The sequence below is a fragment of the Microbacterium sp. USHLN186 genome, assembly GCF_037145155.1.
Classification (GTDB): domain Bacteria; phylum Actinomycetota; class Actinomycetes; order Actinomycetales; family Microbacteriaceae; genus Microbacterium.
The window spans coordinates 171,773-285,507 of sequence record NZ_JBBCYA010000002.1 but is presented as its reverse complement, the minus strand read 5'-3'; the positions used below and the strand labels follow the sequence as shown (position 1 = coordinate 285,507).

Genomic DNA, 113,735 nt, shown 5'->3' with positions numbered 1-113,735 from the left:
GTCGATGCCGAGCCCTGGTCGCGGCACCGAGAGACCGGCCGCGCGCGCGAGCGGCTCGCCGCCGGTGCGCTTCCACCGGCCGAGGTCGACCTGGTATCCGTTCTCGGAGCGCATCACGTCTCGCACGCCCGATCTCGTGCCGATGGCGAGCGTCGAGCCGCTCTCGATCGCGGCGAGGCCGGCACGCACCAGGTAGTGCGCGAAGACGCGGATGCCGTTGCCGCACATCTCGGCGATAGACCCGTCGGCATTGCGGTAGTCCATGAACCACTCGGCGTCGGGCTCGTCGGCGAGAGCCGCCGCGCCCTCGGGCAGAGCGCGGGAGCGGACGACGCGAAGCACGCCGTCGGCCCCGACGCCGAAGTTCCGGTCGCACAGCGCCTGCACCTGGGCGACCGTGAGATCGAGCTCACCGTCGACGTCTTCGATGATCACGAAGTCGTTGCCGGTGCCGTGCCCCTTGGTGAATGCGACCATGCGAACAGTCTATTCGGGCTGCAGCGGGCGATTGCGGGGCGGGAAGCATGCCCTGACCGTCGCGCCCTCAACGTGGGTGCGTGACCAGCCCCGGCGCCGAGGCTGCGTCGAGCCACTCGATGTCCGGGTACCGCTTGAACCACGACACCTGCCGGCGGGCATAGCGTCTGGTCAGCGCCTGGGTCTCGGCGATCGCCTCGTCCTGAGTCATGTCGCCGCGCAGCTGGGCAAGCGCCTGCGCGTATCCGATCGCCCGCGAAGCGGTCACGCCGTGCTCGATTCCGTCGGCACGCAGGCCGGCGACCTCGTCGAGCATGCCGTCCTGCCACATCCGTTCCACGCGTCGGTCGAGACGCTCGACGAGCAGCTCTCGCGGGGTGTGCAGACCGATGATCCGGGTCACCGGATGCCACAGCTCCGGCTTCTCGGGCAGAGCCGCCCCATGCGTGACGCCGCCCTGCTCGATGACCTCGAGCGCGCGGACGATCCGCCGCCCGTTCTTCGGGTCGATCCGCGCCGCGGTCTGGGGATCGCGTGCGCGCAGCTGCTCGAGCAGCGCTGCGGGGCCGCGTTGGTCGAGCTCGGCCTCGAGGCGGGCCCGTACCGCCGCATCCCTGGGCGGGAAGCGGAAGTCGAAGATCACGCTCGAGACGTAGAGCCCGGATCCGCCCACCAGGATCGCATCCCCGCCGCGGGAGTGGATGGTGTCGATCGCCGCGCGGGCGATGGGCTGATACCAGGCGACGGCCGCCTCGTCGGTGACCTCGCAGACGTCGAACAGGTGATGCGGGATGCCGCGCCGCTCGGCGACGGTGAGCTTGGCCGTGCCGATGTCCATGCCGCGGTACAGCTGCATGGCATCGGCGTTGATGATCTCCGCGGGATTGCCGCGCGCACGCAGCTGCTCGGCGATCTGCAGAGCGAGCTCACTCTTGCCGGTGCCGGTGGCTCCGACCACCGCCCAGAGGCGCGGCGCGTCGGACCCTGCCGGGCTCCCGGTCAAGAGCCGGCGGGCCGCAGCGTGGGCAGACCCAGCGAGACGGCTCGCGGCGCGCCCTGTTCTCCCGCCGCCGGTGCAGGGACGCCGCAGGAGGCCGCCTGCGCGCGATCCCACGCGTCCCCGCCGCGGGTGCGGCGGATACGCAATGGCGCGCCGGTGGGGTCGTCCGCCAGCAGGTGGAACGGCGCGCCGTGAGTGATCTTCACGGTGACGACGTCGCCGGGGCGCGGCAGCGCGGGGCCCGGAGTCACCTCGAAGTGGACGAGCCGGTTGTCTTCGGCACGTCCGGTGAGGCGGTGTGTCGAGGCATCCTTCTTGCCCTCGCCCACCGACACGAGCACCTCGACCTCGCGGCCGACCTGCTTCTGGTTCTCCTCCAGCGAGATCCGCTCCTGCAGTGCGATGAGGCGCTCGTAGCGCTCCTGCACGACGTGCTTGGGCACCTGATCCTCCATGGTCGCGGCGGGCGTGCCCTCGCGGATGGAGTACTGGAAGGTGAAGGCGCCCGAGAAGCGGGACTGCTCGACGACGCGCATGGTGTCCTCGAAGTCCTCGTCGGTCTCACCCGGGAAGCCGACGATGATGTCGGTGGTGATCGCGGCGTGCGGGATACGCTCGCGCACGCGCTCGAGGATGCCGAGGTAGCGGGAGCTGCGGTACGAGCGGCGCATCGTCTTGAGGATGCGGTCGCTTCCCGACTGCAGCGGCATGTGCAGCTGCGGCATGACGTTGGGTGTCTCGGCCATCGCATCGATGACGTCATCGGTGAACGACGCCGGGTGCGGGCTCGTGAAGCGGATCCGCTCGAGTCCCTCGATCTCCCCTGCGGCGCGCAGCAGCTTGCTGAACGCCTGGCGGTCGCCGAACTCGACCCCGTACGAGTTGACGTTCTGGCCGAGCAGGGTCACCTCGATCGCGCCGTCCTCGACCAGCAGCCGGATCTCATTGAGGATGTCACCGGGGCGGCGGTCCTTCTCCTTGCCGCGCAGGCTCGGGACGATGCAGAACGTGCAGGTGTTGTTGCAGCCGACCGAGATCGACACCCAGCCGCTGTGCGCGGAATCCCGCTTGGTGGGCAGGGTGGACGGGAAGATCTCGAGCGCCTCGAGGATCTCGAGCTCGGCCTCGCCGTTGTGGCGGGCGCGCTCGAGCAGACCCGGAAGGGAGCCCATGTTGTGCGTGCCGAAGACGACGTCGACCCAGGGCGCCTTGTCGAGCACGGCCTGCTGGTCCATCTGGGCGAGGCAGCCGCCCACCGCGATCTGCATGCCCTCGTGCTTGTCTTTGCGGGACTTCAGGTGCCCGAGCGTGCCGTAGAGCTTTCCGGCCGCATTGTCGCGCACCGCGCAGGTGTTGATGATGACGATGTCCGGATCCTCGCCGGCGTCCGCGCGCACGTAGCCCGCGCTCTCCAGCGAGCCAGAGAGCCGCTCGGAGTCGTGCACGTTCATCTGGCAGCCGAAGGTGCGCACCTCGTAGGAGCGCCGGCGGCCGTCGGCGGTGATCGCGGCGTCGGAGGCCGCGATGATCGTCGGTTGGGAGGAGAGAGAAGACATGATCTGACCATTCTACGAGCCGCCGGACCGTCGGGTCCGGCGGCTCACAAGGGTGCGGGAACGGTCAATCGGAGTCGACGAAGCGCACGCCACTGGCCGGCCGTACGCCAGTGCGGCCGACGCCGGCTTCGCGCAGCGCCGTGCGCGCGGCGTCCATCGCCACGGATCCTCCGTAGCCGCGGCGTGCGAGCTGTCCGTGCAGTCGCCGCAGCGCCGTGTCCCAGTCCAGTCGGCTCATCCCCGATGCCTTGCTGCGCGCGAACTCGAGCGCCCGCTCGGCGTCATCGTCGGGGAGCTCGCCCAGCGCCTCGTCGACGATCTCTCGTGGAATCCCGCGCTGCGAGAGGGAGCGCGCCAGGGCGACACGGCCCTGTCCCTTGCGCTCGGTGCCCGAGGTGACCAGCAGTGAGGCGAGGGTGCGATCGTCGAGGTAGCCGCGCCGACAGAACTCGTCGAGCACGTCCTCGACGAGGTCGCGATCGAGTTCTGTCCCGCGCAGCACGGTACGCGCCTCTGCGAGGGACAGCTGCTTGGCGCGCAGCTTGCGCACCAGGATCTCCTCGGCACCGCGTCGCAGCGACTCCGCATCGGGTTCCTCCGACGCGGACTCATCGGACTCGGCTGCGTCGTCGAACCGCACACCGGCACGCGGGCCGCCGGTCGCCGCAGGATCCGTGCTGGAGCGGGCGGATCCTGCGGCGCCGAACAGCGGGATCACCGGTGCGAGGCCGTCATCGTCGGGCTGCATAGGAGATCACGCGGGGCGACGCTCGGCGAGCTCGTCGACGGATGCCTCCGCACCCGCCTTCACGCCGATGCCGAGCTTCTGCTTGATCTGCGACTCGATCGCCTGTGCGATGTCGTCGTTCTTGAGCAGGAAGTTGCGCGCATTCTCCTTGCCCTGACCGAGCTGGTCACCGTCGTAGGTGTACCACGACCCGGACTTCTTGACGATCCCGTGCTCGACTCCGAAGTCGATCAGGCTGCCCTCGCGGGAGATGCCGACGCCGTAGAGGATGTCGAACTCGGCCTGCTTGAAGGGCGGGGCCATCTTGTTCTTCACGACCTTGACGCGGGTACGGTTTCCGACCGCCTCGGTGCCGTCCTTGAGCGTCTCGATACGACGGATGTCCAGCCGGACCGAGGCGTAGAACTTCAGCGCCTTACCGCCCGCGGTGGTCTCGGGCGAGCCGAAGAACACGCCGATCTTCTCGCGCAGCTGGTTGATGAAGATCGCGGTGGTCTTAGTCTGGTTCAGCCCACCGGTGAGCTTTCGCAGCGCCTGCGACATCAGTCGCGCCTGCAGGCCGACGTGCGAGTCGCCCATCTCACCCTTGATCTCGGCCTCGGGCACGAGAGCTGCGACCGAGTCGATGACCACCAGGTCGATCGCGCCCGAGCGGATCAGCATGTCGGCGATCTCGAGCGCCTGCTCACCCGTGTCGGGCTGCGAGACCAGCAGCTGGTCGATGTCGACGCCGAGCTTGCGGGCGTACTCGGGGTCGAGCGCGTGCTCGGCGTCGATGAATGCGGCGATGCCCCCGGCACGCTGCGCGTTCGCGATGGCGTGCAGGGTCAGCGTCGTCTTACCGGAGGACTCCGGACCGTAGATCTCGATGATGCGCCCGCGGGGCAGACCTCCGATGCCGAGTGCGGCGTCGAGGGCGATCGATCCGGTCTGGATGACCTCGACGGGAGCGCGCTCGTCGCTGCCCAGCCGCATGATCGATCCCTTGCCGAACTGACGCTCGATGTGTGCGAGTGCGGAATCCAGGGCCTTCTCGCGGTCGTCGGTGGATGGCATGACGTGCTCCTCAATGTGTCGAAGTTCTGCCGCCTGTAGGCTGTCGCGGTCGCTCCGGATGGCGGGACTCTACGACAAGGCGTATGGCTCGGTGCCACATCCCTCACGCTAGGACCGACCACCGACATCGCTGCGGGGGAAGGACGATCTGTGGAGGAGATCGCGTCGAAACCAGTTGTGCAGAACATTACGCGCTCATCGAACACAACTTCGACGACACGCCGGTGATGGATCAGCGGAGGCGCTCAGCGCTCGCGCGGGTCGAGGCGGCCGACGCCGTATCGCCGGGCGGGCGGCACGTCGGCCTCGTCGCAGAGCGCGAGCCAGATCTCACGGGGCGGCACGCCCGCATCCAGTGCCTCTCGGGCGGTGCGCCCGAGGCCGCCGAGCACGAGGTCGTGCGTGAGGGACTCGGCGCGAGCGCCGAACTCGCCTTCGACGGCGCGCAGGAACTCGCTGCGTCTCATGCGGAGGACGGCCGGCTCAGCGCAAGGTGAGCTCGGGCTCGACCGCCGCGACGAGATCGTCGGGGACGACATCGGGGAACGGGCTCAGGCCCTCGAGCACGGAGATGCGCTCGCCGACCTCGCGCATGATGGTCGAGATGGGCACGTCCAGGGCCTCGGCCACAGACGCGAGGATCTCGCTGGAGGCCTCTTTCTGGCCGCGCTCCACTTCGCTCAGGTAGCCGAGCGCAACGGAGGCCTTGCTCGCCACCTGGCGCAGCGTGCGACCCTTCTGCAGGCGGAAGTCCCGCAGCACATCGCCGATCTCCTGTCTGACGAGGATCATAGGAACCTCCTCTCCTTCGTTCCGCCCGGAACCGCTTCCGAGGGGATGGCCAGTCTAGCCCGACCGGGCGTCGATGAATCTACTGTTTCTCGCTGTGCGTCTGTTGTGAGCGTTGTGCGTGTCGTGAGCAGTGAGGTGGTCACCTCAGGGACAACCACGTCGCGCGCGGCGCTATTCCCGCGCGGCCTGCAGCGCGGCGGCGATGGCGGCATCCCTCGCCTGCGCTCGGATCTGTTCGCGAGAGCCGGTGAAGCGGTGCGCGCGCGTGGTGGTTCCGCTTGGTGCGGACACGCCGATGTGCACGGTGCCGACCGGTTGGCCGTCGGGAGAATCAGGGCCGGCGATGCCGGTCGTCGACACGCCCACGTCGGTCGGGTGGCCGTTGACGGCGAGGGCGCGCCGTACCCCGTCCGCCATCTGCGCGGCGACTCGTGGGTGCACGGGACCGTGCGCGGCGAGCAGGTCGGCGTCCACGCCCAGCAGCGTGTGCTTGATCGCAGTGTCGTAGGCGACCACCGCGCCGCGCAGCGCAGTCGACGCCCCTGGCACCGTGACGATCTCGGCTGCCACCGCTCCGCCGGTGAGCGACTCCGCCACCCCGATCGTCCAGCCCCGTGCCCGCAGCGCGGCGACGAGGTCGGCGGCGGCCGTCATCGCGCGCTCCGTCGGCCGCGCACCTGGGCGACGACGTAGTCGATGCCGCTCGCGACCGTCAGCACGAGGGCGATGACCATCAGCACCTGGGTGACGGCGGTCCACAGGTCCAGACCGACCCAGACCTGCAGTGGCAGCAGCGCCCACGACAGCGCGACCGCCTGCACGGCGGTCTTGATCTTGCCCATCCAGGCCGCGGCGACGACGTGCTCGCTGACGATCATGAACCGGTGCACGGTGATGCCCCACTCGCGGACGAGGATGACGATCACGATCCACCAGGGCACCTCGACCAGCACGGCCAGACCGATGAATCCTGCGCCGGTGAGCAGCTTGTCGGCGATGGGGTCCCAGAGCTTGCCGAAGTCGCTGACGATGTCGTGACGCCGTGCGAGATAGCCGTCCACCCAGTCCGTGGAGATGGCCACGACGAACAGGATGCCGGCGACCCAGCGCAGGGTGGGGTTCTGCGCGCCGAACGTGCCTGCTGCGAGCAGCAGCACGAAGAAGACGAGCGCGAGAGGGATGCGGGCGATCGTGATCGCGTTGGGAAGCTGGCGCGGGATGGCCATCAGTCGCGCCCCGTCAGTCCCCAGGCGTCTTCATCGCCGTCGTCCTCGCTCTCCACGACAGGCAGTCCGTCGAACTGCCGCGACACCGCGTCGGATCCGTACGGGTCGTCTCCGGCTGCAGACGGCCCGGGCACGGCAGAACTCGCCGACGACGCGGAGTGTGCGGAGGCAGACGGCGCGTCCTCGCCGCGCAGCTTAGCCAGCACCGCGGGCAGCTGCTCGGAGGTGACCAGCACGTCGCGCGCCTTCGATCCCTCGGAGGGCCCGACGATCTCGCGCGACTCGAGCAGATCCATCAGGCGTCCCGCCTTCGCGAAGCCGACGCGCAGCTTGCGCTGCAGCATCGAGGTGGAGCCGAACTGCGAGGACACGATGAGCTCGGCGGCGGCGAGCAGCAGCTCGAGGTCGTCGCCAATGTCCTCGTCGACCTCCTTCTTCTTCGACTCCGCCGACTCCTGCACGTCGGGCCGGTACTCCGGCCGCGCCTGCTGGGTCACGTGCTTGACGACCGCCGAGATCTCGCTCTCGTCGACCCACGCACCCTGCAGACGGAACGGCTTCGACGAGCCCATGGGCGAGAAGAGCGCGTCGCCCTGGCCGATCAGCTTGTCCGCGCCCGGAGCGTCGAGGATGACCCGGCTGTCGGTGACGCTGGTGACCGCGAACGCGAGACGCGACGGCACGTTGGCCTTGATCAGTCCAGTCACCACGTCCACGCTCGGACGCTGCGTGGCGAGCACCAGGTGGATGCCGGAGGCGCGGGCGAGCTGGGTGATGCGGACGATGGAGTCCTCGACGTCGCGCGGTGCGACCATCATCAGGTCGGCGAGCTCGTCGACCACCACCAGCAGATACGGGTACGGCTTGAGCACCCGCTCGCTGCCCACCGGAACCTCGACCTCGCCGGCGCGGACCGCCTTGTTGAAGTCGTCGATGTGCCGGAAGCCGAACGACGCGAGGTCGTCGTAGCGCATGTCCATCTCCTTCACGACCCACTGCAGCGCCTCCGCCGCCTTCTTGGGGTTCGTGATGATGGGGGTGATGAGGTGCGGCACGCCCGCGTAGTTGGTGAGCTCCACGCGCTTGGGGTCGATCAGCACCATGCGCACATCAGCCGGGCGAGCCCGCATGAGCAGGCTGGTGATCATCGAGTTGACGAAACTGGACTTTCCCGATCCCGTCGAGCCGGCCACGAGCAGGTGGGGCATCTTCGCGAGGTTCGCGACGACGATGTTGCCCCCGACGTCCTTGCCCACGCCGATGGTCAGCGGATGGGTGCTCTTCTGCGCGGCGGTCGAGCGCAGCACGTCACCCAGCGCCACCGTTTCTTTGTCCACGTTCGGGATCTCGATGCCGATCGCGCTCTTGCCCGGGATCGGGGACAGGATGCGCACGTCGTTGGAGGCCACCGCGTAGGCGAAGTTGTTGCTCAGCTGCAGAATCTTCTCGACCTTGACGCCGTGGCCCACCTCGACCTCGTACTGCGTGACCGTCGGGCCGCGCGAGAAGCCCGTCACCTTCGCGTCGACCTTGAACTGCTCGAGCACGCTGGTGATCTGCTCGATCGTGCGGTCAGTGGCATCCGAGCGCACGACGGGCGGCGGGCCGGACTTCAGCACAGCCGTCGAGGGGAGCACGTACGGCGCGGACGGAGCCAGCATGCCCTTCTCGCCCGGGCCGTCGGTGCCGAAGCCGTCGAAACCGGGCAGCTCGCCCGTCGAGCCGGAGTCGTCGAGCAGGGCCGTGCTGCTCTGCTCGCCGAGCAGACCGGTGAGAGCGCTGACGTCCGAGAGCACCTCGGTGGCCGCGTCGCGGGGCGACGGCTCGTCGTCGACGATGACCGCCTGGTCGTATGCGGTCTTCTGGGCGGGCTCGTCGAAGAGGGCCGTGATCGCCTGCGAGTCCACCCCGTCGTCGGGTGTCTCCTCGCGTCCGCTCTTGTTGCGCCGCCACCAGGGCAGCGCGTCGTCCTTCTCGTCGGCCTCTGACGCGCCGACCTCCACCGGCGCCGCGCGCAGCGGGCGCTCCGCCCCGAACATCCACGCGTACAGGTCGCCGAGGCGTTCGCCGATGCGGTTGGGCGGCGTCTTGGTGAGGATGAGGATGCTGAGGGCGGCGAGCAGCCCCAGCACGACGAAGGCGACGACGGGCGTGAGGAACGCCAGCGGCTCGCCCAGCATCCAGCCGAACAGTCCGCCGGCGGCACTCAGCTGCGGCATCCCGTCGCGTGGCTGGGGGCGCACGCCCGCACCGCTCGTGCCGGAGGCGACATGGCAGATTCCCGCGACGGTGAGCACGAAGAGCCCGAAGCCGATCCCGATGCGGCCGTTGTCGTGCACGGAGGACGGATGGCGGAACAGCCATCCCGCCAGCAGCAGCAGCAGCACCGGCAGCACGAACGCCGTGCGACCGAGCAGACCGCCCCAGGTGTAGGCGCTGATGTTCGCCGCGACCGCGTCGCCGATGAAGAACCACTCGTCGACCGCTCCGGCGACGGCGAGCAGCACCAGGAGGAACGGGAAGCCGTCGCGGCGGTCGTCCTTCTGCAGCGACTCGGGCCCGAACGCCCGGAACAGGCCGCCTACTGCGTGCGCGACGCCGAGCCACATCCGCACCGCCACCGGCGGGCGGTCGGCCTGATCGATGTACTTCTTCGGCGCCGGAGCCGCTTTCGCGCTCGAGCGCGCCGTCGTCTGCCGCTTCGGGCGCGACGAGGCGCTCTCGGACGCGCGCTCGGACTTGGTGGTGCTCCTGGCCATGCCCTCCACGCTACGGCTGACCGGCGACATCCGCGCGCAATGACGCGGCTTTGCCCGGTATCAGGCCTCGATCACGAGGGGAACGATCATCGGGCGCCGGCGCAGCTTCTGGTTGACCCAGCGCCCGATCGTCCGGCGGATGATCTGCGAGAGCGCGTGGTTGTCGCGGACGCCGTTGCGCGCGGCGTCCTCGAGCGCGGCCACGATGCGCGGCGTGATGTCGTCGAAGACGGAGTCGTCCTCCGCGACACCGCGCGCGTGGATCTCCGGACCGGAGATGATGCGGCCGGTCGAGGAGTCCACGACCACGATGATCGAGACGAAGCCCTCCTCACCGAGGATCCGGCGGTCCTTGAGGTCGGCGTCCGTGATCCCGCCGACGGTCGAGCCGTCGACGTACACGAAGCCGATGTCGAGCTGGCCGGCGACTCGCGCCACGCCGTCGCGGAGATCGATGATGGTGCCGTTGCCGCCGACGATCGTGCGCTCCTCGGGAACGCCGGTGGCCTGAGCGAGTTTCGCGTTCGCGATCAGGTGGCGGTATTCGCCGTGCACGGGGAGCACGTTCTTCGGCTTCAGGATGTTGTAGCAGTAGATGAGCTCGCCGGCCGCGGCGTGACCGGACACGTGCACCTGCGCGTTGGCCTTGTGCACGACGTCCGCCCCGAGCTTGGTGAGCCCGTCGATCACCCGGTAGACGGCGTTCTCGTTGCCCGGGATGAGGCTCGAGGCGAGGATGACGGTGTCGCCTTCGCCCGGCTCGATGGCGTGGTCGAGGTTCGCCATGCGGCTGAGCACGGCCATGGGCTCACCCTGCGAGCCGGTCGACATGTACACGATGCGGTCTTCGGGAAGGTCACGCGCCTTCTTGTAGTCGATCAGCACGTTGTCGGGCACCTTGAGATAGCCGAGCTGCTCGGCGATCGTCATGTTGCGCACCATGCTGCGCCCGAGGAAGGCCACCCGGCGGCCGTGGGCATGGGCGGCGTCGATCACCTGCTGCACGCGGTGCACGTGACTGGAGAAGCTCGCGACGATCACGCGCCGGCGTGCCTTGCCGATCACCTGCTCGAGCACCGGCCCGATCGATCGCTCGGTGGGCGTGAAGCCGGGGACGTCGGCGTTCGTGGAGTCGACCAGGAAGAGGTCGACTCCCTCCTCGCCCAGGCGCGCGAACGCGCGCAGATCGGTGATCCGGCCATCGAGAGGCAGCTGGTCCATCTTGAAGTCGCCGGTGGCCAGCGCGAGCCCGGCCGGAGTGCGGATGGCGACGGCCAGGGCATCCGGGATCGAGTGGTTGACCGCGATGAACTCCAGATCGAACGGGCCGACCCGCTCGTGCTGGCCCTCCTGCACCGTCAGGGTGAAGGGCTTGATGCGGTGCTCCTTGAGCTTCGCCTCGACGAGAGCGAGCGTGAGCCCCGACCCGATCAGGGGGATGTCCTGCTTCAGACGCAGCAGGTACGGCACGGCGCCGATGTGGTCCTCGTGCCCGTGGGTGAGCACGACGCCCACGACATCGTCGAGGCGGTGCTTGATGGGCTCGAAGTCCGGGAGGATCAGATCGACGCCGGGCTGGTGCTCCTCGGGGAAGAGCACGCCGCAGTCGACGATGAGGATCTTGCCCTCGTACTCGAACGTGGTCATGTTGCGACCGACCTCGCCCAGACCGCCCAGCGGGGTGACCCGCAGGGTTCCGGGGGCGAGCGGTTCGGGAGCGGCGAGGGGGAAGGACATTCAGTCTCCTCAGGCGGGCACGCAGTGCCCGTTCGTTTCGTGTCGTTGCGCGGAAGCGCTCATCGGGTGGTGCCGTGCACCTTGGGAAGTGCGCCGCCGGCGGCCGCGTTGCGGTCGGGGCGGAAGTTCGAGAAGTCGGCTCCGGGGACGTCCTTGATGAGCGCCAGCTCGTCCTCGATGAGGGCGGCCTCCCACTCCTCCGGCCCGACCAGGGGCAGACGCACGCGAGGGCTGTTGATGCGGCCCAGTCCGTGCAGGATGTACTTGGCCGCCACCGTGCCCGGCACGTGCGTCATCGCCGCGCGGACGAGCGGCTCCAGTCGGCGGTGCGCGGCTGTCGCGGCGGCGAGGTCGCCGCGGTTCACGGCGTCGACGATGGTGCGGTAGGGCGCCGAGGTGATGTTGGCGGTCACGCCGATCATGCCCGTGGCGCCGATCGAGAGGTGCGGGAGCACGTTGGAGTCGTCGCCGGAGAAGTACATCAGATCCGTCTGGTTGAGCACGCGGCTGACCTCGCTGAAGTCGCCCTTGGCGTCCTTCACGGCGAGGATGTTGGGGTGATTCGCCAGGCGCAGGATCGTCTCGTACTTGATCGGCACGCCGGTGCGACCGGGGATGTCGTAGAGGATGACCGGCAGGTCGGTGGCGTCGGCGACGAGGCGGAAGTGCGTGAGGATGCCGGCCTGGGTCGGCTTGTTGTAGTAGGGCGTGACGATCATGATGCCGTCGGCGCCGGCCTTCTCGCTCGCCTTGTACAGCTCGATGGCGTGCGCGGTCTCGTTGGAGCCTCCGCCGGTGATGATCTTCGCGCGTCCGGCGGAGACGTCCTTGCCGACCTCGACCAGTCGGATCTTCTCGTCGTCGGTGAGGGTGGAGGTCTCACCGGTCGTGCCGGTGACCACGATCCCGTCGGCCCCATCGCTGATGACGCGGTCCATGTGATTCTCGGTCGCGGGCCAGTCGACCTCGCCGTCGGCGGTCATCGGGGTGACCAGCGCGACGAGAACCTGTCCGAAGGGATTTTCCGCGTGCGTCATCCTCTCAGCGTAGCGTTTCGAGTGCGCGGGCCGGCACCGCGCGTCACACTCGGCCGCGGCGCGCGACGCGCGAGGTGAGCGCGGGGGGCAGCAGACCGGCGAGAGCCACGATCAGCTTGTAGCGCAGTGACGGGATCGACACCGCCCGGCCCCGCGCCGCATCACGCAGCCCCTCTCGCACGACCTGCGGCGCATCCAGCCACATCAGCGCCGGCACGCCCTCCTGCCCGGCCGGCAGCCCCATGCGCTCGTGGAAGCTGGTGTGCGTGAAACCGGGGCACAGCGCGGTGACGCTGACGCCGTCGCGGGCGTACTCCGCGTTCGCCCATCGGCTGAACCCGATGAGCCACGCTTTGCAGGCGGAGTAGGTGGAGCGGGAGATGAAGCCGGCGACGGAGGCGACGTTGATGATCCGCCCGCCGCGCCCGCGCATGGCGCGGATCGCCGCGTGCATGAGGCGCATCGACGCCTCGACGTGCACGCGCAGGTGACGCACCTCGTCGTCGATGTCGTTGTCGGCGAACTGCAGGGGCAGCCCGAATCCGGCGTTGTTCACGAGCAGGTCGATCGGATGCGCTGCGTCGGCCACCCGCTCGGCCACCCGCTGCACCTCCTCCTCGACCGCCAGGTCCGCGGTCAGCACCTCGATGTGCACCCCGTGCGCGCGGCGCAGCTCCGTCGCCAGGCGCTCCAGGGCGTCTGCCCCTCGCGCGACGAGGACCAGGTCGGCTCCGCGGGCCGCCAGCTGGTGGGCGAACTCCGCGCCCAGCCCGGCGCTGGCGCCGGTGATCAGTGCAGCGGGCATGTCAGCGCTCGTATCCCTTGAATCGGTAGCGGATGCCGGTGCGGGAGGTGTGCCACTCCCCCGCCTCGGCGAGACGCCATCCGTCGATGGGAGGAGCATAGGCATCCCCGTCGACCTCGACGTCGAGCTCGGTGATCTCCAGCCGATCGGCGTCGTCGATCACCTGACGGAAGATCTCGCCCCCGCCGATGATCCAGACGCGGTCGCTTCCGCGGATGGCATCGTCGATGGTCGCCGCCGGGCGCGCACCCTCGGCGCTCCAGTCGGGCTGGCGGGTGACGACGATGTTCTCGCGACCCGGCAGGGGCCGGAACCGCGCGGGGAGCGATTCCCAGGTGCGCCGCCCCATCACGACCGGCGTGGTGCTGGTGACCTCGCGGAAGTGCGCCAGATCCTCGGGGACGTGCCAGGGCATGCCGCCGTCGGCACCGATCACCCCGCCGTGCGCCTGCGCCCAGATGAGCCCGATCCAGCTCATACCGCCACCGCCGCGCGGATGGCCGGATGGTGCTGATAGCCCTCCACGACGAAGTCCTCGTAGCGGTAGTCGAGGATCGATTCCGGAGTGCGGGCGAAGCGCAGGGTGGGGTACGGGTAGGGATCGCGGCGCAACTGCTCGCGCACCTGCTCGAGGTGGTTGTCGTAGATGTGGCAGTCGCCGCCGGTCCACACGAAGTCCCCCGGCTGCAGCCCGGTCTGCTGGGCGACCATGAGGGTGAGCAGCGCGTACGAGGCGATGTTGAAGGGCACGCCGAGGAATAGGTCCGCGCTGCGCTGATACAGCTGACACGACAGGCGCCCGTCGGCGACATAGAACTGGAAGAGCGCGTGGCAGGGTGCCAGGGCCATGTCGGGGATGTCCGCGGGGTTCCAGGCCGACACGATCAGGCGCCGTGAATCCGGGGTCGCGCGGATCTGCTCGATCACCTGGGAGAGCTGGTCGATCCGCTCCCCGTCTGGTGCCGGCCATGAGCGCCACTGCACGCCGTAGACCGGACCGAGATCGCCGTCGGCATCCGCCCACTCGTCCCAGATGCTCACTCCGTGCTGCTGCAGCCAGCGCACGTTGGAGTCGCCGCGGAGGAACCAGAGCAGCTCATACGCGATCGACTTGAAGTGCACCCGCTTGGTGGTGATCAGCGGGAAGCCGGCGGACAGATCGAAGCGGATCTGCCGCCCGAAGACACTGGTGGTGCCGGTGCCGGTGCGATCGTCCTTGTGCGTACCGTGCGCGAGCACGTCGCGGAGCAGATCTTCATACGGCGTGGGCACGGCTGCACTCATGCCGACAACGATACCCGCGGTACCGCCCGGAGGTCGCGCTGTATAGGCTGGCGACGCGGCGCGAACCCGCGTCGTTCCGCGACATGCGACCCTCGGAGGAACAATGACCGTCACCAGCGAAGCCGCCACCACCTGGACCGGATCCCTGATGGAGGGCTCGGGCACCGTCGCGTTCTCGAGCTCGAACCTCGGCACCTTCCCGATCGACTGGAAGGCGCGCAGCGAGGGCTCCGACACCACCACCACTCCCGAGGAGCTGATCGCCGCCGCGCACGCATCGTGCTTCAGCATGGCGCTCTCGAACGCGCTGGCGGAGAACGGCACCCCGCCGGAGCGCGTGAACACCTCTGCCTCGGTGACCTTCAAGCCCGGGACCGGCATCACCGGGAGCCACCTGAACGTGAACGCCACCGTTCCCGGCATCACTCCGGAGAAGTTCCAGGAGATCGCCGAGGACGCCAAGGCGAACTGCCCGGTCTCGCAGGCGCTCGCGGGCATCGAGATCACCCTCGAGGCCAGCCTCGCCTGATCGGCTGAGCAGGACGTCAGGGCCGGTGCCCCGCGAGGCGGATCGCCTCGCGGATGCTGGCTCTGGCGTCCTTGCGCAGTCCGGCGGCATCCTGCACCACACCCAGCCGGTACCGGGCGCGCCAGTCCGCAGGTGCTGCCTCGGCTTCCGCGGCGTAGCGGGAGAGAAGCGGACCCACATCCTGGGCGCGCAGGCGGCCACTGGGCCGCAGCTCGGCCGGTGCCGGTGGCATCCCGCCGTCCGCGTTGAGAGCACGACCCAGACGGTCCGCGCCGAAGCCGAACACCAGTTCTCGCAGGAGCGCCCAGCCGCCGAGCGGGGCGAGCACTATCAGCGCGATCCCCATGCCGATCGAGACGGGCGTGCCGACGGCGAAGAACATCACTGCCAGCCAGCCGGCGACGACGATGTACAGCAGCAGGGCCGCACCCATCACCGCCACGCCGATGCGCGAGGTCACGAGTGGGTCCGGATGCCGATGTCGATCATGTTCTCCAGGCCGACGACGACACCGCGCGCGTCGCGGGTGAACGGCAGCGCCAAGCGGATGCCGGGAGCGTAGGCGGCCGCCGAGTCCACGGTGTCGTGCACGATCGAGAGCGACTCCCCCGGTCCGGACAGGACGACCTCCTGCTTGGCGATCACCCCCGGCCTGCGCAGGGAGTGCAGCGGGATCCCCGCCACCTGCTGTCCCCGCGCGCGCTGGTCGACATGCGGTGCCTGGAAAGGTCCCTGCGTGTGGCGCGCTGCCATCATCAGCTCGGCGGTGCGCACTGCCGTCCCGCTGGGCGAGTCGATCTTGCGGTCGTGATGGGCCTCGACGATCTCCGCGGAGGGGAAGAACGGCGCGGCGGCAGCGGCGAGTGCCGTGCCGAGGGCGGAGCCGAGCGAGAAGTTGGGGATGAAGACGGCGCCGGTGCCGCTGCTGTCCACGAGGGGCCGCACCAGCGCGATCCGCTCCTGCGACCATCCCGACGTGCCGACCAGCACGTTGATGCCGCGCTCGACAGCCGCCCGCACGACCTCCACGCTCACTGCAGGAGTGGACGCATCGACCACGAGGTCGGCACCCGTCATCTCATCGAGATCGCTCCCCGAGCCGAGCACCGTGCGCACCTCGAAACCGTCCAGATCGTCGATGACGCCATGGATGATGCGTCCCAGCGAGCCTGTACCGCCGACAAGGGCAACCTGAGTGGTCATGCCCCCAGTCTAGATTCGCACCGCTTCCGCCACTGACGCCGTGTCGCAGTGCGCACACCCGCGCGTCAGACCAGCGCGCCTTCGGGCAGACCGGTGCGCAGCTCCATGGGCAGATGCCCGAGATCGTTGTGCGTGAGCAGCGTCCAGGGGCGCCCCTGCTTCTGCGCGATCACGCTGAGACCGCAGTGCCCCTGATTCAGGGTCATCCACCGCCAGTCCGGAGCTCCGAGCACCTCACGGACGAACCAGGAGATGACGAAGTTGTGCGTGATGAGCACCTCGTGCACATCGCCGTTGCGCCGTCTGAGGAATTCGCCGACGGCATCCGCCATCTGCGCCGAGCCCGCCTCGATCTCCGCATCGCTGACCGAGCCGAAGAACGGCTCGTACACCGCGGGGACGTCCTCGGTCGGGCCGCTGGGCACGCAATCGAACAGCAGCGCCGAGGGAACCGGGTCGACCGAGGGCAGGCGAGCCGCGACCGCGCGCGCGGTCTCGGCCGCCCGCAGCAGCGGCGAATGCCAGACGGCATCCAGCGGCAGCCCCGACAGGCGGTCGGCGATGAGCTCGGCCTGGCGCTGTCCTCGCGGTGAAAGGGGTCCATCGTCGACGCCGTGTTCGGCATCCTGATGTTCGCCGTGTCTGACCAGATATATGTAATGCGTCACTGCCCGCTCAATTCATCCCCACCGCGTCGGAGGGTCGCCTCCAGCTTAGGTCACGGCACCGACGTGGCCGCCTGCTCACCCGCGTGGCGCGCGGATCCGCGGTCACTCTCCGGCGCGGGTGAGATCGGCGATCTGGGAACGCAGCAGCGACACTCCGGCGCCCTGCATGAGCTCTTCCACGTGGTGCGGGGCGAAGGCGTTGACGATGGGGGCGACGACCGTGCGCTGGGCCAGCAGCCAGGCGATCGACACCGCGGCGACCGGCACCGACAGCTCGGCGGCGATGCGGTCGAGGGCCCGCAGCACTCGGATCCCCCGTCGGTTCAGATTGCCCTTCATCTGCTCTGCTCGAACGCCACCGGTCGATGACCGGCGTCTGTGCGTACCCGAGAGGAAGCCGTGCTCGAGCGCGTGCGAGGGGGTGACGGCCAGGTTCTGCGCCGCGGCGACCAGGCGCAGATCCCCCTCCAGCCCGCGGCGGCGCAGCAGGTTGTAGGGCTCATCGACGACCTCGATGCGGGGGTACCCGGCGGAGGCGAGGATGCGGGCCTCGACCAGGCGTTCCGGCGTGAACCGGAACGCGCCCACCGCGCGGATCTTGCCGGCGTCGCGCAGCCACTCCACGGTCGCAAGCGTGTCCTCGAGCACGGTGCTCGCGTCGAGCGAGGCATCGAGGTAGAGCACGTCCAGACTGTCCACGCCCAGGCGGGTCAGCGACCCCTCGACGGCGCGCACCAGGTTGACCGACCCCAGGCCGGGGTTGTCGGCGTGTGCGCCGATGCGCACGCTCAGGGCGATGTGCTCACGCAGACCGCGCGCCCGCAGCCAGCGCCCGATGATGTGCTCGCTGCGCCCGCCCGAGAAGCCGTCCGCAGTGTGCACGGCGTTGCCGCCGATCTCCACGTAGCGATCGAGGATCTCGTCGCTGGTGCGCTGATCGACGCTCCAGCCGAACTCCGCGGCGCCGAGCATGAGCGGGAACACCGAGATGCCGGTCTCACCGAGCGGGACGCGGATGCCCTCCCCCACGCCGGGTCCGACGACCGGGATCGGCGCGGAGGGATGCGCGTCGAGCGCCGGAGCGGCGCTGCCCTGCGCATCGGCTGTCCCCGTGCCGAAAAGCTTCACCTGCCACCCCCATGAGCCCTGCAACGCACCCCTGGCGCGTACTTCGAGGGTAGGCGAGGGCGAGCGATCGGCAGGTCACGACAGGGGTACGGAGGGGGAAGTGTTCATAACAGTTCGATCACATCGGATACGAACAGACCCGGGATCGGCGCCACGCGCACGATCCCGGGTCCGGATCAGGGATGCCGATTCACCGGCATCCGAGATGAATCACGCCTCAGCGGTCTCCGACTCACCCTCTGCGGGCGCGTCCTCGATGACCGGCTCGAGCGACAGCTTGCCGCGGTCGTCGATCTTGGTGATCTTCACCAGGATCTTCTGGCCCACCGAGAGCACGTCGTCGACGTTCTCGACGCGCTTGCCACCGGCGAGCTTGCGCACCTCGGTGACGTGCAGCAGGCCGTCCTTGCCGGGAAGCAGCGACACGAAGGCGCCGAAGGTGGCGATCTTCACGACCGTGCCGAGGAACTGCTCGCCGACCTCCGGGTTGGTGGGGTTGGCGATGGCGTTCACCTGAGCGCGGGCGGCCTCGGCCGACGGGCCGTCGACGGCGCCGATGTAGACGGTGCCGTCCTCCTCGATGGAGATCTGCGCACCGGTCTCGTCCTGGATCGCGTTGATCGTCTTGCCCTTGGGCCCGATCAGCTCGCCGATCTTGTCGACCGGGATCTGCACGCTGATCACGCGCGGCGCGGTCGGCGCCATCTCGTCCGGAGCGTCGATCGCCGCGTTCAGCACGTTGAGGATCGTCAGGCGCGCGTCGCGCGCCTGGGTGAGGGCCCCTGCGAGCACCGACGAGGGGATGCCATCGAGCTTGGTGTCGAGCTGGATCGCGGTGACGAACTCGCTCGTACCGGCGACCTTGAAGTCCATGTCGCCCAGCGCGTCCTCGGCGCCCAGGATGTCGGTGAGCGCCGCGTAGCGGGTCTCACCTTCCACCTCATCGGACACGAGGCCCATCGCGATGCCGGCGACGGGTGCGCGCAGCGGCACACCGGCGTTCAGCAGCGACAGGGTCGACGCGCAGACCGAGCCCATCGAGGTCGAGCCGTTCGAGCTCAGCGCCTCGGAGACCTGGCGGATCGCGTAGGGGAACTCCTCACGCGTGGGCAGCACAGGCACGAGGGCGCGCTCGGCGAGGAAGCCGTGCCCGATCTCGCGACGCTTCGGCGACCCGACGCGGCCGGTCTCGCCGGTCGAGTAGGGCGGGAAGTTGTAGTGGTGCAGGTAGCGCTTGCTGGTGATGGGCGACAGCGAGTCGATCTGCTGCTCCATCTTCAGCATGTTCAGCGTGGTGACGCCCAGGATCTGGGTCTCGCCGCGCTGGAAGATCGCCGAGCCGTGCACGCGCGGGATGACCTGCACCTCTGCGTCGAGAGGGCGGATGTCGGCGAGGCCGCGGCCGTCCATCCGAACGCCCTCGGTGAGGATGCGTCCGCGGACGATCTTCTTGGTGACCGACTTGTACGCGGCGGAGAATTCCAGCGGCGCACCGGCAGGCAGCGTGCCGGCCTCGGTGGCCTCGATGAGCTCGGCCTTGACGCGGTCCTTGATCACGTCGTCGGCGTTCTGGCGCTCCTGCTTGTCGGCGATCTGGTAGACGTCGACGAGCTCAGCGTGCGCACGGTCTGCGACGAAGCTGTAGACCTCTTCGCTGTACGGCAGGAAGACCGGGTACACGCCCGGCTCCTTCGACGCCGTGGCGGCGAGCTCGGCCTGAGCCCTGACCAGCTGCGCGATGAACGGCTTGGCGGCCTCGAGGCCCTGCGCGACGATGTCCTCGTCGGGCTTGGTGGCGCCGGCCTTGATCAGGTTCCAGCTGCCCTCCGTGGCTTCGGCCTCGACCATCATGATCGCGACGTCTTCGGAGCCGTCGGCCTTGGTGACGACCCGGCCGGCGACGATCAGGTCGAAGACGGCCTCCGAGACCTGCTCGGCGGTGGGGAACGCCACCCACTGGTCGGCATGCTCGCCGTGACCGGGGATGAACGCGAGGCGCACGCCGGCGATCGGACCCGAGAAGGGCAGACCGGAGATCTGCGTCGACGCGGAGGCTGCGTTGATCGCCAGCGCGTCGTAGTACTCGCCGGGGGCGATCGACAGCACGGTGATCACGATCTGGACCTCGTTGCGCAGGCCGTCGACGAACGACGGGCGCAGCGGACGGTCGATCAGACGGCACACGAGGATGGCCTCGGTGGAGGGACGGCCCTCGCGGCGGAAGAACGAGCCGGGGATCTTGCCGGCGGCGTACGAGCGCTCCTCGACGTCGACCGTCAGCGGGAAGAAGTCGAAGCCTTCGCGCGGGTGCTTGCCCGCGCTGGTGGCCGACAGGAGCATCGTCTCTTCGTCGAGGTAGGCCGCGACCGAGCCCTGAGCCTGCTGGGCAAGGCGTCCGGTCTCGAAGCGGATGGTGCGGGTGCCGAAGCGGCCGTTGTCGAGAACGGCCTCGGTGGCGGTGATTTCAGGACCTTCCAAGAGGTCTCTCCTTCTTTGTTTAGGCTCGCTCACCCGTGTGGCGCGCGAGTTGTCGCGAAGGAGCGGATGCGGACAGATATAAGCGCGCGGGGACCCCCGCCGATCTCGCCTGCGCTGGCCACCAGTAGAAGATCACCCGGCGCCGTGTGCGACGAGGAACCCACCACAGGGGACCAGCTTCTCAGCCGACCGCTCCGTGAATCGATGTGCAGTTGTACGGCGCAGAATGCACCATTGTCGATGGTACCAGTCGGGGCGTCGACGCCGCGTCCACCCGCCGTGGTCGCCCACCCGGCGCCACCGAAGTCCGCTGTCTTCGCCTAGGCTGACGAGCATGAGCGAAGACAAGGCAGTCTCACCCGAGGAGATGAAGCGCAAGTTCAGGGAAGCGCTCGACAAGAAGAACGCGCACAGTCGGAACGGAGAGTCGCACCTGGACGGCGACTCCGCCGTGCATGCCACCCACGCGCCGCAGATGAAGCGCGAGTTCCGCCGCAAGAGCGGCTGAACCGCTTCCGAAGCGATGACGAAGGGCTGCGACAGGAATGTCGCAGCCCTTCGTCATTCACTCCCCCGCGTCTCACTCCCCTGCGAGTCCGCCGAGCATGTGCCCGAATGAGCGCCCGTCGCCGAGGTACGTCGCCGGATCGTACGGGTCGACGACCTCCGCGGCACCGCGCCGGGCGATCGCCTCGGCGAGCTCCTTCGCGCCCTTCTCGACTCGCTTGGCGAGCGGGGCCACCTCATCGCCCCCGCCGCCCCAGTCGCTCGATGCCGCGAACACCCCGGTCGACACGGCCTCGGCGTGCAGGTAGGCGAACAGCGGACGGATCGCATAGTCGATCGCCAGCGAGTGCCGCTGGGTGCCGGCGTTCGCGCCGATGAGCACGGGCTTGCCCGTCAGGGCATCCGGATCGAGCACGTCGATGAACGACTTGAAGAGCCCGGAGTAGCTCGTCGAGAAGATCGGCGTCACGGCGATCAGCGCGTCGGCCGACACGACCGTGTTGATCGCGTTCTCCAGCGCGGGCGGCGCGAAGCCGGTGAGGAGGTTGTTGGTGATGTCGTGCGCGAGGTCGCGCAGCTCGATCACGTCGACCTTCACGTCGATGTCGCGCACGCGCAGCGCCCGCGCGGCCTCCGCCGCGAGGCGGTCGGCGAGCATGCGCGTGGAGGAGGGGTTCGACAGACCCGCCGAGACGACGGCGATGCGGCGCTCGTTCATGTCAGGCACCCTTCCTTCCGAGTCCGAACGACGCACCGACCTCGATCGGCGCGTCCTGGTAGGGCGAGCCGGCGGTGAGGTTGTCGCCCCGGTTCGCCGACGGGCGCGCCTGACGCGAGGGTCCGTCGCCGTACGCGGCCCGCACGCGGGCGGCATGCGTGGGGGCATCCGGAACCGTGGCGGGACGGTTCTCGGCGAGCTCGCGACGCAGCACGGGCACCACTTCACCGCCGAGGATGTCGAGCTGCTCGAGGACCGTCTTCAGCGGCAGCCCGGCGTGGTCGATCAGGAAGAGCTGACGCTGGAAGTCGCCGAAGGCGTCGCGCATGGATGCGTAGCGGTCGATCACCTGCTGCGGAGAGCCGACGGTCAACGGCGTCATCTCGGTGAAGTCCTCCATGCTCGGGCCGTGGCCGTACACCGGAGCGTTGTCGAAGTACGGACGGAACTGCCTCACCGCGTCCTGGGAATCGGCCGCCATGAACACCTGACCTCCGATGCCGACGATGGCCTGCTCGGGCGTGCCGTGACCGTAGTGGGCGTACCGCTGCCGGTACAGCTCGATCAGGCGCTGGTAGTGCTCCTTGGGCCAGAAGATGTTGTTCGCGAAGAAGCCGTCGCCGTAGTACGCGGCCTGCTCGGCGATCTCGGGCGTGCGGATGGATCCGTGCCAGACGAACGGGGCGACACCGTCCAGCGGTCGCGGCGTCGCGGTGAAGCCCTGCAGCGAAGTGCGGAACTTCCCCTCCCAGTCCACGACGTCCTCATCCCACAGCTTGCGCAGCAGGGCGTAGTTCTCGATCGCCAGGGGCAGCCCCTGGCGGATGTCCTTGCCGAACCACGGGTAGACCGGACCAGTGTTGCCGCGACCGAGCATGAGGTCCATGCGGCCATCGGAGACGTGCTGCAGCATCGCGTACTCCTCGGCGATGCGCACGGGGTCGTTGGTGGTGACCAGCGTCGTCGAGGTCGACACGATCAGCCGCTCGGTCTGCGCGGCGACGTGCGCGAGGAACGTGGTGGGGCTCGACGACCAGAACGGCGGGTTGTGGTGCTCCCCGATGGCGAAGACGTCGAGGCCCACCTCTTCGGCGTGCTTGGCGATCGTGGCGGTCGCCTTGATGCGCTCGGCCTCGCTGGGGGTCACGCCGGTGGTCGGGTCCTGCGTGATGTCGCTGACCGACATGATGCCGAACTGGATGCCGCTGTGCTCGTTCACTGTTCACTCCGCTCGGGATGCCATGGGCACCCACCTTATTCACCTGAATGCACTTGTTCCAACACCCGGAGCTCCACACTATTCCCCCTCAGTCAGCCGATAGCCTCGTCCCATGAGCAGTGCCCAGCAGCATCCGCCCGTGACCTCGTCGACCGGCGCCGTCGGACGACCCCGTCGACGGGTGCCGTTCTGGGACAACGCGCGCTTCGCCTGCATCGTTCTGGTCGTGGTCGGTCACGGCACTCAGCGGCTCATCTACGACTCCGACGTCTCGTATGCGTTCTATCTCTGGGTGTATGCGTTCCACATGCCCGCCTTCGCGATCATCTCGGGGTACTTCTCGAAGGCGGGCAGCCCGACCAAGCGGCAGATGGCGCGCGTCATCACCGACATCCTGCTGCCGTATCTCATCTTCGAGGGCCTCTGGGTGCTCACGAAGTGGCTGATCGAGGGGCGCGCGAACCCGAACCCCACCCAGCCGTCGTGGACGCTGTGGTTCCTGCTCGCGCTAGGGATCTTCCGTCTGGTGCTGCCCTACCTCGCACTGCTGCGCTGGCCGCTGGTGTGGACGCTGATCGTCTCGATCGGGGTGGGCTATCTCACCAACATCGACAGCACCTTCTCGCTGTCGCGGACTCTGGGCCTGCTGTTCTTCTTCACCTTCGGGTGGTGGCTGCGCGAGCGCGACATCGTGCGCCGGCTGCACCTCATCGAGTACCGCCCCTGGTGGGTGCGCGCGCTCGCCGCGGCGGTGCTGGCCGGCTGGGCCTTCGTCTGCTGGCGGTGGCTGCCGGTATGGGAGGCCGCGGACCTGCGGCACTGGTTCTTCTACGACGACTCCTACTCGGACCTCGCCGACGACCAGTGGTGGGCGGGCGGTGTGCGACTCGCGCTCATCCTGCTCGCAGTGCTGCTCAGCACCTCGTTCTTCGCGCTGCTCCCGCGGCGGGCGCAATGGTGGACGACGCTCGGGCAGTACACGATGTACGTGTATCTGCTGCACTCCTTCGTGCTGTACCCGTTCCGCGAGTCGGGGGTGCTGCGGGGCCTGAACCCGACATGGATCTGGCTGCCGCTGATCATCGCCGTCTCCGTCGCGATCGCGTTCGCGCTGTCGTCCAAACCGGTGCGCCGGCTGTTCCGCCCGCTCATCGAACCGCGTCCGCGCTGGCTGTTCGCGGACACCGGGCTGGCATCCGGCGCCGATCACCGCAGCGATCCCACCGGATCGCGGCGCAGCGGCTGAGGGAAACTGGGCCGGGTCAGGCGAACAGCGTCGCGCCCACGTACGACCCTGTCTCGGCTCCGCCGGGGATCGCCCAGATGCCGGAGCCGACGTGCTGGATGTACTCGTTGAGCAGGTCGGTGGACAGCCGGCGCTGCAGTGTGACGAACTGCTCGGGGTCGCGCTGGTAGGAGAGGAAGAACAGACCGGCGTCCAGGCGACCGAGCGCGTTGTTGCCGCCGACGTAGTTGAAGCCGCGACGCAGGATCCGCACGCCCCCGTTTGACGACGGGTGCACCAGACGCACATGGCTGTCCGGGTCAAGACCTGACAGCTTGGGCGGCGTCATCTCGGTGCCGCCCGTCAGCGGAGCGCCGTGCGCCTTGTCGCGGCCGAAGATGTTCTCCTGCTCGGCCAGGCGCACCCGGTCCCACGTCTCGATGAGCATCGCGATCTTGCGGGCCACGAGGTAGGAGCCGCCCGCCATCCAGGCGGGTCCGTCGTCGTCGCCGACCCAGACGTGCTCGGCGAGGGCCGCATCGTCCTCGGCGAGGATGTTGGCCGTGCCGTCCTTGAAGCCGAACAGGTTGCGCGGCGTCTGCTGGTCGGCCCTGGTGCGTGACGTCTTGCCGAAGCCGAGCTGCGACCAGCGCAGCTTGGCCCGCCCGAACGCGATGCGGCTGAGGTTGCGCACCGCGTGCACGGCGACCTGCGGGTCGTCGGCGCACACCTGGATGCACAGGTCTCCGCCGGACTGCGCCGGGTCCAGGTCTTCTCCGAGGAATGCGGGCAGCGGCTGCAGTCTCTGCGGACGGCGATCGCGGATGCCGTAGCGATCGCCGTCCTCGTTCTCGAACAGCGTCGGACCGAAGCCGAACGTGATGGTCAGCGCGCTGGCCGGCAGCCCGAGCGCCTCGCCGGTGTCATCCGGCGGCGACTGCGGCGAACCGCCGACGGCGCCCGTCGCGCTGACATCCAGCCCCTGGGTCAGGCGCGCGGCTGCGTAGGTCCAGTCCTGCAGCAGTTCGATGAGGTCGTCACGGTCGGTGCGCGGCATCATGTCGAAGCTGGCGAAGTGCAGCTGCTCCTGCACCTCGGTCGTGATGCCCGCTTGATGCCGGCCGAAGAACTCGTGCGTGACCGGATGGGCCTGCCCGCCGCGGGTGGAGCCGATCGCCACACCGGCACCGCCGGCGAGCAGCAGTGCCGCCGCTCCCCCGCCGCCGGCGAGACCGAGCAGCGCGCGTCGGCTCAGTCCATGACGTGCGGGGGCCTGCTCTTCATGGGGCTCGGACATGCGCTGCTCCGGGTGGGACGGGAAGTGGGTTCGATCAGGCGAGCGCCGTGCCGGTGAGCTGCGAGAGCGGTTCGGCGAGGGCGTTGATGAGATCGATGAGCTCACGCCGGTCGGAGTCGCTGAGCTCGGTGAACGGCACGAAGGCCGCCTTCAGCGAGCCGTGGGCGGCAAGCGCGCCGTCGAGCGCGTCGTAGCCGGCTGAGATCCTCTCCACCAGCGCGGCGCCGTCGTCACCCTTGCCGGTGACGAAGTCGCGCACCAGCGAGAACGCCATCTTCGACCCCTCCACATTGGCGGCGAAGTCATAGAGGTCGGTGTGCGACCACCAGTCCTCCTCGCCGGTGATCTTGCCTGTGGCGACCTCGTCGAGCAGCGCCACCGCGCCGTTCGAGATGCCGGCGATCCCCTGGTCGGAGAGAGTGGCGGTGAACTCCTCGGAGTGCACGTAGTCGAACAGCTCCTGCACGTCGCTCAGCAGCAGATCCCCGTACTCACCGCGTTCAGCGGGTGTGGACGGGGCCCAGTCCTGCCAGGCCGGGGTGGTGCCGTCGGAGTTGAGTGCATCCTTCGCGGGAACCCACAGATCCTTCTCGATGCGGTGGAATCCGGTCCACTCCAGGCCCTCGGCCCTGGCATCCACCTCTCGGTAATCGATGCGCGGGTCGAGGTCGCCCAGCGCCTCGGCCACGGGCTCGATGCGCTCGTAGGAGGCGCGGGTGAGCGGGAACAGCGCCCTGGCCTTCTCGTCGTCGCCGGCGATGTACGCGGCGACCAGGTCCTCCACCGCGGGCACCAGCGCGCCGGCCTGATCCTTGACGAACGCGGCGTAGAGGTCGACAGCCTTCTGCTTCCGCTCGGCGTCGGGCCCGTCGATCGCCACCTTGTCACCGGAGACAGTGAAGGCCGCTCGTCCCACGCCCTCGCCGATCATGCCCGGCTTGCACACCGTGTAGTACTCCCCGGGCTGGGCGACGACGGTGAGCGTGCGCGATGCGGCGGGCGCGATGTTCTCGACCTCACCCACGATGCGCAGCCCGTCCTCCGCGAGCAGGTAGAACTCGGTGACCTTATCGCCGTCATTGGTCACCTCGAAGGTGAGCGTGCCGCTCGTGGCCTGGCCGGTCGAGACCGCGCACTCGCTGTCGGTCGACGACACGGTGAAGGATGCCGCAGGATCGGCGGACTGCTTGGCCACGCAACCGCTGAGAGCGGTCACGGCGATGGCGCCGAGCGCGAGGGCGCTCAGCGTGCGGGATGCGGTGGTCATGCTGCTCCAGATGAGTTGGTCACGAGTTCTTCGCGCGGGGCCGCCGACGAAGACGCGGAAGCCGAAGCGGATCGGGGGGCGCGCGAGCGGGTGAGCCCGCGAACGAAGAAGGTGCCGACGACGGCCATGTACAGCACCCATGCGATGACCTGCAACCAGGTCATGTGCGGCATGAAGCCGACCGTCGCCTGCAGGATGCTCGCCCAGGCACCGCCCGGGGCGATCACGGCGGTGGCGTCGAATGCCCAGCCGAAGGGGAAGCCGGCCAGCCCGGTGAGCACCGCGCCGGTCAGGGCGTCCGTCGGCGCGGCGGCGGTGAACGGACCGCCGAGCACGCCGGCCTCCTGCAGATCCATCACGGCGTACGCCAGCACGCCGGCGGCGACGATGACGAGGAATCCGCCCGTCCAGGCGAAGAACCGCTTGAGATCGAGCCGCACGGCGCCGCGCGCGAGCAGCCAGCCGACGACGACTGCCATGAGCAGCCCCAGCAGCGCACCCAGCAGCGACTGCGGCGCGTTGCCGAAGGACTGCACCATCGACCACAGCAGCAGCGTGGTCTCGATCCCCTCGCGGGCCACCGACACGAACCCCACCGCGATCAGCGCCCACAGGCTCCCGTGCGCGAGGGCGCGATCGACACCGCCCTGCAGGTTCGACTTCATCGTGTGGCCGGCCTTCTGCATCCAGAAGATCATCCAGGTCACCATGCCCACGGCCACCAGCGACAGCGAGCCGCCGATGATCTCCTGAGCCTCGCTGGTGAGCGCGTAAGCGCCGAAGGTGAGCACGGCACCGATCCCCAGCGCGAGGGCGATGGCGAGCCCGATGCCGATCCACATGCGTCCCAGCACGTCGGCACGGCCGAGCCGGCGGATGTACGCCACCAGGATGCCTACGACGAGGGCGGCTTCGAGGCCTTCGCGGAGGCCGATGAGGAGCGCTGCGAACACGGGATTCGATTCTGCCGACGGATCGGTAAGGGGTGCCTTACCTAAGCAACTCTAGCACTCGGTTTCCCGCGCCTCCCGCATGCCGACCGGTAAGAGAAGGCAACATTCGTGCGCGCCGACGGGCCTGGTCCTACCGTCGACGCATGACCGATCTCACCCTCCCCATCCTCGACCTGTCTCAGCTCGACGCCGGCGCAGAGGCGGCCGCGCGGTTCCGCGCGGACCTGCGCGCCGCGACGCGGGACGTGGGCTTCTTCTACCTCACGGGCACGGGCATCTCCACCGATCTCGAGCAGCGGCTGCACCGCGCTGCGAGGGCATTCTTCGCGCTTCCCGACCACGACAAGCTCGCGATCGAAAACGTGAAGAGCCCGCACTTCCGGGGGTACACGCGCATCGGCGGGGAGCGGACGAAGGGCGCCGTCGACTGGCGCGAGCAGATCGACATCGGTCCGGAACGGGACGCTGTCGAGGGCGGTCCGGCTTTCAACCGCCTCATCGGCCCGAACCTCTGGCCTCAGGCGCAGCCAGAGCTGCGCGCCGTCGTCGCCGAGTGGCACGCCGCTCTGTCCGGCATCGCGCGGAAGCTGCTGCGCGCGTGGGCGCTCGCTCTGGGCGCCGAGGAGTCGTACTTCGACGACCACTTCGGTGAGCCGTCGACGCTCATCAAGATCGTCCGATATCCGGGCACGACCGCGCCCGAGCCGCAGCAGGGCGTCGGCGCTCATAAGGACAGCGGCGTGCTGACCCTGCTCTGGGTGGAGCCCGGCCGTGGCGGACTGCAGGTCGAGCGCGACGGCGAGTGGGTGGACGCCCCACCCGTCGACAGCGCGTTCGTGGTGAACATCGGCGAGCTTCTCGAGTACGCGACGAACGGCTACCTCAGGGCGACCAACCACCGCGTCGTCTCGCCGCGAGCGCCGCACGACCGGCTGTCGATCCCGTTCTTCTTCAACCCGGCTCTGGACACCAAGCTGCCGCTGATCGAACTCCCCGCCGACCTCGCCGCGCACGCGCGAGGCGTGAGCCGCGACCCGGGGAATCCGATTCACAGCCTCTACGGCGAGAACGCGCTGAAGTCGCGCCTACGCGCGCACCCGGACGTCGCGGCCATCCATCACCCCGACCTCGTGAGCGCCTCGGTTTAGGCTCCGCTCATGGGTCGGCGGCGCCGCCGGCGCCGCCGGCGCCGAAGTCGACAATCGCTCGCAGCGCCTGCACGTGCGCACCGAACGCTCGGCGGCCGACCGCCGTGCCGCGCACCCAGGTGCGCGGCCTGGAACCCACCTGCCTCTTGCGCACTCCGACGTAACCGGCGTGCTCGAGCGCTGAGATCGCCTTGCTCAGCGCGGAGTCCGAGACCTGCAGGATGCCGCCGAGGGTGGCGAAGTCGAGTTCGAGGTCCTCCCCAAGGCCCGCCATGAGCGAGAAGCGGATCGGGCTGGCGAAGCTGTCGTCCAGCCGCAGGCGCGGATGCTCGCGCCCGGGCGCCTCAGGCACCTTCCGGCTCCTTCAGCGCCCCGACCACGAATGCCAGGGCGATCAGCCCACCGGCGATGTACCCGGGGATCGCCGACGGCAGGCTCGTGAACTGCAGAAGCAGCACGAGCACGACGGTCGTCGACGATCAGGTACACGCCGAATGCCGCGCCCTCGGCGAGCAGCAGACGCGCGGCCGCACGACAGATGTCGGACGCCCTTCGGCACCCGACCCGCTTCGCACATCGAGACGTCATTTCCTGCACGGGAAACCAGCGGTGCACGCAAGTCTCACGCTGGAAGTGGTTTCTCATGGTTCCCAGGGGCGGCGCCGTGGGATGACGAGAGCCGCCCCACACCGTGGGGCGGCTCTCCAAGAATGTTCTGCGCGATTGAACGCTGGTGCGATTAGCGACGCAGGCCGAGACGCTCGATGAGCGAGCGGTAACGGTTGATGTCGACATCCTGCAGGTAACCCAGCAGGCGGCGGCGCTGACCGACGAGCAGGAACAGCCCACGACGCGAGTGGTGGTCGTGCTTGTGCTCCTTGAGGTGCTCGGTGAGGTCCTTGATGCGCTGCGTCAGCATCGCGACCTGCACCTCGGGGGATCCGGTGTCACCGGGGTGCGTCGCGTACTCTTCGATGATCGCCTTCTTGACGTCTGCTTCCAGTGCCATAGATTCGATCCCCTCTCTGCTTGTTGCGCGGTGCCTGGCGCCGAATGCGCCTGCTCTCTTTATCCGCGGCCGATCTAACGGCAACCTCAACAGCCTACCAGCATGGCGGAGCGCGCGAGCGCACCCCGGTAATCTCTTCTGGTGCAGTTCACCCGTGGTCATCTGATCGATCTGAGCCCTCTCCGCACCAGCCCCGCCTTCGCGCGCATGTGGATCGGGTCGACGCTGGCGGGCGTCGGCGGCCAGCTGACGATCGTGACGGTGATGCTGCACGTGTTCGATCTCACCGGAAGCACCTTCGCGGTCTCGATGATCGCCGTCGCCGGTCTCGCTCCCATGGTGCTGGCCGGCCTGTACGGCGGCATGCTCGCGGACGCGTTCGACCGCCGTCGGGTTGCGCTGATCGCGGCGACCGTCGCGTTCGCCGCGACCGGGCTGCTGATGACACTCACCTGGACGAACGCGGAGACGATCTGGTGGCTGTACGCGTTGAGCATGGTGATCGCGGCGGCCAACTCCGTCGGCATGGCCACCCGCACCGCGATCGTTCCCCGCCTGATCCCACGCGATCAGCTCGCCGCCGCGTCGGCGCTGAACGGCGTGGCGTTCGGGCTCACCGTGATGGTAGGCCCCGCCGTCGCCGGCATGCTCGTCGCCCTGACGGGCTTCGGCTGGACGTACACCATCGACGTCATCCTCATGCTGTCGATGTTCCTCGGGCTGTGGACCCTGCCGGCGCTGCTGCCCGAGGGCACGATCGTGCGTCCGGGACTGGCATCCCTGGTCGATGGCTGGCGCTTCCTGCGTCGGGCCCGCAACATCCGCACGCAGTACCTGCTGGACATCGTCGCGATGACCTTCGGCAATCCGCTGGCGCTGTACCCCGCGCTGGGAACGGTGCTGCTGGGCGGCGGCGCGGTCACCACCGGGCTGCTGGCCGCGTCCGTCGCGGTCGGGACCTTCGCGTCGAGCCTGTTCTCCGGCCGGGTGGTGCAGTACCGCTGGCACGGGAGGGGTATCGCGCGGGCGGTGCAGGCTTACGGCGTCGCGATCGCGCTCTTCGGCGGCATCCTGCTCGTGGGCGCGTTCCTGCCGGCGGCGACCGCGCACTCCCCCAGCGTGCCGCTCATCGTCCTCGCGTGTGTCGCGCTCGCGCTCTCGGGTGCAGCCGACAATGTCAGCTCAATCTACCGCAACACGATGATGCAGGCCGCTGTGCCGGATGCCATGCGCGGACGTCTACAGGGCATCTTCATCATCGTCGTGGCGGGCGGCCCCCGCGTCGGCGCGCTCTACGCCGGCACCCTCGCGACCCTCACCGCTCTGTGGTTCCCTCCTCTGCTCGGCGGGTTCCTGGTGATCGGCCTGGCCGGGCTGCTGGCCCGCCTCACACCGCGATTCCGCGCGTACGACGCGCTGAATCCGGAGCCCTGAGCATCGCCACTGCTCATACGCGCGCAGCCCCCGGAGCCAGTGGCTCCGGGGGCTGCGCGGGTGCGGTCGGGTCAGCCGACGGCGACGAGATCGATGATGAAGATGAGCGTCTTCCCCGAGAGGAAGTGACCTCCCCCGGCGGGGCCGTAGGCGAGGTGCGGCGGGATGACCAGCTCACGACGCCCGCCGACCTTCATGCCGGGGATGCCGTCCTGCCACCCCTGGATGAGGCCGCGCAGCGGGAACTGGATGGTCTCGCCGCGACCCCAGGACGAGTCGAACTCCTCGCCGGAGTCGTACTCGACACCGGCGTAGTGGACGGTGACGGTGTCTCCCGGCTTCGCCTCGGCGCCGTCTCCGACGATGATGTCGCGGATGACCAGCTCGGTCGGAGCGGGACCGGTGGGAGCGTCGAACTCGGGCTTCGTGCGTTCAGTCATGCGTCCATCCAATCGCGGCGAGCGAGTCGCGGTCAACGTGTGGCGTCCGCTGAGCGCGTAACCGCCGGCCGAGTATCCGCGCATCGGATCGGCGGCAGACCTTGACTTCGGCCTGCCTGCGATGCAGGCTGTACACAGATCAACTCAGCGCCCGGGAGACTCGCAGGCATTGCCGCAGCACCGGGCGCTGAGTCTGTCAGAAGGCCAGCAACCGGGCCCGGGTGTCGCGCGTGCGCATCAACAGGGCGCGCTCGTCGGCGGCCGCGAGCGGATCGCGCCCGGCGATAGCGCGCTGACGGACGGCCGCCAGCGCGGCGGCGTCCCGGATGAACTGCTGCATCAGCGGCCGACGGTTCCCGCGCAGACCCGCGGCCCACTGCAGCCCCGCCCGGCGGCCGGCCGGCGTGGCGAGCATGTCGACCTCCTGCGCGGTGAACCAGCCGGCGGCTGCGTAGTCGCCCAGTCGCGTCCTGGTCAGCCGCGCCTCCTCACGCCGCAGGGCGAGGATCGCGAGGATGAAGATCACGAACAGCGGCATCTGTGTGCTGAGGTAGAGCGCGAGGAAGTCCCCGAGCAGCGAAGAGCCGTTCCAGTAAGCGTGCAGCGCGATCGCGCCGATCAGGCCGATCGCTCCGGCCGCCGTCGCCGAGGCGAACGTCCCTCCCCGGCGGGCAGCGAGGCCGATCGCGAAGCCGGTGAGCGCGGTGAACATCGCGTGCGCGAACGGCGAGACCAGTCCGCGCAGCAGGAAGGTGAGGGTGAGCTCGACGGCGCCGCCGGAGATGAGACTGGTGCCGAAGTACTGGATGTTCTCGGTGAACGCGAAGCCGGCGCCCACCAGCGCACCGTAGACGACGCCGTCGACCGGGCCGTCGAAGGCGCGACGTCCCACGAGGAACACCAGAAGAACGCCGATGCCCTTCGCGAGCTCCTCGATCACCGGCGCCTGCAGCACACCGGCGAAGAACTCGTCGCGCGGACCGACGAGCAGCGTGAAGGCGAGATCCACCAGCAGCGTCAGGCCGATCGCACCGACGGCGCCCCACAGCAGGGCGAACAGCACCAGACTCTTCGGCTCCGGCTCCCACCGGTCGATCAGGCGCACGCCGGTGAGCACGATCCCGAGGGGGACGAGCGCGAGGACGAGGCCGATCACCGACGCACCCACTCCGAGGAAGACCGCGAAGTACGCGACCAGCGCCAGCAGCGTGAAGCCCAGCACGCCGAACAGCCAGATCGACGCGGACCGGCCGCGTCGTGTGGGCAATGGGAGTGCGGGCATCGCCGGAGCGGGTGCCGGCGCCGCCGGCGGGGGTGGCGCATCGACGTCACGGCGTGCGAGCGCCGAGGGAAAACCGGGGGGCTGCGCGGCCGGGGGCGGTCCTCCAAAGCTCATGAGGAAAGCCTAGAGGTCGCCTCTGCCGTGCACGTCGCGGCGCCCGGTAGCGTAGAGGCATGCGTTTCGCCCATCTGAGCACTCGCGCCTCCGAGACCCCGCTCCTCGCCGTCGTCGACGGCGAGGAGGCGATCCTCGTCAGCGATCTCCTCTCCCCCGCTCCGGCAACCCTGCAGCAGCTGATCGAGGGCGGTGACGAGATGCTCGACGAGCTGCGTGCGGCGCACGCGCGGGGCGACGCGGAACGGCATCCGCTCGCGAACCTGCGCCACCACTCCGCGGTGCTCGCACCACCTGCGATCCTGGCCGTCGGCCTGAACTACGCCGCGCACTCCAGCGAGCTGGGGCTGAAGACCGACACCGCACCGACCATCTTCACGCTGTGGCCGAACTCCCTCACCGCTCACGATGCCGCCATCTCCTGGCCGCGCACTCTGAGCGAGTCGGTCGACTACGAGGCGGAGCTGGGCGTCATCATCGGCCGTGCCGCCAAGGACGTCCGTGAGGAGGACGCCCTCGACGCGGTGTGGGGGTACACGGTCGTGAACGACATCACCGCGCGCGACATCCAGTTCGCCGAGGCGCAGTGGTCGCGCTGCAAGTCGTTCGACGGCTTCACCCCCACCGGCCCCGTCGTGGTCACCGCCGACGAGATCCCCGACCCGCAGGATCTGCACATCTGGGCCGTGGTGGACGGGCAGACCGTGCAGGACGCCAGTACCGGTCAGATGGTGCGCACCGTCGCGACGCTCATCGCGCACCTGTCGTCGTCGGTCACCCTGCAGCCGGGCACGCTGATCTCCACCGGCAGCCCGGGCGGCGCCGGGTATTCGCGTGATCCGCAGATCTTCCTCCGCGACCGCTCCACGGTGACCGTGGGCATCGACGGCATCGGCGAGCTGACCACGCACTGCCGCGTCCTCGACTGACCGGACGCACCGGCGCGGATCACGACGCAAGAGGCGGATGCTGCACAGCATCCGCCTCTTGCGTTCGACGGGTCAGCTCTCGGGCACGTCCTCGGCGGCGATCACCGGGATGGCGGCGGTGGCCGTCTCGAGTCCGGACAGGCGCGCGGGCGAGATCTGCTTCATCACCTCGTCGCGCGACATCAGGCCGGCCTCGACGACGAGGTCGGCCACGTTGCGGTTGGTGAGCAGGGCGGTCTTCGCCAGGGCGGCCGAGGCCGCGTAGCCGATGAACGGGGTGAGCGCGGTGACGACACCGACCGACGCGCCGACCATCGCGCCGAGGCGCTCGCGGTTGGCGGTGATCCCGTCGACGCAGTTCACCCGCAGCGTCCACATGGCCTGACGCATCCAGGTGATCGACTGGAAGATCGAGTGCGCGATGACCGGCTCGAACGCGTTCAGCTGCAGCTGGCCGCCCTCGACCGCCATGGTGACGGTGACATCGGCGCCGGCGACCGCGAAGGCGACCTGGTTGACCGCCTCGGGGATGACGGGGTTGACCTTGCCGGGCATGATGCTGGAGCCGGCCTGCATCGCCGGCAGGTTGATCTCGCCGATGCCGGCCTGCGGCCCGGACGAGAGCAGGCGCAGGTCGTTGCAGATCTTGGAGAGCTTGATCGCGTTGCGCTTCAGCGACGACGAGAACGACATGAACGCGCCGGTGTCGCTGGTGGCCTCGACGAGGTCGGTCGCGGTGCTGAGGTCGAGCCCGCTGATCTCGCGCAGGTGCTTGAGCACGGTGGGCGCGTAGTCGGGGTGGGTGGTGATGCCGGTGCCGATGGCGGTCGCACCCATATTGATCTCGGTGAGCAGCGAGGCGTTCTCGGTGAGGCGGCTGTGGTCCTCGCCGAGCGTGGTGGCGAAGCCGTGGAACTCCTGGCCGAGGGTCATCGGCACTGCGTCCTGCAGCTGGGTACGACCCACCTTGAGCACGTCGTGGAACTCGTCCGCCTTGCCGAGGAACGACTTGCGCAGCAGATCGAGCTCGTCCAGCAGCGAGACGAGGTTCAGCGACAGGCCGATCTTCACCGCGGTCGGGTACACGTCGTTCGTGGACTGGCTGCGGTTGGTGTGATCGATCGGCGACAGGAAGGCGTAGTCGCCCTTCTCATGGCCTGCCATCTCGAGCGCGATGTTGGTGATGACCTCGTTGGCGTTCATGTTGGTGGACGTGCCCGCGCCGCCCTGGATCACGCCGACGATGAACTGGTCGTGGAACTCCCCGTCGATGACGCGCTGCGCGGCGGCGTCGATCAGGTCGGCCTTCTCGGGATCGAGCACGCCGATCTCCTTGTTCGCCCGCGCGCTGGCCTGCTTGACCATCGCGAGGCCGCGGACGAGGTCGGGATACACCGAGATCGGGCGCTTGGTGATCGGGAAGTTCTGCTCGGCGCGCAGGGTGTGCACCCCGTAGTACGCGTCCCCCGGAATCTCCAGGCTTCCGATCGAATCGGTCTCGGTCCGGGTCGTGGTCGGCTCAGAAGAGGCCATGTCACATCCTTGTGGGTAGTGGCGAGTAGGGAATTCGGGGGATGCTCCCAGTCTACGGTGCTTCAGGGCGCGAGCTTGCGGGAGAAGGCCTCGAGTCGCTGTTCGGGTGTGAGCGCGGCCATCCGCGCGGCCCATTCCGCGGTGAAGTGATCACCCGTGGGCGCATCGACCACGGGGATCACCGTGTGCGTGATGGTGTCGGGGTACACATGCACGAGCTGGAACGACTGCGCGGCGTCCATCCCGTTCACCTCGGTCGCGGGACGGGCGACGTTCATGGTGTAGCAGGTGGCCGAGGCGACGCTGACCGGGATCCCCGCGAAGAGCCCGTGCGCGGAGTAATGCAGATGCCCCGCGAGGATGCCGCGCACATCGGTGCCGCGCAGCACCTCGGCCAGCTCGTCCTGATGCCGCAGCTCGAGGATGTCGAACAGCGGGATGTGGCTGGGCAGCGGTGGATGGTGCATCGCGAGCAGCGTCCCGTGCGGGGCGGGAGAGACCAGCTCACCGCGCAGCCAGTCCAGCTGCGCGCGGTCGAGATCGCCGTGGTGCCATCCCGGCACGCTGGTGTCCAGAGCGATGAGGCGCAGTCCGTCGAGGTTCCACACCCCGGTCACCGGCGCCTGGGTCGGTGCCAGATCCAGCAGGTGCTCGCGCAGCGCGGAGCGCTCGTCGTGGTTGCCGGCGACCCAGACGATCGGGCAGCCGAGCTCTTCGCCGAGCGGCTCGACCGCTGCCCGCAGGCGCCGGTATGCGTCGGGCTCACCGAGGTCCGCGAGGTCGCCGGTGATGACGACCGCCACCGGGTCGCAGTCGGTGGCCCGGATCGCGTCGAGGGTCTGCGCGAGCGTGGCGTCGACGTCGTAGCGGCCTCCCAGCGCTGCACCGTCGGCAAGCAGGTGCGGATCGCTGACGTGCACGATCACGTGCGTGGCCGGGTCGTGCCGGCCGAAGGCGTGGGACGCTGGCATGAGGCCAGCCTATGCGGCCCGCTCCCCGTGTCTCAGTGCCCGATGACGATGACGAGGATGCCGCCGACGACCGCCGCGCCGCACAGCACGAAGCAGACGATCGCACCCGCGAACGCCAGCCGCTTCTGTCCCTCGCTCAGCGGGCTCTTGCGTGCCGCCTTCTCTGCCTGCTTGGCCGCCCGCCTGATCTCCTTCTCGGTCAGCACGGTGATGGCGTCGGTGAACTCCACCGGTGTGACCACGGGGACGCGGCCCGCGCGCACCAGCATGCGCAGTCCGAGCGCGTAGAAGAGGACGATCGCACCGGCGCCCAGCAGCGCGGCGACGAATACATTGAGGAACGCGCCCCAGTCGATCGTGATCATCGTGCCTCCTCCGGCTCGTCGACGGCGATGTCCCATTCGGCGAGCTTCGCGCGCTCCTTCCGGCTGGCGCTGAGACGCTCCCACTCCTGGGCCGCCCGCTCGGCGTCCGCGAACTTCTGCGCCGCCTTCTGCGCCGCGCGCTTGGCGGCTTTGATCTCGTTGGGCGAGGCACCCGCTTTCTTCAGCTTCTTCGCGCGGCGCGCGGCCCGCTCGGCCTCGTCGGCCTTGCGCTCCGCGCGCTCGAGCGCACGCATGAGCTCCACGCGGGTGGCGCGTCGGGTCGGGCCGGGCACCTCGGGCTGGTCGACGGCGAGGCCGGATTCCGCGACGGGGCTCATCGCATTGGCCGACGTGACTGCGTTGCGACGCGAGTGCAGGAACAGACCCACGATGATGACCAGCGCGAGCACGGCGTCGATCACCACTCCCCAGCCGCCGAGCCAGGTCACCAGCAGTGCGGCGAGCGCGCCGACCCCGCCGGCGGCCGGCAGGGTGAGCAGCCAGCCGATGGCGATGCGGCCGGCTGTCGCCCAGCGCACTGTCGCGCCGCGTCGGCCGAGCCCCGAGCCGATGACCGAGCCGGATGCCACCTGCGTGGTCGACAGCGCGAAGCCCAGCGCGCTGGAGGCCAGGATCGTCGCGGCGGTGGAGCTCTCGGCGGCGAAGCCCTGCGCCGGCTTGACCTCGGTCAAGCCCTTGCCGAGCGTGCGGATGATGCGCCATCCGCCGAGGTACGTGCCCAGCGCGATCGTGAATGCGCACGCGACGATCACCCAGAACTCGGGGTTGTGGTAGTGCTCGCTGCCCGGGTCGCCGGTCTGCCAGCCGATGGTGATCAGCGCGAGGGTGATCACGCCCATCGTCTTCTGAGCGTCGTTTGTGCCGTGCGACAGCGCCACCAGGGAGGAGGTGAAGATCTGCCCCCAGCGGAAGCCCGAGCGGCCGTCGGGCTTGCCGTCGTAGCGGCGGGTCACGCCGTAGGCGATCTTGGTCGCGATGAACGCGATGATCCCGGCGGTGACCGGCGCGATCAGGGCGGGCAGGATGATCTTGGACATCACCATGCCGAAGTCGATGCCGGTGACGCCGATGCCCACCAGGGTGGCTCCGATGAGACCGCCGAAGAGCGCGTGGGAGGAGCTGGAGGGCAGGCCGAGAAGCCAGGTCAGCATGTTCCAGGTGATCGCGCCGATGAGACCGGCGAAGATCAGCGGCAGGAAGACCGTCGCACCCTGCTGGGCGATGACGTCCTCTCGCACGATCCCGCCCGACACCGTCTTCGCCACCTCGGTGGAAAGGAAGGCGCCGACGAGGTTGAGCACCGCGGCCAGCAGCACCGCCGTCTTCGGCTTGAGCGCCCCCGTGGCGATCGGGGTGGCCATTGCGTTGGCCGTGTCGTGGAATCCGTTGGTGAAGTCGAAGAAGAGCGCCAGCGCGATGACCAGCACGACGATGAGGGCTGCGGTTTCCACCGGTCTCTTTCGTTGGGACTGCCAGGGAGGAGCCGAGAGTTCGGCGGTGACGAACGAAGAGTTCACCGTGGGTTTGCTATCCGTTGAAGGACCCGCATGAATCCTCCCACCGTCCCCCGTCCCGGTCAACTCGCCCGGTAGCGTGGCAGGGTGACCGAATCCAGCATCCGGCCCCCCGTGGCCGCTCGACGCCCGCACACCCGCAGCCACCACGGCGACGTCTTCGAGGACTCGTACGAGTGGCTGCGCGCGAAGGACGACGCGGAGGTGGTCGCGCACCTTGAGGCGGAGAACGCGTACACCGACTCGCGCACCGCCCATCTCGCCCCGCTGCGTGAGCAGCTGTTCGAGGAGGTGCGCTCACGCGTGCTGGAGACCGACCTGTCCGTGCCCGTGCGCCGCGGGGCCTGGTGGTTCTACGGGCGCACGGAGGAGGGCGCGCACTACGGCATCCAGTGCCGCACCGCGGCCACCGGCGACGACTGGACCCCGCCCGTGCTCGAGCCGGGTGTGCCGGTGCCGGGCGAGGAGGTGCTGCTGGACGGCAACGTGGAGGCCGAAGGTCACGAGTTCTTCTCGCTCGGCGCTTTCGACGCTTCCGACGACGGCACGCGCCTGCTGTGGTCGGTGGACCTCGAGGGCTCGGAGCTGTACACCGTGCATGTGCGCGACCTGGTCTCGGGCGAGCGGCTGCCGGATGTCATCCCGAGCACCGGTCAGGCGTTCTTCACACCGGATGGGGAATCGATCGTCTACACGACCCGCGACGAGGCGTGGCGACCCGACACGCTGTGGCTGCATCGCCTCGGCACGCCCGTGCAGGACGACGTGCGACTGTTCCACGAGCCGGACGAGAGGTTCTGGATGGGCGCGGGCATCACGCGCAGCCGTCGCTATCTCGTCATCGGCCTCGGATCGAAGGTCACCAGCGAGGAGTGGCTGCTGGATCTCGCCGACCCGAAGGCCGAGCCGCGTGTGGTCTGGCCTCGCCGTGACGGCGTGGAGTACTCCGTCGACCACGCCGTGGTGGACGGAGAGGACCGCCTGCTGATCCTGCACAACGAGGACGCCCTGGACTTCGAGCTCGTCTCGGTCCCCGCGGCCGAACCGCTGGGCGCCCGACGGGTGCTGCTGCCGCACAGCCCCGAGCGGCGGATCATCGACGTCGACTGCTTCCGCGACTTCGCGACCGTCGAGTACCGACGCGAGGGCCTGGTACGGGCCGGGCTGATGGATCTGGCATCCGGCGCGGTCGACGAGATCGGATTCGACGAACCGCTGTTCGACGCGTACTTCGCCGGCAATCCGGAATGGCACTCCCCCTTCCTGCGCATGACCTTCACCTCATTCGTCACCCCGCCGCAGGTGCTCGACCTGGAGGTCGCCACCGGCACGAAGCACCTGCGCAAGCAGACGCCGGTGCTCGGCGGGTACGACCCCCAGGAGTACGCGCAGCGTCGCGTCTGGGCCACCGCGGACGACGGCGCGCAGGTGCCGATCTCGCTGGTGTGGAAGCGATCGTTCGGCGAGCCCGGCGATGGTGTGCGGCCGGTGCACCTGTACGGCTACGGATCGTACGAGCACTCCATCGATCCCGGCTTCTCGATGATGCGCCTGTCGATGCTCGATCGCGGTGTGGTGTTCGCGGTGGCGCACGTGCGCGGTGGGGGTGAGATGGGCCGGCACTGGTACGAGCAGGGCAAGGAGCTGAGCAAGCGCAACACCTTCACGGACTTCATCGCCTGCGCACGTCACCTCGTCGACGCCGGGATCACGACGCCGGCGCGGCTCGTGGCCGAGGGCGGCAGCGCGGGCGGCCTGCTGATGGGCGCAGTGGCGAACCTCGCGCCCGACCTGTTCGCCGGAATCCTCGCCGGGGTGCCGTTCGTCGACGCGCTCACCTCCATCCTCGACCCCTCGCTGCCGCTGACCGTGGTGGAGTGGGACGAGTGGGGCGACCCGCTGCACGACGCCGAGGTGTACGCCTACATGAAGACCTACACCCCCTACGAGAACATCCGCGATGACGTCCGGTACCCGCGGATCCTGGCGATGACCTCGCTGAACGACACCAGGGTGCTGTACGTCGAGCCCGCGAAGTGGGTGGCGGCGCTGCGTCACGCGGGGGCGCAGGACGTGATGATGAAGTGCGAGATGTCGGCCGGACACGGCGGCGTCAGCGGGCGTTACAACGCCTGGCGGGAGCGCGCGTTCGAGCTGGCCTGGATGCTGGACGTGCTCGGCCTCGCGGGCGACTGAGCGCGGCTCGCTCTCGCCGACCGCGACGGGGCCGCGTCAGCCGAACAGCGCGGCGGCCTCGTCGTAGCGGGCCCGGGGGACGGTGTTCAGCTCGCCCAGCGCCTCGGCGAAGGGCACCCGGACGATGTCGGTGCCGCGCATCGCGACCATCTGCCCCCATGCGCCGTCGACCAGGGCGTCTGCGGCGTGCAGGCCGAGCCGGGTGGCGAGAACGCGGTCGAAGCCGGAGGGCGAACCGCCGCGCTGGATGTGACCGAGCACCGTGGAGCGCGTCTCGATACCGGTGATCCGCTCGATCTCCGGCGCGAGGATCTCGCTGATCCCGCCCAGGCGCGGGCGGTTGAACGCGTCGAGCCCCTTGTCACTGTACGCCTCGTCCATGCCCTTGAGCGTGAAGCCCTCGGACACGACGACGAGCGGCGCGCGTCCGCGGTCGGCGGCGCTGCTGACCAGCGAGCAGATCTCGTCCATCGACATGGGCACCTCGGGGATGCAGATGACGTGCGCGCCGGCCGCCATGCCGGCGTGCAGGGCGATCCAGCCGACGTGCCGTCCCATGACCTCGGCCACCATGCAGCGCTGGTGCGAGTCGCCGGTGGTGCGCAGGCGGTCCATCGCGTCGGTCGCGATGTTCACGGCGGTGTCGAAGCCGAACGAGTAGTCCGTTGCGCGCAGGTCGTTGTCGATCGTCTTCGGCACGCCGAGCACGTTGATCCCGTCCTTCGACAGGCGATCGGCGGCCGCGAGCGTCCCCTCGCCGCCGATGGCGACGATGCCGTCGATGCGGTGCCCGTACATCGTCTTGGCGATGTTCTCCGCTCCCCCGCGGGTGCCCTCGTAGGGGTTCGTGCGGCTGGTGCCGAGGATCGTGCCGCCGACCTTCGACAGCCCCTTCACCTCGTGCCGGGTGAGCGGGAAGAAATCGCCGTCGACGACGCCGCGCCAGCCGTCGCGGATGCCGACGAATTCGAGGTCGTAGGTCGTGGTGCCCTTGAGCACGATGCCGCGGATCACCGCGTTGAGGCCGGGACAATCGCCGCCACTGGTCAGGATGCCGATCTTCATGCTGCTGCCTTCGTGCTTCAAGGGAAAGGAGAAGAGGCGACGCTGCCCGTTCTCGACCCTAGTGAAGATCCCGATCGGATGCCATTCGAGCGCCGCGAAAAAGGCGGATCTTGCCGGAGGCTCCCGCGCGATTCCGACGTTCTTCGCCTGATCCTGCGTCGGAGCACGAAAACGGACGCCAAGAACAGAAGTTCTTAACGTCTGCTTGCCACTACCCGCCCAGCGCCTCGCGCAGCAGATGCATGAGCGCCGCCATCTGCACGGACTCGCCCGGCTCCTCGCTCACGGCCTCGCCGTCGAGCGCCCGCGCCGCGAGGCCCTGCTTCTGATCGATCAGCTCGGCGATCTTCGTGTCCAGGGTGTGCGCGGCGATGATGCGCCACGCGGTGACCGGCTCGTCCTGCCCGATGCGATGCACCCGGTCGATGGCCTGGGTCTGCTCGGCAGCGGTCCAGCTCAGCTCGGCCAGCACGACGTTCGACGCCGCCTGCAGGTTCACCCCCACGCCCGCGGCGGTGAGGGAGCACACGACAACGCCCACCTCGGGATCGGTGTTGAACGCATCGATCGCCTGCTGGCGCGCCGGAGTGGTCTGGTCGCCGCGGATGGAGACCGACTTCACGCCGGATGCCGCGAAGTGCGCCTCCGCCTGGTCCATGACGTCCACGTGCTTTGCGAAGAACACCACCTTCTCGACCGAGCGCTGCAGCTGCACCGCGTAGTCCGCGGCAAGCAGCGCCTTGGCCTGGCCGATCCTGCGCACCATCGTGAAGACGTTGTCGCCGCCGGCGCCCGCCGCCTTCGATTCCTCGAGCTCGTTGTGGGCGACCAGGCGCACGATGTCGTCGTCGATCCCCCTCGACAGGTTCAGGGACGCGCCGGCGGACGCACCGTGCGTGGCCTCGCGCGCCTCCACGATGCGACGGTACTTCGCCGCCATCCGCTGCCCGAGCTCGCGCTCGGCCTCACGGATGCCGCGGCCGAACTCGTCGTCCAGCTGCACGGGAAGATCCGCGACGAGCTTATCGGGCAGGTCGGCGGCGACGTCCTTCTTCTTGCGTCGCACGATGCCCATCGAGATGACCGCCTCGCGCGCCTCGGCGTAGAAGGACTTCTCGGCCGGGGTCAGACCGGTGGCATCCAGCTTCTCCATCAGCTCCGGCTCGGGCTTCTCGCCGTTGGTCCAGCCCAGGAAGCGCCAGATCGCGTCGAAGTCCTCGACGTCGTTGATCAGCGGGGTGCCGGTGAGGGCGAGCAGCAGCGGGTCGTGCTCGCGCTCGCGGATGCGGGCGCCCAGCGCGAGCACGTTCTGCGAGCGCTGCGAGGACAGGTTCTTGATGAAGTGAGCCTCGTCGACGACCATGCCCTTGAGCCCGATCGAGCCCAGCCACGACAGGTGCCGGTCGAGGATCTCGTAGTTGACGATGAAGACGTCGGCGAACGCGTCGATGTCGGTGCCATCGCCCTGGATCACCGTCGCGCGGCGCTGCGGCGTCCAGCGCTCGACCTCGCGCGCCCAGTTCATCTTCACAACGTTGGGCACGACCACCAGCAGCGGATACGCGTCGGCCACCGAGGCTGCGAGCACAGACTGCGCGGTCTTGCCCAGCCCTGGCTCGTCGGCGAGCAGGAAGCTGCGGTGCCCCGCGCGCACGGCCTCGACGAAACGCGACTGATGCACCATCACCTCACGGCCCTTGGGCGAGATGTGATCGTACTCCGGCACGGGGGGCAGCTCCATGCTCGCCGCTCCGCCACCTGCTCCGGACTCGAAGGCCTTGTAGAGCGGACCCATCAGCTCCCAGCCGTCCAGACGCCGTCGCGGCGCCGCCGCCGGACGGGGGGTGAGGTCGGGTGCGAGGAACGGTGTGGCGAGAAGTCGCGACTCCACCGACGGCGGAGTCACCTGCTTCTCGGCGAGAGCCGCCGGCACGACGGGGGTCTGCACGATCGGCGCGACGTCGGTGATGATGAGCTCCTCGGGCGCGAGCTCTGCGCCCGACTCGAGCAGCCAGTCGCGGCGCATGCGCTTGGCCACCGGCGAGGTCGCCTGATCGGCTTCGAGCAGCTGGATCAGGGAGGTGTCGCGTGCGGCGGTCTTCGCGAGGATCGTGGCGACGCCGTCCAGGCGCTTGAGCAGTTCGGCGCGGGCGGCATCCGTGATCTCGCCGTCGGCCTTCACCCGCGCGCGCTCCTCACGCACCAGGAATGCGATCACCTGGAACTTGACGCGGTTCGTCGGACCCAGCTTGGCGCGCTGCGCCTTGGCCTCGATCTCGCGCACCTTCCGGGCGAGGATCGGGATCAGCGGCGCCTCTTCGTCTCGACGGGACGTCTTCTTTCGCCGCGATGCGACGGTAGCCGTGCTCGGCATGCTCCTCCTGAGCGTGAGTGCCGAAGTGCCGAAGGGGCCTTCGGTTCGTTGCTGTTCTCCGCGTGTGGCGCCAGCCAGGACCGTGCGGAGGTCGGTGCTCGGTCTGCACGCGTGTCGCGGCTCTCGTCGAGTACCTGATCCGAGTTTAGGCCATTCCGCGCTGCGCGGTGCATCCCACCTGTACGGGGCCGGTTCCGGAAGGCGCGTTCGCGGTCAGCGCGCGGCAAGCCGTTCGCGGGCCGCGGCGACGTCGGCGCCGATCTGCGCGATGAGCTGCTCCATGCCCGCGAAGGCGACCATCCCGCGCAGATGATGGGTGAACTCGACGGTGACCCGGTGACCGTACAGGTCCAGCCCGCTGGTGTCGAGCACATGCGCCTCCACCTGACGGCGATGCACGTCGTCGAAGGTGGGGTTCGTCCCGACCGAGATCGCAGCGGGATGCCGGATGCCCGTGACGTGGTCGACGAGCCAGCCGGCGTACACCCCGTCTGCCGGCGCGAGGGCATCCAGCGTCTCGGAGAGGTTGGCCGTCGGGAAGCCGAGTTCCCGGCCCCGCTTGAGCCCGTGCACGACCTCGCCGGTGACGGTGACCGGTCGGCCCAGCACAGTGGCCGCCTGTGCGACGTCCCCGGCGGCGAGCAGCTCGCGCACCCACGTGGACGACACGCGGCGGCCGTCGCCGGCGGAGGCCACGTCGTCGATCACGTCGACTGTGAAGTCGTACTGCGCGCCCAGTCGCCGCAACAGGGCGGGGTCGCCGGCACCGCCCCGTCCGAAGCGGAAGTCGCGGCCGACCAGCACCACCGCCGCGTGCAGCGACTCGACGAGGATGTCGCGCACGAAGTCCTCGGCGGGAAGGCCGGCGAGGGCCTCATCGAAGGTGAGCACCAGCGTGGCATCCAGATCCAGCTCGCCCAGCAGCGCCAGTTTGCGCTCGGTGGAGACCACGTTCTCGGGACACAGCTCGGGGCGCAGCACCTCGAGCGGGTTGCGGTCGAAGGTGACTGCGACCGTGCGGGCGCCGACGCTGCGAGCGTCCTGCGCCATCCGCTCGATGACCGCGCGATGGCCGACGTGCACGCCGTCGAACTTGCCGATCGCGACCACGGTGCGACCGAAGTCGGCGGGCACCTGGGCGGGGTCGCGGAAGACGATCATGCGTCCACCTCCTGCGGCCGGTGCGTGCGCAGCCACCAGAGTCCGAATACCGGGAGCACCAGAGGAATGAACAGGTACCCCATGCCGAAGTAGGACCACACGCTGTCGTGACCGAACAGGGCCGGGGCGAGCAGGCTGAGCGCGCCGACGACGAGCACGCCGGTCAGCTCGAAGACGATCGCGACCCAGGCGACGACGTACCATCCGGGGCGCCCGGCGAGCACGAGTGCCAGCGTGGCGAGGATGTACACCGCCGCCGCGAGCGCCGAGAGGCTGTACGCGAGCGGAGCCTCGTCGAAACGACGGATGATCTGAACGAAGCTGCGGCCGGTGGCTGCCAGCGCCATCACGGCGTAGACGATCACGAGGACGCGGCCGATGCCCGTCATCCGGGCGCGCGAAACGGTGTGGGACATTGCGTGCTCCATCTTACGCGGCGGCCTGCAGCCGGGCTCACGCGACCTGGACGGTCCAGATCGCCTGCATGCGCCAGAGCATGATCGCGAGCGAGAAGCCGATCACGCCGAGGATGACCGTGCTCCAGCGGCTGCGATCCAGCAGCGCCCATGCCGTGCCGCCGAACGGCAGCAGCACCGCCGAGACGAGGTACACCCAGAACTCCAGCAGATCGCCGGTGGGCGGGTTGCCGGTCAGGGGCGCGACGATCGCCACGACGACCTGCGCGATCAGCAGCACCTCGACCAGCAGCAGACTGCCCACCGTCCAGTCGCTGGGCCGACGTCCGGCGAATCCGGCGATCAGGCAGAACAGGCCGGCAGCGCAGGCGACCACGATCTGCAGCATCGTGAACCACTGGATCATCACTGCACCTCCGGCATGTTCATGGCGCTCTTGATGTCGTTGCCGCGTGCCTCGATCACGCCGATGAGCACTCCGTCGGGGTCGAGCGCGGCGACCTCGGATGAGGTGAGCCGATCGGCCTGTCCGTGCAGGCGCTTGCCGTGGCGCAGATCCCTCGCCTCCTCGGGCGTCACCTCGAGCACCGGCATGGTCCGCGCGGCCGCCGCAGCCGGGCTGAGCGGCTGCGCTGCGGCGAGCTGGTCGAGGCCGACCGCATCCGCGACATCGAAGCCGCCCACGCGGGTGCGACGCAGTCCCGTGAGGTGGCCGCCGACCCCGAGCGCGTCGCCCAGGTCGCGAGCCAGTGCGCGGATGTACGTCCCCGAGGAGCAGTCGACCACGACGTCCACGTCGACGAGGCCCTCCTCGCGCCGGGCCGCGAGCACGTCGAAGCGCGAGACGGTCACCTGCCGGGCGGCGAGCTCGACCTCCTCCCCCGCGCGGACGCGGTCGTACGCGCGCCGACCGTCGACCTTGATGGCGGAGACCGCGCTCGGCACCTGCGAGATCGAGCCGGTCAGCGCCTTGATGCCCGTTGCGATCGCCGTTTCGGTGACAGCGGTCAGCGCGCTCGGATCGGCCTGGGTGATCGTCTCGCCCTCGGCGTCGTCGGTCGTGGTCGCCGAGCCGAGGCGGATGGTGGCGAGGTAGGTCTTGTCGGCGCCGACGATGTAGGTGAGCAGCCGGGTGGCGCCCTCGATCCCGATCACGAGCAGACCTGTCGCCATCGGGTCGAGGGTGCCGGCGTGACCGACCTTGCGCGTGCCGAACGCGCGACGAACGCGGGCGACCACGTCGTGACTGGTCATTCCGCCGGGTTTGTCGACGAGCAGGATGCCGGATGAGGCCATCGGTCCAGCTTATCGGCGTCGGATCCGGCTCGACGGCGAGATTAGGGTGGTGTGGTGCCCGCCCACGCATCCGCGCCCGACTCCTCGTCATGGCGACGTCGGCTGCTGGACTGGTACGCCCGCTCGGCGCGGGATCTGCCCTGGCGAAGCGACGAGTTCGCCGAGCGCTACGGCGCCTGGGGCACGCTGGTCAGCGAGTTCATGCTGCAGCAGACGCCCGTGAGCCGGGTGATCCCGCATCTGCAGGCGTGGCTGCGACGCTGGCCGAACCCGACAGCGATGTCGAGCGCCTCGCCGGCGGAGGTGGTGCACCAGTGGGCGAACCTCGGCTACCCCCGGCGCGCGCTGTGGCTGCACCGCGCCGCCATCGAGGTGAGCGAGCGACACGGCGGCGCCGTGCCGCGCGACGTGGATGCGCTCCTGGGCCTGTCCGGCATCGGCGACTACACCGCGCGGGCGGTCGCGGTGTTCCACTACGGCGACCGGCACCCGGTGGTCGACACCAACACGCGCCGCGTCATCGCTCGGGCCGTGCATGGACGGTCGCAGCCGGAACCGGCGTCGAAGCGCGATCTCACCGAGATGGCGCAGCTGCTGCCGGAGGACCGTCAAGAGGCCGCGGCGTTCAACGCGGCCATGATGGAGCTCGGTGCCGTGATCTGCACGGCGCGCGCACCGCAGTGCACGGCGTGCCCTCTGGCATCCGGATGCGCCTGGCTCGCCGCCGGACGACCCGACACCGGCGACCGCCGGCGCCGGCAGGCACGCTATGAGGGCTCGGACCGGCAGGCGCGCGGCGCAGTGCTGAAGGCACTGCGCGACGTGCAGGGGCACGCGCTGCCCGCGGCCGAGGTCCTCCAGGACTGGCCGGATGCGCTGCAGCGGCACCGCGCAATCGACTCGCTCGTCGCCGACGGCCTCATCGAGGCGGCCGAGGGGGCGCTGCTGCTGCCACGTGGCGAGCGTGAGCCGGCTGCTCAGTCCTCTTCTTCGTCCTCACGGCGGTAGGGGTCGGCCTCGCCGGCGTGGGTCGCCGAGGAGGCGAGCTTGGCCACCTCCGCGTCGCGCTCACGGGCTTCGCGCAGCAGATCGGCGATGTGCCCCGCGCTCTCCGGAAGCGCATCCGGGATGAACTCCAGGGTCGGCACGAGACGCACGTTCAGCTGCCGGCCCACCTCGCGGCGCAGCATCCCGGTGGCCGAGGTCAGCGCGGCGCCGCTGGCGACGCGCTCCTCCTCGGTGCCGAGCACGGTGTAGAACACCGAGGCGTGCTGCAGGTCGCCCGAGACGCGCACGTCGGTGAGCGTCACGAACCCGAGGCGCGGATCACGCAGGCCCTTCTCGAGGCGTTCGGCGAGGATCACCCGGATGCGGTCGGCGAGGCGTGCCTGTCGTTCTCCAGCCATTGTTCACTCCTTGTGATGACGATGAAGGGCGCGATGACGAATGAGGGGCGCCCGCAGGCGCCCCTCACCGTACCGTGTGGATCAGCCGCGAGGCTTCTCGACCATCTCGGTGGTCTCGATCTCGTCGCCGATCTGGATGTCGTTGTACTTGCCGAGGCCGATTCCCGCCTCGAAGTCCGTGCGGACCTCGGTGACGTCGTCCTTGAAGCGGCGCAGCGACTCGATGGCCAGGCCATCGGCGAGGACCACGCCGTCGCGGATGACGCGCGCCTTGGCGTTGCGCGTGATCGTGCCCGAGCGGACGATGACACCGGCGATGTTGCCGAACTTCGACGAGCGGAACACCTCGCGGATCTCCGCGACGCCCGACTGGACCTCTTCGAACTCGGGCTTGAGCAGACCCTTGAGCGAGTTCTCGATCTCGTCGATCGCCGAGTAGATGACCGAGTAGAAGCGCACGTCGACGCCTTCGCGGGCGGCGGCTTCACGGGCCTTCGTGTCGGGGCGGACGTTGAAGCCCACGATGATCGCGTTGTCGATCGTCGCGAGGTTGACATCCGACTCGGTGATGGCGCCGACGCCGCGGTGGATGATGCGCAGCTGCACCGAGTCGTCGACCTCGATCTTGAGCAGCGACTCCTCCAGCGCCTCGACGGCACCGGAGACGTCGCCCTTGATGATGAGGTTGAGCGTCTCGACCTTGCCCTCTTCCAGAGCACGGGTGAAGTCCTCGAGCGAGATGCGCTTGCGGGCCTTGGCCAGCAGGGCGTTGCGCTCGACGGCCTCGCGCTTCTCAGCGATCTGACGCGCCATGCGGTCCTCTTCGGTGACGATGAACACGTCACCGGCGCGCGGCACCGAGTTCAGACCCTGCACCTGCACGGGGCGCGACGGGAACGCCTCCGAGACCGGCTCGCCGTTCTCATCGAGCATCGCCCGCACGCGGCCGTATGCCGTGCCGGCGACGATCGCGTCGCCGATGCGCAGCGTTCCGGACTGGATCAGCACCGTGGCGACCGAACCGCGGCCCTTGTCGAGCTTGGCCTCGATGGCCACACCGCGTGCGGCCTTGTTCGGGTTGGCGGTGAGGTCCAGGCCGGCGTCCGCGGTCAGCAGGACCGCGTCGATCAGATCCTGGATGCCGGTGCCCTGGCGTGCCGAGACGTCGACGAACATGACGTCGCCGCCGTACTCCTCGGCGACCAGCCCGTACTCGGTGAGCTGCTGGCGCACCTTGGCCGGGTTGGCCTCGGGCTTGTCGACCTTGTTCACCGCCACGACGATCGGCACGTCTGCTGCCTGGGCGTGGTTCAGCGCCTCGACCGTCTGCGGCATGATGCCGTCGTCGGCGGCGACCACGAGGATCGCGATGTCGGTCACCTGCGCACCGCGGGCACGCATGGCGGTGAACGCCTCGTGACCGGGGGTGTCGATGAAGGTGACGGCGCGGTCGATGCCGTCGTGCTCGGTCCAGATCTGGTACGCGCCGATGTGCTGGGTGATGCCGCCGGCCTCACCCTCGATCACGTTGGTCTGGCGGATGGCGTCGAGCAGTCGGGTCTTACCGTGGTCGACGTGGCCCATCACGGTGACCACCGGGGGACGGATCTCGAGGTCGTCCTCGCTCTCCGCCTCCAGCTCGGCCTCGAGGTCGAGACCGAAGCCCTCGAGGAGCTCCTTGTCCTCGTCCTCGGGCGAGACCATCTGGATCTTGTAGCCGAGCTCCTCGCCCAGCACCTCGAAGGTCGCCTCGTCGAGCGACTCGGTGGCCGTGGCCATCTCACCGAGGTTGAACAGGATCGTCACCAGGGTGCCGGGCTGCACGGTGTAGCCCCTCAGCGCCTCGAGCTTGTCGGCGAAGTCCGCGATCGACGCGCCGCGGCGCAGGCGGATGATCTCGCCGTTGCCCTTCGAGACGTTGACGCCGCCGACGACCGGCGCCGACCGCATCTCGAATTCCTGCCGCTTCGCGCGACGCGACTTGCGCTGCTTGCTCTTGCCGCCGCCCTTGCCGAAGGCACCGGCCGTTCCGCCGCCGGGTCCACGACCGCGGCCGCCGCCACCGGGGCGCCCGGCGAAGCCGCCGCCCGGGCGTGCGCCCGGACCTGCACCGGGACCGCCGCCGGCACCACCGGGACGACCGGGACCGCCGGGACGCTGCTGGAACGGAGCTCCGGGCCTGCCGCCCTGTCCGCCGCGAGCGCCGCCGGGGCGCCCGGGACGGGGCGCGCCGACGCGGGGCGAACCCGGACGCGGCGCCTGCGGGCGCGGGATGTTGCCGGGCGTCGGACGCTGTCCCATGCCCTGCTGCGACGAGAACGGGTTGTTGCCCGGCCGCGGACCGGCCGGGCGCTGGCCCATGCCCTGCGCGGACGAGAACGGGTTGTTGCCGGGGCGGGGGGCGCCGGGCTTGGGTGCACCGCCGGGCTTGACCGAATCGCCGGGCTTCGGCGAGTCACCGGGCTTCGGCGAGTCACCGGGCTGGGGCGTGCTCTCGCCGCCGGCGCTGGTCTTCGGAGCCGCGGGCTTCGCGGGCCCGGGCGTCGGAGCGCTGGAAGCCGGCGTGGCGGCTGCCTCAGCGGCAGCCGGGGTCGACTTCTTTGCCGGACCGGGCTTGGGTCCGGGCGTGGGCGACTTGGGCGTCGCCGTCGTCTTGGCGGCCGGCTTCGCGTCGGCCTTCTCCGCCGGCTTCGCTGCGGGGTCCGCCTGGATCGCGGCGCGAAGCTTGCGCGCCACGGGGGGCTCCACCGTCGAAGACGGGCTCTTCACGAACTCGCCGAGCTCCTTGAGCTTCGCGAGCGCGAACTTGCTGTCGACGCCGAGTTCAGCGGCGATCTCATGCACACGTGGTTTGGCAGCCACAATTCTCCTGTCTGGGTCGATCCGCCCAGGCAGGGCAGACCTCTAGTCGCGGACGGGTCTCATTTCGAGCCGTTCACTTTGTTTCCATAGCCGTTCAGCCTTTGTTCCGGTGGAAGTACCGTTGGATGGTCTGTGCGTCCTCGGCCTCGGGGAACCCGATGGACGGTGACACGCGGAGTGCTCGTGCGAAGGCCCGTCGCCGCAGCGCGGCTTCGAGGCACTCGGATGCCGGATGCAGCCATGCGCCCCTCCCGGGCAGAACGGCTCGCTCGTCGAAGACAAGCTGGTCATTCTGCACTGCCACCCTGATCAGGGCGGTTCGAGAGGCACGACCGCGGCAACCGACACACGTTCGTACAGGATCCATCCTACACCTCACCGCGAAGTCCGACGCCCGCGGCACGGCGTGTGCGCGAGCCGCAGCTGTCACTCCATCACGCTGTCGGGCTGGATGTCGATCTTCGCGCCGGTGAGCTTGGCCGCCAGACGGGCGTTCTGCCCCTCCTTGCCGATCGCGAGCGAGAGCTGGTAGTCCGGCACCAGGGCGCGCACGGCCTTGGTGCTCGCATCCAGCACGAACGACGAGGTGACCTTCGCCGGCGACAGCGCGTTTGCGACGAATGTCGCCAGATCCGGGTGGTGGTCGACGATGTCGATCTTCTCGCCGGCCAGCTCCTCGGTGACGGCCCGCACGCGGCGGCCCATCTCGCCGATGCACGACCCCTTGGCGTTCACCGACGGGTCGTTCGCCTTGACCGCGATCTTCGTGCGGTGCCCCGCCTCTCGTGCGAGCGAGACGATCTCCACGAGCCCGCCGGCGATCTCGGGTACCTCGAGCGCGAACAGCTTGCGCACGAGACCGGGGTGCGTGCGCGAGACGGTGATCTGGGGTCCCTTCGCGCCCTTGGCGACGCTGGTGACATACACCCGCAGCCGCCGGCCGTGCGTGTACTCCTCGCCGGGCACCTGCTCCTCGGGCGGGAGGATGGCCTCAACGCTGCCGAGGTCGACGTGGATCATGCGAGGGTTGGGTCCCTGCTGGATGACGCCGGCGACGATGTCGCCCTCCTTGCCGCGGAACTCGCCGAGGACCGCGTCATCGGCGATGTCGCGCAGGCGCTGGCTGATGACCTGCTTCGCGGCGTAGGCGGCGATGCGACCGAAATCGGCCGGGGAGGTCTCCTCCTCGCCGATCACCGCACCCTCGTCGTCGCGCACGGGTTGCAGCACCGCCACATGCCCGGTCTTGCGATCCAGCTCCACGCGCACTCCAGCGGGCACGGCGCCGTCCTCGGAGATGTGCTTGCCGTAAGCCGTGAGGATGGCCTGCTCGATGATCGAGACGAGCTCATCGAAGGGGATCGCCTTCTCCTTCTCGATGCCGCGCAGCAGTGCGAGTTCGATGTCCATCAGCGCTCTCCTCTATTCAGCTCTCCCCGCGGATCGACGCTCCGCGGGCATCAGAAGAGAATACCCGATCCTCGGTGGACGGATGCCGCGCGGCCTGCGCATACTGTGCGTCATGGGGCGTTTCGACACGGTGGTCATCGGTGCCGGCATCGCGGGGCTGACCTGCGCGAGGATGCTGGCCGACACGGGTCGCCGGGTGGTGGTGCTGGAGGCGCGGAACCGCATCGGCGGACGCATGCACACGGAGCGCTCGGCCGGGTTCCCCGTCGACCTCGGCGCCTCATGGATCCACGGCATCGCCGACTCGCCGCTGTGGGAGCTGGTGCGGGCGCTGGACGTGCCCACGATCGAGTTCACGGTCGGCAGCTTCCAGCCCGGCGGTCGCCGGATCGAGCACTTCGACGCGACCGGTGCACCCATGGGTGCGGACGAGACGGAGCAGTGGATCGCCGACGTCGGCGCGGCGGATGCGCTGCTGGTGGACGCGGTCGCCCGCTCCTCCCCCGGCGAGAGCTATCTGCAGCTCACCGAGCGCGCCCTGGCGGCATCCGGGCTCGCGCCCGAGCGCATCGGCGAGATCCGCGAGTTCTTCCGTCATCGCGTCGAGGAGCAGTGCGGGGCGTGGATCGGCGATCTCGACGCGCATGGGCTCGACGAGGACGCCATCGACGGCGACGAGGTGATCTTCCCGCGCGGGTACGATGAGCTGCCGCGCCGCATCGCGGCGGGACTGGATGTGCGCCTGGGTCACGTGGTCGAGTCGGTCGCCCGGCGGGACGGAGGGGAGGACGAGTGGCTGGTGCGGACCGGGGAGGGCGACTTCGTCGGCGCGACGGTCGTCGTGACGGTGCCACTGGGGGTGCTCAGATCGTCGGCGATCCGCTTCGACCCGCCTCTCCCGCGCACCGCGACGGGCCCGATCGCACGGCTGGGCATGGGGGTGTTCAACAAGGTGTTCGTGCAGTTCCCCGAGCGGTTCTGGGGCGAGGGCACCTATGCCATCCGGGCGCTGGGCGACGCCGGGGCGCGCTGGCACTCCTGGTACGACGTCTCCGCGATCAGCGGCATCCCGACCCTGCTGACCTTCGCCGCGGGACCGTTCGGCCGCAGCATGCAGGCGCTGGCGGACGAGGCCGTGGTGGACGACTCGCTCACGGCGCTGCGCGCGCTGTACGGCGCAGCCGTGGGCGACCCCCTCGCCTGGTGGGTCACCCGGTGGGGAGAGGACCCGTTCGCCGCCGGTTCGTACAGTCACCTGCCGATCGGGTCGTCGTACCGCGACCACGACATGCTCGCCGAGCCGATCGACGGCGGGCTGCATTTCGCAGGCGAGGCCACGTGGGGCGCGGAGCCCGCAACCGTCGGCGGCGCGTACTGCTCCGGCCACCGTGCTGCCGAGCGCCTGCTGGGAAGGCCGGTGGACCGCGCGGAGTTCGCCGCGGCGATCGTGCGTCGCGAGCGCTGAGACCCGGCTCAGCCGGCCGAGGGCAGCGCGCTGATGGCCCGGATGAGCGCGTACAGCGAGCCGACGGCACGCTGTTCGAGGTGCAGCGCCAGGCGCGGCAGCTCGACCACGTCGCCGGCGGCGCGCTCCACGTCGAGCGGCTCGATGCGCTCGATGCGTCCATGCGCGCACAGGTGTCCGAACCGCTCGTTGAGGTCGTCGATCTCGGCATCCGTCGGCGTGTGCACGAGACGCAGCACCAGCAGATCGTCCGCCCACCGCAGCGAGTCGTAGTTGCGCCAGAAGCCGGTGACGCTGGCGGCGGCCTCCTCGACGGAGTCGGTGATCAGCACCCGGTCGAGGTCGTGCGGCGAGATGACGCCGGCCGGCGCGAGGTGCTCGTCGACGAACCGCTTCAGGCCCGTCCAGAAGGTTCCCCCGGGGGCATCCAGCAGCACGATCGGCATGGGTTCGGCCTTGCCGGTCTGCTGCAGAGTGAGCAGCTCGAACATCTCATCCATCGTGCCGAACCCGCCGGGCAGGCAGATGAAGCCACGGGATTCCTTGATCAGCATGAGCTTGCGGGTGAAGAAGTACTTCATCGACACCACCTGCGTGCTCTCGGCGATGATGGTGTTCGCGCGCTCCTCGAACGGCAGCCGGATCGACACGCCGAGCGACATCTTCGATCCGGCGCCCTCGGCTGCCGCCTGCATGATGCCGGGACCCGCACCCGTGACGACCATCCAGCCGTCGTCGGCGAGAGCGGCTGCCACGTCACGCGCGTGCAGGTAGAGCGGGTCGTCGTGCCCGGTGCGCGCCGATCCGAAGACGGTCACTTTGGGCACGCGGTGGAAGGGCTGGAAGAGCCGGAACGCCTGATGCATCTCCTGCAGCGCCGCCGACGCGATCTTCAGATCCAGCCGCTCGGTGTTCTCCATGCCCAGTGAGAGCGAGGTCTGCAGCAGGCGGGCGATCAGTCCGCGCTCCGCGCGGATGCCGGCCTTGTCGAGCAGCGCGGTGATCTCGTGGCGCAGGTCGTCGTTCAGCGTGGCATCCGTCATGCTCCCACCCTGGCACAGGGGTGCGCCGTGGGCTGGGAGCGACAGTTCAGCGCGTCAGTCGTGCGATGGCATCCGCGACGGCCACCGCCTCGCGCTCTCCCGTCGCACGATCCCACAGCTCGACCTGCCCGTCGGCCGCGCCGCGGCCGACGATGACGATCTTCGGCACCCCGACCAGCTCGGCGTCGCCGAACTTCACGCCGGGCGACACCTTCACGCGGTCGTCGTAGAGCACGTCCAGGCCACTCGTCTCGAGCTGCGCGGCGATGTCCTCGGCGACCTCGAACGCCACCTGGTCGCGACCGGCTGCCACCACGTGGACGTCGAACGGTGCGACGGATGCCGGCCAGATGAGGCCCCGCTCGTCGTTGTTGAGTTCGGCGATGATCGCGAGGATGCGGGTGACTCCGATGCCGTAGGAGCCCATGGTGACCGTGACGAGCTTGCCGTTCTGGTCGAGCACCTTCAGCCCCAGGGCCTCGGCGTACTTGCGGCCCAGCTGGAACACGTGACCGATCTCCATGCCGCGCGCCAGGGTGACCGGGCCGGAGCCGTCGGGTGCAGGGTCGCCGTCGCGGACGTTCGCGATCTCGACGGTGCCGTCTGCGATGAAATCGCGGCCGGCGACCACCGAGTGGGCGTGCTTCTGGTCGATGTTCGCCCCGGTGATCCACCGGGTGCCGTCGGCGACGCGCGGGTCGATGAGATAGCGGATGCCGGTGGCGGACTCCTCGCCGAGCACGGCTCCGGTCTCGGACCAGGGTCCGATGTATCCGCGCACCAGCAGCGGGTGGCGCTCGAAGTCCAGATCGTTCGCCGCCTCGACCTCCGCAGGGGCGAAGGCGACCTCTGCGCGCTTGAGGTCCACCTCACGGTCGCCGGGGATGCCGACTATGACGAGCTCACGCGAGCCGTCGAGGTGGTTGAGGGCGAGCACGACGTTCTTCAGTGTGTCGGCTGCGGTGTACTCCCCCTCGAGCACCGCGTTGGAGTGCGCGACGAGGGTCTCGATCGTGGGGGTGTCGGGCGAGTCGAAGACGGTCGCCGGCGGGATGTCGTCCCAGCCGACCGCAGCGGGCGCCGTCGTCGTGTACGCCTCGACGTTCGCGGCGTAGCCGCCCTCGCTGCGCACGAAGGTGTCCTCGCCCACCGGCGTCGGGTGCAGGAACTCCTCGCTGCGCGAGCCGCCCATCGCGCCCGCGTCGGCCTGCACGATGGCGTACTCCAGGCCGAGTCGTTGGAAGATGCGCTCGTAGGCGTCGCGCTGGGCCATGTAGCTGGCGTCCAGGCCCTCGTCCGATGCGTCGAACGAGTAGGCGTCCTTCATCGTGAACTCGCGGCCGCGCAGCAGTCCGGCGCGCGGACGCGCCTCGTCGCGGTACTTGTCCTGGATCTGGTAGATCGTCAGCGGCAGGTCCTTGTACGAGGAGTAGAGGTCTTTCACCAGCAGCGTGAACGCCTCTTCATGCGTGGGGGCGAGGAGGTAGTCGCCGCCCTTGCGATCCTGCAGCCGGAACAGCAGGTCGCCGTACTCCTCCCACCGGCCGGTCTCCTGGTACGCCTCGCGGGGCATGAGCGCAGGGAAGTGCACCTCCTGAGCGCCGGCGGCCCCCATCTCCTCGCGGACGACCTTCTCGATCCTCGACTTCACCCGCAGGCCGAGCGGCAGCCATGCGAAGATGCCCGCCGCCTGCGGCCGGATGTACCCGGCACGGATCAGCAGCCGGTGGCTGGCGACCTCGGCACCGGCCGGGTCTTCGCGGAGGGTGCGGAGGAAGAAGTTCGAGAGACGAGTGACCACGGGGCAAGTCTACTGACCCGCGGTCACCCGTCCTGGTCGTGATCAGTTCAGTGCGCGGGTGCTCTCGGGGATGGCGCCGTTCGCGTAGAGATCGGTCGCGAGGTCCTGCAGGGCAGTCAGAGCCACCCGCTGCGTCATGGGACCGAACGAGATGCGCGAGACGCCCAGGGCCTCGTACTCGGCAGCGGTGAGCGCGCCCGGCAGACCGATGACGCTGACCTTGTTGCGACCGATTCCGTCGACCAGCGTGCGGGTGGCATCCTCATCGAGCACGCCCGGGACGAAGACGGCGGTCGCGCCCGCCTCGATGAAAGCACGGCCGCGCTTCACGGCATCCGTCAGCTTGTCGGCGAGCGGCTTGTCACCGCCGCGCACGATCGCATCGGTGCGGGCGTTGAGGGCGAACGGCACGCCCTCCGCCTCCGCGGCCTTCACGATCGCCTCGACCTTCGCGACGGATTCGGCGAACGGCGCGAGTCGATCCTCGATGTTCGCGCCCACCACGCCGACGCCGATCGCGAGCCGGGTCGTCTCCCCGGCGTCGCCGTAGCCGTCGTCGAGATCGGCGGTGAGGGGGAGGTCGACACCGGCGGCGATGCGTCCGACGAAGTCGATCATGATGTCGCGTGGGATCTGCCCGTCGGGGTAGCCGAAGGTCGCGGCAATCGAGTGGCCGGCTGTGGCGAGAGCTCTGGTCTCGGGCAACCCGGCAACCGCCTTCGCCGAGACGACATCCCAGATGTTCACGACGCGGAGGATCTCCGGCGCGTCGTACAGGTCGATGAGGGTGCGGGCCCTGTCTGCGTTGGTCATCTCCTCAAAGTATCCCCACCGGATCGCCGCGGGGCCCGTTCCGCCGCGCACGGACCCAGTGCTTAGGCTGAGGACATGCCTCAGCGCCGATCGCACGTAGCCTCATCCGCCGCCCAGAGCGAGCTGGCCACCGCGCTGGCCGCGCTGCGCGCGAGCATCGAATCCCCCACGGAGTTCCCCGCGGAGGCGATCGCCGAGGCGCAGGCGGCGAGCGCGCCGGACCCCGACCTCGATCTGCGCGAGGTGCCTTTCGCCACGCTCGACCCGGCGGGCTCCAGAGATCTCGACCAGGCATTCCACCTGCAGCGGACGTCATCCGGCTTCCAGGTGCGCTACGCGATCGCCGACGTGCCCGGCTTCGTGCGACCGGGCGGCGCCGTGGATGAGCAGGCCCGGCTGCGCGGACAGACGCTGTACCTGGCGGACGGGAACGTCCCACTGCATCCGCGCGTGCTCTCGGAGGATCGGGCCTCACTGCTGGCGGATGCCGAGCGGCCCGCTCTGGTGTGGACGATGGACCTCGACGACGCGGGGATGCGCACGGATTTCCGACTGGAGCGGGCGCTGATCCGCTCCCGTGCGCAGCTGGACTACGTCTCGGCGCAGGCGGCCCTCGACCGGGGCGGGGACGAGCAGCTCACGCTGCTGCGGGAGATCGGCGAGGCGCGGCGCGCGCAGGAGGCCGCCCGTGGCGGCGCCAGCCTGAATCTGCCCGACGAGGAGGTCGTGCTGGACGCGGACGGCCGTTACGACATCGAGCGGCGCGAGCCGCTGCCCATCGAGGAGTGGAACGCGCAGCTGTCGCTGATGACCGGCATGGCAGCTGCAGAGCTGATGATCGACGCGAAAGTCGGGGTGCTGCGCACCATGTCGCCGCCGGACGAACAGGCGTTCGCCGCGTTCCGGCATCAGACCGAGGCCCTGGGCCGGCCGTGGACTGAGGGCGGGTACGGCGAATACCTCCGGTCGCTCGAACGCGACGACCCGCTGACCCTGCCCGTGCTCGAACAGGCCGCATCGCTGTTCCGAGGCGCCGGCTACGTCACCTTCGACGGCGCTCTCCCGCCGGGCGATCTGCAGCAGGCAGCGATCGCCGCGCCCTACGCACACGCAACCGCTCCCCTGCGCCGCCTGGTCGACCGGTGGTCGCTGGCGATCTGCCTCGCCGTGTCGCAGGGCCGGCCCGCACCGCAGTGGGCGAGGGATTCGCTGGCCGAGCTGCCCGCGCTCATGCAGGAGTCCGCGCAGCGGGCGTCGCGCCTTAACGCCGACACGATCAACCGCGTCGAGGCGGCACTGCTGCGTCCGCTGGTGGGCCGCACGATCGAGGCGACGGTGATCGAGATGCGCGGCGAGGATCGCGCTGCGGTGCAGATCTCGGATCCGGCGATTACCGCCACTGCACCCGTGCCCGCGGGGACCGTTCCGGGCTCACGTGTGCCGCTTCGTCTGGTGCGTGTCGATGTCGCCGACGGCGAGGTGGAGTTCGCCGCGTGACCAGCTGGCACGGCGGCCGCCTGCAGGGTTCCCAGGTGGCCTGGCTGCAGGCACGCCTGTCTGAGCCGGCGCTGGTCGGCGACCTGTCGTGGGATCTCGTCGAGTCGGTCGTGCTGCACGTGCGCACGACCGATGGCGACGTCATCGTGAAAGCCGGCGGCGCGGCGAATCACCACATCGGCCGCGAGATCGCCGCGCACGCCGGGTGGACGGCACCTCTCGAAGCCACCGGTCATGCTGCCCGGCTGCGTGACAGCTCGGTCGAGGAACGGGTGATGCTGCTCGAGTATCTGCCCGGCGCACTGGCCGAGGGGACGGCTGCCGAGTGGCATCCGTCCACCTACGCGCAGGCGGGGGCCCTGCTACGGCGGCTGCACGCCGGCGAGCAGCGCACGGATGCCGGTCATGAGCGCCGTGCGAACGAGCGCGCCCTGACCTGGCTGGCCGGCGTCCATCGGGTGGATCCGGCTTCCGCCGCGCGAGCGCGGGGCATCCTCCTCGCCGATCCGGCACCGCCCGTGACGGTCGTGCCCACGCACGGCGATTGGCAGCCGCGGAACTGGCTGGTCGAATACGGGACGGTGCGGGTGATCGACTTCGGGCGGTTCGCGTTCCGCCCCGCCGCCACAGACTTCACCCGGCTCGCCGCGCAGCAGTGGCGTCAGGACCCCGACCTGGAGGCAGCGTTCCTGGCCGGCTACGGCGGCGATCCGCGATCGTCGGACCGGCAGCGGGTGGATGCTCTTCGCGAGGGCATCGGCACGGCCTGCTGGGCGTTCCACGTGGGCGACGAGGACTTCGAGGCGCAGGGGCACCGGATGATCACCGAGGCGCTCGACGCGTTCTGACCTCTATCGCGCCGCTACGCGTCCGGGCGGAAGATCTCCGGCAGCGCGTCGACGAACCGCTCGAAATCGCTGTACCAGACCGAGTGCGCGGCGCCGTCGATCGCCCGCACCTCGACGCCGGCGCGCTGCAGCGCCGTCGCCTCGTCGTCGGAGACGAACCGGCTCGGACGCGCGCGGACCAGGATCGCGCCGGCCCCCGGCCGGTGATCCACACCCGACTCCGATGACACCGAAGCTGCGGTCACGGGATCGAAGCGCCGCGCGGCTCTCGCTTCGACGACGGCGTCTTCGGCGCTGTAGAACGGCCGACTCTGTCGCAGCCGGTCGCGGTCGAGGCGCGCGCGGCGGTCGACGTCGTACTGCGCGGTCAGCTCGGCGATGTCACCGCCCCCTGCGAAGGCGCATCCGGTGTCGACGTAGACCTGCGTGTCGAGCGCGAGGCGCGCCGCTGCAGCGCTGAGGACGGTTCCGCCGTAGGAGTGCCCGATTCCGATGAGCCGCTGGGGAGGCCCGAGAGCGGCGACCGTCTCGACCACCGCGTCTGCGGCGGTGCCGACCGAGCCTCGCGGATCGCGCGGCGACAGCCCATGGCCCGGCAGATCCAGCGCGATCACACGTGTGCCGTGCGCGGCGAGCAGCTCGCTCACGCGCCACCAGCTCTCCGCAGAGCCCATCATGCCGTGCAGCAGGAGGACGCTTCGATCCGCATCCCCTGGTCCGGTCACGACGGCGCTCAGCAGCATCCGCCCAGTCAAGCACGAGTGCCGGCGGCACCTGGCGCAGCGAAGCGATCGCAATCGTGCAGGACCTGACGGGCGCGACCAGGGGCCACGCGGCGCGCGGCCGATCGTCCTCGCGGCCCGGCTGGTCCGCACATATCTGTGGGGCAGTGCTCCCCCGCCGCGAAGATTCCGGCCGGTCGCCTGACCGGCAGGGCCAGCGAATTCAGCTGGCCGGAACCGCTGTCGTCGTCATCACCAGCAGCTGCGGGTCGGTCAGGTCGAGCGAGACGGTGATCGATGCGAACTCGCCGAGCGAGCGGACATGGGTGCCGCCGCAGGGGAACGCCACCTCGCCGTCGGGCAGCGTACAGCGCCACGAGCGACGGTCGGTGATGCGCGGCCCTTCCACGTGGATGCGACTGTCGCCCTGGGACGCCACCCACTCCGCGAGCACCGCGTTGATGCGCGCCTCACGCTCGGCCAGCGAGTCCGCGAAGCCCTCCGAGTCGAATCCGGCTTTGCGCAGGCTCTTGCCCAGCCGGTACTCGTCCACGCTGCCGTCCGCGTGGATGCGGCTGGACTGGTTCGCTCTGCCCTCGAAATCAGGGTTGCCCAGCGGATCGGTGCCGATGTCCTTGCGCCACAGGTCGGCGAGCGCCGCGTCGAGGGCGAGTGATGCGAGGTGGCACGCGGTGTGTCCCCGGCTCAGGGAGGCACGGAGGTCGGCATCCACCGTCAGTGCGACGCGCGCCCCGACCGCGATCTCCGCCGGGATCGCCCCCTCGGTGCGGTGACCGACCATCCACGTCCAGCCCTCGCCGCCGCGCTTGACGGGGATGTCGGCGCCGACGGCCAGAGCCCCTTCGTCGCTGATGGCCGCCATGACGGCCTCGGTCACGCGCACCTGCGCGTCACCCGCGGAGATGCTGCCGGAGTCACCCGGCTGGTCGGGCCAGGTGTGATCGACGGGATGGAACGGCGTCGCGTCGACCACCACGACGGACGCGGCCTGGTCGACGAGAACCACCTCGCCCTCGCCGGTGAGGGAGCCGTCCGGGAACGAGACGCGCGTCGACTGCATCGCGATCAGCCCGTGACGACCTGGGCGGTGCCGAGCGGCGCGTCCACCCCCATCTCGGCGGCGATGCGGTTCGCCTCCTCGATCAGCGTCTGCACGATGTCTGCCTCGGGCACGGTCTTGATGACCTCGCCCTTGACGAAGATCTGACCCTTGCCGTTGCCGGATGCCACACCGAGATCCGCTTCGCGGGCCTCGCCGGGACCGTTCACCACGCAGCCCATCACCGCGACGCGCAGCGGGACAGTCATGTCCTTCAGACCCTCGGTGACGGCATCCGCCAGCGAGTAAACGTCCACCTGAGCGCGACCGCACGACGGGCACGAGACGATCTCGAGCTTGCGCTCGCGCAGGTTCAGCGACTGCAGGATCTGGTGCCCGACCTTGACCTCCTCGGCGGGCGGAGCCGAGAGCGACACGCGGATCGTGTCGCCGATGCCCTCGCCGAGCAGGATGCCGAACGCCGTCGCGCTCTTGATCGTGCCCTGGAACGCGGGGCCGGCCTCGGTGACGCCGAGGTGCAGGGGCCAGTCGCCGCGCTCGGCGAGCTGGCGGTAAGCCTTCACCATCACGACCGGGTCGTTGTGCTTGACCGAGATCTTGAAGTCGTGGAAGTCGTGCTCCTCGAACAGCGACGCCTCCCAGACAGCGCTCTCCACGAGCGCCTCCGGGGTCGCCTTGCCGTACTTCTCGAGCAGCCGGCGATCGAGAGAACCCGCGTTCACGCCGATGCGCAGTGACACGCCCGCAGCCTGAGCCGCCTTCGCGATGGCACCCACCTGGTCGTCGAACTTGCGGATGTTGCCGGGGTTCACGCGCACGGCCGCACAGCCTGCGTCGATCGCCTGGAAGACGTACTTGGGCTGGAAGTGGATGTCGGCGATCACGGGGATCTGGCTCTTCGCCGCGATGATGTGCAGCACGTCGGCGTCGTCCTGCGAGGGCACGGCGACGCGCACGATCTCGCATCCGGATGCCGTGAGCTCGGCGATCTGCTGCAGGGTGCCGTTGATGTCGGTGGTCTTGGTGGTCGTCATCGACTGCACGCTGACGGGGGCGTCGCCGCCGACGAGCACCTTGCCGACGCGGATCTGCCGGGACTTGCGACGGGGGGTGAGGACTTCGGGGATGCGCGGCATCCCAAGATTCACAGCAGGCACCCCCTCAGCCTACTTCTCCGCCGCTGTGTGCGGCCCGAGCAGCCATGGCCACACCAGGTCATACGACGCGGGCACTCATGCGGACTGTGATACTTTCGGGCCATGTCCGCGAACAGCTCCTGGTGGCCCGCCTTCTAGGCGGAGTTTCGCGTACCCACGAGAACAAGACCGCCTTCCGGGGCGGTCTTCGTGTCTTCCGCACCGGATCCCCCCTGAGGAGACACCGATGAACGCAGCCCTGCCCGCCCGCCTCCGTGCGCTGATGGCCGACCCTGAGGCATCCTTCGTGCTCATCGCGCGCGACGGCGGCATCGAGCTGCTCACCGGCACGATCGTGGATGTGGACCGCCTCGCCGACATCCCGCTTGAGAACGCGGACGGCTCGCGCGAGGTCTTCGCGATGGTGCCGTACCGCCAGGTGCGCGAGCGGGGTTTCGAGGCGCAGGACGACGGCACTCCGCTGCGCTGCCTGCTCGTCGACGACCACGAGCACCTCCCGGCGCAGGATCTCATCCGCGCGCTGCCGGCAGCGCCGGTCGTACTGCACGACGGCGGGTTCGACATCTCCGACGAGGAGTACGCCGGCATCGTCGAACGCGTGATCGTCGACGAGATCGGTCGGGGTGAGGGCGCGAACTTCGTCATCCGCCGGGATTTCCGGGCGCGCTTCGACGGCGATGACCGCGTCGCGGCTCTCACCTGGTTCCGTGCCCTGCTCGAGCACGAGCGGGGCGCCTACTGGACGTTCGCGGTGATCACGCCAGGGCACATCGCTGTCGGCGCCAGCCCGGAGGCGCACGTCGTGGTGCGCGACGGCGTGGTCACGATGAACCCCATCTCGGGCACGTTCCGCCACCCTGCCGGCGGTGCGACCCGCGAGTCGCTGACCGAGTTCCTCTCGTCGACGAAGGAGACCGAGGAGCTGTTCATGGTCGTCGACGAGGAGCTGAAGATGATGAGCCAGGTGTGCTCGGACGGCGGGCGCATCACGGGTCCGCATCTGAAGGAGATGTCGCGGCTCACGCACACCGAGTACATGCTGCGCGGGCTCAGCCGCCTCGACCCGCGCGAGATCCTGCGCGAGACGATGTTCGCCCCCACTGTCACCGGCTCGCCGATGCAGAACGCCTGCGCGGTCATCGGCCGGCACGAGAAGACGCCTCGCGGGTACTACTCCGGTGTCGCGGCCCTCTTCACTCCGCGATCCGACGGCGGCCACGACCTCGACGCGCCCATCCTCATCCGCACCGTGTACGTCGATGCCGGACGACTGCGTGTGCCGGTGGGTGCCACCCTGGTGCGTCACTCCGACCCGCACGGCGAGGTGAGCGAGACGCACGGCAAGGCGGCGGGGGTGCTCGGTGCGATCGGGGCGATCGAGCGAGACCGGGTCGCCGAGACCCGTGACGACGATGCGCCGACCGAGGCGCGTCTGGCCGAGGACCCGCGGATCGCCGAGTTGCTCGCCTCGCGCAACACCCGGCTCGCGGACTTCTGGATGCAACCGCAGGACGCGCACGCCGGGGGGCGCTTCGCCGGGCGCACGGCGCTCGTCGTCGACGCCGAGGACCGGTTCACGACGATGCTCGCGCATCAGCTGCGCCACCTCGGGCTCACCGTCGAGATCGCCCCCTGGGACACCGTGACCGATGCGGCCATCGACGCCGCGGAGCTGGTGGTGTCCGGGCCAGGCCCGGGCGACCCGCGCGATGCGGCTTCGCCGCGCATCGCGCGCATGCAGCACGTCGTCTCCCGCCGGCGTGCCGCGGACACGCCGCTGCTGGCCGTCTGTCTCAGCCACCAGATCCTCGCCGATTCCCTCGGCATCGATCTGGTGCCACTGGAGTCACCGCACCAGGGCGTGCAGAAGACCGTGCCGATATTCGAGCACGATGCGTCGGTCGGCTTCTACAACACGTTCACCGCGCGCGTGCGCCCGGGGACGATGCGGGTGGACGACGCGGAGGTCGCGGCGGATCCCGTCACCGGCGATGTGTACGCGCTGCGCGGCGACGGCTTCGCCTCGGTGCAGGGGCACCTGGAGTCCATCCTCTCGCGCGACGGCATCGTGACACTCGAGCGGCTCATCGCACACGCCCTGCGCTGAGCCGCTCGGCAGAGGCGCTCAGCCCAGCAGGTTCAGCGGCTTCACCAGGTCGGCGACGATGAGCAGCGCTCCCATGCCGATCAGCAGCACCGCCACGATCACCGTGATGGGCACCAGTCGCGTCGCGTCCACCGGGGCGGGAGCGGGTCGGCGCGCGACCCGTGCCCACACACGGCGCACGCCCTCCCACAGCGCGACGACGACATGGCCGCCGTCCAGCGGCAGCAGCGGGATGAGGTTGAACACGAACAGGGCGATGTTCAGCGCGGCCAGCAGGTTCATCAGCACCACGAGCCGGTTCAGCACCGGGGCATCCGTCGCGGCGACCTCGCCGGCCAGGCGCCCCACGCCGACCACGCTGAGCGGGCCGTTGGGGTCGCGTTCCGACCCGGTGACCAGCGACACTCCGACATCCCACAGCTTGGCGGGCAGGTTCAGCACCAGCGACGCGACCGCGCCGGTCTGCTGCATCGCCAGCTCCGCGCCCGTGCCGATGGGCTGCGGCACGTACGCGTACTGCGCGACCACACCGGCGTAGCCGACGGTGCGCGTAACCGGCTCGCCGTCCTCGCCCAGCACCGGCCGGCCCTGGGCATCGACCTCGGCGCGCTGCGCCGCGACCGGGGTGAGCTCGAGCGTCATCCGCTCTCCGTCGCGCTCGACGACGACCGCGAGTTCGCGCCCGGGCGAGCGCTGGATGATCTTCGACGCCTCGGCGAACGTCGAGACGCGCTCACCGCCGACGCTGATCATCCGGTCGCCGGGACGGAATCCGGCGTGGGCCGCCGGGGCGACCGGGTCCTGGTCGGAACAGCTCTGCTGGGCCGTTCCGGCGGGCAGCACGCACTCGGTCACCGAGCTGATCGTGGTGCTCGCCTGCTGCAGACCGATCCCGGACGCCATCACCGTGAAGATGCCGATCGCGAGCAGGAGGTTCATCGCCGGGCCGCCGAGCATGACGATCACCCGCTTCCACACCGGCAGACGGTAGAACACCCGGCGCTCGTCGCCGGCGACGATCGTGTCGTCGTTCGCGGAACGGGCATCCTGCACGAGCGAGGCGAACAGCCCGCGAGCCGGACCCGTCTTCGACGAGGGCGGATACATGCCGGACATGGAGATGAACCCACCCAGCGGGAGCGCCTTGAATCCGTACTCCGTCTCGCCGATGCGACGCGACCACAGCCGCGGACCGAATCCGATCATGTACTGCCCGACGCGCACGCCGAACAGCTTCGCGGGCGCGAGGTGGCCGACCTCGTGCAGCCCGATCGAGAGGCCGAGGCCGACGAGCATGAACACGATGCCGCCCAGATACAGCAGGATCTCCACCCGACCACGCTACTGGCCGCGCTGAGGAATCCCCTGGATCGGCCGCGGACCGGAAGAGGTTCGGCCTGCGTGAGATCATGGACTGGATATGACCACGACATCGCTGCCCCCCGTGCTCCGTCCGGCCCACCCGCCCCGCCACGCCCTGACGGAACTCGCCGACCGCTTCGCACGAGAGGTCAGAGGTGAACTCGACGGCATCGAGCTGAGCGGGATCACCCTCGCGACCGCCGACCTGCGTCCCGGCGAGGCCTTCGTCGCCATTCAGGGTGTGAACCGGCACGGCGCGGAGTTCGCCCGAACCGCCGCCGATCAGGGTGCGGTCGCGATCATCACCGACGACGCCGGCGCCGACGTCGCGTCCGGTGCCGGCCTGCCGATCATCGTCGTCGACGAACCGCGGGCCATCCTCGGTGCGCTCAGCGCCTGGGTCTACGGCACCGGCGCGGGCGACCCGCTGCCGCTGCTGTTCGGCACGACCGGAACCAACGGCAAGACCAGCGTCTCGCATCTGCTGCAGGGTCTGCTCGACCAGCTCGGCGTCGTCTCGGGCCTGTCATCGACGGCGGAGCGGCACATCGCAGGTGAGGTCATCGTCTCCCGGCTGACCACGCCGGAGGCGTCCGAGATGCACGCCCTGCTGGCGCTCATGCGCGAGCGCGACGTCGAGGCGGTGGCGGTCGAGGTCAGTGCGCAGGCACTCTCGCGGCACCGAGTCGACGGCATCATGTTCGACGTCGCCGGCTTCACCAACCTCTCGCACGACCACCTCGACGACTACGCCGACATGACGGAGTACTTCGAGGCCAAGCTGCCGCTGTTCACCCCCGAGCGTTCCCGCCGTGCCGTGGTGAGCGTGGACTCTGCATCCGGAGCCGTCGTCGTCGAGCGCGCCGGCGTGCCCGTCGTGACCGTCGGCACGCCGGCGATCGCGGCAGATCCCGACGCCGCGTCCCGCGCCGACTGGGTCGTCTTGATCGATGAGGAGCGCCCGAGCGGCACCGCGTTCACGATCACCGGACCGGGCGGCCGCACGCTGTCCACCCTGGTGCCGGTCATCGGGCCGCACATGGCCGCGAACGCGGGACTGGCGATCGTGATGCTGCTCGAGGGCGGGTACGGCTGGGATCGCATCACCGCCGCGCTGCAGCGCGACGGCCAGCTCATCGCCCACCTTCCCGGGCGCACGCAGTTCGTCTCCGGCGAGCGCGGCCCCGCCGTCTACGTCGACTTCGGTCACTCCCCGGACGCCTTCGAGAAGACGCTCGCAGCCGTGCGCCGTGTGACACCGGGCAGGGTGCTGATGCTGTTCGGCGCCGACGGCGACCGTGATGCCACCAAGCGCTTCGACATGGCGCGCACGGCCGTCGAGGGCAGCGACATCCTCGTCGTCACCGACCACCACCCGCGCTTCGAGGATCCCGCCGCGATCCGCGCGACGCTCGTCGAGGGTGCGCGCCGCGCCCGTCCCGACGCCGAGATCCACGAGGTCTCGCCGCCGGAGGACGCCATCGTCGCCGCGGTCGGCCTGGTCGGCGAGGGCGATGCGATCCTCTGGGCCGGTCCCGGGCATCAGGACTACCGCGACATCCGGGGGGTGCGCACGCCGTACTCCGCGCGCGAACTGGCTCGCCGCGCGCTCATCGCCGCGGGATGGCCAGCGCCCGACTCGCACTGGCCCGTCCCCTACGCCGACTGAGGCCGGCGCCGCTGCAGCCGACCGGCTCAGACTGCGGCGATGAGCGCGTCGGCGCGGGTGCGCGCCCAGCTCTCCGCGGCGGCCAGGGACTCGATCGTGAGCTGCTCGGGCGCGTCGTGCGCGTCCACGACCCGCTGGATGGTGTCGACGATGTCGAGGAAGCCGATCCGGCCGTCGTGGAAGGCGTGCACGGCTTGCTCGTTCGCGGCGTTGTACACGGCCGGGAACGTGCTGCCGGCACGACCGACCGCCTTGGCGAGCGCGACGGCCGGGAACGCCTCGTCGTCGAGCGGCTCGAAGGTCCACGAGGTGGCGGTGCGCCAGTCGAGGGGGCGACCCACCCCGCCGACCCGATGCGGCCAGTCCAGTCCGAGCGAGATCGGCAGGCGCATGTCGGGCGGCGAAGCCTGCGCGATCGTCGACCCGTCGACGAACTCCACCATCGAGTGCACGATCGACTGCGGGTGCACGACCACCTCGATGTCGTCGTAGGGCACATCGAACAGCAGGTGCGCCTCGATGACCTCGAGACCCTTGTTGACCAGCGTCGCAGAGTTGGTGGTCACCATGCGTCCCATGTCCCAGGTGGGATGCGCGAGGGCCTGGGCCGGTGTGACGGTCGTGAGCTCGGCGCGGCTGCGGCCGCGGAACGGGCCGCCGGATGCCGTCACGACCAGCCTCCGCACCTCCGCGCGCTCCCCCGCGCGCATCGCCTGGGCCAGCGCGGAGTGCTCGGAGTCGACGGGGACGATCTGACCGAAGCCGGCGGCGGCTCGCACCAGTTCACCGCCCACGATCAGGGACTCCTTGTTCGCCAGAGCCAGCGTGCGACCGGCGCGCAGCGCGGCCAGCGTCGGACCGAGCCCGATCGAGCCGGTGATCGCGTTGAGCACGACGTCGGCCTCGACCTCGTCGACCAGCTGCTCCGCCTGAGCTGCACCCAGCGCCGTGTGCTCGACGTGGAACTCCGCCGCCTGGGCTGCGAGGGTCTGCGCGTCGGTGCCCGCAGCCAGCCCCACCAGCTCGAAGCGGCGCGGGTTGGCGCGGATCACGTCCAGCGCCTGGGTGCCGATGGAGCCGGTGGAGCCGAGGACGATGACGCGACGCATGCGGCCAGCCTATTGGAGCCGCGCGCCGGTCACTGCGTGGCGGGTGCGTGCTGGGTGGCGAGGACGTCGATCACGAAGACCAGTGTCTTGCCGCCGAGCTCGTGCGCGTCCGGGTCCTCGCCGTACGCCAGTGCCGGCGGGATGACGACGAGCACCTGTGAGCCGACCTTCTGGCCTGCCAGCGCCTGCACGAAGCCGGGCACGTACGTGTTGCCGGGAGCGGCGTATGGCGCGCCCTTCGACCAGGACGAGTCGAAGCTGTCGCCGCTCTTCCACTCCACCCCGTAGTACTGCAGCAGGGTGGTGTCGCCGTCGGCGACGGCCGGACCGTCGCCCTGCTTGAGCACCGAGATCTTCAGTTCGTCGGGCGCGTCGCCGGTGGGCACGGTGACGTCAGGCTCGCCGTTCGCGGCGAGCTTCACGGTCGGCATCCCCTCGACCGGCTTCTGCTTCTCGCCCCACGCGGCGGTCGGCACGGTGTCGAGCACATCGACCACGTACACCTCCGAGGGGGCGCCGTTTTGAGCGGGGAAGGCGACCGCCAGGCGCGAGCCGATCGTCGCGCAGCCGATCACCTGGGCGAGGGTCTCATTGCCCAGCACGTTCTGCGGCAGCATCTCGGCGTCGGCGTAGCCGGCGTCGCCCAGACGCTCGCCGTTGGTGGAGTCGAACGCGCTGAGGGCGTAGCGCACGTAGTCGCCGTCGCCGATCCTGGCGCCGTCGCCCTCGGTGACGACCGTGCGCTGCAGTTTCTTCGCCTCCTGCTTCAGCTCGAACTTCGCCGTGGACGGCGTGCCGAACTCCCCCTCGACCTTGACGCTGTCGGACAGCTTCCCCGGCTTCGCGGTCTGCGCGCAGGCATCCGCGCTGCCCGTGGACTCAGGCGACGCGGCGGGGTCGGACCCGGCGGCGCAGCCGGTCAGCAGCAGTGCGGCGAGGGCCGCGGTGGACAGCAGGGAGAGGGGGCGCAGGCGCAAGATGTGACCTCGGATCGGGGGTGGGACGCCTCCATCCTGCGGCATCCGGCTTTGCTGTCGCTGAGTGCGGGCATTCCTGGGATGGCATGCGATGCTGGATAAGCTCTTCCGGTGAGTTCTGAGCAGCCGGTCGAGCCCGTCGAACCCGAGGCCGACCAGCCTGCGGCGTCGTCCCCGCGACACGCGGGATTCAAGTACGCGATGGGCCGCATGATCGCCGCCCCCCTCGCCCGGATCGTGTACCGGCCGCGCATCGAAGGGCGCGAGAACGTGCCGCTCACCGGTGCAGTCATCCTCGCCAGCAATCACCTCTCGTTCATCGACTCGATGGCCATCCCCATCGCCGCACCGCGTCCGGTGCACTTCCTGGCCAAGTCCAGCTACTTCGAGGGCACCGGGTTCAAGGGGGCGCTGTCGCGCGAGTTCTTCACCTCGGTCGGCGCGATCCCGGTGCGCCGCGGTGCGGGGAAGGCCGCACTGGACGCGCTCGACCAGCAGCGTCAGCTGCTGGACGAGGGGCTCGCCGTCGCGCTGTACCCCGAGGGCACGCGCTCGACCGACGGACGTCTGTACAAGGGACGCACGGGGGTGGCGTTCCTCGCGCTGCAGACCGGCGCCCCGGTCGTGCCGGTGGGCCTGATCGGCACGGACCGCGTCATGCCGGTGGGATCCCGGATGCCGTCGCTGCGCGAGCGCGTGACGGTGCGCTTCGGAGCACCCATCGACGTGACCAAGCACGGCACGGCCTCCAGCGGCCGTGCCCGCCGGCTGGCCACCGACGAGATCATGGCGGCCATCCACGCGCTCAGCGGTCAGGAGCTCGCCGGGGTGTACAACGAGCCGCCCGCGCAGACGCCGATCGAGAAGATCAGGCAGGCGCTGCCGCACGAGCGTCGCTGACACGCACCGTGCCGTCCGACGGCCTCGGCGTCACGGGGATCATCGTTCGGCATCGACGCGGTCAGGAAACCGGCGGCGTCGCGACGCGGATGGTGGCATCGTGGTGCACGGGGAAGCTCACCGAGTTGGCGATGAAGCACCACTCGTGGGCGGTGTGGTGCGCGCGGCGAGCCGCCTCGAGCATGCCGGCGTCGGCGACCGTCACCTGCGGTCGCAGCATCACCTCGGCGAACGCGCCACCGCCTCGGCCGTCCTCGCGCATGATCGCGGTCGCCTCGTCCCGGTAGGCCACCACCACGACGCCGGCGGTCACGCAGGCATGCAGGTAGGACAGCAGATGGCACTCCGACAGCGCGGCGAGGAGCAGGTCCTCCGGGTTCCAGCGCGTGCGGTCTCCGCGGAACGGCCGGTCGGCCGAGGCGAGCAGATCCTGCTTGCCCGCGACGCTGATCGTCACGTCGCGGCTGTAGTCGCGGTAGCCGCTCGTGCCACTGCCGCGGTCGCCGGTCCAGGTCGTGGTCAGCGCGTAGTGGTGTTCGCCGAGTGGGGGCATGCCCACAGTCTGCCAGCGCGCGCCGCCCCGGCGGCCGTGCGCGCCGGCCTGCTGCGATGACTAGGCTTGTCTGGTGCTCGAGACTCTGACCATCGGTGACGCTGTCGAACTCGCGATCGTGGAGCGCAACGGCTTCGTGGAGTCGCGCCACGCCGGTGCGGCCGTCGTGCTCAGTGCGGATGGGGAGGTCGTCGGCCGATACGGCGACGTAGACGCACTGATCCTGCCGCGCTCGAGCCTGAAGCCGCTGCAGGCCATCGCCTGCGTGACCGCGGGCGCGTCGCTGGAGGGTGAGCAGCTCGCCCTCGGCACGGCGAGCCACAGCGGCACCGACCGGCACGTCGAGGTGGTGCGCGAGATGCTCGCCGCGGGTGGGCTCAACGAGGACGACCTCGGTTGCCCTCCGGCGTGGCCGTCCGATGCCGCCACGCGCCAGGACATGATTCGCGATCACGCCGACATGGCGCGCGTGCGGATGAACTGCTCCGGCAAGCACGCCCTGATGCTGCGCTCCTGCGTCGCCACCGGCTGGCCCACCGAGGGCTATCTCGACCCGGCCCATCCGCTCCAGCTGCACATTCGAGAGGTGGTCGAGCGTCTGGCCGGCGAGAAGATCGCGCACACCTCGATCGACGGCTGCGGCGCGCCCGTGCACGCGATCACCCTGCTCGGTCTCGCGCGTGCGGTGCACCGGATCGGCACGGCCTCCGAGCGCTCGCCCTTCGCACTGCACCGTGTCGCCGGCGCACTCGTGCGCGCCGTGCGGGAGAACCCGTGGACGATCGCGGGCCCCGGCGAGCCCGACACGCTCGCGATCGAGCGGCTCGGGGTCTTCGCCAAGGGCGGCGCGGAGGGCGTCATGATCATGGTGGCGCCCGACGGCACCACCGTCGCTCTCAAGACGCTCGACGGCAGCCTGCGCGCGGCGACCCTGGTGGCCGCGACTCTGCTGGCACACGCCGGCGCCCTCCGGGACGCGGATGTCGATGCACTCGCACAGGAGCTGCCGCTGGACGTGCTCGGCGGCGGACAGCCCGTGGGCCGCATCCGCCCCGGTGCGGGCATCTGACCCGACGTGGTTCCGCCTCTCCGCTCCGCCGGCCGCCTCACTCCAGCACCACGCGGCGCGGCCGCCGGCCTGCCTCCACCGCCCACGCCCTGTTCTCGTGCAGGCGCGCGTACGGCGGCACCTCCCGCACACCGGCGAGCTGACGCAGTTCGGGGGCGCATTCCGCAGCCACGAGCAGCTCGCCTCCCGATCGCACCTGCTGCAGTCGCGCCCAGTCCGCCCGCCATCGATCCGGCTCATCGACGATGATCCGGCGGACGGCGTCATCGGAGTCGGCAGCGGAGGAGTGCAGATCTCCGATCGCCCGCGCGCGAGCGGTCAGGTCGGCGACGGACAGCACGACGCACTCGGGATGCGCTGCGGCGAGCCGCAGCCGCGTGGTCTCGACGGCGTCGGTGACCAGCCCCGACCACGCGCGGGAAGGGTGCCACTGCGGCGGGCCCCACTCCGGGGTCCTCATCGGCGCGGTATCCGTCCAGCACAGCTGCGTCTCCCGGCCATCCAGCCACGCCCGCCCCGGTGGGCGAGAGCGGTCGAACTCCGCCGCCTCCCCGCCGGCGGCGATGTGCTCCACCCTGCTGCTCATCCCCAGCAGCGCGCGGCGGGGCAGCGCGTCCAGGAGGCGACCGATCGGGCCGGACGCCCGAGAGGCGGTGAGCACTGTCCCCGCGGGCGAGCGCGCGATCACCTCCCACCGGGCGAGGAACACCTGGGCGTGCTCAGGCGGGTACTGAGCGAGCAGCACGTCGACGTCGTCGCACAGCACGATCCCGTGCCGTCCGCCGGCCAGCTCGGCGACGGCATCCCACGCGATCTCGCCGTCCGGCGGGACGACGACCGGGTCGGCGAGCTGCGCGGCGAGCGCACGCACCACCATGCTCTTGCCCGTTCCCGGCCCGCCGATCACCGCCAGCCCGTCCCCGGGACCGAAGCGCACCCAGGGCTGCTGCTGACGCGCGGGCTCATCCGCGCGCCCGAGCGCCGCGTGACCCGTGGCCAGGCCGGCATCGTCGGCCGCGGGCACGGGCAGCACCGCCGGCAGCGCCGGCAGCCACGGGCTGGCCGGAACGGGTCTGCCTGCCCACCGCTGCGCGATGGCGTCAAGGTCGGATGCCGCAGCGAGCGCCACCCGTGCCGCGTGCGCGGCGGCATCCTCCGGCCGTCGCAGGAACACCAGCCCGCGCGAGTCCGCCCCGCCCGGCACCGCGGCCGCAGCATCCGATCCCACCACGAAGCGGCTGTCCGCCGCCTCGGCCACGCGCAGGCTCAGCCGCAGCGGGCAGTTGGCGGCCAGGGCGTCGCGGATCACGCCGCTCGCCCGCTGCGTGCCCAGCACGAGATGCATGCCGAGTGCGCGCCCGCGGGCGGCGACGTCGGTGAAGATCTGGGCGAGATCGGGATGCTCCTGCACGAGAGCCGCGAACTCGTCGACGACGATGACCAGGCGCGCGAGCTCCGTGCAGTCGCTGACATCGCGCGCTCCCGCCCTGGCGAGCACAGCCTCGCGTCGGCGCAGCTCGGCGGTGAGACTGCTCACCCCGCGCCGGGCCCCCTGCGCATCGAGATCGGTGACCACGGCGGTCACGTGCGGCAGCGCGCGCAGCGGCTCGAACGCCGTGCCGCCCTTGAAGTCGATGAGCACGAACGACACCTCGTCGGGCCCGTACCCGCCGGCGATCGCGGCGACCCAGCTCGTCAGCAGCTCGCTCTTGCCGGTTCCGGTCATGCCTGTCACGATCGCATGCGGACCGTGCTCGACGAGGTCGACGAGCACGTCACCGTGCCGGCCGCGCAGGAAATGCGCAGCCAGGCCATCGGCACTGCGCATTGCGGGGATCAGCTCGCCGAGCATGACGAGATCCGGCAGTGCCGTGTCGGCATTCGCACGTCGGGCGAGGTCGGCCGCGACCAGCGCCACCTGCCGGCGGGACACCCCTTCCACCGACAGCTCCCGGATGCCGTCCGCGGTACGCAGCTGCGCGGATGCGGGCACCGTGCAGTCCAGTACCGTCGTCACGCCCTTCGGCGGCTCCTGCCCAGGCATCCGGATGCACAGCACGGCATCGACGCGCTCCCCGTCCGCTGCCGCCGCGTCGCCGCCCAGTCGCAGCGCGAATCCGCTGTGACGGCGCGCGGTGTGCGGAAGCTCAGCGAGTCCCCAGCGGATCACGCCCTCGCCGCACAGTGAGAGATCGGCCGGGCCGAAGCGCAGACACACCTGCATCGCCAGCGCGCGCACCACGGCGGCGGCGACGGCCTCGGGCGCCCGCACGCACACTCCCCCGCCGATCGGCACGCGCACCGGCCCGTCCGCGAGCACCTGCGCGCGCTCGCGGAACCCACGCGTGCGCTGGTCGTCCCCGCCCGTGACGCGCACCGTGCTCGCGACCGACCCCCGCCCGACGACGATCGGGGTGCTGCGATCGATGGTCTCGTGACCGCGCAGCGGCGGCTCGGCAAGACATCGTGCGGCATCCGGGCTGCGATGCCAGAGCCTGTCGAGCTCGCGGGCGTGCACGCTCGACAGCTCCGCCTCGGCGCGCTGCCACGCGGCATCCGTCTCCTGTGCGCCACGATCGCGCAGGCGGCGCCGGGAGCGGATGCCGTCGAAGAACGACGCGAGCAGCATCAGGGGCCCGAGCGCGGCGAAGCAGAGCGCGAGCATCGATCCGGTGATGACCCACAGGACGACACCGGCGATGACCGGGACGGTCGCGGCGAGCAGCGGCAGCGGCGGACGCGTGGATTCGGCGGGTGCCGCGGGCAGGACGATCGTGGTGGCAGCCATGCCGCCATCTCATCGCACGCGGCGCTCGGAAACGGCCTGTCCACAGGCCGCAGCGCCTATTCCGCGGTATCCGCTGCTGTGGAGGACGACTGCTCCTCGGCTGCCGCGACGGGCGCGACGTCGTGCGCCCCGGCCTGCAGATACCGGACGTCGAGGACGATCAGCGTGACGTTATCGCGTCCGCCGTTCTCCAGAGCGGCGTCGACCATGGCGCTCACGGCGTCCGCCGGATCATCGTTCTCGCGCAGGAAGTGCAGGATGCCGTAGTCGGTGAGCTCCTTCGTGAGCCCGTCGGAGCAGATCACGAAGCGGTCGCCGTCGCACAGGTCGACGGAGACGTAGTCGGGTGACACGAGCTCGTTGGCGCCCACGGCGCGCGTGATGACGTTGCTGTACGGGTGCGCGTCGGCCTCTTCGGGGCTGATCTTGCCGGACGCGATCAGCTCCTGCACCACCGAGTGGTCGGTGGTGACCTGCATCAGTCGGCCCTCGCGCTCCAGGTACACGCGCGAGTCGCCGATGTTGAGCGAGATCCAGCGCCAGCCGTCTTCGTAGCGGTCGAGGTAGATGCCGGTGAGTGTGGTGCCGGTGCCCTCGTCGGTGGTGTCGGGATGCTGGTGGATGTCATCGACGGCCAGCTGCAGCGCCGACAGGATGGCGGCGTCGTCGATCGCGCCGGAGTCGACCATGTCGGCGAGGCGATCGACGGTCGCCTGGCTGGCGATCTCGCCGCCGGCGTGGCCGCCCATGCCGTCGGCGACGATGAACAGCGGGTACTTGGCGAGGAACGAGTCCTGGTTGTTCTCGCGGCGACGGCCGCGGTCGGTGAAACCCGCCCAGGACAGCTCCAGCTCTTCGCTGACGCGATGGGTCTGCGTCGTCGTCTCAGGCACGTGGGCTCTCCGTCGGGCGGGTCAGCGGCGCAGGGGCCGCGGCGGTCATGATCATCGTAGTGGCGCTGAGGCCTACATGCGGTCGGCGGGGTCCTCGGGCAGCGGGAAGAGCGCGTCGATCGCGGCGAGATCGGCCGCGGTCGGCGTCCACGCGTCCGCCGCGCCGGCGTTCGCCTCGACCTGCTCGGGACTCGTGGCCCCGGCGATCACGCTCGACACGCCAGGCTGCGCCAGCAGCCAGCCGAACGTGGCGTCCAGCATGGTGATGCCGCGCTGGTCGCAGAACGCCTGATACTGCTCCAGAGCGTCCCAGGGCGCGTCGGACCAGATGTGCTGACGGGTCTGCATGATCCGGCTCCCCGACGGCCCGCCCTCGCGGGTGAACTTGCCGGTGAGCAGACCGTTCTTCAGCGGGAAGTAGGGGAAGAAGCCGAGCTGGAAGCGGTTCACCGCCGGCAGGACGTCGCGCTCGGCGGCCCGCGCGAGCAGCGAGTAGTGGTTCTGGGCCGAGATGAACCGCCCGGTCGAGCGCTCGCGGGCGGTGAACTCCGCCTCGGCGATCTGCCAGCCGCTGAGGTTGGAGTGACCGTAGTAGCGGATGCGCCCCTCGGCGACCAGCTCGTCGAGGGCGTCGATCGTCTCTGCGATGGGCGTGTGCGGATCCGGCAGGTGCAGCTGGTAGAGGTCGATCCAGTCCGTGCGCAGTCGGCGCAGGGACTGCTCGACGGCGTGCCGGATGTAGCGGCGCGATCCGCGGCCCCCGGGGAAGTCGTAGCCCATGTCCCGCTCGTGCCCGAACTTCGTGGCCAGGACGACACGATCACGCCGGCCCTGCAGCACCTCGCCCATCAGCTCTTCGCTGCGGCCGGCATCCGCGCCGTACATGTCGGCGGTGTCGAAGAAGAACACGCCGTTGGCCAATGCCGCGTCGATGACGGCGCGGGTGCCCTCCAGCGTCTCGGTGACCGTGCCGCTGCGACCGAAGTTGTTGCAGCCGAGACCGGCTGCGGAGACGACGAGTCCGGACGCGCCGACGCGACGCTGCGAGGTTGCCATGCATCCACCGTATCGAATGACGGACGGCGAAGAGGCCGCCGCGGATGCGGCGGCCTCTCCGGCGATGATCCTGCGTGCTCAGCGCTGGTTCTGATCGGGGTCGGACGGCGGCGCCGGGGGCGCAGGGGGCGCGCCCGGCGGGCCGGCCGGCGGGGCCGGCGGCACTGGCGGCGTCGCCGGGGGCGGCACGGGCGAGCCGGGCGCGGGCGGCACCGGGGTGCCGGGGCCGCCGGGGCTCTGCGGAGCGCCGAACCCGGGCTGAGCGGGCGGCGCGAAGCCGGGCTGCGTGTAGTCGGGGCGGATGTGGTCGCCCTGGGGCTGTCCGGCCTGGGGCTGTCCGGGCTGCGGGTACTCGGCCGGCGGGTAGCCGGCGCTCGGGTAGCCGGGCGCCGCGGGAGGCTGGTAGCCGTGCGGAGCGCCGTGGCCGGCGTTCGCGGCGCCGGCGCTGCTCTGGGTGGGCACGCCGTCCCAGACGGTGCGGTCGGCGAGGAAGCCGTTCTGCGCCCACGGCGCCGGCGGGATGCGGTCGTTCCAGCGCGACTTGTCGAACGCGAGGATGCCCATCCAAACGATGTTCAGCAGCACGAAGAGCACCACCCAGGCGCCCTCCTTCTGCAGCTTCAGACCCACCCGCCAGCCCGCCATGGCGAAGAACACCGTGAACGCCAGACCGATGATGCTGCCGATGCCGGTCGGGGCGAGCAGGATGGTCGCGCCGAGCGTGTACAGCACGAGCCACGGGCTCATGTCACCGAGCTTGAAGAAGACCATCTCGCGATAGACCGGCACCCAGGCCCGCCACTTGCCGTCCACCCCGGCCTTCTCGAAGATCTTCATCATGAAGATCGACGAGAGCACGTAGCCGAGCACGGCGACGATCAGCAACACGAACCCGAACAGCGCGAGCATCGCGCTCAGCGCCGCGTATCCGCCGTAGTCGTCATAACCCATGGATGATCCACTTCCCTCGGTGAGAGGGAGCGCTGCCGCTCCCCCGCGCGGTGGTCGCGCACCGGTCATGCTAGCGAAGCGCCCGGGACCGCGGCAACGAGCGACGTCGTCGATCAGCCCTCGACGACCAGCTCCAGCACGCCCGCGTCGCTCGTCTCGCGCAGCGCGACTCCTGCCTCCGCCGCCCAGTGCAGCAGCGCCCCCGCCGAACGCACGGTCGGCCGCGCCTGCGCGAGCGCGCGCACGAGGACGCCCTTGGCCTTCTTGTTGAAGTGGTTCAGCGCGCGCCGGGAGGGCGTGACGACCCGCACGTACGCAGAGGGCGTCGAATCCGGGATCGGTCCGAGCGCGACGTATGACTCGCTGCGCAGGTCGAGCACGAAGCCCCCCTCGCCCAGGGCTGCGGAGGTCACCGAGGCCCAATGCCGGCGCAGCGGTGGGATGCCGGGCAGCGCAGTGCCCGCAGCGAGGCGGTACCGCGGGATCTCGTCGAGCGCGCCGATCGGGCCGAGCGGTGCGGAATTGATCAGCACGTGCCGGCCGAGCCACTGCCGCGCGCGGCCGTCGAGGCTCGCCGCGTCGAGGGCATCGAAGAGCACGCCGGTGTAGCGATCCACCGCCGCCATGGTGGGGGCGTCGCGCAGCATGCGATTGTGCTCGACATCCCCCGCCTGCCGATCGCTGAGCTTGAGCACCTTGCGGGCCGCGACAGGATCGGCCGAGAGCGCGACGAGGGCGTCCAGCACCTCCGTGCGCGCAACCGCGAGCGAGGGCAGGGCGAGGCGGTCCAGGCGCAGCGGCGCGCCGGTGCCCCCGGGGCGCTTCGTTTCGGACGGCGGCAGCAGGATTCTCATGGTCTCCCCATGCAAGCGGCGTCCGCTCCGGATCGTGCGGGGCACGATCCGGAGCGGACGCCGGGGTCGGTTGCTGTCAGGCGATCAGTGCGGCGTTGCCCGCGACGATCGTCAGAGCGTCACCCTCCATGGAGAGGAAGCCGTCCTGCGCGTTCGCGAGCACCTTGCTGCCGTCGGTCTGGGTGATGCGGACCTCGCCCTGGGCCAGGATGGCCAGCACCGGCTCGTGACCCGACATGAAGCCGATCTCGCCCTCGACGGTCTTGGCGACGACGAGCGAGGCCTCTCCCGTCCAGACCTCCGCATCGGCGGAGACGAGGCTGACGTGCAGCGCCATGGTCAGGCGTTCTCCTTCTGGATCTTCGCCCAAGCCTCTTCCACGTCGGAGATGCCGCCGACGTTGAAGAACGCCTGCTCCGCCACGTGGTCGAAGTCGCCGCGGCAGATCGCGTCGAACGACTCGATGGTCTCCTTCAGCGGGACGGTCGAGCCCTCGACACCGGTGAACTTCTTCGCCATGTAGGTGTTCTGCGAGAGGAACTGCTGGATGCGGCGTGCGCGGGACACGACGATCTTGTCCTCTTCGGAGAGCTCGTCGACACCGAGGATCGCGATGATCTCCTGCAGCTCCTTGTTCTTCTGCAGGATCTGCTTCACCGTGGTCGCCACGCGGTAGTGGTCGTCACCCAGGTAGCGCGGGTCCATGATTCGCGAGGTCGACGTGAGCGGGTCGATCGCCGGGTACAGACCCTTCGAGGCGATCTCACGCGAGAGCTCGGTGGTGGCGTCGAGGTGCGCGAACGTCGTGGCCGGCGCCGGGTCGGTGTAGTCGTCGGCGGGCACGTAGATCGCCTGCAGCGAGGTGATCGAGTGGCCGCGCGTGGAGGTGATGCGCTCCTGCAGCAGACCCATCTCGTCGGCAAGGTTTGGCTGGTAGCCCACCGCGGAGGGCATGCGGCCCAGCAGGGTGGAGACCTCGGAGCCGGCCTGCGTGAAGCGGAAGATGTTGTCGATGAAGAGCAGCACGTCCTGCTTCTGCACGTCGCGGAAGTACTCCGCCATGGTCAGCGCCGACAGGGCGACGCGCAGACGCGTCCCCGGCGGCTCGTCCATCTGGCCGAAGACGAGGGCGGTCTTGTCGAAGACGCCCGCCTCCTCCATCTCGTGGATGAGGTCGTTGCCCTCACGGGTACGCTCGCCGACACCGGCGAACACCGACACACCGCCGTGGTCCTGCGCGACGCGCTGGATCATCTCCTGGATGAGGACGGTCTTGCCGACACCCGCACCACCGAACAGACCGATCTTCCCACCCAGCACGTAGGGGGTCAGCAGGTCGATCGACTTGATGCCGGTCTCGAACATGGTGGTCTTCGACTCGAGCTGGTCGAAGTTCGGCGCCTTGCGGTGGATCGGCCAGCGCTCGGTGACCTCGATCTGCTCGCCGGGCTCGAGGTTGAGAACCTCGCCGATCACGTTGAAGACCTTGCCCTTGGTGACGTCGCCGACGGGCACCGAGATGGCCTCGCCGGTGTCGCGCACCTCCTGACCGCGGACGATGCCGTCGGTCGGCTTCAGGGCGATGGCGCGGACGAGGTCGTCGCCGAGGTGCTGGGCGACCTCGAGCGTGATCTCGGTGGAGTCCTCGCCGATCGTGATCGTCGTCTTCAGGGCGTTGTAGATCTCGGGAATCGAATCGTGCGGGAACTCGATGTCGACAACCGGACCGTTGACGCGTGCGACGCGTCCGACGACCGCGGTCGCCGGCTGGTCAGCCGTGGCGGTGGTGGTCATTTCTCGTCTCTTTTCGTGGATGTCTGTCAGCTTGACGCCAGGGCGTCGGCGCCGCCGACGATCTCTGCGATCTGCTGGGTGATCTCGGCCTGGCGCGCGTTGTTGCGCAGGCGGGTGTAGTCGGTGATCAGCTTGTCGGCGTTGTCGCTGGCCGACTTCATCGCCTTCTGCGTCGCGGCCTGCTTGGCCGCCGACGACTGCAGAAGGGCGTTGAAGACGCGGCTCTGGATGTACACCGGCAGGATCGCGTCCAGAACGGTCTCGGCGTCAGGCTCGAACTCGTAGAGCGGGTAGACGGCCGCGGTCGCGGTGTCCTCGGCGTCTTCGATCTCAAGCGGAAGCAGACGCAGAGCGGTGGGCTCCTGCGTCATCATGCTGACGAAGCGGTTGTACACCAGCACGATCTCGTCGACGCCCTCGGACTCGCCGCCGCGCAGGAACGCCTGCTGCAGCGTGTGCGCGATCTCCTCGGCGGTGTGGAACGACGGCGTGTCGGTGTCGCCGATCCACTCGGCCGCGGAGTCGATCCGGCGGAACTGGAAGTATCCGACGGCCTTGCGCCCGACCAGGTAGTACACCGGCTCGCGCCCGAGCTCGCGCAGTCGCTCGCCCTGCTCGAGACCCTCGCGGATCACCTGGGAGTTGAACGCGCCGGCCAGACCGCGATCGCTCGAGAAGATCACGACGGCGGTGCGCCGGATCGTCTCGGACTCGCGGGTGAGCGGGTGATCGACACTGGAGTGCGTCGCAACGGCGGACACGGCCCTCGTCACGGCCTGCGCGAAGGGGGTGGACGCCTTGACGCGTGCCATCGCCTTCTGGATGCGCGAAGCCGCGATGAGTTCCATCGCCTTCGTGATCTTCTTGGTCGTCTGAGCAGAGGAGATCTTCTGCTTGTAGACCCGGAGTTGAGCGCCCATGAATCAGTACCTCACGCGATTACGCGCGACGACCCTTGACGATCTTCTCCTGGCTGACGTCGACGGCGTCGTCCGCCGAGACCTGCTCGTTGCCCGGGCTGCTGATCGACTGGCCCTTGCCGCCCTGGAACTCCAGGATGAAGGCGTCGGTCTGCTTGTCGAGCTCGGCGACGGTGGCGTCATCGAGGACGTTCGTCTCGCGCAGCGTGTCGAGGATCGAGGTGTTGCGACGCAGGTAGTCGAGCAGGTCGCGCTCGAATCGCAGCACGTCCTCGACCTCGATGCTGTCGAGCTTGCCGTTGGTTCCGGCCCAGATCGAGACGACCTGCTCCTCCACCGGGTACGGCGAGTACTGCGGCTGCTTGAGCAGCTCGGTCAGACGCGCACCGCGGGCGAGCTGACGACGCGAAGCGGCGTCGAGGTCGGAGGCGAACATCGCGAACGCCTCGAGCGAGCGGTACTGCGCCAGCTCGAGCTTCAGCGTTCCGGAGACCTTCTTGATCGACTTGACCTGCGCGTCACCACCCACGCGCGACACCGAGATGCCCACGTCGACCGCGGGGCGCTGGTTGGCGTTGAACAGGTCGGACTGCAGGAAGATCTGGCCGTCGGTGATCGAGATCACGTTGGTGGGGATGTACGCCGAGACGTCGTTCGCCTTCGTCTCGATGATCGGCAGTCCGGTCATCGAACCGGCGCCGAGCTCGTCGGACAGCTTCGCGCAGCGCTCGAGCAGACGCGAGTGCAGGTAGAAGACGTCGCCCGGGTAGGCCTCGCGCCCCGGCGGACGGCGCAGCAGCAGCGAGACCGCGCGATACGCCTCGGCCTGCTTCGACAGGTCGTCGAAGACGATCAGCACGTGCTTGCCGCCGTACATCCAGTGCTGGCCGATGGCCGAGCCGGTGTACGGGGCGAGGTACTTGAAGCCGGCGGGGTCGGATGCCGGAGCAGCGACGATCGTGGTGTACTCCAGAGCACCGGCCTCTTCCAGCGCGCCCTTCACCGAGGCGATGGTCGAGCCCTTCTGACCGATCGCGACGTAGATGCAGCGCACCTGCTTGGTGACGTCGCCGGACTCCCAGTTGGAGCGCTGGTTGATGATCGTGTCGATCGCCAGGGCCGTCTTGCCGGTCTGGCGGTCGCCGATGATGAGCTGACGCTGACCGCGACCGACGGGGATCATCGCGTCGATGGCCTTCACACCGGTCTGCATGGGCTCGTGCACGCTCTTGCGCTGCATGACGCCGGGCGCCTGCAGCTCGAGCTCGCGCACGCCCTCCGTGGCGATGGCGCCGAGGCCGTCGATCGGGTTGCCGAGCGGGTCGACGACGCGTCCGAGGTAGCCGTCGCCGACCGGGACTGAGAGGACCTCTCCGGTGCGGGTGACCTCCTGGCCGGCCTCGATGCCCGTGAAGTCGCCGAGGACGACCACGCCGATCTCGTGCTCGTCGAGGTTCAGGGCCAGGCCCTTGGTGCCGTCGCCGAAGGTGACGAGCTCGTTGGCCATGACGCCCGGCAGTCCCTCGACGTGGGCGATGCCGTCGGCGGCGTCGATGACGGTGCCGACCTCGGTCGCCGCTGCGCCGGTGGGCTCGTAGGCGTCGGCGAAGTTCTTCAGCGCGTCACGGATGACGTCGGGGCTGATCGATAGTTCTGCCATTGTCTTCCCTTTGTGTCTGGGTGTGCGCGGTTCCCCGCGTCAAGTTGTTCAGCTCGCGAGCTTCTGGCGAAGATCAGCGAGTCGGGCGGAGATGCTGCCGTCGATGACGTCATCGGCGATCTGCACGCGCAGGCCCCCGACGACGGTCGCGTCGATCACCTGGTTGATGGAGATCTCGCCGCCGTAGCGACGTGCGAGCACGTCGCGCAGGCGGGTCTGCTGCTGTGCGGTGAGCGCAGCGGCGGTGTAGACGGTCGCGACCGTGCGGCCGGACTGCGCCGCGACGATGTCGATCGCACGACCGAGCACCTGGCGCACGCGACGCTCACGCGGGTTGCGCACCAGTGACGAGGCGATCAGCACGGCGGCCGGGGAGGCGGCGCCGTCGAGCACCTTCTCGACGAGGGCGCCCTTCGCACTCGCATCGCCCAGGCGGCTGCCCAGAGCGAGCTCCAGCTCGGGATTCGCCGCGACCACCCGCGAGAAGCCGAAGAGCTCGCCCGCGACGTCGTCACCGGACGCGGCCTTGGCCGCGGTGCGGATGGCAAGCTCCTCGATGCCGTCGATGAGATCGGATGCCGACGACCAGCGCTGTGCGGACACGGTCGTCAGCAGCGTGCGCACCGGCGTCGAGACACCGGCGAACACCGCCGAGACCAGCGCAGCGCGCGCCGCGGCGGGAGCCGCGGGATCAGCGAGCGCGCCGCTCAGCTGGGCGGACTCCCCGATCGCGCGCGAGGCTGCGAACAGCTCCGCCGCGCTGCCGAGGTCCAGACCCGACGCCGCGGCAAGCGCGTCCGTGGATGCCGCGAGTGCCTGAGTGGTCGCGCTGCCCATTACGTGACCTTCTCGAGGTCGGCGAGGAAGCGGTCCACGACGGCCGTCGCACGGACGTCGTCGTCGAGGCTCTCCCCCACGACGTTGCCGGCGAGGTCGATCGCGAGCGTGCCCACCTCGTTGCGCAGCGACACGAACGCCGCCTGGCGCTCGGCCTCGATCTGCGTGTGCGCGGCCGAGGTGATGCGGTTCGCCTCGGCGACTGCGGTCTCCTTGGCCTCGGCGACGATCTTCTTGCCGTCCTCACGGGCGGCCTCGCGGATCTCACCGGCCTCGGTGCGGGCCTCGGCGAGCTGGCGGGTGTACTCCTCCAGCGCCTCCTCGGCCTGCTTCTGAGCCTCATCGGCCTTGGCGATGTTGCCTTCGATGGCAGCCGAGCGCTCGTCGAGCATCGCGGTCAGACGCGGAAGGGCGACCTTCCAGACCACGATGAGAATGATGACGAACCACAAGGCCGACCAGACGATGTCGTACCACGCGGGGATGAGGGGGTTTTTGGCCTCCTCCGCCGCGGCGAGGTTCGTGACAAGAGCGTTCAGCATCCTGTCTCCTTCAGAAGTCGCTGCGGTTTACGGGAAGGGGATGAATCCGACGGCGATGCCGACGAACGCAAGCGCCTCGGTGAAGGCGATACCGATCCACATGAGGACCTGCAGGCGGCCTGCGAGCTCGGGCTGACGGGCGACACCCTCGATCGTCTTGCCGACGACGATGCCCACACCGATGGCCGGACCGATGGCGGCGAGGCCGTAGCCGACCGCCGCGAGGTGACCGTTGATGTCAGCGAGAACCGTAGTTGCGTCCACGGGTTGTTTCCTTTCGGTTTTGGTCGGCCGGTGAGCCGACCCGATCAGTGCTCTTCTGCGACCGCGAGCTGGATGTAGATCGCGGTGAGGACGGTGAAGACGTAGGACTGCAGGACGACGACGAGGATCTCGAAGATCGTGAACGCGCCGCCGAAGGCGAGCGTCCCGACGCCGAGCGCGGCCCAGCCGCCACCTGCGGTGAACATGAAGAATGCGGTGGCCGAGAAGCAGAGCACGAGGATCATGTGCCCGACGACCAGGTTCATCATCAGTCGCAGCGTCAGCGTGACGGGGCGGATGATGAACGTCGAGATGAACTCGAGCGGCGTGACGATGATGTACACCGGCCACGGCACACCCGAGGGGAAGAGGGAGTTCTTCCAGAACCCGACCGGGCTCTTCTTCATGCCGGCGTAGATGAAGGTGACGTAGCTGATCACGGCCAGCGTGAGCGGGACGGCGATGATCGCGGTTCCCGGCATGTTCAGGAAAGGGATGATCCCGGTGATGTTCATGAACAGGATCATGAAGAAGATCGTCACGAGCAGCGGCGCGAAGCGCTCGCCGTCCTTGCGGCCGAGCAGATCGTGCGCGATGCCGTTGCGCACGAAGCCGACACCCATCTCGACCAGGCTCTGGAAGCGCCCCGGCACGATCCGCATGCGACGGGTGCCGAGCCACATGATCAGCACGACGGCGATGACCGAGAGCAGCTGGATGAGGTGGATGCGGTGCATCGGGATCACACCGAACACGTTGAACAGGATGTCCGGGAAGAACTCGTCCATCGAAGGACCGTGGAATTCACCGTCACCGGCGATCGGACGAAGGGTCAGGGTCGCAACGGGATTCAAAAGCGCGGGCTCCAGCTTCGGGTCACCGGTCTGAACCGGGGCGACGAGGGACGTGTGCATCACAGCGCAAGCGCTCGCGAGACGAGCGGCGGGCACGGGTCAACACTACCAGATTCATCGCCGGGCCTCGGGCGTATCCGCTCGCCCGTCGCCGTTCGTGTCGCCGTCGTCCTCGGGGTTCACGGTGGGCAGATCGATGTCGCTGACGTTGGGCAGACGCATCCGGGTGAGCACGATCACGTCCACCACGAGCGAGACCGCGACCCCCGCGACGATGGACAGGAAGAACACCAGCGGCGAGATCCACGGCTGACCGCTGAGCACGATCATCAGCACGAGGAAGACGCCGAGCTTGAGCAGCCAGCCGCCGAGCACGATCGCGAAGAACAGCTGCACGTAGAGCGGGTCTCCGAACCAGCGGTTGGCGAACAGGATGCTCGCGACGGTGATCCCGAGGAACAGGAAGGCCAGCAGCACGCCCAGCAGCCCGCTCCACAGCCCGCTGGCACCGTCGGCGGCGTAACCCGCACCGGCGGCGATGAGCGCGAGCACCACCGCGCAGACCGCGGACCAGGTGAGGGTGCGGCGCAGGATCGGCGTGCTGGAGACGGGGCTCGGTTTCATCGGGGCTCCATATCGGACGACTCCGCACCGGATGCGGCAGCGGAGTCCGGCCGGTCGGCCGGGGCGGGTGGGACGGCATCGAGGGCGGCGTCGAGGGCGGCACGGTCGGCGCGGCGGGCGGCGCGCGCCTTACGGCCGGGGGGCAGCAGGGTCACGGTGAGGCAGGCCGCGATGCCCACCACGCCGAAGCCCACGGCCGCGAGGTAGCCGCCGGGCCACTCCTGGCGGCCGGCGATGTACATCAGCAGCACGGTGAGCGAGATCACCGCACTCCACGCGTAGAAGATCAGCACCGCGTCGCGATGCTGATGGCCGAGGTCCAGCATCCGGTGGTGCAGGTGCTTGCGGTCGGGCGAGAACGGCGACTTGCCGGCGCGCATGCGCCGGAACACCGCGAGACCGAAGTCGAGCAGCGGCAGCATCACGATCACCAGCGGCAGCACGATGGGGATGAAGGCGCCCAGCAGCTGGGAGCGGCCGAAGCGCTCCGGGTCGAAGGCGTTCACATCGCCCTGAGTGGTGAGCGCGATGGTCGAGGTCGCCATCAGCAGGCCCAGCACGAGCGCGCCGGAGTCGCCCATGAACAGCTTCGCCGGGCTCCAGTTCAGCGGCAGGAAGCCCAGGCACGCGCCGATCAGCACGGCCGCGATGAAGGTCGCCAGGTTGAAGTAGCTGGTCGCGCCGGAGTCGCGCGTGAGGATGTACGCGTACACGAAGAACACGCCGTTGGCGATCAGGCAGACACCGGCGACCAGACCGTCCAACCCGTCGACGAAGTTCACCGCGTTCATGACCACGACGATCGCGAACATGGTGATCGAGATGCTCACCCAGCTGGAGACGAGGATCATGTCGCCGACGGGCAGGGAGAGGATCTGCAGGCCGCCGCCCACCGAGATGATGCCGGCGGCGAGGAACTGCGCGGCGAGCTTGATCATCCAGTCCAGGTCGATCAGGTCGTCCACGACGCCGACGATCGCGATGAGCAGCCCCGCCGCGAGGATGGCCCAGAGCGTGTCGGGCGGCGACCACATCCGCTCGAAGAAGGGGTTGGCGGAGGAGATGAGGATCGCGCACGCGATGCCGATGAACATCGCCACGCCGCCGAGCCGGGGCGTGGGGTTCTGGTGCACGTCGCGTTCCCGGATGCCGGGATAGAGCTTGAAGCGCAGGCTCAGTCGCCAGACCACCCACGACAGCGCGAATGTGATCGACGCCGTCAGGATGATCGTGAACAGGTACTGCTTCACCCTTGCTCGACCGGACTCTCATCCGTCTCGGACGGCGTCTGCGCGGGCTCCAGCAGGTCGCCGAGCACTGCCCCGAGCTGGGCGCGGGACACGGCGCCCTCGCGCAGGACGCGCACGACCGGCGCCTCGCCCTCTGCAGCGGAGACCAGGGAGGTCGCGTCGACGATGGTGGAGGGGATGCCCGTCTCGCTGTAGCCCTCCTCGAGGTACACGGCGACGCTGTCGCCGAGCATCTGCTCGGCATCGGCGGCGATCACGGCGGCGTCGCGCCCGGTGAGGTTGGCGCTGGACACCGCCAGCGGACCGGTCTCGGCCAGCAGCTCGAGGGCGATGCGCCGATCGGGCATGCGCACCGCGACGGTGCCCTTCGTCTCGCCCAGGTCCCAGGTCAGCGACGGCTGGGCCGGCAGCACGATGGTCAGCCCGCCCGGCCAGAACGCGTCGACCAGCTGCTGCACCGCCGGCGGGATCTCCTCGACCAGCGCCCGCAGCATGTCCTGGCCGGCCACGAGCACCGGCGGCGGCATGTCGCGGCCGCGCCCCTTGGCATCCAGCAGCCGCTGCACAGCGGCGGGTGAGAACGCGTCGGCGGCGATGCCGTAGACGGTGTCGGTGGGCAGCACGATGAGCTCGCCGCGCGCGATCGCCTGGCGGGCGTGGCGCATGCCGGCGAGGATCTGCGAGTCGTCGCGGCAATCGAAGACAGTTGACATGGCCCCCTCAGTCTACGGTGGTCGCCTCGGCGGCACTCAGGCGCGCAGCGCCGTGGTGGCGCGGTCGCGCCGGGTGAGGTCCTGGTGCGTGGCCGCGGCGCGCCAGCCGTCGGCGGTGAGGATGCCGCGGATCTGCTCGCCCTGCAGCTCGCCGTGCTCGAGCACGAGCAGTCCCCCGGGGTGCAGGAGCCGACGGGCCCGCCGGCTGATCACTCGCACGACGTCGAGGCCGTCCGGTCCGCCGTACAGCGCCACGGCGGGATCGTGCAGGCGCACCTCCGGATCGCGCGGCACGGCGGCATCCGGCACGTAGGGCGGGTTGGAGATCACCACGTCGACGGAGCCGATCAGTTCGTCGAAGGCGGTGGCCAGATCGTCGAGCACGAGGGAGAGGTTGGCGGCACCGCGGGTGTTGCGTGCCGCCCACGCGTGCGCTTCGGGCGAGCGCTCGACGGCGTGCACGTGCGCGTGCGGGACCTCGGTGGCCATCGCCAGTGCGATCGCCCCGCTGCCGGTGCCGAGATCGACGGCGATCGGCGTCGGCGAGGCGCTCTCGAGCAGCGCGTCGATGGCGAACTGCGCCACGGTCTCGGTCTCCGGGCGCGGCACGAAGACGCCTGGCCCGACCGCCAGTTCGAGATGGCGGAACGCCGCGCGGCCGGTGAGGTGCTGCAGCGGCTCACGCGCCGCTCGACGCTCGACGAGCGATTCCAGCGCCGCCGCGTCCGCCTCGGCCAGGTCATCGCCGCGCACGGCGGCGGCCTGAAGTTCCCCGCGGCCCATCCCGAGCACATGGCTGAGGAGCAGTTCGGCATCCACAGCAGGATCAGCCACCCCCGCCGCGGCCAGTCGCTGCGCGATGACGCGCAGCTGTGCGGAGATCGTCTGAGGCATCCTTCCAGCGTAGGCCGTCGCCGCACGCGGTCATATTCAGCCCCGCACAGCGCGGCCGACGTAGGCTGATCACGCTGAACCCGCTGACGAAAGGTCCGCCATGCCCGGCATCCACGACGACATCACCACCACCTTCGGCAACACCCCGTTGGTGCGTCTGAACCACCTCACCGAGGGACTCGACGCGACCGTGCTCGTCAAGCTCGAGTCGTTCAACCCCGCGTCGAGTGTGAAGGACCGCATCGGCATCGCGATCGTGAACGCTGCGGAGGCCTCGGGTGAGCTCAAGCCGGGAGGCACGATCGTCGAGGCCACCAGCGGCAACACCGGCATCGCCCTGGCGATGGTCGGTGCGGCTCGGGGGTACAAGGTGGTGCTCACCATGCCGGCGTCGATGTCGAAGGAGCGCCGCGTGCTGCTGAAGGCGTTCGGCGCCGAGCTCGTGCTCACCGACCCGACCCTGGGTATGAAGGGCGCGATCGAGAAGCTGCAGGAGATCATCCAGACGACTCCGGGCGCGGTGTGGGCCCGGCAGTTCGAGAACTCCGCCAACCCGCAGGTTCACCGGGAGACCACCGCGCAGGAGATCCTGCGCGACACCGACGGCCAGGTCGACATCTTCGTCGCCGGCGTCGGCACGGGCGGCACGATCACCGGGGTCGGTCAGGCCCTGAAGGCCGTCAAGCCCGAGGTGCACGTGATCGCCGTCGAGCCCACCGACTCCCCCCTGCTCTCGCAGGGTCACGTCGGCCCGGCCAAGATCCAGGGCATCGGCCCCAACTTCGTTCCCGCGATCCTCGACCGCGACGTGATCGACGAGATCCTCACCGCGACCTTCGAGGAGTCGATCGAGACGTCGCGTGCCCTGGCGGCGAAGGAGGGCATCCTGGTGGGCATCTCCGCCGGCGCCGCCGTCGCCCAGGCGCTCAAGGTCGCCGCACGCCCCGAGAGCAAGGGCAAGCAGATCGTCGTGATCGGGTGCGACACCGGGGAGCGCTACCTGTCCACCGCGCTGTTCGAGGACCTCCGCGAAGACTGATGACACGGGGTCCGTCCTGGCTGGGTCGGGTGCGAGAGGACGTCGCATCCGCCCGGCTCCGCGACCCCGCCGCCCGCGGGACTGCGGAGATCGCCCTGCTCTACCCCGGGCTGCACGCCATCTGGGCGCATCGGCTCCATCACGCGCTGTGGCGCCGCGGGCTGCGCTTCCCCGCTCGGCTGGGCTCGCAGCTCACCCGGTGGCTGACTGGAATCGAGATCCACCCCGGTGCGACGATCGGGCGTCGGTTCTTCATCGACCACGGTTCCGGAGTCGTGATCGGCGAGACCGCCGAGATCGGCGACGACGTCATGCTCTACCACGGGGTGACCCTCGGCGGACGCACCAGGGACGGCGGCAAGCGGCACCCCACGCTCGAGGACGGCGTCGTCGTGGGCGCGGGGGCGAAGATCCTCGGCCCGGTGACGATCGGCGCCGGCAGCGCGGTCGGCGCGAACGCGGTGGTCACCAGGGACGCGGCGCCGGACTCGGTGCTGACGGGCGTGCCCGCCCGCGCCCGATCGCGAGCCGAGGGCGAGAGCACGGCCCGCATCCGGTCGGTGCCCGACCAGCCGGACTACTCGATCTGACGGCTCGGACCACTCGGTCCGTCGGTCCCGCCGGTCAGTCGCCGCCGATGGCGGCGAGGCGCGCCTCCTCATCGGCCTGAATGGCCGACTGGATGATGGGATCGAGCGCGCCGTCCATCACCTGATCCAGGTTGTACGCCTTGTAACCGGTGCGGTGATCTGCGATCCGGTTCTCCGGGAAGTTGTACGTGCGGATGCGCTCGGAGCGGTCCATGCCGCGGATCTGCGAGCGCCGGGCATCCGAGGCCGCGGCGTCGCGCTCCTCCTGCTGCCGCGCGAGCAGACGCGCGCGCAGCACGCGCATCGCTGCCTCGCGGTTCTGCAGCTGCGACTTCTCGTTCTGCATCGACACCACGATGCCGCTGGGCACGTGCGTGATGCGCACCGCCGAGTCGGTGGTGTTCACCGACTGCCCGCCGGGGCCGGACGAGCGGTACACATCGATCTTCAGATCGTTCTGGTCGATCTGGATCTCCTCGGGCTCGTCGACCTCGGGGAACACCAGCACGCCCGTGGTCGAGGTGTGGATCCGCCCCTGCGACTCCGTCGCCGGCACCCGCTGCACGCGGTGCACTCCGCCCTCGTACTTCAGGTGCGCCCAGACGCCCTGCGCAGGATCGGCGGACGAGCCCTTGATGGCGACCTGGACGTCCTTGTAGCCGCCGAGGTCGGACTCGTTGCGCTCGAGCAGCTCGGTCTTCCAGCCCCGGTGGGCGGCGTACTGGATGTACATCCGCAGCAGATCCGCGGCGAACAGCGCGGACTCAGCGCCGCCCTCCCCCGCTTTGATCTCCATGATCACGTCCCGCGCGTCATCCGGGTCGCGCGGGATGAGCAGACGACGCAGCTTCTCCTGCGCGGCGCGCAGCCCCTCCTCGAGGACGGGAACCTCGTCGGCGAACGCCTGGTCCTCGCGCGCCAGCTCGCGCGCGGCCTCAAGGTCGTCGGATGCCGCCACCCACGCCTCGTGCGCGGACACGATGCGGTTCAGCTCGGCGTAGCGGCGGTTCACCCGCTTGGCACGCGCGGCGTCGGCGTGCACCGCCGGGTCGGAGAGCTCCTCCTGTACCCGGCGATGCTCCTCGATGAGGGCCTGGACCGACTCGAACACGCCGCTGCTCCGCTCGGAACGACTCAGCGGATGCTGTTGTCGTGTGCGTGCGAGCTGCCCGTCGACGTGGGCGCCGGCACCGACTTCTGCATCTGGAAGAGGAACTCCACGTTCGAGCCGGTCTCCTTCAGCTTGCCCAGCACGACCTCCAGCGCCTGCTGCGGGTCGAGTCCGGCGAGCGCGCGACGCAGCTTCCAGGTGATCTTGACCTCGTCGGCCGAGAGCAGCATCTCCTCGCGGCGAGTGCTCGAGGCGTTGATGTCGACGGCCGGGAAGATGCGCTTGTCGGCCAGCTGGCGCGACAGACGCAGCTCGCTGTTGCCGGTGCCCTTGAACTCCTCGAAGATGACCTCGTCCATCTTCGAGCCGGTCTCGACGAGCGCCGTCGCGAGGATGGTCAGCGAACCGCCGTTCTCGATGTTGCGGGCGGCGCCGAAGAAGCGCTTGGGCGGGTACAGCGCCGACGCGTCGACGCCGCCGGTGAGGACGCGACCGGACGCCGGAGCGGAGATGTTGTAGGCGCGACCCAGCCGGGTGATCGAGTCGAGCAGCACGACCACGTCGCGGCCGAGCTCGACCAGTCGCTTGGCGCGCTCGATGGCGAGCTCGGCGACCGTCGTGTGATCCTCGGCAGGGCGATCGAAGGTGGAGGCGATGACCTCGCCCTTGACCGTGCGCTGCATGTCGGTTACCTCTTCGGGACGTTCGTCCACGAGCACGACCATGAGGTGCACCTCGGGGTTGTTCTGCGCGATCGCGTTGGCGATCTGCTGAAGGACGATCGTCTTGCCGGCCTTCGGCGGCGCCACGATCAGACCGCGCTGTCCCTTGCCGATCGGCGCGACGAGGTCGATGATGCGCTGCGTGAGCTTCTCGGGCGCGGTCTCGAGTCGCAGGCGCTCCTGCGGGTACAGCGGGGTGAGCTCGCCGAATTCGACACGCTTGGCCGCGTCGTCGGGCGACAGGCCGTTGATCGAGTCGACCTTCACGAGCGCGTTGTACTTCTGACGCCCCTGCTGCTCGCCCTCGCGCGGCTGCTTGATCGCACCGACGACCGCATCGCCCTTGCGCAGGTTGTACTTCTTCACCTGACCGAGCGAGACGTACACGTCGCTCGAGCCGGCGAGGTAGCCGGTGGTGCGCACGAAGGCGTAGTTGTCGAGCACGTCGAGGATGCCGGCGACGGGGATGAGCACGTCGTCCTCGCCGATCTCGGTCTCGAACTCGTCGGCGGTGGCATTGCTGCCGCGACGCTTCGCGTTGCGCTGCCGGCTGCGACCGGAGCCGTGCTCCTCGTCGGCGTCGGCGTGTCCGCCGCTGCTCTGACCGCCACCGTTCTGGCCGCCGCTGCTCTGGCCGCCGTTCTGGCTTCCGCCACGCCCCCTGCTGCGACTGCGGCTGCGCCCGCGGCCGCGGCCCGAGCCCTCTCCGTCGTCGTCGGAGCCGTGCTGGTCGCCGTGCCCGGCGCCCTGATCGGACGCATTCTGCTCGCCCGAGGAGTCGCCCGATGTGCTGTCGGAGTCGCCGGAGGACTTCGAGCCGCGCCGGCCACGCGAGCGCTTGCCGGAGTCCGTTGCGGCATCCGCGGATGCCGCGTCGTCACCGCCCTTGTCAGCCGTGGCCTTATCCGCACCGGCCTTATCCGCAACGGCCTTGTCCGCACCGGTCTTGTCCGCACCGGTCTCGTCGCCCTGGCGCGCGTCCTTCTCGTCGCGTGCCGGAGCGCTCTCGGATGCGGCAGCGTCGGTCTCGCCGGCATCCGCCCGCTTGTCCTTTGCGCGGGAGTCCTTGCCGCGCTTGCCGCCACGGCGGCCCTCTTCGGCCGATCCGTCTGCGGCCGTCTCGGAGCCCTGGGCCTCACCCGCGTCGCCGGCCACCACCGCGGCGGCGGCGGTGTCGGCGTCGGCGTCGGCCTTCTTGCGCGTCGGCCGCTTGCGCGCCGGCTTCGCGGGCGCCTCTGCGGTCTCGTCTCCGGCCGGAGCCGCGGGTGCGGCGGCGTCGGAGTCTGCGGTCGGAAGCTCGAGCATGTCGGCGTCGGCCTTCTTGGCGCGGCTGCGGCGCGGCGCCTTGGCGCGCGGCTGCTCCGCGCCGGCATCCGTGTCTCCGCTCGGAGCGGCCGCGGCGGCGGCAGGAGCGGACGGGGCAGTCGCGGCATCCGCCGTCACGGACGGAGCCGGCTGCACCGCCTCCGCAGCCGCAGCGGCGGCGGAGGCGGTGGTGGCGCGGCGCGGCGCGCGCTTGCGGACGGGCGTCGCGGTCTCGGCTGCCGCCGATTCAGCGGTAGGCGTGTCGTTCTGGGTCTCGGAGAAGTTCTCCACGAGTACTCCCTCATATGTCGTGGGAAGACGAGCAGTCCGAAGAGCACGCAGCGGGTGCTGCGGGCATCACACGCGCCGACGCAGAGCGTCTGCCAGCCAGTACCTGGATGTTCCGGGGGATCGCGTGCGGACTTCGCAGAAGTGCGAAAGGGCGAGATTCACGAAGTTACGTGGAGCCCTCCGCTCGTTCCCTCACTGTACCACCCAGCACGTCGACGGCGAGCATGTGCGCGTCCCACGGGGTGTCTGTGACGGCATCGGCCAGATCCACTGCGCGCTGTCGTGCGCCGGGACCGTCCGCCAGCACGAGAACGCTGGGTCCGGCACCGGAGACGACGGCCGCACAGCCCTCGGCGCGAAGGGCCTGGACGAGCCGCAGCGTCTCGGGCATCGCCGGGCCGCGGTACCCCTGATGCAGGCGATCGTCGGTGGCGTCGAGCAGCAGTTCCGGGCTCTGCGTGAGCGCGGCGATCAGCAGCGCCGAGCGCGACACGTTGAACACGGCGTCCTCGCGCGAGACGTGCGGCGGCTGCAGCGAGCGGGCCAGGGACGTCGACATCGTGAAGCCGGGCACGAACACGAGCGGCGCGACGCCGCGATGCACGAGGAGCTTCTTGTGCTGCGGTCCGCGCGCCGCCGTCCAGGCGATGGTGAGCCCGCCGAACAGAGCCGGGGCGACGTTGTCGGGGTGGCCCTCGAGCTCGGTGGCCAGTCGCAGCAGCGCGTCGTCGTCGAGTTCCACGTCTCCGGCGAGCAGGCCCTTGGCGATGAGAATGCCCGCGGTGACCGCCGCGCCGGACGAGCCCAGACCGCGTCCGTGCGGCACACCGTTGTCGGCGTGGATGCGCAGGCCCGGAAGCGGGCGGTCGACGTCGGCGTAGACGTGAGCGATCGCGCGCACCACGAGGTTGCTCGCGTCGCGGGGGATCTCCGCGGCGCCGGATCCGCTGACCGCGATCTCCAGGCGGTCGTCCGGAAAGGACGAGGCGGTGAGGGTGTCGTACACGCTCAGAGCCAGTCCCAGCGTGTCGAAGCCGGGTCCGAGGTTCGCGCTGGTGGCGGGCACCGTGACCACGACCGTGCGAATCGCCCCGTCGGCCTGCGGCGCCGTGGTGACCACCGGCTCGGCGGGCACGAGAGTGACGCCCACCGTCACTCCCCCTCGACGCGCAGCACCGATACGACGCGCTCGACGACGTCACTTGCGGTGAGGCGGTCGACGGCGGCGCTCAGGGCGCTGTCGGTGGCGCGGTGGGTTCCGATGATGAGGCGCGCGCTCTCGCCCTCGCCGCCGTCTTCGGCGGGGATGACCGTCTGCACCAGGGTCGCCACCGAGACGTCGCCTTCGCTGAGCAGTCCGGCGATCGTGGCGAGGACGCCCGGCTCGTCGGACACCTCGAGCGTGATCTGGTAGCGGGTGAGCACGTGTCCGATCGAGACGATCGGCAGATTCGCCCGGGTGGACTCGCCCACGCCGGTGCCGCCGGCGATGTGCCGGCGCGCGGCCGAGACGACGTCGCCGAGGACGGCGGAGGCGGTCTGCACGCCACCCGCGCCCGCGCCGTAGAACATCAGCGATCCGGCGGCTTCCGCCTCGACGAAGACCGCGTTGTTCGGGCCGTGCACGGCGGCGAGCGGATGCGAGCGCGGCACCAGAGCCGGATAGACCCGCACCGAGATCGACTCCGACCCGGCCGCTGCGAGGCGCTCGCAGACGGCGAGCAGCTTGATGACGAAACCGGCGGCTCGTGCCTCCTCGATCATCGACGCGGTGATCGAGGTGATGCCCTCGCGATGCACGGCCTCGAGCGGAACGGCGGTGTGGAACGCGAGCGAAGCGAGGATCGCCGCCTTCTGGGCGGCGTCGTAGCCCTCGACATCCGCGGTGGGGTCGGCCTCCGCGTATCCCAGGCGCTGGGCGTCGGCGAGCACGTCGCTGAAATCGGCGCCCTCGCTGTCCATCCGATCCAGGATGTAGTTCGTGGTGCCGTTGACGATGCCCATGATGCGCACCACCCGGTCACCCGCGAGGGAGTCGCGCAGCGGGCGGATGATGGGGATCGCCCCGGCGGCTGCGGCCTCGTAGTAGACCGACGCGCCCACGCGTCCGGCGGCCTCGAAGACCTCGGATCCGTGAGTCGCCAGCAGGGCCTTGTTGGCGGTGACGACGTCGGCTCCGGATCCGAGCCCGAGCAGGATGTGAGAGCGGGCGGGCTCGATGCCGCCCATCAGCTCGACCACGATGTCGGCGCTGGTGATCAGCGCTTCGGCGTCGGTCGTGTACAGCTCGCGCGGCAGATCGACGTCCCGCGGGGCGTCGACGTCGCGCACGGCGATGCCGGCGAGCTCCAGCCGGGCCCCGGCGCGGTCGGCGAGCTCGTCGCCGTGTCGCAGCAGCAGGTCTGCCACCTGCGAGCCCACGGCGCCGGCGCCCAGCAGCGCCACGCGAAGTCGTCGGAAGTCAGTCATCTGCGCTCCTCAGCACGTTCGGATCAGGTTGTCGGATGCGGTGCGCGCGTCGCCGGGGTGGCGTGCGGCACTCACTGAGCGATGCCGGCGTCGCGGGCCAGCAGGTCGTCGATCGTCTCGCCGCGCACGATGACGCGGGAGGCCCCGTCGGCGACGGCGACGATCGGCGGGCGGGGCACGTGGTTGTAGTTGCTCGAGAGCGGTGCGCAGTACGCGCCGGTCGCCGCGACGGCGAGCAGATCGCCGGGTGCGAGATCGCCGGGAAGGTAGTCATGATCGACGACGATGTCGCCGGATTCGCAGTGCTTGCCCACGACCCGCACCAGCACGGGATCGGCGCTGCCGCTGCGCGAGGCCAGTCGAGCGGAGTACGCGGCTCCGTACAGCGCCGGCCGGGCGTTGTCGCTCATTCCGCCGTCCACGCTGACATAGCGCCGGGTGGCGTTCTCGAGTGCGACGTCCTTGGTCGTGCCGATCTCGTACAGGGTGATGCCGGCATTGCCGACGATCGCCCGTCCGGGCTCGAAGGCCAGCGCGGGCACGCGAGTGCCGCGAGCCGCGCAGCCCTCGGCCACGGCCGAGACGATGCCCTCGGCGAGCTCGCCGATCGGCGTCGGGTCATCCGCGCGCGTGTAGGCGATCCCGAACCCGCCGCCGAGGTTCAGCTGGGGCACGTCGCCGCCCGCCAGCAGCTGCTGGTGCAGGTCCAGCACGCGCGAGGCCGATTCGCGGAAGCCTGCCACGCCGAAGATCTGCGAGCCGATGTGACAGTGCAGACCGACGAAGACGAGTCCCTCGATCTCACGGATGCGGGCCACTGCAGCCGCAGCGCGATCGAGCGGGAAGCCGAACTTCTGGTCCTCATGCGCGGTGGCGAGGAAGTCGTGCGTCTCGGCGTGCACGCCGCTGTTCACCCGCAGCATGACGCGCTGCTCGGCATCCGTGCGCGACACGATCGCCGCGAGGCGCTCGATCTCGATGTCACTGTCGATGACGATGGTCCCCACGCCGACAGCGACCGCGCGCTCGAGTTCGGCGACGGACTTGTTGTTGCCGTGGAAGCCCAGCTGCGCAGCATCCGCTCCCCCGGCCAGCGCCACCTCGAGCTCCCCGCCGGTGCAGACGTCGACGTTGAGTCCTTCCGCCAGCACCCAGCGCACGATCGACGTGTTCAGCAGGGCCTTTCCGGCGTAGTAGATGCGCACGCTCGTGCCGTGCGCCTGCGCGGCGCGCTCGAACGCTGCGCGCAGCTGGGAGGCCCGCCGGCGCACCTCGGTCTCGTCGAGCACCTGCAGCGGCGTGCCGTACGTGCGCGCCAACTCGCCCGCCGAGACGCCGCCGACGACCAGCTCGCCACCGTCGCCACGGTGCGCCGAGTGAGGCCACACGCCCTCGACGAGATCGTTCGCGTCATCGGGCACGCGCAGCCATCCGGGCGCAGGCGAGGAATCAGAGGAATGCACGGGGCACCAATCGTGTCGCGGGGTCTCGGGCGATCGCCGCACGGCGAGGTCGCCCCCGATTCTATGGCACCCCCGCGGCGCGCCCCGCCATGATCACGGCGGGGTGGCTAGGGTGAAGAGGATGGACGAGCAGACCAGTTCCGCACCGGACTCCGCATCCCATTCCAGCGAACACGGATGGTTCGCGCGCACCTCTGCGGCGGTGGTCCGGACGCTGCTGCGCTGGCGCATCGTGCGCGCCGCGCTGCTCTACGCGGGACGCCGTGGCCCCATGCTCGCCGATGCGGTCACCTACCGGGCGCTGTTCAGCGTGTTCGCCGCCGTGCTGCTGGGCTTCTCGGCGGCGGCGCTGTGGCTGTCGCAGGACGCCGTCGCGTGGAACGCGGTCGTGTCTGCGGTGGACGCGGCCGTGCCCGGACTGATCGCCACGGACGGCGGCAAGGGCGTCGTCGACCTGAACGACATCCCTCCGCCCTCCGGGCTGTCGGTCGCGGGAGTGATCTCGCTGGTCGGGCTCATCGGCGCGGCGCTGGGTGCGATCGGATCGCTGCGCAACGCGGTGCGCACGATCGCCGGCACCGAATCGGCCGACGTCGCCTTCTACCTGGTGCTGCTGCGCAATATCCTGCTCGCCCTGATCATCGGCGGCATCTTCGTGGGCGCGGCCGCTCTCACCTTCGCGGGTCAGTTCCTGGTGGAGTGGGTCGCCGAGCTGCTCGGGCTGCAGGCCGACGGCGTCGCGGTGTTCTGGACGGTGCGGCTGCTGTCGCTCGTCGTGGTCTTCGCCCTGAACGCCGTGCTCATCGCGGCGGTGTTCCGGATGCTGTCCGGGGTGCGCGCCTCGGCGCGAGCGCTCTGGAGCGGGGCGCTCGTCGGCGCGGCGGCGCTGCTGGTGCTGCAGGAGCTGTCGGGACTGTTCGTCGGCGGCGCGAAGTCGAACCCGCTGCTCGGGTCGTTCGCCTCGCTGCTGGCCCTGCTGCTGTGGCTCAATCTCTCCACACAGGTGATCCTGCTGGCGAGTGCGCTGATCGTCATCGGTCAGCGAGAGCAGAGCGACCGGGTTGCCGAGCGCTTCGGCGCGAGCACGCTGCCCGAGTTCTCGCTGCGCCTGGCCGAGGACGACGTGCGCGCCGCCACGGCAGCGCTGCGCGCGGCGCAGAAGGCCGCGGCGCCCGCCCAACCCGACTCCTGACCCGGCCGGCCGCATCCAAGCTGGTCCCCTGAGCCCGTCGAAGTGCGCCGCAAGCTGGTCCCCTGAGCCTGTCGAAGGGCCACTAGTCCGAAGACTGCGGGGCCTTGACCGCTGCTTGCGAGAGCTGCGGAAGGTCGTCGAATCGTCCCTCGATCAGCGCGAGCTTCTTCCGGCGGCTCCACCCGTGCACTTGCCGCTCTCGGGCATAAGCATCGGCGACGGAGGCATAGTCTTCCGCGTACACAAGCCGCACGGGACGGCGCCGTCGGGTGAACGCCGCCCCGTGAACGTCGTCGTGATTGTGCTCCCAGACGCGGGCGGCAACATCGCCGTTCGTACTTCCCGTGTAGTAGGCGCCGTCCGCGCACTCGACGATGTACATCCATGGCATCCGACAATCTTCGCGCTTCGCGCATTGCCATGGCGCGTCTGTGAATAAGTCACACGCCCGTCGACAGGCGCACGGAAGGAAGAAGGGACAGGCCCTTCGACAGGCTCAGGGACCCAGGATTCGGCAGGCTCAGGGAAGCAAGAAGCAACAGGCCCTTCGGCAGGCTCAGGGACCCAGGATTCGACAGGGACAGGCCCTTCGACAGGCTCAGGGAGCCAGGATTGACGGGCTCCGGGAACCAAGAGGCGAGGAGACCGGCTGGTCAGGGGCGGGGGCAGGTGCCGTTCTCGAGCAGCGCGGGATCGACCGCGATGCGCCCGTCGGCTGAGATGTCCGCCACGGCTGTGCTGCCCTCGATGCGCAGGCCGGTGAGGGTGATCCCCGCGGGCAGCCGGTCGGCGATGCAGATGCGCTGCGGCTGAGCGAGCTGGGCGGCCGGGCCGCCGACCATCGACGACAGCGCCTGCAGGTCGACCTCCGTGCCGTTCACGCTCAGCGAGACGGGCGTGAGCAGCAGATCGCCGCCCTTCGCCCCCGGGGTGACGGTGACACCCACCGGGATCTCGCTGCCGAACAGCGGGATGCGCCCCTCCAGCGTCGCGTTCGGCTCCTGCAGCGAGAGTGAGTTCACCGGCAGCGCCGACGCCTCGAGGAGCGAGGAGAACTGCTTCTCGTCGATCGAGACGGTGCCCTTCGCCGACCCGAGCGCTCCGCCGTTCACCGGGACCTCGGTCGCAGTGACGCGTGCGGCTCCGGTGATGCCACCCAGCGTCACATCGTCGGATGCCAGGTGCACCTCGTCGAGCTCGCCGGAGAGCAGCTGCGGCAGCATCATGCCGGGCGTCTCGACATCCAGGGGCTGATCCGGCGGCAGATCGAGTTGCGAGATCACGAGTGAGCGCACGGTGTTCGGCACGATGATGCGCGCGGCGACCTCGGCGCCGACCGCGAGCACGGCCAGCACGACGACGATGACGAGCAGCACCCACGGCCAGCGGGCGCGATGCCGCGCCGGCGTTGGTGCGCCCGCCGTGCTCACATGCGCTCCGGAGCCGAGACGCCGAGCAAGTCCAGGCCGTTGCGCAGCACCTGACCGGTGGCGTCGTTCAGCCACAGACGCGTGCGGTGCACGGTCTCGATCGGCGCATCGCCCTGCGGAATGACGCGGCAGTTGTCGTACCAGCGGTGGTACAGCCCGGCGAGCTCCTCGAGGTAGCGCGCCACCCGGTGCGGCTCACGCACCTGCGCGGCGAACGCGACCAGGCGCGGGAACTCCTGCAGCGCCCCGAGCAGCGCACTCTCGGTCTCGTGGGTGAGCAGCTCGGGAGCGAACTCCGAGCGGTCCACCCCGCTGTCACCGGCATTGCGCGCGACGTTGTGCGTGCGCGCGTGGGCGTACTGCACGTAGAACACCGGGTTGTCGTTGGTGCGCTTCTGCAGCAGCTCCGGATCGAGGTCCAGCGGCGAATCGGCGGGCGAGCGCTCCAGCGCGTAGCGCAGTGCGTCGGTGCCGATCCAGGCGCGCAGGTCGTCCATCTCGATGATGTTGCCCGCGCGCTTGGACAGCCGCGCCCCGCGGACCGAGACGAGCTGGCCGATCAGCACCTGGATGTTGCGTTCGGGATCCTCTCCGGCAGCACCCGCGATCGCCTTCAGGCGGTGCACGTAGCCGTGGTGGTCGGCGCCCAGCAGGTAGATCTTGTTCTCGAACCCGCGGTCGCTCTTGTTCAGGTAGTAGGCGGCGTCCGCGGCGAAGTAGGTGTACTCGCCGTTCGAGCGGCGGATGACGCGGTCCTTGTCGTCGCCGAAGTCGGTGGTGCGCACCCACACCGCACCGTCCTCATCGAAGACATGGCCCTGCGCGCGCAGCCGGTCGACCGCCTGATCCACGAGGCTGGGTCCGGCATCCGGCGCCGCGGCGTGCAGTGAGCGCTCCGAGAACCACACGTCGAACGGCACGTTGAACGCCGCCAGCGACTGCTTGATCTCGTCGAGCTGATACGCGTACGCCTGATCACGCGCGACGACCAGCTGCTCCGCCTCGGGCAGCTCCAGCAGACCGGGGTGCGCGGCCAGGACGCGCTGCGACAGCTCGGCGATGTACTCGCCGGGATAGCCACCTTCGGGCGTGGGCCGCCCCGCGGCCGCGGCGAGCACCGAGAGCGCGAAGCGCTCCATCTGCGCGCCGGCATCGTTGATGTAGTACTCACGCACGGCGTTCGCGCCGCTCGCCAGCAGCAGGCGCACGATGGAGTCACCGAGCGCGGCCCAGCGGGTGTGTCCGATGTGCAGCGGGCCCACCGGGTTCGCCGAGACGAACTCGACGTTCACCGAGATGCCCGCCTGGGAGTCGTTCGTGCCGTACGCGCTGCCCTGCTCCACGATGGTGCGCGCGAGCGCCCCGGCCGCGCCGGCTTCGAGACGGATGTTGATGAAGCCGGGTCCGGCGACCTCGACGCCGGCGATGCCCTCGGTCGCATTCAGCCCGTCGGCGATCTGCTGCGCGAGTTCGCGCGGGACGGCGCCGAGGCGCTTGGCCAGGCGCATCGCGATGTTCGTCGACCAGTCCCCGTGATCGCGATTGCGGGGTCGGTCGAGGACGATGTCGGATGCCGAGATCGTGGCCTCCTCACCGGGTCGCCGCTCCGCCGCGATCGGAGTGAGAACGGCGAGGACGGCGGTGGAGAGGGCTTCAGGGTTCATAGACCTCCGATTCTACGGCCCCCTGGTGTCCCCGCCGGATCGGCGCTCAGCGGAAGGCGCTGACAGTGCGGGTGAGCGTGGCGAGTGTCGCGTCGTCGGCAGCGCCGCCGGCGACGCGGACAGCCAGCACGGCCGCACCTATCGCGCCGTCGTCGACCGATTTCAGCTCGAGCCCGTCGAGCGCATCCCCGAGCCGTACGAGGAACGCCTCGCGCAGCGCACCCGATCGCGCCAGCACGCTGCCGCCGATGACGACCGGTCCTGGCCCTGCCAGCACGGCCGTGAGAGTGTCGGCGAGATGCTCGCCGGCCTCGACCAGGATGCGCCGCGCGACGGCGTCCTCCTCGTCGAACGCGTACGGTGCGAGCCCCGCCAGGGAGATCGGCGGCGTCGCATAGAGACGGCCGACGAGCTCCTCGAGGTCCTGTCGGCGCCCGTCGCGCACCTCGGCGTCGCGCGCCACGCCGCAGTGAGTCAGCACGCGGTCGGTGAGCGCAGTGGCGGGCCCCGTGCCGTCGAGGTCCTGCACCGCGGCCTGCGCTATCTTCCGGCCGATCCAGAACCCGCTCCCCCGGTCGCCGAGCAGCCAGCCGAGCCCGTCACCGGCGTCGACGATCCGCCCCTGCTGCACGCGGATGACACAGGCGCCGGTTCCGGAGACCAGGGCGTAGCCGGAGTCGGATGCCGACGCGCTGAAGTACGTCGCGAGCAGGTCGGATTCAAACCGAAGCGTACCGGCGAAGCCCTCGGCGACCAGGCGATCCATCAGCCAGCCGCTGCCACCCGAGGCGCGCATGCCGGCCATCGCGGGCACGATGACCGACACATCCGCGAGTGCGGCTCCGCTGGGCGCCAGCGCCGCACGCACGGCGGCGAGCACGCCGTCGGCGGCCAGGTCGGCGCCGGCCGAGATCGGATTGCCCCGACCTGCCACGCCATAGCCCAGGCAGCGGCCCGAGGCATCGGTCAGCAGCGCCCGAGTCGAGGTCCCGCCGGCATCGACGCCGACGAGAAGCGGTTCGTGACTCATTTGTGATCGTGTCCTGTTTGACGTTTTCGTCGCCTGAGAATAGTTTTCATTGCACGGGGATGGCGGGGCTTGCTCACCTCCCCGGCGAGGAGCTGGAGGCAATGGTGCCACGTACCCGGGACATCGGCAACGATCGGACGATCGCGCGACGAATCGCGGATCGCCGTCGGGCGATGCCGTCTGCGATGAGCAAGATCGCCGACGTGGTGACCGAGCATCCCGCAGCGCCGGTCGAGCTGACCATCACCGAGCTCGCCGATCGCGCGGGGACGTCGGCCGCGACCGTGACCCGGTTCTGCCGGGCACTCGGGTTCGACGGATACACCCAGTTCCGCGTCGGTGTGGCGTCCGAGATCGGCCGCGGCGACGCCGATGAGAGCTGGCTGGCCGACATGGGACACGAGTTCGGCGCGTCCGACGAACCCGGCAAGGTGCTGCACACCCTGGTCTCGCTGCACGTGGAGAGCCTGCAGAGCACGGCGGCCCGACTCGATCTGGATGCGGTGCTGCGCGTGGCGGATGCCATCACCGCGAGTCGGCACGTCGACATCTACGGCGTCGGCGGCAGCGGCGTGATGGCGCGCGAGTTCCAGGGCCGGCTGTACCGCATCGGAGTGAACGCGCACAGCTGGTCGGACGTGCACGAGGGCCTCACCAGCGCGGTGCTGCAAAACCAGTCCTCGGTCGCGATCGGCATCTCGAGCACCGGGCGCACCGAGGAGACCGTGCAGATGCTGTCGCAGGCGCACGCGGCGGGCGCGTTCAGCGTGGCGATCACCTACGACGCGGACTCCGCGCTGGCGGCACTCGCCGACGTCTCGCTCGCCACCGCCGAGCCGACCGAGTACCTGCGCCCCGACGACCTCTCGGTCAAGCACTCGCAGCTGCTGGTGCTCGATCTGCTGTACCTGCTGGTCGCGCAGCAGTCGTTCGGGGTGGCATCCACCCGCCTCGCGGCCAGCGCCATGGCCGTCGCCCCGCACCGCCGACCCGTGCGGGCGCCGAAGACCTCAGCCCCCATCCAGGAGAACCGATGACCGCGACACCCACCGCCCTGCTGCACGAGGCCACCCGACGTCTCGAGCGCATCGCGAGCGACGCCGAAGCCGGCGCTCTCGACGACGCCGTCGCGCTGCTGGTGTCCGCCGTGGACGCCGGCGGCGTGCTGCAGGCCTTCGGCACCGGTCACTCCGAGGCGTTCGCGATGGAGATCGCCGGGCGTGCCGGCGGACTCATCCCGACCAACCGCTTCGCCCTGCGAGACATCGTGCTGCACGGCGAGCGCTCCGTCGACGTGCTCACCGGCGCCCTCGAGCGGGAGCCGTGGGTGGTCGACGAGCTGCTGGCCACCGTTCCGGTCGGCGAGCACGACGTCTTCCTCATCGCCTCGAACTCCGGTGTGAACGGGTCGATCGTCGGCACCGCCCTGTGGGCGAAGGAGCACGGGCATCCCGTCATCGCCGTGACCAGCCTCGAGCACACCGCTCGGGTGCAGCCCAAGCACCCCAGCGAGCGACGTCTGAGTGAGGTCGCCGACGTCGTCATCGACAATCTCGCCCCCTACGGGGACACCACACTGGAGCTGGGCGAGGGGGTGAGCGCCGGGGCGATCTCGTCGATGACCGCCGCGTTCATCGCACAGCTGCTCACGCTCGGCGTGGCGCGCACGATCACCGAGCGCGGCGAGACGCCGCCGATGTACATCTCCGCCAACATCCCCGGCGGCGATGAGCACAACTCCGTCCTCGAGGAGCGCTACGCGGGCCGCATCCGGCGCGGAGACTGACCCAGACCCACCGGGCCCGAGCTCGTCGACGGCCCTTTCCCCACCCGATCACGACAGAACGATCACAACCACAACGGAAGGTATAGAGATGGACCTCAACGAAGCATCCATCAGCCGTCGCAACCTGCTGCGCGGCGCGGCCGCCGCGGCGCTGCTGCTGCCGTTCGGCGCGACCCTCGCCTCGTGCGCCGCGCCCGGCGGCGGCGGCGGAGACGACAAGGGCCCGGCCGGTGAAGTCACCGCCGACAACCCGTTCGGCGTCGCAGCGAACTCGAAGGTCGACGCGGTCATCTTCAACGGCGGCTACGGCATCGACTACGTCGAGAACTCGGCGAAGCTGATGGAGAAGAACAAGGGTCTGGACGGCGTGACGGTGAAGGTCTCGCCGTCGACCAAGATCGCCACCGAGCTGCAGCCGCGGTTCGTCGGCGGCAACCCGCCGGACCTCATCGACAACTCGGGCGCGAACTCGATCGGATGGAACACCATCCTCGACCAGCTCGAGGAGCTCGACGACGTGCTCGACGCGAAGAACAGCGACGGCGAGAAGATCAGCGACACGGTGTTCTCGGGTGTGAAGGACCCCGGCACGTTCGACGGCAAGTTCGTCGCGCTCAACTACGTGCTCACGGTCTACGGCATCTGGTACTCCTCGAGCCTGTTCGAGCAGAACGGGTGGTCGGCGCCCAAGAGCTGGCAGGACCTCAAGGCGCTCGGCGCGAAGGCCAAGGAGCAGGGCAAGTACCTCTTCCTGTGGGGCAAGGAGGCGGCGACCTACTACCAGACGATGGTGATCGACTCCGCCGTCGTCCAGGCCGGCGACGACGTGCGCCTGCCGCTGGAGAACCTCGCCGAGGACGCCTGGTCGCACCCCGTGCTGCAGGACATCCTGAACATCTTCTACGAGCTGATCCAGGCCGGCTACGTCAAGCCGGGCGGTTCGGGCACGCAGTTCACCGAAGCCCAGGCGCAGTGGAGCAACGGCCAGGAGGCCCTGCTGTACCCGTCGGGCTCGTGGATCGAGAACGAGATGAAGGACCAGACCGCCGACGGCTTCAAGATGAAGGGCATCTCGGAGCTGCCGCTGGACGGCAACCAGACCACGCCGGCGGGCACCGCGCGGGTCGAGGCCGGCGAGCCGTTCATCGTCCCCTCCAAGGCGAAGAACCCGGAGGGCGGCAAGGAGCTGCTGCGCACCATGCTGTCGAAGGAGGCCGCCACGAACTTCGCCAAGAGCAAGCTGGCTCCCACGGTCGTCAAGGACACCGTCCCCGCCGACGGCTTCGGCTCCACGGCGCTGGTCTCGCAGTCCGAGATCATCGACGCGGCCGACGGCAACGTCTTCACCATCAAGTCGACGAACCTGTACGGCATGAACAGCGACCAGCTGCCGATCTGGAACTCGTTCCTGGACGGCAAGATGGACGTCGCCACGCTCACCAAGCAGCTGCAGGCGCTGGTCGACAAGGTGCGGGAGGACGACTCCATCAAGAAGATCGAGATCAAGTGACCACTGCTCCCGGTGTCGACGCGGCGCTGGACACCGTCGCCGTGACGGCGGCCCGGGCGGGGCGGCGCAAGCCGCCCCGCCTCGGGCGGCGCCCGCTGACCCTCGACTACGTCTCCTTCCTGCTGGTGTTCCTCGGCCTGCCGGTCGCGGTGTTCCTGATCTTCGTGATCTCGCCGTTCGTGCAGGCCGTGTACTACGCGATGACGAACTGGACCGGCTTCTCGGCCGAGATGGACTTCATCGGCGTGAAGAACTTCGTCAAGCTCTTCAACGACGCGACGTTCATGCAGGCGATGGGCAACAACATCCTGCTGGCGATCGTGCTGCCGTTGATCACGCTCACGATCGCGCTCGTCTTCGCGAGCATGATCACCATCGGCGGTCCCAGCAGCGGCCAGGTGCGCGGGCTGCGCGCATCGAGCTTCTACCGCGTGGTGTCGTTCTTCCCCTACGTGATCCCGGCGATCGTGATCGGCATCCTGTGGAGCATGATCTACACGCCCAGCGGCCTGCTGAACGGCCTGCTCGGCGCTGTCGGCATCGATATGAACGACTTCGCGTGGCTCGGCGACGAGCGCACCGCGATGGGCGCATCCATCTTCGTGATGGCCTGGGGCATGATCGGCTTCTACATGGTGCTGTTCATCGCTGCGATCAAGGGCGTGCCCGCCGAGATCTACGAGGCCGCTCGTATCGACGGCGCCGGGCGGTTCCGCACGACGGTGTCGATCACGCTGCCGCTCATCCGCGACAACGTGCAGACCGCCTACATCTACCTCGGCATCATGGCCCTGGACGCGTACGTGTACATGGTCGCGCTGAACGCGACCGGCGGCCCGGGCAACAGCACGCTGGTGATGAGCCAGTACCTGTTCCGCACGGCCTTCGAGAAGGGCCAGTTCGGCCTCGCCAGCGCCATGGGCGTGGTGCTCGCCGTGATCACACTCATCTTCGCCGCTGCGGTGTTCCTCGTGAACCGCCTCACCGGCGGCAAGGACGACGGAGGCCGCGCATGAACGAGCAGACCCGCACCCTGGTCGCAGTCGACCCCGCGCGTGCGCGCCGTGAGCGTGCGCGCCGCGAGGGCGTGCCCGAGCGCAAGACCACCCTGACGCCCGGCGACCGCGTCGTCGGCGCGGTCTCGCACGTGGTGCTGACCATCTGGGCGATCGTGGTGATCCTGCCCATGCTCTGGACGCTGCTGAGCTCGTTCAAGGCCACGAAGGAGATCTTCGCGTCGCCGTTCGGCCTGCCCGCGCAGTGGAACTTCGACAACTACGTCTCCGCCTGGGGCAAGTACAACTTCGGCCAGATGTTCCTGAACACGGTGGTGGTCGTCGGCTCGGCGCTCGTCCTGGTCATGCTGCTCGGCGCGATGTGCGCGTATGTGCTGGCGCGCTTCTCGGTGCCCGGCAGCCGCGTGATCTACTACCTGATGCTGGCCGGTCTCACCTTCCCGGTGTTCCTCGCGATCGTGCCGCTGTTCTTCATCCTGCAGGGCATGGGACTGCTGAACACGCTGCCGGGTCTGATCATCACCTACGTCGCCTTCGCGCTGCCGTTCACGGTGTTCTTCCTGTTCTCGTTCTTCAAGTCGCTGCCGTACGAGATCCAGGAGGCCGCGTACGTCGACGGCGCAAGCGAGTGGCGCACGTTCTTCCAGGTGATGCTGCCGATGGCGAAGCCCGGCCTCGCGGCAGTGGCGATCCTGAACTTCCTCGGCCTGTGGAACCAGTTCCTGCTGCCGGTGGCGCTGAACACCGATCAGGCGAAATACGTGCTCTCGCAGGGCATGGCGGCGTTCGCGTCGGCGGCCGGGTACGCCGTGGACTTCGGGGCGCTGTTCGCCGCGGTGATCATCACGATCGCGCCGGTGCTGCTGGTGTACATCTTCTTCCAGCGTCAGCTGCAGGGTTCTGTCACCCAGGGCACGTCGAAGTAGCACCCGTCGCTTACGCTCTTCTCATGACCCTGCCCCCGCCGACCCGACGGCGCCGCACGGCCCTCACGATCGCGGCCGTCCTCGTGACCGCACTCGCGGTGACCCTCGGCATCCTCCGCCCGTGGATGCCGACGGTGGAGACCCCGCCGGTCGCAGCCGCCGCCGACGGCGTCTCGCTGCCCGCGCTGACGCTGCCCGACGACCCGCAGGTGCTGGTCTTCGGCGACTCGTGGACGTTCGGCTCGGCGGCGACGGTGCCGACCAACGGCTACGCCTACCGACTCGCGCACCTGATCTCGGGCGACACGGTCGTGCGCGGGGTGCGCGGCAGCGGATATCAGCGGCCGGGCATCGACGGACCGGACTTCCGCACTCGGATCGGGCAGCTCGAGCGCTGGATCGAGCCCGATCTGATCATCATGCAGGGCTCCATCAACGACCGTCGGGAGGATCCCGCCGGATACCCCGCGGCGGTGAACGCGGCGTGGGATGCGATGGCGGCGCGCTTCCCGGGCGTCCCGATCGTCATCCTCGGTCCGGCCCCGCACGAGCTGCCGGTCGGCGCCGCGACCGCCCGCATCGACCGGGACCTGGCCCGGCTCGCCGCGCAGCGCGGCTGGTGGTACATCTCACCGGTGCGGGAGCACTGGATCACCGAGGCGGACTACCTGCGCTACATCGATGTCGGCGTCGGTCGCAAGCATCCCACCGACGCCGGCCACGCCTTCCTCGCCGAACGCGTGGCGGCGGCCTTGGAGGGCTTGCGCAGTGCGCCGGTCACTGCTGCCGACGGACCGCGGCCGGCGCCCGCGAAGTGATCAGGGCGCGGCGGGCGGATAGTGCACCGCACCGTCTGCTGCGACCGCGCCGGGAGTCAGCGCGGCCGGAGTGACGCGGCCGCCCGGCATGAGGTGGCCGACCTCGATCCCGCGAGCGAGCAGGTGATCGGCGATGATTCTGCGGTGGCAGCGCCACCACACCGCCTCCGAGCACATCACGGCAGGGCGCCCGGGTGTCGACCCGACGAGCGCGATGAGCTCGTCGAGCCCTGCGGCAAAGACAGCGCTCAGCGCGTAGTCGGCGTAGTTGTGGAAGCTGCGGTTGCGCCACAGCGCGTTCACCTCGTCGGGCACGTCGCGCTGCACGTTGCGTCGCCCGGCGAGCTGCTCGATGCGCAGGTACCGGATGCCGCGCTCGCTGAGCGATTGCTCGAGCGCGTCGCTGTTGAACCAGGGGAACCGATTGGAGCCGGGCAGCCGGCGCACGTCGACGAGAGTGCCCACCTCCGCATGCGCCAGCAGGTCGAGGAACTCCTCCAGCGGATGCGTGGAATGCCCGACCGTGAGCACCGCCGCCGCGCCGGGATCGGCTGACTCAGTCATCCAGCGGAGTCAGCGCGCTGTCCTTGTGCGCGGCGACATGGTCGGTCTTGTCGCTCTTGATCTCGTACTGGGGCTCATCCTCGTCGGCACGGCGCGTGCGCCCCATGAATTCGAAGTCAGAGGTGTGCACCTTCGTGATGCGGCCACGCACGCGGCCGGCCTCGGAGTTCCAGCTCACGTGGTCGCCCACCTTGAACCGCTTGGACATCATCGCTCTCCTCCCACCCGTCGGAGAAGCGAGAAGACCGCCCATGGGCGGCCTTCTCATGATCGCGCCCCCGACAGGAATCGAACCTGCGACCTACGGTACCGGAAACCGGCGCTCTATCCGCTGAGCTACGGAGGCGTACCGGTCGAGCCTACCAGTTGCGCGCCCCGCGGAATGCACGCGGGTGCGCTCAGCGCAGCGAGAGGCTCGACGCGATGATCGCGAGCAGCGCGAACCCGCCCTGCAGCACGGCGGCACGCAGTTTGGTGCCGTCGGAGAGCACGAGCACGAGCGCTGCGGCGAGCATCATGGCCGTGCCGGTGAGGACCAGTGTCACGCCGACGGTGTGCTGGCCGGCCAGCAGGACGATGATGCCGAGGAGCACCGCGAGCGCGAGGAAGAGGTTGTAGAAGCCCTGATTGAACGCCAGCGCGCGCGTGGTCTCGGCATCCGCCTCGCTGCGCACCCCGAAGATACGGCGCGTGGCCGGCTGCGTCCAGCGCACGGACTCGAGAACGAAGATGAACACGTGGAACGCGGCCGCGAGCGCGGCGAGCACGAGACCGGCGATCAGCATCCGACGATTCTCCTCCCCCGCCCCGCCGCGCAACAACACTCCGCCCCCGTGGTCGGGAGCCGGATGCCGGTCATGAGCACCTGATGCCCGACACTTGGCTCCCGGGAAGCCAAGTGCACGAGTCAGAGCAGGAACACGGGCAGCAGACCGGGATTGTGGGCGTGCACGAGCACCCCGAACACCACCGCGTCGAAGAGCAGATGCACGGTGACGACGTAGGCGAGCGAGTGCGTGCGCAGGAAGATCCACCCCTGCAGCAGCGCGAACGGGATGGTCAGCACCGGGCCCCACGCGCGGTAGCCCAGCTCCCACAGGAACGAGACGAACACCACGGTCTGCAGCACGTTGGCGGCGAGGAACGGCATGTGCCGGCGCAGCAGCGCGAACACGGTGCAGATGAAGAACAGCTCGTCCCAGATGCCCACCGCCCCGACGCCGACGAACAGGCGGGCGATGAGCTCGGGCGTATCGACGACCGGCCAGTTCCGGTAGACGCCGCTGGTGATGAAGTAGAACGGCAGGATCAGCCAGCCCAGCACCAGCACGCCGGCCAGCCAGGCCCACTGCCAGCGGCGCCACCTCTGCCGTGCCCGCCAGGGGAACGAGATCGCCCGGTCGCGGAACACGAAGCGCGACAGCAGGTACGGCACGAGCACCGCTCCCCCGAGCGCGAGCGTGAAGCGCAGCATCGACAGGTCATCGAGCTGCGCGGCGAGCGAGATCGCGTGCACGATCACCATGCCCAGCCCGGTCAGCGCGAGATCGCGGGTGAGCGATGGTGCGGATGCCGTCACTCCCGCCCGCTCCCGGATCGCGGCCACGCTCACGCCGGCGGCCAGCAGCAGCCACCCGAGCAGGCTGCGATCGAGCACGAAGAACGCGGGCGCGGCCGCGCAGACCAGCGCGGCGGCGAGGATGGGATGCCAGGCAGTCTTCGTCACACCCGCGGCACCCGGCGGTACGTGAGATCGCGGATCTCGCGTCCCTTGGCGATGCCCTTGCGCTCGAAGGCCGTCATCGCGCGCCCGTCGAAACGCGCGGCCCACTCGCCCTCGAAGGCGCGCTCGAACTCGGGGGCGTCGTCGAGCACCTCGCGCATCTGCAGCGCGTAGTCCTCCCAGTCGGTGGCCAGTCGCAGCACACCCCCCGCGGCGATCGCACGGGCGGCGGCCGCTGGGAAACCGGGACGGATGAGGCGCCGCTTGGTGTGGCGCTTCTTGTGCCACGGGTCGGAGAAGAAGATCCACACCTCCGATGCCGATCCCTCCGGCAGGTAGGTCGAGAGCACCTCGGGAGCGTTCGCCTCGACCAGTCGCAGGTTGCGAACGTCGGCGGCCGCAGCGTCGAGCATGGTGCGCGCGAGCCCCGCCCGGAAGACCTCGACCGCCAGGAAGTCGGTGTCGGGCGCGGCGGATGCTGCGGCGACGATCGCGTGGCCCTGGCCGGAGCCGATCTCGACGATCAGCGGCGCATCGCGCCCGTACTCCGTCGCGACATCGAGCCGCGCCTGCGGATGCACCGAGGTGAAGGCGACATCGCGGGGGACGTCCAGCAGATAGAACGCCGCGTGCTGCTCGAATGCCCGTTCCTGCGCCTCCGACATGCGGCCGCTGCGGCGCACGAACGAGACCGGCTCATCGCGGAAGGTGCGTGGTTCAGGCATCCCTCCAGGATACCGGGGCGCGTCGGCGACCGACATCGACGGGATGCCCCGCGAACGGCCGGTCACTGCGCAGGTGCGGTGACGAAGTCGATCAGCTCCTCGACCCGGCCCAGCAGCGCAGGCTCCAGGTCCCGGTACGTGGTGACCCGAGAGAGGATTCGCTGCCAGGCGTGCGCGATGTCGGTCTGATCCTCCGCGCGCCAGCCGAAGGCGCGGCAGATGCCGGTCTTCCAGTCGATGCCGCGCGGGATCTGTGGCCACGCGCGGATGCCCATCGCGGCCGGCGTGACGCACTGCCAGACATCGATGAAGGGGTGCCCGACGATGTGCAGATGTCGGCCGTGCGGGCCGCGCAGGATCTGGTCGACGATGCGGCTCTCCTTCGACCCGGGCACGAGGTGGTCGACGAGCACCCCGTAGCGTCTGGTGCTCGACGGCGGCGAATCGGCGAGCAGGTCCTCGAGCAGGTCGAGTCCCTTGAGGTACTCGACGACGACGCCCTCGGCGCGCAGATCCGCGCCCCACACCTTCTCGACGAGTTCGGCGTCGTGGCGGCCCTCGACGAGGATGCGGCTGGGCAGCGCGACGCGCGCGCGTTCGTCTGCGACGGCGAAGGAGCCGGATGCCGTTCGGCGGCGGCCCGCCTGCTGCTTCGCGACCGGGACGACGAGCTTCACCG

At 69.8% G+C, this 113,735-nt stretch carries 109 protein-coding genes and 1 tRNA gene (2 of these 110 running past the window's edge); 24 read left to right on the top strand and 86 right to left on the bottom strand.

All coding sequences use genetic code 11. The features are described from left to right. From dapF to WFG93_RS05290, 15 genes are all read right to left on the bottom strand, one after another. Nucleotides 1-477 carry the 5' portion of a diaminopimelate epimerase gene (gene dapF, locus WFG93_RS05360; protein WP_336645294.1) on the bottom strand. 396 nt of this gene lie to the left of the window's left edge, so only the first 477 of its 873 coding nucleotides appear in the window; its start codon is at nt 475-477; its stop codon lies beyond the left edge, outside the window. Nucleotides 478-544: 67 nt separating this feature from the next. Next, nucleotides 545-1,435, bottom strand: a complete 891-nt coding sequence (gene miaA, locus WFG93_RS05355) for a tRNA (adenosine(37)-N6)-dimethylallyltransferase MiaA (protein WP_336645293.1) — start codon at nt 1,433-1,435, stop codon at nt 545-547. A 41-nt stretch (nt 1,436-1,476) separates the two neighbouring features. Then, nucleotides 1,477-3,033, bottom strand: coding sequence for a tRNA (N6-isopentenyl adenosine(37)-C2)-methylthiotransferase MiaB (gene miaB / locus WFG93_RS05350; protein ID WP_336645292.1), 1,557 nt, complete (start codon nt 3,031-3,033; stop codon nt 1,477-1,479). Nucleotides 3,034-3,097: 64 nt separating this feature from the next. Next, nucleotides 3,098-3,781, bottom strand: coding sequence for a regulatory protein RecX (locus WFG93_RS05345; RefSeq protein ID WP_336645291.1), 684 nt, complete (start codon nt 3,779-3,781; stop codon nt 3,098-3,100). Between the two features lie 6 nt (nt 3,782-3,787). After that, a complete protein-coding gene (recA, locus tag WFG93_RS05340) occupies nt 3,788-4,837 on the bottom strand; it encodes a recombinase RecA (protein ID WP_336645290.1) in 1,050 nt (349 codons plus the stop codon). A 245-nt stretch (nt 4,838-5,082) separates the two neighbouring features. Next, nucleotides 5,083-5,304: a DUF3046 domain-containing protein gene (locus WFG93_RS05335; protein WP_336645289.1), complete on the bottom strand. Its 222-nt coding sequence runs from the start codon at nt 5,302-5,304 to the stop codon at nt 5,083-5,085. Between the two features lie 16 nt (nt 5,305-5,320). Further along, nucleotides 5,321-5,629, bottom strand: a complete 309-nt coding sequence (locus WFG93_RS05330) for a helix-turn-helix domain-containing protein (protein ID WP_336645288.1) — start codon at nt 5,627-5,629, stop codon at nt 5,321-5,323. Nucleotides 5,630-5,800: 171 nt separating this feature from the next. Then, on the bottom strand, nt 5,801-6,283 hold the full coding sequence (locus tag WFG93_RS05325) for a CinA family protein (RefSeq protein WP_336645287.1): 483 nt from the start codon (nt 6,281-6,283) through the stop codon (nt 5,801-5,803). Further along, nucleotides 6,280-6,855 (bottom strand): CDP-diacylglycerol--glycerol-3-phosphate 3-phosphatidyltransferase, encoded by a 576-nt coding sequence (pgsA, locus tag WFG93_RS05320; RefSeq protein ID WP_336645286.1) that lies wholly within the window; start codon nt 6,853-6,855, stop codon nt 6,280-6,282. The genes WFG93_RS05325 and pgsA overlap by 4 nt, the downstream gene beginning before the upstream one ends. Next, complete coding sequence (locus WFG93_RS05315; protein WP_336645285.1) at nt 6,855-9,614, bottom strand: DNA translocase FtsK; 2,760 nt, start codon at nt 9,612-9,614, stop codon at nt 6,855-6,857. The genes pgsA and WFG93_RS05315 overlap by 1 nt, the downstream gene beginning before the upstream one ends. 60 nt (nt 9,615-9,674) lie before the next feature. Continuing rightward, the gene (locus WFG93_RS05310) at nt 9,675-11,351 is read right to left on the bottom strand and encodes a ribonuclease J (RefSeq protein ID WP_336645284.1); all 1,677 of its coding nucleotides are present in this window, start codon (nt 11,349-11,351) and stop codon (nt 9,675-9,677) included. Between the two features lie 59 nt (nt 11,352-11,410). After that, on the bottom strand, nt 11,411-12,388 hold the full coding sequence (gene dapA / locus WFG93_RS05305) for a 4-hydroxy-tetrahydrodipicolinate synthase (RefSeq protein WP_336645283.1): 978 nt from the start codon (nt 12,386-12,388) through the stop codon (nt 11,411-11,413). Nucleotides 12,389-12,431: 43 nt separating this feature from the next. Next, on the bottom strand, nt 12,432-13,193 hold the full coding sequence (locus WFG93_RS05300; protein ID WP_336645282.1) for an SDR family NAD(P)-dependent oxidoreductase: 762 nt from the start codon (nt 13,191-13,193) through the stop codon (nt 12,432-12,434). A gap of 1 nt (nt 13,194) precedes the next feature. Then, complete coding sequence (locus WFG93_RS05295) at nt 13,195-13,671, bottom strand: dihydrofolate reductase (RefSeq protein ID WP_336645281.1); 477 nt, start codon at nt 13,669-13,671, stop codon at nt 13,195-13,197. After that, the gene (locus tag WFG93_RS05290) at nt 13,668-14,477 is read right to left on the bottom strand and encodes a thymidylate synthase (RefSeq protein ID WP_336645280.1); all 810 of its coding nucleotides are present in this window, start codon (nt 14,475-14,477) and stop codon (nt 13,668-13,670) included. The genes WFG93_RS05295 and WFG93_RS05290 overlap by 4 nt, the downstream gene beginning before the upstream one ends. Before the next feature lie 103 nt (nt 14,478-14,580). On the opposite strand from WFG93_RS05290, the gene WFG93_RS05285 reads away from it, so the two are divergent. Beyond that, entirely contained in the window at nt 14,581-15,006 is a 426-nt protein-coding gene (locus WFG93_RS05285) for an OsmC family protein (protein ID WP_336645279.1), read from the top strand. A gap of 16 nt (nt 15,007-15,022) precedes the next feature. Here WFG93_RS05285 and WFG93_RS05280 read toward each other — a convergent pair whose 3' ends face one another. From WFG93_RS05280 to WFG93_RS05260, 5 genes are all read right to left on the bottom strand, one after another. Next, nucleotides 15,023-15,466: a hypothetical protein gene (locus tag WFG93_RS05280; protein WP_336645278.1), complete on the bottom strand. Its 444-nt coding sequence runs from the start codon at nt 15,464-15,466 to the stop codon at nt 15,023-15,025. Beyond that, on the bottom strand, nt 15,463-16,209 hold the full coding sequence (gene dapB, locus WFG93_RS05275) for a 4-hydroxy-tetrahydrodipicolinate reductase (protein WP_336645277.1): 747 nt from the start codon (nt 16,207-16,209) through the stop codon (nt 15,463-15,465). The genes WFG93_RS05280 and dapB overlap by 4 nt, the downstream gene beginning before the upstream one ends. 65 nt (nt 16,210-16,274) lie before the next feature. Further along, on the bottom strand, nt 16,275-16,877 hold the full coding sequence (locus WFG93_RS05270; RefSeq protein ID WP_336645276.1) for a histidine phosphatase family protein: 603 nt from the start codon (nt 16,875-16,877) through the stop codon (nt 16,275-16,277). Between the two features lie 102 nt (nt 16,878-16,979). Continuing rightward, nucleotides 16,980-18,005: an aldo/keto reductase gene (locus tag WFG93_RS05265; protein WP_336645275.1), complete on the bottom strand. Its 1,026-nt coding sequence runs from the start codon at nt 18,003-18,005 to the stop codon at nt 16,980-16,982. A 210-nt stretch (nt 18,006-18,215) separates the two neighbouring features. Then, nucleotides 18,216-20,483: a polyribonucleotide nucleotidyltransferase gene (locus tag WFG93_RS05260; protein WP_336645274.1), complete on the bottom strand. Its 2,268-nt coding sequence runs from the start codon at nt 20,481-20,483 to the stop codon at nt 18,216-18,218. A 334-nt stretch (nt 20,484-20,817) separates the two neighbouring features. On the opposite strand from WFG93_RS05260, the gene WFG93_RS05255 reads away from it, so the two are divergent. Beyond that, nucleotides 20,818-20,991 (top strand): DUF5302 domain-containing protein, encoded by a 174-nt coding sequence (locus WFG93_RS05255; protein ID WP_336645273.1) that lies wholly within the window; start codon nt 20,818-20,820, stop codon nt 20,989-20,991. Between the two features lie 72 nt (nt 20,992-21,063). Here the strand turns inward: WFG93_RS05255 and WFG93_RS05250 are convergent, their stop codons facing one another. Together WFG93_RS05250 and WFG93_RS05245 are read right to left on the bottom strand one after the other, a co-directional pair. Continuing rightward, nucleotides 21,064-21,708: a CE1759 family FMN reductase gene (locus WFG93_RS05250; protein WP_336645272.1), complete on the bottom strand. Its 645-nt coding sequence runs from the start codon at nt 21,706-21,708 to the stop codon at nt 21,064-21,066. A 1-nt stretch (nt 21,709) separates the two neighbouring features. Continuing rightward, nucleotides 21,710-22,927 carry an LLM class flavin-dependent oxidoreductase gene (locus tag WFG93_RS05245; RefSeq protein WP_336645271.1) on the bottom strand — a complete coding sequence of 406 codons (1,218 nt, stop codon included), beginning with the start codon at nt 22,925-22,927 and terminating at the stop codon, nt 21,710-21,712. Nucleotides 22,928-23,039: 112 nt separating this feature from the next. Between WFG93_RS05245 and WFG93_RS05240 the strand changes: the two genes are divergently transcribed. Next, the gene (locus WFG93_RS05240; protein WP_336645270.1) at nt 23,040-24,173 is read left to right on the top strand and encodes an acyltransferase family protein; all 1,134 of its coding nucleotides are present in this window, start codon (nt 23,040-23,042) and stop codon (nt 24,171-24,173) included. Between the two features lie 16 nt (nt 24,174-24,189). Here the strand turns inward: WFG93_RS05240 and efeB are convergent, their stop codons facing one another. The 3 genes from efeB to efeU are packed head-to-tail and all read right to left on the bottom strand — an operon-like array spanning nt 24,190 to nt 27,669. Then, on the bottom strand, nt 24,190-25,449 hold the full coding sequence (gene efeB, locus WFG93_RS05235) for an iron uptake transporter deferrochelatase/peroxidase subunit (protein WP_336645269.1): 1,260 nt from the start codon (nt 25,447-25,449) through the stop codon (nt 24,190-24,192). Between the two features lie 34 nt (nt 25,450-25,483). After that, nucleotides 25,484-26,716, bottom strand: a complete 1,233-nt coding sequence (gene efeO / locus WFG93_RS05230; protein WP_336645268.1) for an iron uptake system protein EfeO — start codon at nt 26,714-26,716, stop codon at nt 25,484-25,486. Beyond that, nucleotides 26,713-27,669 (bottom strand): iron uptake transporter permease EfeU, encoded by a 957-nt coding sequence (gene efeU / locus WFG93_RS05225; protein WP_336645267.1) that lies wholly within the window; start codon nt 27,667-27,669, stop codon nt 26,713-26,715. Before efeU ends, efeO begins: the two co-directional genes overlap by 4 nt. Nucleotides 27,670-27,812: 143 nt before the next feature. Here efeU and WFG93_RS05220 point away from each other — a divergent pair, with 143 nt between their 5' ends. Next, nucleotides 27,813-28,817 carry an isopenicillin N synthase family dioxygenase gene (locus WFG93_RS05220; protein ID WP_336645266.1) on the top strand — a complete coding sequence of 335 codons (1,005 nt, stop codon included), beginning with the start codon at nt 27,813-27,815 and terminating at the stop codon, nt 28,815-28,817. 7 nt (nt 28,818-28,824) lie between these two features. Here the strand turns inward: WFG93_RS05220 and WFG93_RS05215 are convergent, their stop codons facing one another. Together WFG93_RS05215 and rpsO are read right to left on the bottom strand one after the other, a co-directional pair. Then, nucleotides 28,825-29,169: a transcriptional regulator gene (locus WFG93_RS05215; protein ID WP_336645265.1), complete on the bottom strand. Its 345-nt coding sequence runs from the start codon at nt 29,167-29,169 to the stop codon at nt 28,825-28,827. Between the two features lie 387 nt (nt 29,170-29,556). Next, nucleotides 29,557-29,826 (bottom strand): 30S ribosomal protein S15, encoded by a 270-nt coding sequence (gene rpsO / locus WFG93_RS05210; protein WP_018187174.1) that lies wholly within the window; start codon nt 29,824-29,826, stop codon nt 29,557-29,559. Between the two features lie 141 nt (nt 29,827-29,967). On the opposite strand from rpsO, the gene WFG93_RS05205 reads away from it, so the two are divergent. Continuing rightward, nucleotides 29,968-31,260 (top strand): MFS transporter, encoded by a 1,293-nt coding sequence (locus WFG93_RS05205; RefSeq protein WP_336645264.1) that lies wholly within the window; start codon nt 29,968-29,970, stop codon nt 31,258-31,260. A gap of 71 nt (nt 31,261-31,331) precedes the next feature. Here the strand turns inward: WFG93_RS05205 and WFG93_RS05200 are convergent, their stop codons facing one another. After that, entirely contained in the window at nt 31,332-31,700 is a 369-nt protein-coding gene (locus tag WFG93_RS05200) for an FKBP-type peptidyl-prolyl cis-trans isomerase (protein WP_336645263.1), read from the bottom strand. Nucleotides 31,701-31,896: 196 nt separating this feature from the next. After that, nucleotides 31,897-32,982 (bottom strand): PrsW family intramembrane metalloprotease, encoded by a 1,086-nt coding sequence (locus tag WFG93_RS05195; RefSeq protein WP_336645262.1) that lies wholly within the window; start codon nt 32,980-32,982, stop codon nt 31,897-31,899. 173 nt (nt 32,983-33,155) lie between these two features. Here WFG93_RS05195 and WFG93_RS05190 point away from each other — a divergent pair, with 173 nt between their 5' ends. Next, complete coding sequence (locus WFG93_RS05190) at nt 33,156-34,025, top strand: fumarylacetoacetate hydrolase family protein (protein ID WP_336645261.1); 870 nt, start codon at nt 33,156-33,158, stop codon at nt 34,023-34,025. 72 nt (nt 34,026-34,097) lie between these two features. Here the strand turns inward: WFG93_RS05190 and WFG93_RS05185 are convergent, their stop codons facing one another. From WFG93_RS05185 to WFG93_RS05170, 4 genes are all read right to left on the bottom strand, one after another. Further along, nucleotides 34,098-35,558: an aspartate ammonia-lyase gene (locus WFG93_RS05185; RefSeq protein ID WP_336645260.1), complete on the bottom strand. Its 1,461-nt coding sequence runs from the start codon at nt 35,556-35,558 to the stop codon at nt 34,098-34,100. A 62-nt stretch (nt 35,559-35,620) separates the two neighbouring features. Next, nucleotides 35,621-36,529: a metallophosphoesterase gene (locus WFG93_RS05180; RefSeq protein WP_336645259.1), complete on the bottom strand. Its 909-nt coding sequence runs from the start codon at nt 36,527-36,529 to the stop codon at nt 35,621-35,623. Between the two features lie 32 nt (nt 36,530-36,561). Further along, nucleotides 36,562-36,894, bottom strand: a complete 333-nt coding sequence (locus WFG93_RS05175; protein WP_336645258.1) for a peptidase — start codon at nt 36,892-36,894, stop codon at nt 36,562-36,564. Further along, the gene (locus WFG93_RS05170; RefSeq protein WP_336645257.1) at nt 36,891-38,366 is read right to left on the bottom strand and encodes an inorganic phosphate transporter; all 1,476 of its coding nucleotides are present in this window, start codon (nt 38,364-38,366) and stop codon (nt 36,891-36,893) included. Before WFG93_RS05170 ends, WFG93_RS05175 begins: the two co-directional genes overlap by 4 nt. 150 nt (nt 38,367-38,516) lie before the next feature. On the opposite strand from WFG93_RS05170, the gene WFG93_RS05165 reads away from it, so the two are divergent. After that, nucleotides 38,517-40,625, top strand: coding sequence for a S9 family peptidase (locus tag WFG93_RS05165; RefSeq protein ID WP_336645256.1), 2,109 nt, complete (start codon nt 38,517-38,519; stop codon nt 40,623-40,625). 36 nt (nt 40,626-40,661) lie between these two features. On the opposite strand, the gene WFG93_RS05160 is transcribed toward WFG93_RS05165, so the two are convergent. From WFG93_RS05160 to truB, 6 genes are all read right to left on the bottom strand, one after another. Then, nucleotides 40,662-41,690: an ATP-dependent 6-phosphofructokinase gene (locus tag WFG93_RS05160; protein WP_336645255.1), complete on the bottom strand. Its 1,029-nt coding sequence runs from the start codon at nt 41,688-41,690 to the stop codon at nt 40,662-40,664. A 211-nt stretch (nt 41,691-41,901) separates the two neighbouring features. Continuing rightward, nucleotides 41,902-44,064 (bottom strand): DEAD/DEAH box helicase, encoded by a 2,163-nt coding sequence (locus tag WFG93_RS05155; RefSeq protein ID WP_336645254.1) that lies wholly within the window; start codon nt 44,062-44,064, stop codon nt 41,902-41,904. Nucleotides 44,065-44,277: 213 nt separating this feature from the next. Further along, nucleotides 44,278-45,225 carry a bifunctional riboflavin kinase/FAD synthetase gene (locus WFG93_RS05150; protein ID WP_336645253.1) on the bottom strand — a complete coding sequence of 316 codons (948 nt, stop codon included), beginning with the start codon at nt 45,223-45,225 and terminating at the stop codon, nt 44,278-44,280. Continuing rightward, nucleotides 45,222-45,614, bottom strand: coding sequence for a hypothetical protein (locus WFG93_RS05145; protein ID WP_336645702.1), 393 nt, complete (start codon nt 45,612-45,614; stop codon nt 45,222-45,224). Before WFG93_RS05145 ends, WFG93_RS05150 begins: the two co-directional genes overlap by 4 nt. Nucleotides 45,615-45,678: 64 nt before the next feature. Next, complete coding sequence (locus tag WFG93_RS05140; RefSeq protein WP_336645252.1) at nt 45,679-46,047, bottom strand: hypothetical protein; 369 nt, start codon at nt 46,045-46,047, stop codon at nt 45,679-45,681. Further along, nucleotides 46,047-46,937, bottom strand: a complete 891-nt coding sequence (gene truB, locus WFG93_RS05135; protein ID WP_336645251.1) for a tRNA pseudouridine(55) synthase TruB — start codon at nt 46,935-46,937, stop codon at nt 46,047-46,049. The genes WFG93_RS05140 and truB overlap by 1 nt, the downstream gene beginning before the upstream one ends. A 54-nt stretch (nt 46,938-46,991) precedes the next feature. Between truB and WFG93_RS05130 the strand changes: the two genes are divergently transcribed. After that, the gene (locus tag WFG93_RS05130) at nt 46,992-47,945 is read left to right on the top strand and encodes an A/G-specific adenine glycosylase (RefSeq protein WP_336645250.1); all 954 of its coding nucleotides are present in this window, start codon (nt 46,992-46,994) and stop codon (nt 47,943-47,945) included. Here WFG93_RS05130 and rbfA read toward each other — a convergent pair. The 4 genes from rbfA to nusA form a co-directional block, all read right to left on the bottom strand. Further along, complete coding sequence (gene rbfA / locus WFG93_RS05125) at nt 47,915-48,343, bottom strand: 30S ribosome-binding factor RbfA (protein WP_336645249.1); 429 nt, start codon at nt 48,341-48,343, stop codon at nt 47,915-47,917. The two genes, WFG93_RS05130 and rbfA, sit on opposite strands and share 31 nt — an antisense overlap. Before the next feature lie 81 nt (nt 48,344-48,424). Next, nucleotides 48,425-51,205 (bottom strand): translation initiation factor IF-2, encoded by a 2,781-nt coding sequence (gene infB, locus WFG93_RS05120; RefSeq protein WP_336645248.1) that lies wholly within the window; start codon nt 51,203-51,205, stop codon nt 48,425-48,427. Between the two features lie 94 nt (nt 51,206-51,299). Further along, the gene (locus WFG93_RS05115) at nt 51,300-51,572 is read right to left on the bottom strand and encodes a YlxR family protein (protein WP_336645701.1); all 273 of its coding nucleotides are present in this window, start codon (nt 51,570-51,572) and stop codon (nt 51,300-51,302) included. A 59-nt stretch (nt 51,573-51,631) separates the two neighbouring features. Continuing rightward, nucleotides 51,632-52,615 carry a transcription termination factor NusA gene (gene nusA / locus WFG93_RS05110; protein ID WP_336645247.1) on the bottom strand — a complete coding sequence of 328 codons (984 nt, stop codon included), beginning with the start codon at nt 52,613-52,615 and terminating at the stop codon, nt 51,632-51,634. A gap of 112 nt (nt 52,616-52,727) precedes the next feature. Between nusA and WFG93_RS05105 the strand changes: the two genes are divergently transcribed. Then, complete coding sequence (locus WFG93_RS05105) at nt 52,728-54,080, top strand: flavin monoamine oxidase family protein (protein WP_336645246.1); 1,353 nt, start codon at nt 52,728-52,730, stop codon at nt 54,078-54,080. Nucleotides 54,081-54,088: 8 nt separating this feature from the next. Here the strand turns inward: WFG93_RS05105 and WFG93_RS05100 are convergent, their stop codons facing one another. Genes WFG93_RS05100 through WFG93_RS05090 form a run of 3 tightly spaced genes read right to left on the bottom strand, consistent with a single transcriptional unit; the run spans nt 54,089 to nt 57,737 of the window. Next, on the bottom strand, nt 54,089-55,123 hold the full coding sequence (locus tag WFG93_RS05100) for a TIGR00730 family Rossman fold protein (RefSeq protein WP_336645245.1): 1,035 nt from the start codon (nt 55,121-55,123) through the stop codon (nt 54,089-54,091). Between the two features lie 46 nt (nt 55,124-55,169). Continuing rightward, complete coding sequence (locus WFG93_RS05095; RefSeq protein ID WP_336645244.1) at nt 55,170-56,924, bottom strand: proline--tRNA ligase; 1,755 nt, start codon at nt 56,922-56,924, stop codon at nt 55,170-55,172. Nucleotides 56,925-56,966: 42 nt separating this feature from the next. Then, nucleotides 56,967-57,737, bottom strand: coding sequence for an isocitrate lyase/PEP mutase family protein (locus WFG93_RS05090; RefSeq protein WP_336645243.1), 771 nt, complete (start codon nt 57,735-57,737; stop codon nt 56,967-56,969). Nucleotides 57,738-57,812: 75 nt separating this feature from the next. Here WFG93_RS05090 and WFG93_RS05085 point away from each other — a divergent pair, with 75 nt between their 5' ends. Continuing rightward, entirely contained in the window at nt 57,813-59,234 is a 1,422-nt protein-coding gene (locus WFG93_RS05085; protein WP_336645242.1) for an RNB domain-containing ribonuclease, read from the top strand. After that, complete coding sequence (locus WFG93_RS05080; protein WP_336645241.1) at nt 59,231-60,082, top strand: aminoglycoside phosphotransferase family protein; 852 nt, start codon at nt 59,231-59,233, stop codon at nt 60,080-60,082. Before WFG93_RS05085 ends, WFG93_RS05080 begins: the two co-directional genes overlap by 4 nt. Nucleotides 60,083-60,096: 14 nt before the next feature. On the opposite strand, the gene WFG93_RS05075 is transcribed toward WFG93_RS05080, so the two are convergent. From WFG93_RS05075 to ispG, 3 genes are all read right to left on the bottom strand, one after another. Beyond that, nucleotides 60,097-60,825, bottom strand: coding sequence for an alpha/beta hydrolase (locus tag WFG93_RS05075; RefSeq protein ID WP_336645240.1), 729 nt, complete (start codon nt 60,823-60,825; stop codon nt 60,097-60,099). Between the two features lie 202 nt (nt 60,826-61,027). Then, nucleotides 61,028-61,885 carry a hypothetical protein gene (locus tag WFG93_RS05070; protein ID WP_336645239.1) on the bottom strand — a complete coding sequence of 286 codons (858 nt, stop codon included), beginning with the start codon at nt 61,883-61,885 and terminating at the stop codon, nt 61,028-61,030. Nucleotides 61,886-61,890: 5 nt separating this feature from the next. Next, nucleotides 61,891-63,042: a flavodoxin-dependent (E)-4-hydroxy-3-methylbut-2-enyl-diphosphate synthase gene (ispG, locus tag WFG93_RS05065; protein WP_336645238.1), complete on the bottom strand. Its 1,152-nt coding sequence runs from the start codon at nt 63,040-63,042 to the stop codon at nt 61,891-61,893. 226 nt (nt 63,043-63,268) lie between these two features. On the opposite strand from ispG, the gene WFG93_RS05060 reads away from it, so the two are divergent. Beyond that, nucleotides 63,269-65,149 carry an anthranilate synthase family protein gene (locus WFG93_RS05060; RefSeq protein ID WP_336645237.1) on the top strand — a complete coding sequence of 627 codons (1,881 nt, stop codon included), beginning with the start codon at nt 63,269-63,271 and terminating at the stop codon, nt 65,147-65,149. Between the two features lie 18 nt (nt 65,150-65,167). Here the strand turns inward: WFG93_RS05060 and WFG93_RS05055 are convergent, their stop codons facing one another. Then, complete coding sequence (locus WFG93_RS05055; protein WP_336645236.1) at nt 65,168-66,481, bottom strand: M50 family metallopeptidase; 1,314 nt, start codon at nt 66,479-66,481, stop codon at nt 65,168-65,170. Between the two features lie 88 nt (nt 66,482-66,569). Between WFG93_RS05055 and WFG93_RS05050 the strand changes: the two genes are divergently transcribed. Then, nucleotides 66,570-68,180, top strand: a complete 1,611-nt coding sequence (locus tag WFG93_RS05050) for a Mur ligase family protein (RefSeq protein WP_336645235.1) — start codon at nt 66,570-66,572, stop codon at nt 68,178-68,180. A gap of 26 nt (nt 68,181-68,206) precedes the next feature. Here WFG93_RS05050 and dxr read toward each other — a convergent pair whose 3' ends face one another. Further along, nucleotides 68,207-69,289 carry a 1-deoxy-D-xylulose-5-phosphate reductoisomerase gene (dxr, locus tag WFG93_RS05045; RefSeq protein ID WP_336645234.1) on the bottom strand — a complete coding sequence of 361 codons (1,083 nt, stop codon included), beginning with the start codon at nt 69,287-69,289 and terminating at the stop codon, nt 68,207-68,209. Nucleotides 69,290-69,318: 29 nt separating this feature from the next. Further along, on the bottom strand, nt 69,319-70,266 hold the full coding sequence (locus WFG93_RS05040; RefSeq protein ID WP_336645233.1) for an FKBP-type peptidyl-prolyl cis-trans isomerase: 948 nt from the start codon (nt 70,264-70,266) through the stop codon (nt 69,319-69,321). A 111-nt stretch (nt 70,267-70,377) separates the two neighbouring features. Between WFG93_RS05040 and WFG93_RS05035 the strand changes: the two genes are divergently transcribed. Further along, entirely contained in the window at nt 70,378-71,166 is a 789-nt protein-coding gene (locus WFG93_RS05035; protein ID WP_442928233.1) for a lysophospholipid acyltransferase family protein, read from the top strand. A gap of 61 nt (nt 71,167-71,227) precedes the next feature. Here the strand turns inward: WFG93_RS05035 and WFG93_RS05030 are convergent, their stop codons facing one another. Continuing rightward, complete coding sequence (locus WFG93_RS05030; RefSeq protein ID WP_336645232.1) at nt 71,228-71,719, bottom strand: OsmC family protein; 492 nt, start codon at nt 71,717-71,719, stop codon at nt 71,228-71,230. A 73-nt stretch (nt 71,720-71,792) separates the two neighbouring features. Here WFG93_RS05030 and WFG93_RS05025 point away from each other — a divergent pair, with 73 nt between their 5' ends. Further along, nucleotides 71,793-72,788, top strand: a complete 996-nt coding sequence (locus WFG93_RS05025; protein ID WP_336645231.1) for an asparaginase — start codon at nt 71,793-71,795, stop codon at nt 72,786-72,788. Between the two features lie 37 nt (nt 72,789-72,825). Here WFG93_RS05025 and WFG93_RS05020 read toward each other — a convergent pair whose 3' ends face one another. The 17 genes from WFG93_RS05020 to prmC all read right to left on the bottom strand — a co-directional run bounded on the left by WFG93_RS05020 (nt 72,826) and on the right by prmC (nt 89,682). Beyond that, the gene (locus WFG93_RS05020; RefSeq protein ID WP_336645230.1) at nt 72,826-75,576 is read right to left on the bottom strand and encodes an FtsK/SpoIIIE domain-containing protein; all 2,751 of its coding nucleotides are present in this window, start codon (nt 75,574-75,576) and stop codon (nt 72,826-72,828) included. A 56-nt stretch (nt 75,577-75,632) separates the two neighbouring features. Next, nucleotides 75,633-76,469, bottom strand: coding sequence for a PP2C family protein-serine/threonine phosphatase (locus WFG93_RS05015; RefSeq protein ID WP_336645229.1), 837 nt, complete (start codon nt 76,467-76,469; stop codon nt 75,633-75,635). Between the two features lie 72 nt (nt 76,470-76,541). Further along, on the bottom strand, nt 76,542-77,525 hold the full coding sequence (locus WFG93_RS05010; RefSeq protein WP_336645228.1) for an aldo/keto reductase: 984 nt from the start codon (nt 77,523-77,525) through the stop codon (nt 76,542-76,544). 78 nt (nt 77,526-77,603) lie between these two features. Next, entirely contained in the window at nt 77,604-78,476 is an 873-nt protein-coding gene (locus tag WFG93_RS05005; protein ID WP_336645227.1) for a large exoprotein, read from the bottom strand. A gap of 113 nt (nt 78,477-78,589) precedes the next feature. Further along, nucleotides 78,590-79,330 (bottom strand): peroxide stress protein YaaA, encoded by a 741-nt coding sequence (yaaA, locus tag WFG93_RS05000; protein WP_336645226.1) that lies wholly within the window; start codon nt 79,328-79,330, stop codon nt 78,590-78,592. Nucleotides 79,331-79,406: 76 nt separating this feature from the next. Further along, nucleotides 79,407-79,667 carry a F0F1 ATP synthase subunit epsilon gene (locus WFG93_RS04995; protein ID WP_336645225.1) on the bottom strand — a complete coding sequence of 87 codons (261 nt, stop codon included), beginning with the start codon at nt 79,665-79,667 and terminating at the stop codon, nt 79,407-79,409. Nucleotides 79,668-79,669: 2 nt separating this feature from the next. After that, complete coding sequence (gene atpD, locus WFG93_RS04990) at nt 79,670-81,124, bottom strand: F0F1 ATP synthase subunit beta (protein ID WP_336645224.1); 1,455 nt, start codon at nt 81,122-81,124, stop codon at nt 79,670-79,672. Between the two features lie 26 nt (nt 81,125-81,150). Beyond that, the gene (locus tag WFG93_RS04985) at nt 81,151-82,044 is read right to left on the bottom strand and encodes a F0F1 ATP synthase subunit gamma (RefSeq protein ID WP_336645223.1); all 894 of its coding nucleotides are present in this window, start codon (nt 82,042-82,044) and stop codon (nt 81,151-81,153) included. A gap of 19 nt (nt 82,045-82,063) precedes the next feature. After that, a complete protein-coding gene (gene atpA, locus WFG93_RS04980; protein WP_336645222.1) occupies nt 82,064-83,704 on the bottom strand; it encodes a F0F1 ATP synthase subunit alpha in 1,641 nt (546 codons plus the stop codon). A 48-nt stretch (nt 83,705-83,752) separates the two neighbouring features. Next, nucleotides 83,753-84,541, bottom strand: a complete 789-nt coding sequence (locus tag WFG93_RS04975) for a F0F1 ATP synthase subunit delta (protein WP_336645221.1) — start codon at nt 84,539-84,541, stop codon at nt 83,753-83,755. After that, the gene (locus tag WFG93_RS04970; protein WP_336645220.1) at nt 84,541-85,083 is read right to left on the bottom strand and encodes a F0F1 ATP synthase subunit B; all 543 of its coding nucleotides are present in this window, start codon (nt 85,081-85,083) and stop codon (nt 84,541-84,543) included. The genes WFG93_RS04975 and WFG93_RS04970 overlap by 1 nt, the downstream gene beginning before the upstream one ends. 27 nt (nt 85,084-85,110) lie before the next feature. Then, nucleotides 85,111-85,347 (bottom strand): ATP synthase F0 subunit C, encoded by a 237-nt coding sequence (gene atpE / locus WFG93_RS04965; protein ID WP_067198640.1) that lies wholly within the window; start codon nt 85,345-85,347, stop codon nt 85,111-85,113. 44 nt (nt 85,348-85,391) lie between these two features. Continuing rightward, complete coding sequence (atpB, locus tag WFG93_RS04960; RefSeq protein WP_336645219.1) at nt 85,392-86,135, bottom strand: F0F1 ATP synthase subunit A; 744 nt, start codon at nt 86,133-86,135, stop codon at nt 85,392-85,394. 180 nt (nt 86,136-86,315) lie between these two features. Further along, on the bottom strand, nt 86,316-86,825 hold the full coding sequence (locus WFG93_RS04955; protein ID WP_336645218.1) for a hypothetical protein: 510 nt from the start codon (nt 86,823-86,825) through the stop codon (nt 86,316-86,318). Beyond that, nucleotides 86,822-88,075: an MraY family glycosyltransferase gene (locus tag WFG93_RS04950; protein ID WP_336645217.1), complete on the bottom strand. Its 1,254-nt coding sequence runs from the start codon at nt 88,073-88,075 to the stop codon at nt 86,822-86,824. The genes WFG93_RS04955 and WFG93_RS04950 overlap by 4 nt, the downstream gene beginning before the upstream one ends. Next, the gene (locus tag WFG93_RS04945) at nt 88,072-88,788 is read right to left on the bottom strand and encodes an L-threonylcarbamoyladenylate synthase (RefSeq protein ID WP_336645216.1); all 717 of its coding nucleotides are present in this window, start codon (nt 88,786-88,788) and stop codon (nt 88,072-88,074) included. The genes WFG93_RS04950 and WFG93_RS04945 overlap by 4 nt, the downstream gene beginning before the upstream one ends. Before the next feature lie 36 nt (nt 88,789-88,824). After that, a complete protein-coding gene (gene prmC, locus WFG93_RS04940) occupies nt 88,825-89,682 on the bottom strand; it encodes a peptide chain release factor N(5)-glutamine methyltransferase (protein WP_336645215.1) in 858 nt (285 codons plus the stop codon). Nucleotides 89,683-89,782: 100 nt separating this feature from the next. Between prmC and cysK the strand changes: the two genes are divergently transcribed. Then, on the top strand, nt 89,783-90,721 hold the full coding sequence (gene cysK, locus WFG93_RS04935) for a cysteine synthase A (protein WP_336645214.1): 939 nt from the start codon (nt 89,783-89,785) through the stop codon (nt 90,719-90,721). Then, nucleotides 90,721-91,311 (top strand): serine O-acetyltransferase EpsC, encoded by a 591-nt coding sequence (gene epsC / locus WFG93_RS04930; protein ID WP_336645213.1) that lies wholly within the window; start codon nt 90,721-90,723, stop codon nt 91,309-91,311. Before cysK ends, epsC begins: the two co-directional genes overlap by 1 nt. A 34-nt stretch (nt 91,312-91,345) precedes the next feature. Here the strand turns inward: epsC and prfA are convergent, their stop codons facing one another. From prfA to lysA, 5 genes are all read right to left on the bottom strand, one after another. Next, nucleotides 91,346-92,422, bottom strand: coding sequence for a peptide chain release factor 1 (gene prfA, locus WFG93_RS04925; RefSeq protein ID WP_336645212.1), 1,077 nt, complete (start codon nt 92,420-92,422; stop codon nt 91,346-91,348). Between the two features lie 23 nt (nt 92,423-92,445). Next, nucleotides 92,446-94,740 carry a transcription termination factor Rho gene (gene rho, locus WFG93_RS04920; protein ID WP_442928232.1) on the bottom strand — a complete coding sequence of 765 codons (2,295 nt, stop codon included), beginning with the start codon at nt 94,738-94,740 and terminating at the stop codon, nt 92,446-92,448. A gap of 166 nt (nt 94,741-94,906) precedes the next feature. Further along, nucleotides 94,907-95,860 carry a homoserine kinase gene (gene thrB / locus WFG93_RS04915; RefSeq protein ID WP_336645698.1) on the bottom strand — a complete coding sequence of 318 codons (954 nt, stop codon included), beginning with the start codon at nt 95,858-95,860 and terminating at the stop codon, nt 94,907-94,909. Between the two features lie 32 nt (nt 95,861-95,892). After that, nucleotides 95,893-97,209: a homoserine dehydrogenase gene (locus WFG93_RS04910; RefSeq protein ID WP_336645211.1), complete on the bottom strand. Its 1,317-nt coding sequence runs from the start codon at nt 97,207-97,209 to the stop codon at nt 95,893-95,895. A 71-nt stretch (nt 97,210-97,280) separates the two neighbouring features. Continuing rightward, nucleotides 97,281-98,630 carry a diaminopimelate decarboxylase gene (gene lysA / locus WFG93_RS04905; RefSeq protein ID WP_336645210.1) on the bottom strand — a complete coding sequence of 450 codons (1,350 nt, stop codon included), beginning with the start codon at nt 98,628-98,630 and terminating at the stop codon, nt 97,281-97,283. Nucleotides 98,631-98,793: 163 nt separating this feature from the next. Here lysA and WFG93_RS04900 point away from each other — a divergent pair, with 163 nt between their 5' ends. Further along, complete coding sequence (locus WFG93_RS04900) at nt 98,794-99,864, top strand: YihY/virulence factor BrkB family protein (protein WP_336645209.1); 1,071 nt, start codon at nt 98,794-98,796, stop codon at nt 99,862-99,864. Nucleotides 99,865-99,946: 82 nt separating this feature from the next. Here the strand turns inward: WFG93_RS04900 and WFG93_RS04895 are convergent, their stop codons facing one another. The 4 genes from WFG93_RS04895 to WFG93_RS04880 all read right to left on the bottom strand — a co-directional run bounded on the left by WFG93_RS04895 (nt 99,947) and on the right by WFG93_RS04880 (nt 103,988). After that, nucleotides 99,947-100,246, bottom strand: coding sequence for a GIY-YIG nuclease family protein (locus WFG93_RS04895; RefSeq protein WP_336645208.1), 300 nt, complete (start codon nt 100,244-100,246; stop codon nt 99,947-99,949). A gap of 271 nt (nt 100,247-100,517) precedes the next feature. Beyond that, the gene (locus WFG93_RS04890) at nt 100,518-101,294 is read right to left on the bottom strand and encodes an LmeA family phospholipid-binding protein (protein ID WP_336645207.1); all 777 of its coding nucleotides are present in this window, start codon (nt 101,292-101,294) and stop codon (nt 100,518-100,520) included. Next, the gene (gene argS, locus WFG93_RS04885) at nt 101,291-102,958 is read right to left on the bottom strand and encodes an arginine--tRNA ligase (RefSeq protein WP_336645206.1); all 1,668 of its coding nucleotides are present in this window, start codon (nt 102,956-102,958) and stop codon (nt 101,291-101,293) included. Before argS ends, WFG93_RS04890 begins: the two co-directional genes overlap by 4 nt. A 46-nt stretch (nt 102,959-103,004) precedes the next feature. Beyond that, on the bottom strand, nt 103,005-103,988 hold the full coding sequence (locus tag WFG93_RS04880; protein WP_336645205.1) for an N-acetylglucosamine kinase: 984 nt from the start codon (nt 103,986-103,988) through the stop codon (nt 103,005-103,007). 101 nt (nt 103,989-104,089) lie between these two features. Between WFG93_RS04880 and WFG93_RS04875 the strand changes: the two genes are divergently transcribed. The 6 genes from WFG93_RS04875 (at nt 104,090) to WFG93_RS04850 (ending at nt 110,044) form a co-directional block, all read left to right on the top strand. Continuing rightward, nucleotides 104,090-105,025, top strand: a complete 936-nt coding sequence (locus WFG93_RS04875) for a MurR/RpiR family transcriptional regulator (RefSeq protein ID WP_442928231.1) — start codon at nt 104,090-104,092, stop codon at nt 105,023-105,025. After that, the gene (locus WFG93_RS04870) at nt 105,022-105,774 is read left to right on the top strand and encodes an SIS domain-containing protein (RefSeq protein ID WP_336645203.1); all 753 of its coding nucleotides are present in this window, start codon (nt 105,022-105,024) and stop codon (nt 105,772-105,774) included. Before WFG93_RS04875 ends, WFG93_RS04870 begins: the two co-directional genes overlap by 4 nt. An 88-nt stretch (nt 105,775-105,862) precedes the next feature. Next, the gene (gene ngcE, locus WFG93_RS04865) at nt 105,863-107,284 is read left to right on the top strand and encodes an N-acetylglucosamine/diacetylchitobiose ABC transporter substrate-binding protein (RefSeq protein ID WP_336645202.1); all 1,422 of its coding nucleotides are present in this window, start codon (nt 105,863-105,865) and stop codon (nt 107,282-107,284) included. Between the two features lie 26 nt (nt 107,285-107,310). Beyond that, entirely contained in the window at nt 107,311-108,300 is a 990-nt protein-coding gene (locus WFG93_RS04860) for a carbohydrate ABC transporter permease (RefSeq protein ID WP_336645697.1), read from the top strand. After that, a complete protein-coding gene (locus WFG93_RS04855) occupies nt 108,297-109,226 on the top strand; it encodes a carbohydrate ABC transporter permease (RefSeq protein WP_336645201.1) in 930 nt (309 codons plus the stop codon). The genes WFG93_RS04860 and WFG93_RS04855 overlap by 4 nt, the downstream gene beginning before the upstream one ends. 23 nt (nt 109,227-109,249) lie before the next feature. After that, on the top strand, nt 109,250-110,044 hold the full coding sequence (locus WFG93_RS04850; protein ID WP_336645200.1) for an SGNH/GDSL hydrolase family protein: 795 nt from the start codon (nt 109,250-109,252) through the stop codon (nt 110,042-110,044). Here WFG93_RS04850 and WFG93_RS04845 read toward each other — a convergent pair whose 3' ends face one another. The 7 genes from WFG93_RS04845 to WFG93_RS04815 all read right to left on the bottom strand — a co-directional run. Further along, nucleotides 110,045-110,608, bottom strand: coding sequence for a DUF488 domain-containing protein (locus WFG93_RS04845; protein WP_336645199.1), 564 nt, complete (start codon nt 110,606-110,608; stop codon nt 110,045-110,047). Then, nucleotides 110,601-110,816 carry a DUF2945 domain-containing protein gene (locus tag WFG93_RS04840; RefSeq protein ID WP_336645198.1) on the bottom strand — a complete coding sequence of 72 codons (216 nt, stop codon included), beginning with the start codon at nt 110,814-110,816 and terminating at the stop codon, nt 110,601-110,603. The genes WFG93_RS04845 and WFG93_RS04840 overlap by 8 nt, the downstream gene beginning before the upstream one ends. A 65-nt stretch (nt 110,817-110,881) precedes the next feature. After that, nucleotides 110,882-110,954: transfer RNA gene (locus WFG93_RS04835), tRNA-Arg, on the bottom strand. Between the two features lie 52 nt (nt 110,955-111,006). Further along, on the bottom strand, nt 111,007-111,393 hold the full coding sequence (locus WFG93_RS04830; protein WP_336645197.1) for a DUF1304 domain-containing protein: 387 nt from the start codon (nt 111,391-111,393) through the stop codon (nt 111,007-111,009). Nucleotides 111,394-111,515: 122 nt separating this feature from the next. Then, nucleotides 111,516-112,334, bottom strand: a complete 819-nt coding sequence (locus WFG93_RS04825; RefSeq protein WP_336645196.1) for a CPBP family intramembrane glutamic endopeptidase — start codon at nt 112,332-112,334, stop codon at nt 111,516-111,518. Next, complete coding sequence (trmB, locus tag WFG93_RS04820) at nt 112,331-113,056, bottom strand: tRNA (guanosine(46)-N7)-methyltransferase TrmB (protein WP_336645195.1); 726 nt, start codon at nt 113,054-113,056, stop codon at nt 112,331-112,333. Before trmB ends, WFG93_RS04825 begins: the two co-directional genes overlap by 4 nt. A gap of 62 nt (nt 113,057-113,118) precedes the next feature. Continuing rightward, on the bottom strand, nt 113,119-113,735 hold the 3' portion of the coding sequence (locus WFG93_RS04815) for a DUF3097 family protein (protein WP_336645194.1). The gene runs 226 nt beyond the window's last position; 617 of the gene's 843 nt are visible here — the last part of the coding sequence; its start codon lies off the right edge, out of view; the stop codon is at nt 113,119-113,121.

Coding starts and splice junctions, on each gene's coding strand:
- WFG93_RS05325 (WP_336645287.1), bottom strand. CDS start 6,283: ATGACGGCCGCCGCCGACCTCGTCGCCGCGCTGCGGGCACGGGGCTGG.
- WFG93_RS05115 (WP_336645701.1), bottom strand. CDS start 51,572: ATGGATCCTGTACGAACGTGTGTCGGTTGCCGCGGTCGTGCCTCTCGA.
- WFG93_RS04870 (WP_336645203.1), top strand. CDS start 105,022: ATGACCGCGACACCCACCGCCCTGCTGCACGAGGCCACCCGACGTCTC.
- truB (WP_336645251.1), bottom strand. CDS start 46,937: ATGGCCTCATCCGGCATCCTGCTCGTCGACAAACCCGGCGGAATGACC.
- atpD (WP_336645224.1), bottom strand. CDS start 81,124: ATGACCACCACCGCCACGGCTGACCAGCCGGCGACCGCGGTCGTCGGA.
- WFG93_RS04895 (WP_336645208.1), bottom strand. CDS start 100,246: ATGTACATCGTCGAGTGCGCGGACGGCGCCTACTACACGGGAAGTACG.
- prmC (WP_336645215.1), bottom strand. CDS start 89,682: ATGCCTCAGACGATCTCCGCACAGCTGCGCGTCATCGCGCAGCGACTG.
- WFG93_RS05345 (WP_336645291.1), bottom strand. CDS start 3,781: ATGCAGCCCGACGATGACGGCCTCGCACCGGTGATCCCGCTGTTCGGC.
- WFG93_RS04845 (WP_336645199.1), bottom strand. CDS start 110,608: ATGACTGAGTCAGCCGATCCCGGCGCGGCGGCGGTGCTCACGGTCGGG.
- WFG93_RS05100 (WP_336645245.1), bottom strand. CDS start 55,123: ATGACGGATGCCACGCTGAACGACGACCTGCGCCACGAGATCACCGCG.
- WFG93_RS05315 (WP_336645285.1), bottom strand. CDS start 9,614: ATGGCCAGGAGCACCACCAAGTCCGAGCGCGCGTCCGAGAGCGCCTCG.
- WFG93_RS04910 (WP_336645211.1), bottom strand. CDS start 97,209: ATGACTGACTTCCGACGACTTCGCGTGGCGCTGCTGGGCGCCGGCGCC.
- WFG93_RS05020 (WP_336645230.1), bottom strand. CDS start 75,576: ATGGCTGCCACCACGATCGTCCTGCCCGCGGCACCCGCCGAATCCACG.
- argS (WP_336645206.1), bottom strand. CDS start 102,958: ATGAACCCTGAAGCCCTCTCCACCGCCGTCCTCGCCGTTCTCACTCCG.
- WFG93_RS05185 (WP_336645260.1), bottom strand. CDS start 35,558: ATGGCCTCTTCTGAGCCGACCACGACCCGGACCGAGACCGATTCGATC.
- WFG93_RS05010 (WP_336645228.1), bottom strand. CDS start 77,525: ATGGCAACCTCGCAGCGTCGCGTCGGCGCGTCCGGACTCGTCGTCTCC.
- trmB (WP_336645195.1), bottom strand. CDS start 113,056: ATGCCTGAACCACGCACCTTCCGCGATGAGCCGGTCTCGTTCGTGCGC.
- ngcE (WP_336645202.1), top strand. CDS start 105,863: ATGGACCTCAACGAAGCATCCATCAGCCGTCGCAACCTGCTGCGCGGC.
- WFG93_RS04855 (WP_336645201.1), top strand. CDS start 108,297: ATGAACGAGCAGACCCGCACCCTGGTCGCAGTCGACCCCGCGCGTGCG.
- WFG93_RS05310 (WP_336645284.1), bottom strand. CDS start 11,351: ATGTCCTTCCCCCTCGCCGCTCCCGAACCGCTCGCCCCCGGAACCCTG.
- WFG93_RS05335 (WP_336645289.1), bottom strand. CDS start 5,304: ATGAGACGCAGCGAGTTCCTGCGCGCCGTCGAAGGCGAGTTCGGCGCT.
- cysK (WP_336645214.1), top strand. CDS start 89,783: ATGCCCGGCATCCACGACGACATCACCACCACCTTCGGCAACACCCCG.
- WFG93_RS05160 (WP_336645255.1), bottom strand. CDS start 41,690: ATGAAGATCGGCATCCTGACCAGTGGCGGCGATTGTCCCGGCCTCAAC.
- WFG93_RS05085 (WP_336645242.1), top strand. CDS start 57,813: ATGCCTCAGCGCCGATCGCACGTAGCCTCATCCGCCGCCCAGAGCGAG.
- dapA (WP_336645283.1), bottom strand. CDS start 12,388: ATGACGCACGCGGAAAATCCCTTCGGACAGGTTCTCGTCGCGCTGGTC.
- WFG93_RS04985 (WP_336645223.1), bottom strand. CDS start 82,044: ATGGGCGCTCAACTCCGGGTCTACAAGCAGAAGATCTCCTCTGCTCAG.
- WFG93_RS05060 (WP_336645237.1), top strand. CDS start 63,269: ATGAACGCAGCCCTGCCCGCCCGCCTCCGTGCGCTGATGGCCGACCCT.
- WFG93_RS05285 (WP_336645279.1), top strand. CDS start 14,581: ATGACCGTCACCAGCGAAGCCGCCACCACCTGGACCGGATCCCTGATG.
- WFG93_RS05175 (WP_336645258.1), bottom strand. CDS start 36,894: ATGATCACGATCGACTGGGGCGCGTTCCTCAATGTATTCGTCGCCGCG.
- WFG93_RS05105 (WP_336645246.1), top strand. CDS start 52,728: ATGGGGCGTTTCGACACGGTGGTCATCGGTGCCGGCATCGCGGGGCTG.
- WFG93_RS05330 (WP_336645288.1), bottom strand. CDS start 5,629: ATGATCCTCGTCAGACAGGAGATCGGCGATGTGCTGCGGGACTTCCGC.
- yaaA (WP_336645226.1), bottom strand. CDS start 79,330: ATGAGAATCCTGCTGCCGCCGTCCGAAACGAAGCGCCCCGGGGGCACC.
- WFG93_RS04875 (WP_442928231.1), top strand. CDS start 104,090: ATGGTGCCACGTACCCGGGACATCGGCAACGATCGGACGATCGCGCGA.
- WFG93_RS05220 (WP_336645266.1), top strand. CDS start 27,813: ATGACCGATCTCACCCTCCCCATCCTCGACCTGTCTCAGCTCGACGCC.
- rbfA (WP_336645249.1), bottom strand. CDS start 48,343: ATGGCTGGAGAACGACAGGCACGCCTCGCCGACCGCATCCGGGTGATC.
- WFG93_RS04830 (WP_336645197.1), bottom strand. CDS start 111,393: ATGCTGATCGCCGGTCTCGTGCTCGCCGCGCTCGCGGCCGCGTTCCAC.
- WFG93_RS05300 (WP_336645282.1), bottom strand. CDS start 13,193: ATGCCCGCTGCACTGATCACCGGCGCCAGCGCCGGGCTGGGCGCGGAG.
- WFG93_RS04880 (WP_336645205.1), bottom strand. CDS start 103,988: ATGAGTCACGAACCGCTTCTCGTCGGCGTCGATGCCGGCGGGACCTCG.
- dxr (WP_336645234.1), bottom strand. CDS start 69,289: ATGCGTCGCGTCATCGTCCTCGGCTCCACCGGCTCCATCGGCACCCAG.
- WFG93_RS05090 (WP_336645243.1), bottom strand. CDS start 57,737: ATGACCAACGCAGACAGGGCCCGCACCCTCATCGACCTGTACGACGCG.
- WFG93_RS05240 (WP_336645270.1), top strand. CDS start 23,040: ATGAGCAGTGCCCAGCAGCATCCGCCCGTGACCTCGTCGACCGGCGCC.
- WFG93_RS05145 (WP_336645702.1), bottom strand. CDS start 45,614: ATGACGGGCATCGGCCGCGTCCTCGTGATCGTCTACGCCGTGATGGCG.
- WFG93_RS05030 (WP_336645232.1), bottom strand. CDS start 71,719: ATGCCCCCACTCGGCGAACACCACTACGCGCTGACCACGACCTGGACC.
- WFG93_RS05200 (WP_336645263.1), bottom strand. CDS start 31,700: ATGACTGAACGCACGAAGCCCGAGTTCGACGCTCCCACCGGTCCCGCT.
- rpsO (WP_018187174.1), bottom strand. CDS start 29,826: ATGGCACTGGAAGCAGACGTCAAGAAGGCGATCATCGAAGAGTACGCG.
- WFG93_RS05075 (WP_336645240.1), bottom strand. CDS start 60,825: ATGCTGCTGAGCGCCGTCGTGACCGGACCAGGGGATGCGGATCGAAGC.
- WFG93_RS05295 (WP_336645281.1), bottom strand. CDS start 13,671: ATGAGCTGGATCGGGCTCATCTGGGCGCAGGCGCACGGCGGGGTGATC.
- WFG93_RS05255 (WP_336645273.1), top strand. CDS start 20,818: ATGAGCGAAGACAAGGCAGTCTCACCCGAGGAGATGAAGCGCAAGTTC.
- atpA (WP_336645222.1), bottom strand. CDS start 83,704: ATGGCAGAACTATCGATCAGCCCCGACGTCATCCGTGACGCGCTGAAG.
- epsC (WP_336645213.1), top strand. CDS start 90,721: ATGACACGGGGTCCGTCCTGGCTGGGTCGGGTGCGAGAGGACGTCGCA.
- WFG93_RS05150 (WP_336645253.1), bottom strand. CDS start 45,225: ATGATCGTCTTCCGCGACCCCGCCCAGGTGCCCGCCGACTTCGGTCGC.
- WFG93_RS05140 (WP_336645252.1), bottom strand. CDS start 46,047: ATGATCCAGTGGTTCACGATGCTGCAGATCGTGGTCGCCTGCGCTGCC.
- efeO (WP_336645268.1), bottom strand. CDS start 26,716: ATGACCACCGCATCCCGCACGCTGAGCGCCCTCGCGCTCGGCGCCATC.
- WFG93_RS05155 (WP_336645254.1), bottom strand. CDS start 44,064: ATGCCGAGCACGGCTACCGTCGCATCGCGGCGAAAGAAGACGTCCCGT.
- WFG93_RS05190 (WP_336645261.1), top strand. CDS start 33,156: ATGCGTTTCGCCCATCTGAGCACTCGCGCCTCCGAGACCCCGCTCCTC.
- WFG93_RS04955 (WP_336645218.1), bottom strand. CDS start 86,825: ATGAAACCGAGCCCCGTCTCCAGCACGCCGATCCTGCGCCGCACCCTC.
- WFG93_RS04840 (WP_336645198.1), bottom strand. CDS start 110,816: ATGTCCAAGCGGTTCAAGGTGGGCGACCACGTGAGCTGGAACTCCGAG.
- WFG93_RS04850 (WP_336645200.1), top strand. CDS start 109,250: ATGACCCTGCCCCCGCCGACCCGACGGCGCCGCACGGCCCTCACGATC.
- atpB (WP_336645219.1), bottom strand. CDS start 86,135: ATGGACGAGTTCTTCCCGGACATCCTGTTCAACGTGTTCGGTGTGATC.
- WFG93_RS05005 (WP_336645227.1), bottom strand. CDS start 78,476: ATGGGTTATGACGACTACGGCGGATACGCGGCGCTGAGCGCGATGCTC.
- WFG93_RS05180 (WP_336645259.1), bottom strand. CDS start 36,529: ATGCCAGCGTCCCACGCCTTCGGCCGGCACGACCCGGCCACGCACGTG.
- WFG93_RS05050 (WP_336645235.1), top strand. CDS start 66,570: ATGACCACGACATCGCTGCCCCCCGTGCTCCGTCCGGCCCACCCGCCC.
- WFG93_RS04900 (WP_336645209.1), top strand. CDS start 98,794: ATGGACGAGCAGACCAGTTCCGCACCGGACTCCGCATCCCATTCCAGC.
- WFG93_RS04975 (WP_336645221.1), bottom strand. CDS start 84,541: ATGGGCAGCGCGACCACTCAGGCACTCGCGGCATCCACGGACGCGCTT.
- dapB (WP_336645277.1), bottom strand. CDS start 16,209: ATGACCACTCAGGTTGCCCTTGTCGGCGGTACAGGCTCGCTGGGACGC.
- recA (WP_336645290.1), bottom strand. CDS start 4,837: ATGCCATCCACCGACGACCGCGAGAAGGCCCTGGATTCCGCACTCGCA.
- efeB (WP_336645269.1), bottom strand. CDS start 25,449: ATGTCCGAGCCCCATGAAGAGCAGGCCCCCGCACGTCATGGACTGAGC.
- WFG93_RS05070 (WP_336645239.1), bottom strand. CDS start 61,885: ATGCAGTCGACGCGCGTCTCGTTCCCGGACGGCTCCCTCACCGGCGAG.
- WFG93_RS05250 (WP_336645272.1), bottom strand. CDS start 21,708: ATGAACGAGCGCCGCATCGCCGTCGTCTCGGCGGGTCTGTCGAACCCC.
- WFG93_RS04995 (WP_336645225.1), bottom strand. CDS start 79,667: ATGGCGCTGCACGTCAGCCTCGTCTCCGCCGATGCGGAGGTCTGGACG.
- WFG93_RS05290 (WP_336645280.1), bottom strand. CDS start 14,477: ATGAGTGCAGCCGTGCCCACGCCGTATGAAGATCTGCTCCGCGACGTG.
- WFG93_RS04970 (WP_336645220.1), bottom strand. CDS start 85,083: ATGCTGAACGCTCTTGTCACGAACCTCGCCGCGGCGGAGGAGGCCAAA.
- nusA (WP_336645247.1), bottom strand. CDS start 52,615: ATGGACATCGAACTCGCACTGCTGCGCGGCATCGAGAAGGAGAAGGCG.
- WFG93_RS05195 (WP_336645262.1), bottom strand. CDS start 32,982: ATGCCCGCACTCCCATTGCCCACACGACGCGGCCGGTCCGCGTCGATC.
- miaB (WP_336645292.1), bottom strand. CDS start 3,033: ATGTCTTCTCTCTCCTCCCAACCGACGATCATCGCGGCCTCCGACGCC.
- WFG93_RS04945 (WP_336645216.1), bottom strand. CDS start 88,788: ATGTCAACTGTCTTCGATTGCCGCGACGACTCGCAGATCCTCGCCGGC.
- pgsA (WP_336645286.1), bottom strand. CDS start 6,855: ATGGCCATCCCGCGCCAGCTTCCCAACGCGATCACGATCGCCCGCATC.